This window comes from Streptomyces sp. NPDC017979 (assembly GCF_044328175.1).
GTDB lineage: Bacteria > Actinomycetota > Actinomycetes > Streptomycetales > Streptomycetaceae > Streptomyces.
In genome coordinates this window covers 1-113,272 of the sequence record NZ_JBIRGU010000011.1, presented here as the reverse complement: position 1 = coordinate 113,272, position 113,272 = coordinate 1, and the positions used below count along the sequence as shown (strand labels likewise).

Here is a 113,272-nt window from a genome sequence, read left to right as displayed (position 1 = left end):
GTCCACCCGGTCGATCACCCCGCGCAGCCGCAGCCCCGAATCAAGCTCCGCCTCCACGAACATCTCCCGCTCGGCCGGCTCAAGGCGCGTCGGGTCCTCCAACGAGAACCAGCGCTCCACCAGCGCCTCCGCCTCGCCCAGCCAGCGGGCCAGCCGCACGCCCCCCTCGTCCTCGGCGAACAGCCCGCCGAGCTCCGGACGGCCCTCCAACAGCCGGTCCCACTGGCCCGGCACCAGCGACTTCGCCCGCGGCGGCGTGCGCTCCGCCGCCGGGGCGTCGAACAGGCGCTCAAGCACCGCGTGCACCAGCGTGCCCCGGGTGGCGGCCTCGCTCGGCTTCTCCGGCAGCCTGTCGATCACCCGGAACCGGTACAACAGAGGGCACTGCATGAAATCGCTCGCCCGTGACGGCGACAACGACATCGGCACAGCACCCGCCCCCCGTGCCCCGGGGACCTGTTCGCTCGTCCTCATGACGCAGACCCTACGGCCCGCCACTGACAGCGAGCGCAATACCATCGACGTCAGGGGAGACAGCACTGCATGATCGAAGGACCGGACCCCCGGCGACCTCGCGACGAAGGGACCCCGTGAACGAGGACCACTCCAGCAGCGAGCGCTCACGCGCGTCATCGTCCGCGGGCGGCGCGCCCCCGGACGACGGCAAGAAGCGGCGGCGCCCCGACGGCCCCGGAGGCGGCATCCTCATGGGCCGCCCCTTCGGCGTGCCCGTGTACGTCGCACCGAGCTGGTTCCTCGTCGCCGCACTGATCACCTGGGTCTTCGGCGGCCAGCTCAACCGAGTGCTCCCCGAGCTGGGCGGGCTGAGCTACCTCGTCTCCCTCTTCTTCGCGGTCGCCTTCTACGCCTCCGTGCTCGTCCACGAACTGGCCCACACCGTCGTCGCCCTCCGCTACAAGCTGCCGGTGCGCCGCATCCAGCTCCAGTTCTTCGGCGGGGTGTCGGAGATCGAGAAGGAGTCCGAGACCCCCGGCCGCGAGTTCGTCCTCGCCTTCGTCGGACCGCTGCTCTCCCTGGTGCTGGCCGGCGTCTTCTACCTGGGCATGCAGGCCGTGGAGCCCGGCACCGTCCCCGGCGTGCTGCTCGCCGGACTGATGATCTCCAACCTCATCGTGGCGATCTTCAACCTGCTGCCCGGCCTCCCGCTGGACGGCGGCCGCATGCTGCGCGCCGTCGTGTGGAAGATCACCGGCAAGCCGATGAGCGGCACCGTCGCCGCGGCCTGGGTCGGCCGGGCGCTCGCCGTCGCCGTCCTCATCGGCCTCCCGCTGCTCACCCACACCGGCGCCCTCGGCAACCCCAGCCAGAAGATCGGCGGCACCGAGACCGTCACGGACGCCCTGCTCGCCGCGATCCTCGCCGCCATCATCTGGACCGGCGCCGGCAACAGCCTGCGCATGGCCCGGCTGCGCGAGCACCTCCCCGAACTCGCCGCCCGCACCCTCACCCGCCGCGCGGTGCCCGTGGAGTCCCACACCCCGCTCTCCGAGGCGCTGCGCCGGGCCAACGAAGCGGGCGCCCGCGCCCTGGTCATCGTCGACGGCCAGGGCCACCCCACGGCCCTCGTGCGCGAGACCGCGATCGTCGGGGTCCCGGAGCACCGCCGCCCCTGGGTCGCCGTCAGCGGCCTCGCCCAGGACCTCACGGACGGCATGCGGGTGTCCGCCGACCTCGCCGGCGAACCCCTGCTCGACCGGCTGCGGGCGAACCCGGCGACGGAGTACCTGGTCGTCGAGGACACCGGCGAGATCTACGGCGTCCTGTCCACGGCCGACGTCGAACGCGCCTTCGTCGCCGCAATGGCGCGCTGACCGTCGCCGCGACCGTACCCGGCCGGCTCCCGGCCGGCCGCGGGTGGTCATCGACGGGGCGCGCGGGCCGGTAGGCTGGTCACATGTCCGAACCGACCGGTGCCGCCCGCCGACGCGGGCCCTTCAAGGTCGGGGACCAGGTCCAGCTCACCGACCCCAAGGGTCGCCACTACACCTTCACGCTCGAAGCCGGGAAGAACTTCCACACCCACAAGGGGTCCTTCCCGCACGACGAGCTGATCGGCGCTCCCGAGGGCAGTGTTGTCCGCACCACGGGGAACGTCGCGTACCTCGCGCTGCGCCCCCTGCTCCCCGACTACGTCCTGTCCATGCCCCGCGGCGCCGCCGTGGTCTACCCCAAGGACGCGGGTCAGATCCTGGCCTTCGCCGACATCTTCGCCGGCGCGCGCGTCGTCGAGGCGGGGGTGGGCTCCGGCTCCCTCAGCGCCTTCCTGCTGCGCGCCATCGGCGACCACGGCATGCTGCACTCCTACGAGCGCCGCCAGGACTTCGCGGAGATCGCCCAGCAGAACGTGGAGCGCTACTTCGGCGGGCCGCACCCCGCCTGGGAGCTCACCGTCGGCGACCTCCAGGACAACCTCTCGGACACGGACGTGGACCGGGTCATCCTGGACATGCTGGCGCCCTGGGAGTGCCTGGACGTCGCCTCCAAGGCGCTGGTCCCCGGCGGCATCCTGTGCTGCTACGTGGCGACGACCACGCAGCTCGCCCGCACCGTCGAGGCCATCCGCGAGATCGGCTGCTTCGCCGAGCCGCAGCCGTGGGAGTCGATGATCCGCAACTGGCACGTCGAGGGCCTGGCCGTCCGCCCCGACCACCGGATGATCGGCCACACCGGCTTCCTGGTCACCGCCCGCCGCCTCGCGGACGGGGTGGAGCCGCCGATGCGCCGCCGCCGCCCGGCCAAGGGTGCCTACGGCGAGGACTACGTCGGCTGGGGCGGCGACAAGGACGCCCAGGGCAAGGGCTGACGAAGCCCCGTCCGACCCGGTGTCGACACCGGGCCACCGACAACCGAACGGCGCCGCGCGCGAGTTCTCCACCGGAACCGGGAACTCGCCCGCGGCGCCGTCGCATTGGCAGCGGCCGCCCGCGAACTCGCCTTCGCCCCCGCTGTTCCGAGCCCTTGTGACGTGTGGCACGATGCAAACCTCTTCGCACACCGCCGCCCGGACGCCCTCCAGCTCCCTCGCCGGCCTCCCGCAGCTCGTCCGCCACGATCCCTGTTCTTCGTTCCACCGTCGTCACAGGAGACTTCCCGCGTGCAGCCCTCCGCAGTCCCGGACCTCGCGCACACCCGGACCCGACCGGTCCACTGGCTCGCCACCGCCGCCGCGATGGCCGGCGTCGTGGCCCTCGCGGGACTGTTCCAACCCGACGGCGCCACCGCCAACCAGCCGGAGCGCAAGGCGACCACGGCCGCGCCCGACCCCGCGGACGTGCGGCTGCCGCTGGAGTGCCCCGGCACCGTCGGCGTCGTGACCGGGAAGGCGATCGGCGACCTGGACGGCGACGGCGGGCAGGAGAGCGTGGTCACGGCCCGCTGCAACGCGGGCTCGGGCAGCCCGCCCGCCGGCATCTACGTGCTGAACCGGGCGAAGGACGGCCAGCCCAGGGTCGTCGCGACGCTGCTGACGCCCGCGGACGGGCTCAGCGTCAGCGATCTCGCCGTGCGCGACGGCGCGGTGCGCGCCACCCTGCTCGGCTACTCGTCACCGGACGTGCCGACCTGCTGCCCCGACGAGCAGGAGCAGGTGTCCTGGAAGTGGCGGGGCGGGGCGTTCGTGCGCACCGTGCAGGGGCAGTCGGACACCGCCGCGATGTGAGACGCGCGTCCACCGACCGAACTGCACGCGGAGAGTGACCGAATCGTTACTCCGCGTCGGGGCCGTAGACTTCGACGCCGTCCGCGGCCCGTCGGACGTGGATGCAGTCGCCCGGGCACTCCTTGACGGAGTCCACCACGTCGCGCAGCAACGGCAGCGGCACCCGGGTCGTGGCACCCGGTTCCTGGAGCAGTTCGTCGTCGGCGCTCTTCACGTACGCGAGACCGTCGATGTCCAGCTCGAACACGTCGGGCGCGTACTGGGCGCAGATCCCGTCGCCCGTGCACAGGTCCTGGTCGATCCAGACCTCCAGCGCCTCGGTGGCGTCCGGGGACGGGGCCTCGTGCTGCACGGTCATGTCTCCTGCCGTTCCTGCGTCGGGTGAAGCGTCCGGTGCGCACCGCGAAGCAATTCGCGCCAGCCCTGACGGGTGTTGAACACCTCGACGATAACAACCGACCGCTTTCGGATGGTGCTGGGTGGGTATCCCCCTGGCGTGAGGGAGAGCGCAAGGGTGAAGATCGGACACGCCCCGACCGTCTTTGTGATCTAGGGGTTTCAATCACCACCCGCCCAGGTAGGGTCAGGAAGCGTCCAGCTCCCCTTGGAGGAGGTGAGGACCGTGGCAGCCCACGACGACGACATCAACCGCGGCATCCGGCCCGGGCGGGGGTCTGAGGACCCAGCCGGCCAGGTCGCCTATCTCGAGCAGGAGATCGCCGTCCTGCGCCGCAAGCTCGCCGACTCTCCGCGACACACGAGGATTCTCGAAGAGCGGATCGTCGAGCTGCAGACCAACCTGGCCGGCGTGTCCGCTCAGAACGAGCGGCTCGCCAACACGCTCCGTGAGGCCCGGGACCAGATCGTGGCCCTCAAGGAGGAGGTCGACCGGCTCGCGCAGCCACCGGCCGGCTTCGGGGTCTTCCTGACCGCGAACGAGGACGGGACCTGCGACATCTTCACCGGGGGCCGCAAGCTCCGGGTGAACGTCAGCCCCAGCATCGACCTCGAAGAGCTGCGGCGCGGCCAGGAGGTCATGCTCAACGAAGCGCTCAACGTGGTCGAGGCCATGGCCTTCGAGCGCGCCGGGGACATCGTCACCCTCAAGGAGGTCCTGGAGGACGGCGAGCGGGCCCTGGTGGTCGGGCACACCGACGAGGAGCGGGTGGTGCGGCTCGCCGAGCCGCTGCTGGACGCCACCATCCGCCCCGGCGACGCCTTGCTGCTGGAGCCGCGCTCGGGGTACGTCTACGAGGTCGTCCCCAAGAGCGAGGTCGAGGAACTCGTCCTCGAAGAGGTCCCGGACGTCGACTACGAACGGATCGGCGGCCTCGGCGGCCAGATCGAAATGATCCGCGACGCCGTCGAGCTCCCCTACCTCCACCCCGACCTCTTTAAGGAGCACGAACTCCGGCCGCCCAAGGGCATCCTGCTGTACGGCCCGCCCGGCTGCGGCAAGACGCTGATCGCCAAGGCCGTCGCCAACTCCCTTGCCAAGAAGGTCGCCGAGGTCACCGGGCAGCCCGCGGGGAAGAGCTACTTCCTCAACATCAAGGGCCCCGAGCTGCTCAACAAGTACGTCGGCGAAACCGAGCGGCACATCCGACTGGTCTTCCAGCGGGCCCGGGAGAAGGCGTCGGAGGGCACGCCCGTCATCGTCTTCTTCGACGAGATGGAGTCCCTGTTCCGCACCCGCGGCTCCGGCGTCAGCTCGGACGTGGAGAACACCATCGTCCCGCAGCTCCTCGCCGAGATCGACGGCGTCGAGGGCCTGGAGAACGTGATCGTGATCGGCGCCTCCAACCGCGAGGACATGATCGACCCGGCGATCCTGCGCCCCGGCCGGCTCGACGTGAAGATCAAGATCGAGCGCCCGGACGCCGAGGCGGCGAAGGACATCTTCGCGAAGTACCTCACCGCGACGCTCCCGCTGCACGCCGACGACGTCTCGGAGCACCGGGGCTCCAAGGAGGCCGCGGCCCAGGCGATGATCCAGTCCGTCGTCGAGCAGATGTACGCGGAATCCGAGGAGAACCGCTTCCTGGAGGTCACGTACGCCAACGGCGACAAGGAAGTCCTGTACTTCAAGGACTTCAATTCCGGCGCGATGATCCAGAACATCGTCGACCGGGCGAAGAAGATGGCCATCAAGGCATTCCTCGACCACAACCAAAAGGGTCTGCGGGTCGCCCACCTCCTCCAGGCGTGTGTGGACGAGTTCAAGGAGAACGAGGACCTGCCGAACACCACCAACCCGGACGACTGGGCCCGGATCTCCGGAAAGAAGGGCGAGCGGATCGTGTTCATCCGTACCCTTGTCACCGGAAAGCAGGGCGCCGACACCGGACGCTCCATCGACACGGTGGCGAACACCGGTCAGTACCTCTAAACGGGCACACCGGCTGCGGATGCCCCGGCCGGGCATCCGCAGCCGGTTTCTTTCCCCAGCGGGCCATAACCAGCCCATAACCAGCAATGACGAAATCGATCTCCCCACCAGCGCAGAGGCGTTCTAGGCTCTGCGGTACCGCCGAGTCGCGCAGTGCGGGGTCGGGCACCGCGTGCGCACCGGAGCACCAGCGGTACTTGAGCGCCGTTCCCGAACGGGAGCGCCGCCGGGCAAGGAGGGCCGCATGACCGTACGGCGAGTAATGGGCATCGAGACGGAGTACGGGATCTCCGTTCCGGGACACCCGAACGCCAATGCCATGCTCACCTCGTCCCAGATCGTCAACGCGTACGCGGCGGCGATGCACCGGGCGCGCCGCGCCCGCTGGGACTTCGAGGAGGAGAATCCGCTGCGGGACGCCCGCGGCTTCGACCTCGCCCGTGAGGCCGCCGACTCCAGCCAGCTCACCGACGAGGACATCGGCCTGGCGAACGTGATCCTCACCAACGGTGCCCGGCTCTACGTCGACCACGCGCACCCCGAGTACAGCTCGCCCGAGGTGACCAACCCGAGGGACGCCGTGCTGTGGGACAAGGCCGGCGAGCGGATCATGGCCCAGGCCGCCGAGCGGGCCGCCCAGCTCCCCGGCGCGCAGCCCATCCACCTGTACAAGAACAACACCGACAACAAGGGCGCCTCCTACGGCACCCACGAGAACTACCTGATGAAGCGGGAGACCCCGTTCTCGGACATCGTGCGGCACCTGACGCCGTTCTTCGTCTGCCGCCAGGTCGTCACCGGTGCGGGCCGGGTCGGAATCGGCCAGGACGGCCACGAGCACGGGTTCCAGATCAGCCAGCGGGCCGACTACTTCGAGGTGGAGGTGGGTCTGGAGACCACCCTCAAGCGCCCGATCATCAACACCCGCGACGAGCCGCACTCGGACGCGGAGAAGTACCGCAGGCTCCACGTGATCATCGGGGACGCCAATCTCTCCGAGATCTCGACCTATCTGAAGCTGGGCACCACGGCCCTGGTGCTCTCCATGATCGAGGACGGCTTCATCGCGGTCGACCTCGCCGTCGAGCAGCCCGTGCGCACCCTCCACCAGGTCTCGCACGACCCGGACCTCAAGCGGCTGATCACGCTCCGCAGCGGTCGCACGCTCACCGCCGTCCAGCTCCAGATGGAGTACTACGAGCTGGCGCGCAAGTACGTGGAGGAGCGCTTCGGGGTGGACGCGGACGAACAGACCAAGGACGTCCTGGCGCGTTGGGAGGACACCCTCAACCGCCTGGAGAACGATCCGATGAGCCTGTCCGGCGAGCTGGACTGGGTGGCGAAGAAGGAGCTGATGGAGGGCTACCGCCGGCGGGACGGGCTGGACTGGGACGCCGCCCGGCTGCACCTGGTGGACCTCCAGTACGCCGACGTGCGGCCCGACAAGGGGCTGTACAACCGTCTGGCGGCCCGCGGCAAGATGCAGCGGCTGCTGGACGAGGACGACGTCGTGCGCGCCGAGACGAAGCCGCCGGAGGACACCCGGGCCTACTTCCGCGGGCGGTGCCTGGAGCAGTACGCGGACGACGTGGCCGCCGCCTCCTGGGACTCGGTGATCTTCGACCTCCCCGGTCGGGACTCCCTCCAGCGGGTGCCGACCCTGGAGCCGCTGCGCGGCACGCGCAACCACGTCAAGGAGCTGCTGGACCGCTGCCGCACCGCGGAGGACCTGGTCCGGGTGCTCTCCGGCGGCTAAAAGACCTCCGCTCGGGAATCATCTCCGAAAGCCTTCGGGATCACCACGGTGACCCCGGGCGTTGGGACAAGTGCAGGGCCGTTGTCGGACGCTCCTTGTAATGTCTGGGTAGCGTCTGATCTTGACCGGACGACATTGACCGGACGACTCACGTCAGGGCTAACCGAGCGGGGTGAGGGACATGGCGACCAAGGACACCGGCGGCGGACAGCAGAAGGCCACGCGTTCCACCGAGGAGGTCGAGGAGCAGGCGCAGGACGCGCAGGCATCCGAGGACCTCAAGGAGCGCCAGGAGAAGCTGTCCGACGACGTTGACTCCGTGCTGGACGAAATCGACGACGTCCTGGAGGAGAACGCGGAGGACTTCGTGCGCTCCTTCGTACAGAAGGGCGGAGAGTAACTCCTCCTGACCCCGCGGGGGCCCGCGGCCCCCGGGGGACTCCATCGGCCGTTCGTCCCGGTGCCGCCGCCCACCGCGGGGCACCGGGGCGGATGACCGGTCACGGCGCGGGTAAGGTCCGTGCACAGTTCGTAAGATCGGCCCGCGCTTCGGTGTCGGGCCGCCGCCTACCCGGAAGGAAACGCGTGGAAGCCAATCCTCGTAACACCGGGCGTCTGCCGGCAGCCTTCCTGACGCCCGGCTCGTCCTCGTTCCTGGACTTCCTCGGCGAGCACGCCCCGGAGCTGCTGCCCGGCAAGCGTGCCGTGCCCGCGGTCCAAGGCTCCTTCGAGGCTCCGCACGGCACGACCATCGTCGCGGTCACCTTCCCCGGCGGCGTGGTGCTCGCCGGTGACCGGCGGGCCACGATGGGCAACATGATCGCCCAGCGCGACATCGAGAAGGTGTTCCCCGCCGACGAGTACTCGGCCGTGGGCATCGCGGGCACCGCGGGCCTCGCGGTGGAGATGGTGAAGCTCTTCCAGTTGGAGCTGGAGCACTTCGAGAAGGTGGAGGGCGCCCAGCTCTCCTTGGAGGGCAAGGCGAATCGGCTCTCGACCATGATCCGGGGCAACCTCGGCATGGCGATGCAGGGCCTGGCCGTCGTACCGCTCTTCGCCGGGTACGACGTCGACCGCGGGAAGGGCCGGATCTTCTCGTACGACGTCACCGGCGGCCGCTCCGAGGAGCAGGGGTTCGCCGCGACCGGGTCCGGCTCGGTCTTCGCCCGCGGCTCCCTGAAGAAGCTCTACCGGGACGACCTGACCGAGGAACAGGTCGTCACCCTGGTCATCCAGGCGCTGTACGACGCCGCCGACGACGACTCGGCGACCGGCGGACCCGACGTGGCGCGCCGGATCTACCCGCTCGTCACGGTCATCACCGACGAAGGCGTGCGCCGGCTCACCGAGGAGGAGTCCTCCGAGGTCGCCCGGGCCGTGGTGGAGCGCCGACTCGACCAGCCCGACGGCCCGCGCGCCGCGCTCCTGTGACGCCTTCGCCACTGACAGTCCAAAGACAGAAAGGGACGGATAGCCGGTGACGACGCCGTTCTATGTCTCGCCCGCCCAGGCCATGCAGGACCGGGCCGAGTACGCCCGGAAGGGCATCGCCCGTGGACGCAGCCTCGTTGTGCTGCAGTACGCCGACGGCATCGTGTTCGTCGGCGAGAACCCGTCCCGTGCCCTGCACAAGTTCAGCGAGATCTACGACCGCATCGGGTTCGCCGCGGCCGGCAAGTACAACGAGTACGAGAACCTCCGCATCGGCGGCGTGCGCTACGCCGACCTGCGGGGCTACACCTACGACCGGGACGACGTGACCGCGCGGGGCCTGGCGAACGTCTACGCCCAGACGCTCGGCACGATCTTCTCCAGCCAGGCCGAGAAGCCCTACGAGGTCGAACTGGTCGTCGCCGAGGTCGGGGCGACCGCGGAGGGCGACCAGATCTACCGGTTGCCGCACGACGGGTCGATCGTGGACGAGCACGGCTCGGTCGCGGTCGGCGGCAACGCCGAGCAGATCAGCACCTTCCTGGACCAGCGCCACCGCGACGGGATGACGTTGGCGGAGGCGCTGAAGCTGGCGGTGCAGGCGCTGTCGAACCAGACCAACGGCAACGAGCGCGAGATTCCGGCGGAGCGGCTGGAGGTGGCGGTCCTGGACCGCACGAGGCCCCAGAAGAGGAAGTTCAAGCGCATCGTGGGCAGTCAGCTCGCCCGGCTGCTGGAGCAGGAGTCGGACGGTGCGCCGAGTGCCGAGGCGGACGACGCCGCCGACGACGCGGCCGAGGACGCCGACGAGAAGTAGCGGGCCCGGCAGGGAGCCTGCGTCGCAGTACGGGTGAGGGGCGCTGCGGGTCGGACGGACATCCGGCCCGGGGCGCCCCTCGCGCACGTCCCGGGCCGGGCGGTCAGGGCAGCGACCAGTGGTGGAAGCCGTGGGTGCCGACGGTGAGCCAGGAGCCGTCGCCGAGCGGTGTCACCCGTCCCACCGGCACCGGATAGCGCAACCGGCCCAGGGGGTGCAGCGTGGCGGCGTCGCACAGCCAGTGGCGGTGCGCCCCCGCTCCGCCCCCACTGCGAGGACGAGCGGCCACCAGGACGTGCCGGCCGGCCAGCAGATGGGCGTCTTCGAACACCTCGTCGCTGCCCTCCCGGAGGTCGACGGGGCCCGCACGGCGACCGGCGAGCGCCGCCAGGTCGTAGACGGCGACGGGCTCGTCCCCGGTGATGTCGTGCGCGGCGAGTTCGTCGCGGTCGTCCTCCGGGGCGAGGAGTTCGGCGCGGCGTAGCGTCAGGGCGCGCGCGGAGCCCGGTAGGAAGCCGATCACCTCCCGCATGCGGGTGCCGCCGCGGATGTGCAACCCGTCGTGCCGGGGCTCGATCCACCAGGTCGACCAGCCGTACCAGGCGGTCCAGCAGGACAGCGCGAGGAGCGAGCCGTCGGGGTGCCAGCGCTGGGTGACGACCGAGGCGCGGCTGTTGACGGGGCGGGCGGACCGGATGCGACCCGTCGCGGCGTCCAGGAGCAGCAGCACGTCCCGCCCGTAGCCGGGGCCGCCGGGGGAATGAGGCGGCCGGGTGCCGTTGCTCGCGGGCTCCGCCAGCGCCGGTACGACCGCGCTGACCAGGGTGCCGTCCGGGCTGACGGCCGGGGCGTCGGGCGCTTGCGGATGCGGCGGGCCGCCGTGCCACGTCGGGTGCGGCACCTCCCAGCGGACGTTCCCGGTGGAGTCGACCGCCCGTACGCACGTGGGGCCGGCGAGGACGGCGCCGTCGGCCAGGGGCGTGCCGTCCGCGCCCGGGGGCACCTCGACGGCGCAGCGCGGGGCGGATCCGCCGCGCAGGAAGGCGTCGGTGTCGTACACCTCCAGCCGGCCCGCGTGCCGGACGGCCAGCCGCGCTCCGGCGGCCACGGCCGCCGAACCCGGCGCCGCGTCCACCGCCCCGACCAGGACGGCGTCGATCGGTGTCTCCGCCGGACTCGTCATGATCGTGATCGTGACACGGCTCCGGACGCCCCCTCAAGGGTTGCAAGGGGTCCGCAACGCCCTCGTAGGAAACGTCCTCACGGGCCGTGCGGGGGAGCGGTGGAGGCGCGGGCGACCAACTGGACGGGCAGGTCGCCGTCGGTGGGAGCGCGGCCGTCGAGGACCGCGAGGAGCGCCGACATGGCCCGCTCGCCGAGGCGTTCGGCTGGCAGGTTGACCGTCGTCAACTCCGGTTCCAGGGCGCTGGCGAGCGCCAGGTCGTCGAAGCCGGTGACGGAGACGTGCTCGGGGATGCGCAGTCCGCGGCGGCGCACCGCCTTGCAGGCACCGGCGGCCAGCACGTCCCCGTCGCACACGATCGCGGTGGGCACGGGGTCCGGCCCGGCGAGCGCGGCGGCGACGGCTTCGTGCGCCCGGTGGACGTCCAGCGGGCTGCGCACGGTCCGCAGTTCCGTGCCGGGCACGGCGCCGACGGCCTCGCGCAGGGACCGGGCGCGGACGTCGAAGGTCCAGGCGTCCACCGCGGACGCCAGGTGCAGGAACCGGCGGTGGCCGAGGGCGAGCAGGTGGTCGGCGACCTGGCGCACGCCGTCGGCGATGTCCAGGTTCACGTGCGCTGCCGCCCCCCGGTCGGCGGGGTCGCTGTCGATCATCACCAGCGGCAGTTCGGCGCCCCGGAGCCGGGAGAGGGCCCGGGTCGCCATGGAGGAGGCGATGATCCCGTCGAGGGCGGCGCTGGCCGATGCGAAGGGGTCCTTCGCCGGGGTCCCGACGTCGGGGGAGGGGTAGACGACCACGCCGAAGCCGTGGTCGGCGGCGACCGCCGCCGCGCCCGTGTAGACGTGGGCGAAGAACTCGTTGGTGAGCGCCGGCACCACCAGCAGGGCGGTCCTGGTGCGGCCCAGCCGCAGGCTGCGGGCCGCGAGGTTGGGGCGGTAGCCGAGCTCCTGCGCCGCGCTGCGCACCGCTCGCTCGGTCTTCTCCGAGACTCGGCCGCGCCACTTGTCGCCGAAGACGAGGGAGACCGTGGCCTGGGAGACGCCGGCGACCCGGGCCACGTCCCGGCTCGTGGGCCGGGGCCCGTCCCCGTCGAAGCGGCGCGCCCCGCTCGTGTCGGTCGGGGAGTGGCCCTGTGCCATCGCTGCCGTCCTCGTCGCCCGTCGGCCGCCCGCACGGGTCGGGACCCATCGGAGGGCGGCGCGGTGGACCGGTGGGTGTCGACATGGTACGTATGACGCCGGACGTTATACGTACAACCTCGGGTGTTGTCGAGCGGAAGGGGCGGGACATGGCCACAGGAGGCATCGGCGACGGAGCCGGCGGCGGGGGCGCGCAGGCCGTCGGCTACGCCGACGTGCTCAGGGCGCCGTACGCGGCGCGCCTGCTCACCGGCACGCTGGTGGGGCGGCTGCCGCACGTCACCGGGCCCGTGGCCATCGTGCTGTTCACCCGGGCCGAGGGCGGCAGCTACAGCCTCGCCGGCGGGCTCGCCGCCGCGTACGGCCTCGCGACCGCCGTCGGTCAGCCGCTGCTGGGCCGGGCCGTGGACCTCAAGGGGCAGCCGCGCGTCCAACTGCCCGCGGCCGTGGTGTCCGGCCTCGGGATGGTGCTGCTGGCCTTCGCCGGGATCGGGACGCTGCCCCTCGCGTACGCGGCCGTCGTGGTCGCCGGCCTCTTCACCCCGCCGCTGGAGGGCGGCCTGCGCGCCCTGTGGTCGAGCGTGCTGGGGCGCGAGGCGCTGGTGCACCGGGCGTACGCCATGGACGCGATAGCCCAGGAAGTCCTGTTCACCGTGGGCCCGCTGCTGATCACGGTGCTCGTCGCCGTCGGGTCCGAGTCCGCCGCGCTGCTGGTGATCAACGTGCTGGGCGTCCTCGGCACCCTCGCCGTCGTGGCGTCCGAGCCGTCCCGCACCTGGCGATCCGCGCCCCGGGAGGCCCACTGGCTCGGCGCGCTGCGCTCGCCCGCGCTCCGGGTCGTCTTCGTGGCGTTCCTCTTCGTCGGGCTCGCGCTCGGCTCGATCACCGTCGCCGGGGTGGCGTACGCGGACGACCACGGCCGGGACGCGATCTACGGCTGGCTGCTGGCCGCGCTCAGCTTCGGCGCCCTGGTCGGCGGCGCGGCGTACGGCGCCCGGCAGTGGGCCGGTGCCCCCGAGCCCCGGTTGCGGGCGATCGTCGCGGCGCTGGCCCTCGGCTACCTGCCGCTCGCGCTCACCCCGGGCGTGGCCCCGATGCTGGTGCTGGCCGGCGTCTCCGGGTTGTTCCTGGCGCCCGCGCTCGCCTGCTCGTTCATCGTCATCGACCGCCACGCGCCCCGGGGCACGGTCACCGAGGCGTTCTCCTGGCTGGTGACCACCTTCGGCGTCGGTGCGGCCGCCGGCACCGCAGTGACGGGACCGGTCGTCGAAGACGTCGGGACCTCCTGGGGGTTCCTCGTGCCGGGCGCCGCGGGGGTCGCCGCCCTGATGGTGCTGACGGCGGGGCGCCGGGCCCTCGCACGGCCCCGGCGCGGCGCGGACGCGGCCCGGGAATCGGCCCCCGCCGTCGAACGTGTCGAAATTGATCGCAACGGTGCGACCGAACCCGGTTTCAGCTCCGGGCGTGAGGCGTAATGTTCAGACATGGACCGCCGCATTTTCGGGCTGGAGAACGAGTACGGCGTCACGTGCACGTTCAGGGGACAGCGCCGACTGTCGCCTGACGAAGTGGCGCGCTACCTCTTCCGCCGTGTCGTGTCATGGGGCCGCAGCAGCAATGTGTTCCTGCGGAACGGCGCCCGTCTGTACCTCGACGTGGGCTCGCATCCGGAATACGCAACGCCGGAATGCGACAACGTGACCGAACTGGTCACGCACGACAAGGCCGGCGAGCGCATTCTCGAAGGACTGCTGGTCGACGCCGAACGCCGTCTGCACGAGGAGGGAATCGCAGGCGACGTCTATCTCTTCAAGAACAACACGGATTCGGCCGGAAACTCCTACGGCTGCCACGAGAACTATCTCGTCGCCCGGCACGGGGAGTTCTCCCGCCTCGCGGACATCCTCATCCCGTTCCTCGTCACCCGGCAGTTGCTGTGCGGCGCGGGAAAGGTGCTCCAGACCCCGCGCGGCGCGGTCTACTGCGTCAGCCAGCGCGCGGAGCACATCTGGGAGGGCGTCAGCTCGGCGACCACCCGCTCGCGTCCGATCATCAACACCCGGGACGAGCCGCACGCGGACGCCGAGCGCTACCGCAGGCTCCACGTCATCGTCGGCGACTCGAACATGTCCGAGACGACCATGCTGCTGAAGGTCGGCGCGACCGACCTCGTCCTGCGCATGATCGAGGCGGGCACCGTGATGCGCGACCTCACCCTGGAGAACCCGATCCGGGCCATCCGCGAGGTCAGCCACGACACCACCGGCCAGCGCAAGGTGCGCCTGGCCAGCGGACGCGAAGCCTCCGCCCTGGAGGTCCAGCGGGAGTACTACGAGAAGGCGGTCGACTTCGTCGACCGGCGCGGCATCCGCACCGGCACCGTGGAACAGGTGCTGGAGCTGTGGGGCCGCACCCTGGAGGCGATCGAGACCCAGGAGCTGGACCGGATCTCCACCGAGATCGACTGGGTCATGAAGCACCAGCTCATCGAGCGCTACCGGGCCAAGCACAACATGACCATGTCGCACCCCCGGGTCGCCCAGATAGACCTCGCCTACCACGACATCCACCGCCGCCGCGGGCTCTACTACCTGCTGGAGCGCAAGGGCCAGGCCACCCGCATCTGCAACGACCTGAAGATCTTCGAGGGCAAGTCCGTGCCCCCGCAGACCACCCGGGCACGGCTGCGCGGCGACTTCATCCGGCGCGCGCAGGAGCAGCGCCGGGACTTCACGGTCGACTGGGTGCACCTCAAGCTCAACGACCAGGCGCAGCGCACCGTGCTGTGCAAGGACCCCTTCCGCGCGGTGGACGACCGGGTGGAGAAGCTGATCGCCGGCATGTGACGCCGCTCGCGCATCCGGGATCGGCTCGTCCGGTCGTACCGGCGGCTGCCCACGTCACACCAAACGGTGGAACGCCACCCGGGCCCCGTACGTTCTGCGTGCGGGGCCCTCGGCACGTCCTAGAGTGTCGAGGACTGTTTTCCGTGACGTCTGAGATCTGAGGAACACGTGCGTCGACAAGCCGGCCTCCGCTCCCTCGCCGTCGTATCCGCGCTGCTGCTGGCGACAGCGGCCTGCGGCAGCGACGACAAGGGTTCCGATTCCATCTCCTCCAAGGGCGGGCTGCCCGCGATCACCGAGGGCGCCAAGTTCGGCGAGAAGCCCACCCTGGCCAAGGGCAAGGGCGACCCGCCGAAGGAGCTCAAGGTCGAGGTGATCACCCCGGGCACGGGCGCCGCCCTGAAGAAGGGCGACCAGGCCCAGGTGAACTACCTCGGCCAGGAGTGGGACGAGGACAAGCCGTTCGACAACAGCTTCGACCGCGGCCAGCCCTTCCCCGTCTCCATCGGCGGCCAGGGCGTCATCGAGGGCTGGCAGAAGGCCCTGGAGGGCCAGAAGGTCGGCAGCCGCCTGGAGGTCTCCATCCCGCCGGCCCAGGCGTACGGCGAGCAGGGCCAGGACACCATCAAGGGCAACGCCACGCTGGTGTTCGTGATGGACATCGTCAAGGGCGCCAACGTCCCGGCGTCCATCAAGGGCAGCCCGGTCCCGCAGGAGGACGCCGCCCTGCCGAAGGTCGGCGTGAACACCGACGGCAAGGCCCCCTCGGTGACCGTGCCGAAGTCGGACGCGCCGACGAAGCTCGTGTCGAACTACGTCCTGGAGGGCAGCGGCCCAGTCGTCACCGACAAGGACAGCGTCGTCGTGCGGTACGACGCCTACCTGTGGGACGGTGCCAAGAAGTTCGGCAGCACCTACAGCACGGGCGGCAGCGAGACCTTCACGCTCAGCCAGATCGGCGTCAAGGGCCTCAAGGACGGGCTGATCGGCAAGAAGATCGGCAGCCGCGTCCTGCTGGTCATCCCGCCGGACCAGGGCTTCGGCGAGCAGGAGCAGCAGGGCATCCCGAAGAACTCCACGCTGGTCTTCGCGCTGGACATCATGGCGAAGATGTAAGACTGTCCCGGTTGCCCGTTCATCATTTGAGGAGCAAGTAGACAGTGAGCATCGAGAAGCCCGAGATCGACTTCCCCGGCGGCGAAGCCCCCAAGGACCTGGAGATCAAGGAGATCTGGCAGGGCGACGGCGCCGAGGCCAAGGCGGGCGACTTCGTCTCCGTCCACTACGTGGGCGTGGCCTTCTCCACCGGCGAAGAGTTCGACGCCTCCTGGAACCGGAACCAGGCGTTCAAGTTCCAGCTCGGCGCCGGCCAGGTCATCGCCGGCTGGGACCAGGGCGTGCAGGGCATGAAGGTCGGCGGCCGTCGTCAGCTGACCATCCCGGCCCACCTCGCCTACGGCGACCGCGGGGCCGGCGGCCGCATCAAGCCCGGCGAGACCCTGATCTTCGTCGTGGACCTGCTCGGCGTGTGACCCCGATCGGTCACCACCCGGCCGTCCCCGGCCGGGGCAGGGCCCACGCTCCCCGCGGAGCGTGGGCCCTCGGCTTTTGTCCCGACGCCCCGGGACGGTACGGTCATCGGGCAGAACGCGGTTCGATCACCAAGTCGGAAAGTCAGAAGAGGGTGCGGGGCGTCGATGGCGATTGCCAAGGCCGAGCGGCTGATGAACCTGGCGCTGTGCCTGCTCGGTACCCGGCGCCCGCTGAGCAAGCGTGAGCTGCGCGAATCCATCGAGGCGTACGTCGAGGCGTTCCGGCCCACCGGCCCCTCCGCCGGCTCCGACGAGTCCTTCAACCGGATGTTCGAGCGCGACAAGGACGACCTGCGCGAACTCGGCCTGGTCATCGAGACCGTGGAGAACCTGGACGGCGAGGTCGGCTACCTGGCGCGCCGCGACAGCAACCGGCTGCCCCCCATCACCTTCGACCCCGAAGAGGCCGCGGCCCTCGGGCTCGCCGCCAGGGTGTGGCAGCAGGCCCGGCTCGCCGGCGCCGCCAGCGGCGCCCTGCAGAAGCTGCGGGCCGCCGGCATGCCCGAGGCGGAGGACGCGTACGAGAACCAGGCCAGCGCGCTGGAGCCGCGGATCCCGGTCCACGAGGCCGCCTTCGAGCCCCTGATGCTGGCCTGCCGCGACCGACGGCCCGTGGTCTTCGACTACCGCAAGGCCAGTGCCGCCCGCCCCGAACAGCGCCAGGTCGAACCGTGGACGCTGGAGTGCTGGCGCGGCCACTGGTACCTGGCGGGCTGGGACCGGGACCGGGGCGCCGAGCGGGTGTTCCGGCTCTCGCGCATCACCGGCCGGGTCCGCTCCCGCGCCGGGCGGTTCACCGCCCCCGTGCCCGACGTCTCCACCGTCCGCGAGACCGTGGAGAGCTGGGCCGGGGAGACCGCGACCCGCACCGCGCGCATCCGGCTGCGCACCGACTGCGGGTACCCGCTGCGCGCCCGCGCCCTCGCGGTGCACGGCGCCGGGCCGGGCTGGGACGAGTTGGAGATCCCGTACGGACACGGGCTCGACGCCTGGCTCGTGGAGTTCGGGCCCGACGTGGTCGTGCTGGACCCCGCCGACCTGCGGGCCGACGTGATGGACCGGCTGCGCGCCGTGGCCGAGGGCTGAGAAGGGGAGGCACAGACCATGGCCGCCAACGCCATCGACCAGACCAGGCGGATGCTCTCCCTGGTCACCTATCTTCGGGAACGTCCCGGCGCCCGCGTCGGCGACGTGGCCCGCGCCTTCGGCATCTCCGAGGACGAACTGATCTCCGACCTGGACCTGTTGCCGATGTGCGGCACCAGCTTCCGCGGCGGCGACCTGCTGGACATCGACACCGACGGCGACCGCATCTGGTGGCACAATCCCGACGACGTCGCGGAGCCGCTGCGGCTGGCCGCCGACGAGGCGACCGCGCTGCTGGTGGCCGCGCGGGCGGTGGCCATGCTGCCCGGGCTGCGTGAGCGCGATCGGGAGGCGCTGTTGCGCGCCACCGCGAAGCTGGAGACCGCGGCGGGGGAGGCGGCCGGCGCGTCCGCCCGGCTCTCGGTGACCTTCGAGTCCGAGGGCGGGGTCTTCGCGGCCGTCGACCGGGCGCTCACCGAGAAGCGCCGGCTGTGGCTGCGCTACTACTCCCCGGCGCGCGACGAGCTGACCGAGCGCGAGGTGGACCCGATCCGGCTGTTCGCCGTCGGACACACGTATCTGGAGGGGTGGTGCCGGCTCTCCGAGGCGCGCCGCACCTTCCGGCTCGACCGGGTGGCCGAGATCCGACTGTTGGACGACCCGGCCGCACCGCCCGAGATCGAGCTGCGCGATCTGTCCGAGGGGCTCGTCCAGCCGTCCGCCGACGACCCCGAGGTCGTCGTCGAAGTGGGGCCCGGCGGGCGTTGGGTGGCTGAGTACTACCCGCACGACAGCGCGGAGGAACTGCCCGACGGCGGTCTGCGGATCACGCTGCGCACCCCGTCCCCGGCCTCGCTGCGGCGGCTGGCGCTGCGGCTGGGGCGGGACGGGCGGATCACCGAGCCGGCCGAGCTGGCGGCGAGCGCCCGGCGGGCGGCCGCTGACGCCCTCGCCGCGTACGCCGACGGGAAGTGAGCGGCGCCGAATGACCGGAACCTCGCCCTCCGCCCCTTCCGGCGCGGGGGAACCGCTCGGCGCCGCCGAAGTCGTCACCGTCGATTTTCGGCAGGACGGCATGGCGGACGCGGCGGTACGGGATGATCGGTCGGCAGCGGTGGACACGGCCGGGGCCGAGGGGAGGCGCCGCTCGGGAGAGCGCCCGGCGGCGTGTTCGGGCCGGCGCCCGGGGGAGCCCGGCCCATCGGAGAAGCCCGAAGTAGAGGGAGATTCGCGCCCCATGTCCCTGATGTCGGATATCACGGCTTCCGCTTCGGCGAGCCCCGCCGGTCCCGTCCTCTTCAAAGCCGCCTGCCCCGACTGCCGCGCCCGCTTCGAGCTGTCCGGAGAGGCGCTGCGGCTGGCCATCGGCGGCAGCCGGCGCACCACCTTCTACTCCTTCACCTGCCCCGAGTGCGGCACGGCCGTCCGCAAGCCGGCCGGCGAGCGGATCGTCGAACTCCTCACCCGCGGCGGCGTGCGCACCCTCCGCCTCCAGCCCGCCGCCGCCACCAACTAGGCCCGAGGTCCCGCCCATGTTCTGGCCCATGCTCGCCATCGCCCTCGGCTTCGCCGGGATCGCCGTCCTCGGCGTCCTCGGCATCCGGGTCTTCGTCGAGGCCCAACGGCTGGGGCGGGAGGTGGCCCGCACCACCGACCGGATCGGGCGCGCCGCCGAGGACCTGGAGCGGTCCGCGGCCCACCTCGCCCAAGGCGCCGGTTCGGGCCGCTGAAGGGGCGGTTCCACCACCCCTCGACCACCGCTGGAAATGCGTTAACGACCCAGGTCGCAGGCGCCCGCCGGCAATGTGGCGGATGCACGGGCATTGCCCTGTGTTTACTCCCCCGGGTTACGATCGCTCACAACACGGTGCTCGGACGCCTGTCCGGGTACCGCGCCAGCTACACCCCAGCCGCCTCGGTGAGAAGGTACAAGCTTATGTTCGGTGGACGGATCGGACCTGCCGAGATCATCCTGGTCCTCGTCGTGATCATCCTCCTGTTCGGTGCGAAGAAGCTCCCGGACATGGCCCGTTCCCTGGGCAAGTCGGCCCGCATCCTCAAGAGCGAGGCCAAGGCGATGAAGTCCGACGGCAAGGACCCCGCGACCCCGGCCGCGCCCCCGCAGCCCGGCCCCGCCCAGGAGCAGCCGCCAGCCAAGACCATCCAGGCCGCCCCCGGGGACGTGACCAGCTCCCGCCCGGTGAACGAGCCGACGGACTCCGCGCAGCGCTGAGACAGGGCCACCCACAGGCCCGTCGTGGAGGGCGGGCCTGCCGCACGAGATGAGGACGTGGGTTGCTCAAGTCTGCCCGCAAAGTGGAGAAGGACCCCGAGGGGCGGATGCCCCTCGTGGAGCACCTGCGCGAGCTGAGGAACCGGCTCGCCAAGGGCATCCTGGCGATCGTGCTCGTCACGGTCGTCGCGGCCTTCTTCTACAACGACATCATCAACTTCTTCACCGAGCCGGTGTTGGAGTCGGTGGGGTGTAAGGACTACACCTTCTCCGAGCTGCAGAAGAAGCCCGAAGGCACGACCTGCGCACAGATCACGATCAACGGTCTGCTGACGCCCTTCACGCTCGCGCTGAAGGTCTCCCTGATGGCGGGCGTGGTCCTCGCCGCGCCGATCTGGCTGTACCAGCTCTGGGCCTTCGTCGCCCCCGGGCTGCACCGCAGCGAGAAGAAGTACGCGATGGCCTTCGTCGGCGCCGGCTTCCCGCTCTTCCTGGGCGGCGGCTACTTCGCCTACGCGGTGCTCCCCACCACAGCGAAGGTCCTGATCGAGTTCACGCCGTTCGGCGTGGACAACCTCCTGCCGCTGGACGACCTGCTCGACCTGGTCACGCGGATGGTCATCGTCTTCGGCCTCGCCTTCGAGCTGCCGCTGTTGCTGGTGATGCTGAACATCGGCGGCGTCATCACCGGCAAGCGGATGCTCGGCTGGTGGCGCGGCATGATCATGGGCATCACGATCTTCTCGGCGGTGGCCACCCCGAGCACCGAGCCGCTGACGATGATGATCCTCGCCGGCCCCATCGTCCTGCTGTACTTCCTCGCCACCGGCTTCTCGCTGCTGAACGACCGACGGCGGCGGCTGCGGGAGCTGCGCGGACCGGGCGACGACGAAGCCTCCGACCTGGACCTCACCCTCGACGACATCGGCGAGGTCGAAGCCGTCGGCGCTCCGGGGCGGCTGCCGGAGCAGGGCGGCCGCGAAGGCGACGGCGGCCGCGCCCACCGGCTCAACGGCTACGACGACATCACCTGAGGCACGTTGCCGTCGGCCCCGAGGGCCGAGCGAGATCCGATGGCACCGCGCCCGGACCCCGGAACACCGCCGGGGCCGGGCGCGGCGTCATGTGCGCCGGCGCCCCGCCCGGCCATCACGCGCAGCCGTTCCACCCGGTCCTGACCGTGCAGTAACGTCACGCGGGTGACCAGCGAGATCACCCTCTTCGTCAACCCCACGGCGGGCCGCGGGCGCGGCGCCCGCGCCGCCCAGCCCGCCGCCAGGGCGCTGCGCGACGCCGGGTTCTCGGTGCGCACGGTCCTCGGCGAGGACGCCCCCGACGCGCTGCGCAGGGCCAAGGAGGCCGTCGCCCGCGGCACCGGGGCGCTGATAGCCGTCGGCGGCGACGGCATGACGTCGCTCGCCCTCCAGGCCGTCGCCGGCACCGCGACCCCGCTCGGCGTGATCGCCGTCGGCACCGGCAACGACTTCGCCCGCTCCCTCGGCCTGCCCGTACGGGACCCCGCCGCCGCCGGCCGGCTCGTCGCGGACGTCCTGAAGAGCGGGGCGGCGCGCCACGTCGACCTGGGGCGGGTGGGCGAGCGGTGGTACGGCACCGTGCTCGCGTCCGGCTTCGACTCCAGGGTGAACGACCGCGGCAACCGCATGGGGCGCATCGCCGGCCGGTTCACCTACGACGTGGCGCTCGTCGCCGAGCTCGCGGCCCTGCGGCCCATCCCGTACCGCCTCACCCTCGACGGCGGGACGGTCGAGGAGGTCGAGGCCGTCCTCGTCGCGGTGGGCAACGGCGAGAGCTACGGCGGCGGCATGCGGATCTGCGCCGGCGCCTCCCAGCAGGACGGGCTGTTGGACGTGACCGTGGTCGGCGCGTGCAGTCGGACCACGCTGCTGCGGGTCTTCCCGCGGGTGTACCGGGGCAGCCACCTCAGCCACCCGCTGGTCACCGTGCACCGGGTCCGTGCGGTCGCGCTGGAGGCCGAGGGGATCAACGCGTACGCGGACGGCGAGCGGCTGGGGCCGCTGCCGCTGACCGTCGAGTGCGTGCCCGGGGCGGTCCGGGTGCTCGCACCGCCCGTGCCCGGCTGACCGCGGGGGTGAGGGCACCCGCACGGACCGTGAAGCCGCTCCGGGAAGGGTGCCCAGGGCAACCGGTTCTGCGATAAGACCGCGCTGACTGTCGTACCTGCCGGGTAGGCTCACGTACAAGATGACCGAGGACCTCTCTCCCGCCGAGCGCTATGCTGCCGCCCGCGTCCGCGCCGCCGAGCAGGCCACCGCGCTGGCTCCCTTCCGCGAGTTGTACGACTTCGGCCTGGACCCCTTCCAGATCGAGGCGTGTCAGGCCCTGGAGGCCGGGCGCGGCGTGCTCGTCGCCGCTCCCACCGGCTCCGGGAAGACGATCGTGGGCGAGTTCGCCGTCCACCTCGCCCTCCAGCAGGGCCGCAAGTGCTTCTACACCACCCCGATCAAGGCGCTGTCGAACCAGAAGTACACCGACCTCGTCAAGCGGTACGGCGCCGACAAGGTCGGCCTGCTGACCGGCGACAACAGCGTCAACTCCGAAGCGCCCGTGGTCGTGATGACCACCGAGGTGCTGCGGAACATGCTGTACGCCGGCTCCCAGTCGCTGCGCGGCCTCGGCTACGTGGTCATGGACGAGGTCCACTACCTCTCCGACCGGTTCCGCGGCGCCGTGTGGGAGGAAGTGATCATCCACCTCCCCGAGTCGGTGACCCTGGTCTCGCTCAGCGCCACCGTGTCGAACGCGGAGGAGTTCGGCGACTGGCTGGACACCGTGCGCGGCGACACCGCGGTGATCGTCTCCGAGCACCGGCCCGTGCCGCTGTGGCAGCACGTGATGGCCGGCCGCCGGATCTACGACCTCTTCGAGGAGACCACCGACCACGGCGGCCGGGGCACCGCCCGCCGCGAGGTCAACCCCGACCTCGTCCGGCTGTCCCGGATGGAGAGCCAGCGCTCCTACCAGGCCCGCGACCGCCGCCGCGGCAGGACGATGCGCGAGGCGGACCGCGAGCGGGAGCGCCGCGGCCGCAACCGGATCTGGACCCCGGGCCGCCCCGAGGTGATCGACCGGCTCGACGCGATGGGCCTGCTCCCCGCCATCACCTTCATCTTCAGCCGCGCCGGCTGCGAGGCCGCCGTCCAGCAGTGCCTGTACTCGGGACTGCGGCTGAACGACGACTCGGCCCGCCTCCAGGTCCGCGAGATCGTGGAGGCGCGCACCGCCGCCATCCCCACCGAGGACCTGAACGTCCTCGGGTACTACGAGTGGCTGGAGGGCCTGGAGCGCGGCATCGCCGCCCACCACGCCGGCATGCTGCCGACCTTCAAGGAGGTCGTGGAGGAGCTGTTCGTCCGCGGCCTGGTGAAGGCGGTCTTCGCCACCGAGACCCTGGCGCTCGGCATCAACATGCCCGCGCGCTCGGTGGTCCTGGAGAAGCTGGTGAAGTGGAACGGCGAGCAGCACGCCGACATCACCCCCGGCGAGTACACCCAGCTCACCGGTCGCGCCGGCCGGCGCGGGATCGACGTCGAGGGCCACGCGGTCGTGCTGTGGCAGCGCGGCATGGACCCGGCCGAGCTCGCCGGCCTCGCGGGCACGCGCACGTATCCGCTGCGCTCCAGCTTCAAGCCGTCGTACAACATGGCCGTCAACCTGGTCGAGCAGTTCGGCCGGCACCGTTCGCGCGAGCTGCTGGAGACCTCGTTCGCGCAGTTCCAGGCGGACCGCTCGGTGGTCGGCATCTCCCGCCAGGTCCAGAAGAACGAAGCGGGACTCGAGGGCTACCGCGAGGGCATGACCTGCCACCTCGGCGACTTCGAGGAGTACGCGCGGCTCCGCCGCGACCTGAAGGACCGGGAGACGGAGCTGGCCAAGCAGGGCGCGGCCCAGCGCCGGGCGGCTGCCGCCGTGGCGCTGGAGCGGCTGCGGCCCGGTGACGTCATCCACGTGCCGACGGGCAAGTCCGCGGGCCTCGCCCTGGTGTTGGACCCGGGCATCCCGGCCGGCCGGAGCAACGGACACCGCGGCTTCGAGCAGCACGACGGGCCCCGTCCGCTGGTCCTCACCGCGGAGCGGCAGGTCAAGCGGCTCGCCGCGATCGACTTCCCGGTGCCGGTGGAGCCGTTGGAGCGGATGCGCATCCCCAAGTCGTTCAATCCGCGTTCGCCGCAGTCGCGCCGTGACCTGGCGTCCGCGCTGCGCACCAAGGCCGGCCACATCGTGCCCGAGCGCCATCGCAAGCAGCGTTCGGCCGCCGCGGACGACCAGGAGATCAACCGGCTGCGGGCGGCGCTGCGCGCCCACCCCTGTCACGGCTGCGACGAGCGCGAGGACCACGCCCGCTGGGCCGAGCGCTACTACCGACTCCGGCGCGACACCCGCCAGTTGGAGCGCCGCATCGAGGGGCGCACGAACACCATCGCGCGCACCTTCGACCAGATCGTCGCGCTGCTCACCGAGTTGGACTACCTGCGCGAGGACGAGGTCACTCCGCACGGCCGCCGGCTCGCCCGGCTCTACGGCGAACTCGACCTGCTGGCCAGCGAGTGCCTGCGGGACGGGGTGTGGGAGGGGCTGAGCCCGGCCGAGTTGGCGGCGTGCGCCTCCGCGCTGGTCTTCGAGTCCCGCCAGTCGGACGACGCGGTCGCGCCCAAGGTCCCCGGCGGCGCGGCGAAGGCCGCGCTCGGCGACATGGTCCGCATCTGGGGCCGGCTCGACGCGCTGGAGGAGAGCTTCAAGATCAGCCAGGCGGAGGGCGTGGGCCAGCGCGAGCCGGACCTCGGCTTCGCCTGGGCGGCGTACCAATGGGCCTCGGACAAGTCCCTCGACGAGGTGCTGCGGGAGACCGAGATGCCCGCGGGCGACTTCGTCCGCTGGTCGAAGCAGGTGATCGACGTCCTCGGGCAGATCGCAGCGGCGGCCCCCCGCGATCACGGCACCGTGGCCAAGGCCGCGCGCCGGGCGGTGGACGCGATGCTGCGGGGCGTCGTGGCGTACAGCTCGGTCGGCTGATCCGCCGGGGCCGCCCGCCTGCGCTTCAGCGCGGCTTGCGGGCGGCCTCGAAGCGGGCCCTGGCCTCGGCCAGGTCGACGAGCGGGGCCGGGTAGTCGACGAGGTCCCGCTCGGCCAGGCTCCAGGACGCGGGGTCGTGGACGCGCGGGGCCGGCAGCGCGGCGAGTTCGGGCACCCACCGGTGGACGTAGGAGCCGTCCGGGTCGAAGCGGCGGGCCTGCGCGACGGGGTTGAGGATCCGGTTCGGCCTGGTGTCGGTGCCGGTGCCCGCCACCCACTGCCAGTTCAGCTGGTTGTTCGCCACGTCCCCGTCGACGAGCAGGTCCAGGAAGTGGGCGGCCCCCACGCGCCAGTCCACGTACAGCGTCTTGGCGAGGTAGCTGGCCGTCAGCAGCCGGGCGCGGTTGTGCATCCAGCCCTCGTGGCGTAGCTGGCGCATCCCGGCGTCGACCACGGGGCAGCCCGTGCGCCCCTCCTTCCAGGCGGCGACCTCCTCCTCGGCGGTGCGCCAACGGTCGCCCCGGTCGCGGTAGTCGGCGCGGGCCGCCAGCGGACGGGCCGCGAGGACCTGGTGGTGGAAGTCCCGCCAGGCCAACTGCCGGACGAACGCCCCGGCGCCCGGGCCGCCCTTGGTCCCGGCGCGCTCGACCAGCTCGGTCGCCGAGAGGGTGCCGAAGTGCAGATGCGGGGAGAGCCGGGAGGTGGCGTCGCCCGCGAGGTCGTCGTGGCGCCGCTCGTACGCGTCGATGCCGGTGTCCGCCCGCGCCAGCCAGCGCCGCACCTGCCGGCGCCCCTCGTGCTCCCCGCCCGGCGCGAGCCCGGGGGAGACCCCGTCCACCGCGGCGCGCCGGGGCAGCGGATCGCCGGACGCCCCTTCGGGCACCCGTACGGTCCTGGGCGCACCCAGCACCTTCCGGTGCCCGGTCGCCTCCCAGCGGCGGAAGTACGGGGTGAAGACGGCGAAGTGGTCGCGGGCGGCGGGGGTGACCCGCCCCGGGGGCAGCACCGTGACCACCCCGTCGTGCACGTGCAGGGCGCATCCGAGCGGTGCGAGGGCGGTGCGCAGCCGGTCCTCGCGGCGAGCGGCGTACGCACTGACGCCCGCGGCGAGGTGGACCGCGTCCGCTCCCGTCGCTGTGACGACCCGGCAGACCTGCTCGACGACGTCACCGGCGCGCACCACCAGTCGTCCGCCGCGCTCGCGCAACTGCTCGTCGAGCGAGGTGAGGCAATCCGCGAGGAAGGCGCGGCGGTTGGGCGCGTCGAAGCCGGCCTCGTGCACCCCCGGGTCGACCACGAAGAGCGGCACCACCGCGTCGGCGGCCCGGGCGGCCGCGGACAGCGCGGGCTGGTCGTGGACGCGCAGGTCGGAGGTGAAGAGCATGACGGAGACGGTCATCGCCGTCCTTCCGGGGGAGGGCTGAGTGCGGGCGGGGAGGTGGGAAGGCGTGCGGGGAGGTGTGCGAGGAAGGTGTGCGGGCGGGTCTCAGACGTATCAGTTCGGCCCGGTCGATCGGTGGATTTCCGCCGGCCGTGGTCGCAGCCTCGATAGGTAGCGGAGCTATCTATGATGGGTGCATCGGTGAGGCGGAGAGGAAGTGGTGAGCGGCCGTGCGGATCGGTGAGTTGAGCCGGCGCACCGGGGTGCCGGTGCCGACGATCAAGTACTACCTGCGGGAAGGGCTGCTCCCGGCCGGCGAGTTGACCAGCCCCAACCAGGCCGCGTACGGCGACGAACACCTGCGCAGACTACGGCTGATCCGAGCCCTCCTCGACGTGGGCGGGCTGAGGATCGCCGCGATCGCCGAGATCCTCGACGCTGTCGACGACCCGGCCGAGCCGGTGCACCACGTCCTCGGGGTCGCCTCCGACCTGCTGGTGACCCGCCCGGTCCAACAGGAGGACGACGGCGCCCGGGACAGGGCGGTACGCGAGGTCGACGAACTGATCCGTCGGCGCGGCTGGCGGGTGGCGCGCGACGGGCCGGGCGCCGAACTGCTCGCCAGCGCGCTGGCCTCGATGGAGCGCCTGGGGCACGGCGACTTCGGGCAGATGCTGGAGGTGTACGCGGACGCCGCGGAGCAGGTGGCGCGGGCGGACCTGGAGTTCGTCGCGGGCCGCACGAGCCGTGACGTCCTGGTGCAGGGCGTGGTGGTGGGGACCGTGTTGGGGGACGCGATCTTGGACGCGCTGCGGCAGATGGCGCAGACGGACCAGTCGGCCCGGCGGTACGGGGCGGATCGGCCGGGGGGCGGGGAGGGCGCGTCGCGAGACGGGTAGGTCCCGTCAGCGCGACGCGGGGCGCTGGGCGTCCCTGCGGGTGCGTCGGTGTCTGGCGGCCGGTGGGTGGTTGTTCGCGGAGTTCCACCCCTCGGCCCCAGAGGGCCTGGGGACCCCCAGCGCGCCTGACGTGCTCGCCGTGGTCATACGGGGCGTTGGTCTCTGCGGCCCGTATGCGGCTGGTCGCGCAGTTCTCCGCGCCCCCAAGGTCCCTCGCCGTTTCCCTGCGGGAGGTGTGACCGGTGCGGTCCGGCTGTTGCTGGTCGCGCAGTTCCTCGCGCCCCCGAGGTCCCGCGCCGTCTTCCTGTAGGTGCGTTGGTCGTTGGCGGACGCGGAGGGGCCGAGGGGGAGCTGAGAGGGCAGGCGGTTACGCGGCGCGTTCCTGTGAGGGCTGGGGTGCGGATTCCTGCTCGCGCTCCACCTGCTCGTTCCACGCGCGCTTCACCGCGCGCCACGCCTCGTCCGACTGGCCCTGGCGCCAGTAGCCGGAGATGTGCAGGTCCTCGCGCGGTACCTCGCGCTCCAGTCGCAGGTGGCGTCGCAGTTCCTTCACGCAGGCGGCCTCGCCGTGCACGAACGCGGACACCCGGCCCGCGGGGAACTCCAGCTCCCGCACGGCCGCCACCAGCGCCTCGCCGACCGGGCGGCCGGCGCGGTGCAGCCACTGCACCGACACGCCCTTCGGCAGGTCCAGCGCCACCTCGTCGGCCGCCTCCTCGATCTCCACGAAGGCGTGCACCACGGCGTCGTCCGGCATCCGCTCCAGGGACGCGGCGATCGCCGGGAGCGCGCTCTCGTCGCCCACCAGGAGGTGCCAGTCCGCGGCCGGCTCCGGGGCGTAACCGCCGCCGGGGCCGAGGATCCACATCGGCTCGCCCGCCTCGGCGCGCTGCGCCCACGGCCCGGCCAGCCCCTCGTCGCCGTGGACGACGAAGTCGATCACCATCTCCAGGGCCTCGGGGTCCCACTCCCGCACGGTGTACGTACGGTTCGCCGGCCACTCGGAGCGCGGGAGCTCGGCCCGGATGCGGTCCATGTCGAACGGCTGCGGATAGTCCACTCCGGGCTGGGGGAAGACCAGCTTCACGTAGTGGTCGGTGTAGCCGTCGAGGCGGAACCCGGCCAGCCCGGCGCCGCCGAGGACGACCCGCGTCATGTGCGGGGTGAGTCGTTCGGTGCGGACCACGTGGGCTTCACGGCACGTCGGTGACGTACGGACCGGTCGTTCTGCCACGGCGCTCTCCCAGGCTCGGATAATTACTTAGGCTTGCCTAAGTTAACACCTCGGTCGGGTGGCGTCAGCTCCAGGCCCTCCGGCCGCGGCCGCGGGACGCGGGGCGCGGGCGCGGCAGGTCAGCGGGGGAGCACGGCCAGCAGTCGCTGGAGCGACCCGCCGAGCCCCCAACGCGCCGCCAGCTCCTCCAGCGCGGCCGGGTCCCGCGGCTCGGTCGGCAGCGCCGCGTCGAACTCCGGCAGCGGCGCGTCCGCCGCGACCCGGACGACCTTCGGCGCGACCGCCAGGTAATCCCTCGCCTCGTACAGGCGCCGGCGCTGCGCGGGGGTCAGCTTCGCCCCCGGGTCGTCGACCGCGGCCATGATCCCCGCCAGGTCCCCGAAGGTCGCCAGCAATTTGGCCGCGGTCTTCTCGCCGATGCCCGGCACGCCCGGCAGGCCGTCGCTCGGGTCGCCGCGCAGCAGTGCCAGGTCCGCGTACCCCGGGCCGTCCACGCCGTACTTCTCGCGCAGCCACGCCTCGTCCGTCGTCTGGAGCGTGCCGACGCCCTTGAGCGGGTACAGCACACGCCGCTGCCGGGCGTCGTCGACCAACTGGAACAGGTCGCGGTCGCCCGTGACGATGTCGACCGGGCCGCTCGCCCGCGCGGTGAGCGTGCCGATCACGTCGTCCGCCTCGTACCCCGGCGCGCCGACGCGGGCGATGCCGAGCGCCGCCAGCACGTCCACGATCACCGGGACCTGCGGCGACAGGGTGTCCGGGGTCTCCTCCTCGTCCGGCCCCTGCTCGCTCTCCTGCGCGACGCGGTGCGCCTTGTACGAGGGGATCAGCTCCACCCGCCAGTGCGGACGCCAGTCGTCGTCCCAGCAGGCGACCAGGTCGTCCGGCCGGTGGTCCTGGACGAGCCGGGCGATGAAGTCGAGCAGCCCGCGCACGGCGTTCACCGGGGTGCCGTCGGGGGCGCGGACGGAGTCGGGGACGCCGAAGTAGGCGCGGAAGTACAGGGAAGCGGTGTCGAGGAGCATCAGGCGTCGCGTCACACCCCGGATTGTGCCGCACGCCACCGACAGCGCCCGGCAGCCCGCGGGCCCGCGGCCGGGGCCCCTCCGCACCCGGGCGACCGGCCGTTGTTGCGTGACGTGGGTCACTGTTGCGTTTGGCGCTACAGGCCGGGGGCAGGCGCGCCGCCGGAGCCGATCCCGGTGTGCCTGCGAAGGCGCACCGGGAGCGGGCGGAACCCGCTGCGCTCCACGGCACGCCGGCTATGGGGGCGGCGGGCCGTTCCGTTTCAACCCGCGAGGTGTATGTGTCCAGGCTCCAGGCGGAGCATCTGTACAAGGTGTTCGGCAGACGACCCGACGAGGCGGTCCGGCGACTCGAAAGCGGCGTCGACCGCGACGAGCTGCGCGCCGACGGCACGACGGCGGCGGTGATCGACGCCTCGTTCGCCGTCGATCCCGGGCAGATCTTCGTCGTGATGGGCCTGTCTGGGTCCGGTAAGTCCACGCTGTTGCGCATGCTCAACGGACTGCTGGAACCCACTGCCGGACGCGTCCTCTTCGACGGTCAGGACCTGACCGCCCTCAGCCCCCGTGAGTTGCGGGCGGTGCGCTCGCGCAAGATCAGCATGGTCTTCCAGCACTTCGCGCTGTTCCCCCATCGCAGCGTGCTCGACAACGCCGCGTACGGCCTGGAGGTCCAGGGCGTGCCGCGCGCGGAGCGGGAGCAGCGCGCCACCGAGGCGCTGGCCCTCGCCGGCCTCGCGGGCTGGGAGCAGTCCTGGCCCGACGAGCTGTCCGGCGGCATGCAGCAGCGCGTCGGCCTCGCCCGCGCGCTCGCCACCGACGCCGACCTGCTGCTGATGGACGAGTCCTTCAGCGCGCTCGACCCGCTGATCCGCCGGGACATGCAGGACCAGCTCCTGGAACTCCAGAAGACGCTGAAGAAGACGATCGTCTTCATCACCCACGACCTCAACGAGGCCATGCGGCTCGGCGATCGGATCGCGGTGATGCGGGACGGCCGGATCGTCCAGCTCGGCACCGCCGAGGACATCCTCGTCACCCCGGCCAACGACTACGTCGCCTCCTTCACCCAGGACGTGGACCGCACCCGGGTGCTGACCGCGGGCGCGATCATGGCCGACCCGGAGTCGGCCTACCCGAGCACCGGCGAAGGCGGCAAGGAACTGCGGACCCCGGCGGACGTCATCGCCGCGGCCCCCGCGGTCGTCAAGGCGGACACCCCGATCGCGGAGCTGTTCACGCCCTGCTCGACCAGCGGGGTGGCCGTCGCGGTCACCTGCGAGCGGGGCGAGCTGATCGGGGTGGTGCCGAGGGCCCGGCTGCTGGCCGTGCTCGGCGAGCCCATGAAGCCGGGCGACGACACGGCAACGGTCGCCGCCGCTTCGACGGCTCCCCGCAAGGACGCGGCCGAGGCGGTGGCCGGTGCCTAGGCTGCCCCTCGGCGAGTGGGTCGACAGCTCCGTCGACTGGCTCCAGTCCAATCTGACCTGGCTCTTCGACGCGATCAGCGCCGTCGTCACCGGGATGTACGACGGCATCGACGCCGCGCTCTCCGCACCGCACCCCCTGCTCTTCGCGGGGATCCTCGCGGTCGTCGCCTGGTGGCTGCGCGGGCTGCTCGCCGGCGGCCTCGCCTTCGTCGGCTTCGCGCTGATCGACTCGATCGAGCTGTGGGACGAAGCGATGTCCACGCTCTCCCTGGTGCTCGTCGCCACCGTGGTGACCCTGGCCATCGCCGTGCCGCTGGGCATCTGGGCGTCGCGCTCCAGCGCCGTGAGCGCGGTGACCAGGCCCGTGCTGGACTTCATGCAGACCATGCCCGCCATGGTCTATCTGATCCCCGGCATCATCTTCTTCGGCGTCGGCGTCGTCCCCGGCATCATCGCCACCATCGTCTTCGCCCTGCCGCCCGGCGTGCGGATGACCGAACTCGGCATCCGTCAGGTGGACGAGGAACTGGTGGAGGCCGCCGAGGCGTTCGGCACCCCGCCCCGCGACACCCTGGTCCGCGTCCAGCTCCCGCTGGCGCTGCCCACCATCATGGCCGGCGTCAACCAGGTCATCATGCTGGGCTTGTCCATGGTCGTCATCGCCGGCATGGTCGGCGGCGGCGGGCTCGGCGGCGCGGTCTACAGCGCCATCGGCAACGTGGACATCGGGCTCGGCTTCGAGGCCGGCATCTCCATCGTCATCCTCGCCATGTACCTGGACCGGATGACCGGCGAGCTGGGCCGACAGGTCTCGCCGCTCGGTCGGCGCGCCCTGGCCAAGGCGAAGGCGCTGGCCGGCGGCCCGAAGCTGTGGCAGCACCGCCCGCAGGCGTCCGTCGCCGTCGTCGGCGTCGTGGTCCTCGCGCTGGTCGCCGGCGGCATGTCGATCTTCGGCAGCTCCGACTCGGCCACCGCGTCCGGTCGCGGCGGCGCCAACGACGTCGGCAAGGGCGAGAAGCTCACCATGGGCTACATCCCCTGGGACGAGGCCATCGCCTCCACCTTCCTGTGGAAGGAGATGCTGGAGCAGCGCGGTTACGAGGTCGACGCCAAGCAATTGGAGACCGGCGCTCTCTACACCGGGTTGGCGAACGGCCAGATCGACTTCCAGACCGACTCCTGGCTGCCGGTGACCCACGCCTCGTACTGGAAGAAGTACGGCGACAAGCTGGAGGACATGGGCTCCTGGTACGGCCCCACCTCCCTGGAGCTGACGGTCCCCTCCTACGTCGACGGCATCGACTCCCTCGACGACCTCAAGGGCCAGTCCGGGAAGTTCAAGGGCCGCATCATCGGCATCGAGCCCAGCGCCGGCATGATGGGCCTGCTCAAGGACAAGGTGCTCAAGGAGTACGGCCTTGAGGGCGAGTACGAGGTCGTCGACGGCTCCACGCCCGGCATGCTCGCCGAGCTGAAGCGGGCGATCGCCAAGAAGGAGCCCGTCGTGGTCACCCTCTGGTCGCCGCACTGGGCCTACAGCAACTACGACCTCAAGAAGCTCGAAGACCCCAAGGGCACCTGGGGCGCGGGCGACGGGGTGCACACCCTGGCGCGCAAGGGCCTGACGAAGGACCACCCCGAGGTCGGGAAGTGGCTGAAGGACTTCAAGATGACCGAGAAGCAGCTCACCGACCTGGAGGCGGAGATCCAGGAGACCGGCAAGGGCAAGGAGCAGGAGGCCGTCCGGAACTGGCTCAAGGAGAACCCGGACTTCGTGGACAAGACGGTGCCGGTGCCCCGCTGACGGGGCACGATCACCCAGTGCAACGGGACGGTTCCCGCCAGTGGCGGGGCCGTCCCGGCCGTCTTTGGCGCTCAACGCAGAGGTGGTCGCGCCCGAAGCTGCGTAAGGTTGTACAGAACGCAGGAAGGGGAGCCCGGCGGATGGACGCTGACGGCAAGGACGGCAAGGACCCGAAGGAGACCGAGCGTCTTCGGGTGGGCGCGGCCGTGCGCCGGCGGCGCCGGACCCTCGATCTGACGCTGGCCTCGGTCGCCGAGCGCTCCGGACTGTCCGTGCCCTTCCTCAGCCAGATCGAGAACGACCGGGCGCGCCCCAGCCGGCGCTCGCTCCAACGGGTGGCCGAAGCCCTGGAGACCACCGCGGGCAAGTTGATCGCCGCCTCCGACGCGGCCCGCACGGTCACGGTGGTGCGCGCCGAGCCGGCCGACGCGGCGGCCGTGCCGCACGCCCGCCGCCTGGTGCACGGCCGGCACCAACTGGAGGCGCTGGAGTTCCGCGGCGAGCACGACACCGAGGGCGAGTTCCAGCACCGCAACGACGAGTTGATGTACGTCGCCGACGGCTCCGTCGAGGTGGAGGCCGAAGGCCGCGCCCACCACCTCGGCCGCGGTGACACCCTGTTCCTGTCCGGCGGCGTACGGCACCGCTGGCGGGCCAGCGGCGACGAGACCCGCGTCCTGGTCGTCACGGTCGCGGAGCACATCGAAACGCCCCCCGAGGTCTGATCCCGTGCGGGTGGTCTCCCTGGTGCCCTCGCTGACCGAGGCGGTCGCGGCCACTGCCCCCGGACTCCTCGTCGGGGCCACCGACTGGTGTTCCCACCCCGCCGACCTCGACGTGGCGCGGATCGGGGGCACCAAGAACCCCGACACCGCCGCCGTGCTCGGGCTGCGCCCGGACCTGGTGATCGCCAACGAGGAGGAGAACCGGCCGGTCGACCTGGAACGGCTGCGGGCCGCGGGCGCGGAGGTCCTGGTCACCGAGGTGCGCGGGCTGCCGCAGGCGTTCACGGAGCTGCACCGGGTCCTGGTGACGGGGTGCGGTCTCACCCGGCCCCGCTGGCTGGACGAGGCCGAGCAGGCGTGGGCCGACCTGCCGCCCGCGGGCGGCGCGAGCGCCGTCGTGCCCGTGTGGCGGCTCCCCTGGATGGTGCTCGGCCGGGACACCTTCGCCGGCGACGTACTGGCGCGGCTGGGCGTGACGAACGCCTACGCGGACCACGCCGAGCGCTACCCCCGGGTGCCCCTGGAGGAGTTGCGCGACCGCGGCGCCGACCTGGTGGTCCTGCCCGACGAGCCGTACCGCTTCACCGCGACCGACGGGCCGGAGGCGTTCCCCGGTCTGCCCGCCGCGCTCGTCAGCGGCCGGCACCTCACGTGGTACGGGCCGTCGTTGGCGACGGCGCCCCGGGTGCTGGGCGCGGCGCTCGCAGCAGCGCTCCGCTGAGCACCGCGCGTACGGTACGGAACGCGGTCACCGCCCACGCCGTCACCAGCAGCGCGTACAGCACCGCCGCGACCGCCGCGAAGGCGCTCAGGTCCGTGCCGTGCGCCAGGCCCGCTGCCCCGGTCACACAGGTGCCGACGGGGAAGGTGAAGGCCCACCAGGACAGCGTGAACGGCAGCCCGCGCCGGACGGCCCGCACCACCATCGCGCCCGCCAGCGCCAGCCACATCAGGGCGAAGCCCAGCACCGGGACGCCGTACAGCACCGCGAGCGCGTCCCCGTACGGCACCTGCGCAGCTCCCGCCAGGTGGCCGGCGGCCGTCGTGGACTGCCCCAGCGGCCCCAGCACCAGGAACAGGGACGGCGTGAGCGCGAGCGGCAGCGGGCCGTGGTGCACCAGCCGGGCGAACACCAGCGGCACCAGGACCAGCGTGGCCAACAGGCTCATGCCGAACAGTCCGAGGCTCGCCGCCAGCAGCGTCCGCCGCCCCTCCCCGTCGGGCAGGTGCAGCGCCAGCAGGGGCCCGACGGCGGCCGCCACCATCGGTGCGACCAGCGGCAGCAGCCACACGGGCGTCGCGGTCCCCGGCGCCGGACGGTGGCGTACCACCAGCAGGTACGGCACGGCCACGGCGACCGTCACCGCGAGCGCGGAGCCCACCGCGAACAGCGCGGCGGCGACGGGGACGGCGGCGGAGCCGAGGACGTCGCGGCCCACCGACAGCGCGCCCGCGGCCACCGCCAGCGGCGCCATCGCGGCACAGCCGTAGAAGGGGGCGACGGCCGGGTCGAGCAGGTGTGCCCGCGCCTGGTCGCGGTGGTGCAGCCAGTGCCCGGCGCGGGCGCTCGCCACGGCCAGCAGGAGCAGGGCGGACACCGTCCACACGGCGACGAGGACGGGCCGGGCGGCGGCGGGCAGCGGGAGTGCGGCGCCCGCGCTCGCCACGATCGCGGTGCCCATGACGGCGGCGTACCACTGCGGCCCGACGTGGCGCAGCCCCGGCAGCCGTGCCGTGGACCGTACGGGACCGGGCCTGGTGCGGGCGGGGGACGGGGGTGCAGCGGTGGCCATGCCCCCACTGTCGTCCCGGGCCACCGCCCCCACCAGGGCCGTTCCCCCTATGACCTCATAAGCTGGACTGATGAGTGACGGGGAGCAGCGGGCACCGCTCGCACACCGGGTGCCGGACCTCGGCGCCCTGGAGCTGCTGCTCGCGGTCGCCCGCCACGGCAGCCTGGGCCGGGCCGCCCGGGAGCTCGGCATCAGCCAGCCCGCCGCGAGCGGCCGGCTGCGCTCGATGGAGCGACAGCTCGGGGTGGCCCTGGTGGACCGCTCGCCGCGCGGCTCCCGGCTGACCCCGGCCGGCGTCCTCGTCACGGACTGGGCGCGCCGGATCGTGGAGGCGGCGGAGGCGTTCGACGCGGGTGCGCAGGCCCTGCGCACGCACCGGGACTCCCGGCTGCGGATCGCCGCGTCCATGACGATCGCCGAGTACCTGCTCCCGAGCTGGCTGGTGGCGCTGCGCGCCAGGCGGCCGGAGGTGGCCGTCTCGCTCTTCGCCGGCAACTCGGCAGCGGTCGCCGAGCGGTTGCTCGCGGGCGAGGCCGACCTCGGCTTCGTGGAGGGGCTGCGGGTCCCCGGCGGGCTGGACGGGACGCCGGTCGCCCGGGACCGGCTGGTGGTCGTCGTTGCGCCCGGTCACCCGTGGACCCGGCGGCGCACCCCCGTTGCCGCGACCGAACTGGCGGGCGCCCGGCTGGTGCTGCGCGAGGAGGGCTCCGGCACCCGTCAGGTCCTGGACTCCGCGCTCGCCCGGTACGGCGGGCTGTCCGCGCCGCTGCTGGAACTGGCGTCGACCACCGCGGTGAAGGCGTCCGCGGTCAGCGGCGCCGGACCGGCGGTCCTGAGCGAGCTGGCGGTGACGGAGGAGCTGGGCTCCCGTCGACTGGTGGAGGTCCCCGTCGCGGACGTCGGACTGGAGCGGGTGCTGCGCGCGGTGTGGCGACGGTCTCAGAAGCCGGTGGGCGCCGGCCGTGACCTGCTCGCCCTCGCCGCTGCCGCCCGTCGGGCGCCGGGGCGCAAGTAGCCGCAGGGCATGGGGTGTTGAGCGGGGAGCGGCCGGAAGGCGGCGACCCGGCGGGCAAGGACGTCGCCCCGCCGCCCCTTCTGCACCCCGTCTCGCCATCTGTCATCACTTGACATTAGTTCGACTTATGGCAGATAAAGATCAGGCTTTGGGTTGAACTTCACGCCTCGTGCCGTTTGGGGGTGAAGGTCGTTGAACGTCCCGTCGAACCGTCTATGCGAATGAGTGTCGCCGTGTCCCGTCCCGCCGTTCCCGCGCACCCGACCCCCGACCCCGTGGGGGAGTGGGAGGCGTGGTGCGCCGAGCGCCGGCGGAGCGTCACCTCGGCGACCGGGAACCTGGCCCTGGTGGAGACGCGTTGGCTGCCCGCCGGCGAGCGCCCCGACCTCGCGGCCCTCCGCGCCGCCGCCCCCGAGGGCGTCACGGTCACCACCGTCGAGCGCACCGACCTGGCCAGCGGTGAGCCGGAGCACGGGCTGCGCTTCTGGGACGCGAACGCGCCCGCGCTCCGCGACTTCGAGCGCACCGACGTCTTCCCGTACGACCCGGCGTGGGTGGTGGACGCCGAGTACACCCCCGTCCCCGGCGCCCGGAAGCTCGCCTTCGAGCACATCCGGGACAACGGCGGCACCCGCGACCTCGTCGTGCCGGGGGACATCTCCCTGACCGTCGACGGCCGGGACTACGTCCTGAGCGCCTTCGACGACGACGGCGTCCTGCTGCTGGTCTTCGGCGACCCGACCAACGGCGACAGCACGTACGGCGCCGGCCGCTTCCTCTTCGTGACCCGCACCGGCGAGGGCGCCGTGCGCCTCGACTTCAACCGGGCCTTCGTGCCGCCCTGCGGATTCTCCGATCAGTACAACTGTCCGATGCCGCCGCGGCAGAACCGCCTCCACCTGCCCGTCACGGCCGGTGAGAAGCGTCCCGTCTTCCGCGGCGGCGTCCCCGCACAGCACTGATCCCCCCGGCTCCCTCCCGGCACCCTCGAAAGCCGCAGCACGAAAGCGCACCCTTCTGTCATGAGCACCAAGAAGCTGAACCCCGCGAAGCCGAACGCCCAGCAGCCGAGCACCAGGAAGCTCCGGGCGTCGACCCTCATCGCGACCGCGTCCGCCGCCGTCCTGGCCCTCACCCTCACCGCCTGCGGCGGCGGTTCGAACGGCTCCTCCTCCGCCGGCGGCAAGCACGACCCGAACGCCACCGTGAACATCGGCTCCCTCTACGAGCCGCAGAACCTCGACAACACGGGCGGCGGTGGGCAGGGCGTCACCGAAGCCCTGCACGGCAACGTCTACGAGGGGCTGTTCAAGCTCACCGACGCCGGCAAGGTCGAACCGCTGCTCGCCAAGTCCCACCAGGTCAGCCCGGACGGCCTGACGTACACCTTCACCCTCCACGACGGCGTCACCTTCCACAGCGGCAAGCAGCTCACCAGCGCGGACGTCAAGCACAGCCTGGAGCGGGTGCTCGCCCCCGACTCCCAGTCGGCGCGCAAGAAGAACCTCTCCGTCATCAAGACGATCGCGACCCCCGACCCGCGCACCGTGCAGGTCACGCTCTCGAAGAAGTCGATCTCGTTCGTCTACAACCTGACCTACGTGTGGATCGTCAACGCGGACGCCAAGGACCTCAAGCAGCGCGAGGACGGCACCGGCCCCTACCGGCTCGACAAGTGGTCCCGCGGCTCGGCCCTGAGCCTGGACCGCTTCGACCGCTACTGGGGCGAGGCAGCCGCCAACAAGAAGGTCGTCTTCCGCTACTTCAAGGACGCCACCGCGCTCAACAACGCCCTGCTGACCAACGCCGTCGACGTGGTCACCAGCGAGCAGTCCCCGGACGCCCTGGGCCAGTTCAAGAACAACCAGAACTACAAGGTCAACGAGGGCAACTCCACCACCAAGCTGCTGCTCGCCTTCAACGACCGCGCCAAGCCCTTCGACGACGTCCGGGTCCGCCAGGCGGTGTCGTACGCCATCGACGACAAGAAGCTGCTGGAGTCCGTCTGGGGCGGCCACGGCAAGCTCATCGGCTCCATGGTCCCGCCCACCGACCCGTGGTACGAGGACCTCACCGCGATCGACGCGCACGACCCCGAGCGGGCCAAGGAGCTGCTGGCCGAGGCCGGTTACCCCAAGGGCTTCAGCCTCACCCTCGACACCCCCAACTACGACCCGCACCCCACGGCCGCCACCTTCATCACCTCCCAGCTCGCCAAGGTCGGCATCACCGTCAAGATCAACACGATCACGTCGGACGAGTGGTACACCAAGGTCTACAAGAACCGGGACTTCCAGGCCACGCTCCAGGAGCACGTCAACGACCGCGACCTGGTCTGGTACGGCAACCCGGACTTCTACTGGGGCTACGACGACCCGCAGGTCACCGCCTGGGTCGAGCAGGCCGAGCAGTCCTCCACCCCCGCCGAGCAGACCGAACTGCTGAAGAAGGTCAACCGCAAGACCGCCGAGGACGCGGCCAGCGACTGGCTCTACCTCTACCCGCAGATCGTGGTCGCCAACAACCGGCTCTCCGGCTACCCCCTCAACGGTCTGAACTCGCAGTTCTACGCCTACGACATCAAGAAGGGCTGATGGCGCGCTACGTCCTGCGGCGCTTCGCCTTCCTGCTGGTGTCCCTGGCGCTGGCGAGCGTGGTGCTCTTCGTGCTGCTGCGGATGCTCCCGGGCGACCCGGCGAACGCGCTCACCTCCGTCGGCGCCACCGACGAGCAGATCGCCGCCGCCCGGGAGGCGATCGGCTCCGACCGGCCGCTGCCGGAGCAGTTCGTGCACTGGGTGGGCCAGTTGGCCAGCGGGGACCTCGGGACCTCCTTCGTCAGCTCGCTGCCGGTGGGGCCCGAGGTCACGACCCGGCTGGAGGTGACCGTCCCGCTCACCCTGGCCGCGTTCGTGCTCGCCGTCCTCATCGCGGTGCCCGCCGGCTTCGTCGCCGCGCACAAGCGGCACACCTGGTACGGCGCCCTGCTCAACTGGGTCTCCCAACTGGGCATCGCCATCCCGGTGTTCTGGCTCGGCATGATCCTGGTCGTGGTGCTCGCGGTGAACGCGCGCTGGTTCCCCGCCGGCGGCTTCCCGCCCGACGGCTGGGCCGAGCCCGCCGAAGCGGTCCGCTCCCTGGTCCTCCCGGTGCTCACCATCGCCCTGGTGATGAGCGCGTCCCTGATCCGGTACGTCCGCTCCGCCACCCTCGACGTCCTCGGCAGCGACTACCTGCGCACCGCCCGCGCCCTCGGGTCGTCCTTCGGCGGCGCGATGTGGCGACACGGGCTGCGCAACGCCTCCGTCCCCGTCATCTCCGTCCTCGGCATCGAACTCGCCTCCACCCTGCTGGGCGCCGTGGTCGTGGAGTCCGTCTTCGCCCTGCCCGGGCTCGGCTCCCTGCTCACCACCGGCATCAGCCAGCACGACTACCCCGTCATCCAGGGCGTGCTGTTCGTCTCCACCCTCGCGGTGCTGCTGATCGGCTTCGCCGCCGACCTCGTGCAGCGGATCGTCGACCCGCGGCTGCGCGCCGGACTGTCGGGAGGCCCCAAGTGACGACCGCCCAGGCCACGGCGGCGCCCGCCGCCGAGCGGCGCCGGACCCGCCGCTCGTACACCCTCGTCGCCGGCTGCGTCCTGGCCGGCGCGATCGCCCTGCTCGCGCTGGTGTCCGTCTTCTGGCTGCCGTACGCCACCGACGACACCTCCGGCGGCCGGCTCGCCGCGCCCGGTGCCGACCACCTCCTCGGCACCGACAAGCTCGGCCGGGACCTGCTCACCCAGGTGATGAACGGCGCCAAGATCGCCGTCCAGGCGGGCCTGGGATCCGTCCTGATCGCCGCCACCCTCGGCGTGCTGCTCGGGACCCTGGCCGCGTTCGCCCAGGGCTGGCTGGACGACACGCTCTCCGCGTTCCTCGACATCCTCATCGCGTTCCCCACCCTGCTGCTCGCGATGCTCGTCGTCGCCGCCCGCTCCGGCACCCTCGGCTCCGCGGTCCTCGCGATCGGGCTCGCGCAGAGCGCGGTGGTGGCCAGGCTGGTGCGGATCCTGGTCAAACGCGTGCTCGCACAGGACTACGTCACCGCGGCCCGCACCTCCGGCACGTCCTGGCCGCGGATCGTGGCCGGACACGTGCTGCCGAACATCTGGCCCACCCTCGCGGTGAACCTGGCCCTCCAGTTCGGGCTCGCGGTCCTGGCCGAGGCCGGCCTGTCCTACCTGGGCCTGGGCGCGCCGCCGCCCAACGCGTCCTGGGGCCGGATGCTGCTGGAGGCACAGGCCACCTTCACCAACGCGCCGGCCGCCGCCCTCGCCCCCGGCATCCTCCTGGTCGTCCTCGTCATCGGCGTCAACCTGATCGCCGACGGACTGCGCGACACCCTCGACCCGACCACCCGCGAAAGGCACGCATGAGCATCCTCGCCATCCGCGACCTGGTCATCCGCACGGCCGGCGGACGCACGCTGGTCGACGGCCTGACGCTGAACGTCGGTGCCGGCGAACGCCTCGGCCTCATCGGCGAGTCCGGCTCGGGCAAGTCCCTGACCTCGCTCGCCGCGCTCGGCCTGCTGCCCGACGGAATGACCGCCACCGGCAGCGTCGAACTGGCCGGCACCCAGGTCGTGGGCGCCCCCGAGAAGCGACTGACGCCGCTGCGGGGCCGGCAGGCCGCGATCGTCTTCCAGGAGCCGCTGACGGCGCTCGACCCCCTGATGCGCGTGGGACGCCAGATCGCCGGCCCGCTCGCCCGCCACCGCGGCCTGAAGGGCGCAGCGCTCGGCCGGGCCGTCTCCGACGCCCTCACCCAGGTGCACCTGCCCGACCCCGAGCGCCTCGCCCGCGCCTTCCCGCACGAGATCTCCGGCGGCCAGCGCCAACGCGTCGCCCTCGCCATGGCCCTGGCCTGCGAGCCCCGACTCCTCATCGCCGACGAACCCACCACCGCGCTCGACGTCACCGTCCAGTCCGAACTGCTCGACCTCCTCGACGAACTGGTGCGGGAGCGGGAGATGGCCCTCCTCTTCGTCAGCCACGACCTCGCGGTGGTGGCCCGCACCGTGCAGCGGATCCTGGTCCTCAAGGACGGCCGCGCCGTCGAAGAGGGCACCGCGGACGAGATCGTGCACGCGCCCCGCGACCCGTACACCGCGGCGCTGGTCGACAGCGCACGCCAGTTGGAGGACGCCCTGGACCGACGGAGGACCCCGTGACGACCACCGAAGCCGTCGCCGCGGCGCCCCTGCTGGCCCTGGACGGCGTCTCGTACGCGTACCGGGGGAGCAGTGCCCCGGTCGTCGCGGACGTCTCCCTGTCCGTCGGCGCCGGCGAGAGCCTCGCCCTGGTCGGCGAGTCCGGCACGGGCAAGACCACGCTCCTGCGCCTGCTGCTGGGACTGGCCAGGCCGACCGATGGCACGGTCCGCTTCGACGGCGCGGAACTGCGGCTCGGTGACCGCGCGTTGATGCGGCGCTTCCGGCGCAGCGTGCAGTGCGTCTTCCAGGACCCGTACTCCTCGCTCGACCCCCGTCGACGCATCGGGCACACCGTCGCCGAACCGCTGCGCTCCCTCGGCCTGGACACCCGCAGCACGGCCGGGCCCAAGGTGGCCGCGGCGCTGACCGCGGTCGGGCTGCCGGCGGACGCGGCGGAGCGCTACCCGCACGAGTTCTCCGGCGGCCAGCGCCAGCGGATCGCGATCGCCCGCGCCACGGTCTGCGATCCGCGGGTGCTGCTGGCCGACGAGCCCGTCAGCGCGCTGGACGTGACGACGCGGGTCAAGGTCGTGGACCTCCTCCACGAGTTGCGCGAGGAGCGCGGCCTGTCCCTGGTGATGGTCTCGCACGACCTCTCCGTGGTCGCCGCGCTCTGCGACCGCACGGCGGTCCTGGAAAAGGGCCGCGTGGTGGAGGACGCCCCCACCCCCGCGGTCCTGGGCGCGCCCACCCACCCCTACACCCGCCGCCTGATATCCAGCGTCCCCAAGCTCCCCCCGAGCCGGGGCTAACCGGCCCGCGCGGCTTCGCCGTGCGGCGAGCTGCGCTGTGGCGGCCGCGGCCCGGTCGTGGGTCCAGGGGCGCGCGGAACTGCGCGACAAGCCGACCACCGGGCCGCGGAGAGCAACGCGCCCTTAGGGGCGTGGGGTGGCGGCTTGGACCAGGCCCCGCATCACGCGTTCGTCGTCGCCCATCTCGGGATGCCACTGGACCCCCACCACCCACCCCCGCCCCGGCAGTTCCACCGCCTCCACCGTGCCGTCGTCCGCGTGGGCGCTGGCGATCAGACCGTCGGCCAGGCGGTCGACCGCCTGGTGGTGGTAGGTGGGGACGTCCGTCGGCTCCGGGACCAGCGCGGCGTACCGCGTCCCGGGCACGGGGTGGACCCGGTGCCGGCCGAAGACGCCCACCCCGCCGGTGTGCCCGTCGACGTGCTGCACCAGCGTGCCGCCGAGGGCCACGTTCAGCACCTGCATGCCCCGGCAGATGCCGAGCAGCGGCAGGCCCGCGTCCAGCGCCGCGCGGACCAGCAGCAGTTCCCAGGCGTCCCGGTCGCGCGCCGGCGGCCCCGTGCGCGGATCCGGTTCGCCGCCGTACCGCGCCGGCTCGACGTCCGCGCCGCCCGCGATGACCAGGCCGTCCAGCCGGGCCACCAACGCCCGCGCGGACGCCGGGTCGGGGGCCGGCGGCAGCATCGCCGCGAGGCCGCCGGCCGCCTGGATCAGCGCGGGGTACGCGGCGGGCAGCAGCGCCGCCGGCATCTTCCACACGCCCCAGGCGGCCGGGTTGACGTAGGTGGTGACGCCGATGAGCGGCTTGGACATGACGGCTCCGTTCGATCTCGTACGCGTGCGTGCACCGGCGGCCCGGGGCCGGGCCGCCCCGGGGCCCGTCAGCCCCGTTCCAGCTCCGCCTCCGCCGCCGCCAACGCGGCGAACTCCTCCTCCGGCGCCTTAGCCACCAACCGGTGGCGAGAGTAGAACGCGAAGTAGGCGACGGCCACGACATACACCCCGAGCGCGATGAACGCCGCCGTCCGGTCCACCAGGAACGTCGCCACCAGCGCGGACAGCGCCAGCACGAACGCCACCGACGAGGTGAAGCTGCCGCCGGGCGTGCGGTACGGGCGGTGCAACTGCGGTTCGCGGCGCCGCAGCACGATGTGGGAGAGCGCCATCAGCGCGTAGCTGATCGTCGCCCCGAACACCGCGACGTTCAGCATCCGCGCCCCGTCCCCGGTGGCCGCGGCGAGCGCGAAGCCGATCGCGCCGGGGATCAGCAGCCCCAGGTAGGGCGACTTGCGCCGGCTGGTGAGCGAGAGGAACCGGGGCAGGTAGCCGGCGCGGGAGAGCGCGAAGAGCTGGCGCGAGCCGGCGTAGATCAGCGAGAAGAAGGACGCCACCAGGCCCGCGAGCCCCGCGTAGTTGACGAACCGGCTGAGCGCGGTCGGGTCCCCGCCGCCCTCCAACGCCACGACCAGCGGATTCCCCGCGTCCTGGATCGCGGCCGAGCCCCGCGCCCCGGTCGCGGCGAGGAAGGTCAGCACCGCCAGCAGCACCAGCACGCCCATCGCGATCGCCAGCGCCTTCGGCATGGAGCGCACGGGGTCCTTCGCCTCCTCCGCCGCCAGCGGCACGCCCTCCACGCCGAGGAAGAACCACATCCCGAAGGGGAACGCCGCCCAGATCCCGAGCAGCCCGTGCGGCAGCCACGACCCCGAGCCGAACGCGCCCTCGTCGACCGGGATGTCGTTGAGGCGGCCCGCGTCGAACTCGGTGAACGCCCCGACCGCGAAGATCAGCAGCGCCGCCACCGCGATCGCGGTGACCACCAGGCTGAAGCGCAGCGCCTCGCCCACGCCCCACAGGTGGATCCCGATGAAGACGACGAAGCAGCCGAGGGAGACCGGCCAGCCGGCCTCCAGCCCGAACAGCCCGAGCGAGTCGACGTACTCGCCGATGAAGACGGAGATCGCGGCGGGCGCGAGGACGTACTCGATCAGGATGGCGGTGCCCGTCAGGAAGCCGCCCCAGGTGCCGAGGGCGCGCCGGGCGAAGCCGTAGCCGCCGCCCGCCGTGGGCAGGACCGCGGAGAGTTCGGCGAGCGAGAAGACCAGGCAGGCGTACATCACGCCCATCAGCAGGGTCGCGATCGCCAGCCCGCCGAAGCCGCCCTCCGACAGCCCGATGTTCCAGCCGGCGAAGTCGCCGGAGACGACGTAGGCCACGCCGAGCCCGGTGAGCAGCAGCCATCCCGCACTGCCCTGGCGGAGCATCCGCCGTCTCAGGTACGCGTCGTCGGAGTGGTCCGGCCGGTTCGACCGGCCCGCACGGAGCCTCGGCCCCGGGCCGTCGGGATGCTCCGGATACACAGATGTCTCTCTGGTGCCTTCGGCCATGGCTCACACTCCCGGCGTGCAAAGGTTTAGGGCGACACCTTTGCGGTACGGAGCGGATCTGCGCAAGCCCCGTGCAGCAACCGGCACTCCGTCACGCCAAGAAGCCCCGCAACAGCGCCGCGGTCCCCTCGCAGTGCTCCCGCATCACCTCGCGCGCACCGTCGGAGTCCCCCTCCAGCACCGCGTCCACCACCGCGCTGTGCTGCTGCTGCGAGTGCTCCAGGTTCCGCACCAACAGCGGAATGCAGTCCAACAGGTCGTTCAGGGTGGCCCGGACGCCCGCGTACTGCTTGGTCAGCGACGGCGAGCCGGACAGTTCGGCGAGGGTGAGGTGGAAGAGCGTGTCATGGCGCCGGTACTGCTCCAGGGGCGCGTCGTGGGTCGCCGCCAGGGCGTCCCGCAGCCGGCGCGCGCCCGCTCCGTCGAGGCCGTGCGCCGCGCACAGCCCGGCCGCCCCCACTTCCAGGACCTCCCGGAAGCGCAGGGTGTCCTCCACGTCCACCCCCGTCAGCCGGCGCCGCAGTTCGTCCTCGCCGCGGGCGTCGGGCCGCGGCAGGACGAAGGTCCCGCCGTACCGGCCGCGCCGGCTCTCCACCAGCCCCTGGTCCGCGAGCACCTTCAGCACCTCGCGCAGGGTCACCCGGCTGATGCCCATCCGCTCGGCCAGCTCGCGCTCAGCGGGCAGTCGCTCCCCGGTCGGCACCAGGCCGAGCCGCAGCAGTTGCAGGACCTGTTCCAACGCCCCCTCGAAGCCGTTGCCCGCGTGCACCGGCCGCAGCACCGGGGTCAGTCGATCCCCGACGGCCTCCGGCCCGTCACCCGTGCCCGTACCGCTCGTCCCACCCATCCCGTCCGCCCCGCCCGTCCTATTCGTCTTCGCCACGTCGACGAATCCTCTTCCCAAGCAATGGTATTCAGCAATACCTTATGGCTCTCGGCCGGTGCGGCCGGCCCCCGGCTGACCTTAGGAGGCGTGATCCCGTGGCAGACCGCAAGCCCCCGCTCCCGCTGACGGAGCTGCGTGCCCTCGTCGAGAGCGGCGAGATCGACACCGTGGTGCTCGCCTTCCCCGACATGCAGGGGCGGCTCCAGGGCAAGCGGTTCGCGGCCCGCTTCTTCCTGGACGACGTGGTGGAGCACGGCACCGAGGGCTGCAACTACCTCCTCGCCGTCGACCCGGAGATGAACACCGTCGACGGCTACGCCATGGCCTCCTGGGACCGCGGATACGGCGACTTCGCCATGCGCCCCGACCTCGACACCCTGCGCCGGGTGCCCTGGAACGAGGGCACCGCCCTGCTGATCGCCGACCTCGCCTGGCACGACGGCGCACCCGTCGTCGCCGCCCCCCGGCAGATCCTGCGCCGCCAACTCGACCGCCTCGCCGAGCGCGGCTGGCGCGCGAACGTGGGCACCGAGCTGGAGTTCATCGTCTTCAAGGACACCTACGAACAGGCGTGGGACCGCGACTACCGCGACCTGACCCCCGCCAACCAGTACAACGTCGACTACTCCGTCCTCGGCACCGGCCGCATCGAACCCCTGCTGCGCCGCATCCGCAACGAGATGACGACGGCCGGACTGACCGTGGAGTCCGCCAAGGGCGAGTGCAACCCCGGCCAGCACGAGATCGCCTTCCGCTACGACGACGCCCTCGTCACCTGCGACCAGCACGCCGTCTACAAGACCGGTGCCAAGGAGATCGCCGCCCAGCAGGGCTGCTCGCTGACCTTCATGGCCAAGTTCAACGAGCGCGAGGGCAACTCCTGCCACATCCACCTCTCGCTCGCCGACGCCGACGGCACCAACCTCATGGCGGGCGACGGACCCGACGGCATGTCGCCCGTGATGCGCCACTTCCTCGCCGGCCAGCTCGCCGCACTGCGCGAGTTCAGCCTGCTGTACGCGCCCAACGTCAACTCCTACAAGCGCTTCCAGCCCGGCTCGTTCGCCCCGACCGCGGTCGCCTGGGGCCACGACAACCGCACCTGCGCGCTCCGGGTCGTCGGCCACGGCCGCTCGATGCGGTTCGAGAACCGGCTCCCCGGCGGCGACGTCAACCCCCACCTGGCCGTCGCCGGGCTCGTCGCCGCCGGGCTGTACGGCGTCGAACAGGAACTGGAACTGCCCGAAGCCTGCACCGGCAACGCGTACGCGGCCGGCCACGCCCGGGTCCCCACCACCCTGCGCGAAGCCGCCGAGCTGTGGGAGACCAGCGTCATCGCCAAGGCCGCCTTCGGCGACGAGGTCGTGGCGCACTACCTGAACATGGCCCGCGTCGAACTCGCCGCCTACGACGCCGCCGTCACCGACTGGGAGCTGCGCCGCTCCTTCGAACGCCTGTGACCGGTGCGCCGCCCGCCCGGCCCGCGCCGCCAGCACCCGAGAGGAACGCCGTGCCACCCGAGCACCACGACGTACTGAACCCCGCCACGGGCGAACTCGTCCGGCAGGTCCCCGCGACCCCGCCCGCCGAGGTGGACGCCGCCGTCACCCGCGCCGCCGCGGCCCAACGGCGCTGGGCCGCGACGGCCCCCGCCGACCGGGCCCGACTCCTGCGCCGCTTCGCCGCCGTCGTGGACGACCACGTCGAAGAGCTGGCCCGACTGGAGGTCCAGGAGGCCGGCCACCCCATCGGCAACGCCCGCTGGGAAGCCGGCAACGTCCGCGACCTGCTCGAATACGCCGCCGGGGGAGTGGAGCGGCTGACCGGCCGACAGATCCCGGTCGCCGGCGGCCTCGACGTCACCTTCCTCGAACCCCTCGGCGTCGTCGGCGTGATCGCACCCTGGAACTTCCCCCTGCCGATCGCCGCCTGGGGCAGCGCGCCCGCCCTCGCCGCCGGCAACGCCGTCCTGCTCAAACCGGCCGAGACCACCCCGCTGACCGCACTGCGCCTCGCCGAACTCGCCCTGGCGGCGGGCCTGCCGGAACACCTCTTCCAGGTCCTGCCCGGCGCCGGCGACGTCACCGGCAACGCCCTCGTCGAACACCCCGGCATCGCCAAGATCGTCTTCACCGGCTCCACCCGGGTCGGCAAGGCGATCATGGCCAAGTGCGCCGACGACGTGAAGCGCGTCACCCTCGAACTCGGCGGCAAGAGCCCCAACGTCGTCTTCGCCGACGCCGACCTCGAAGCCGCCGTCGCCGCCACCCCCATGTCCTTCCTCGACAACAGCGGCCAGGACTGCTGCGCCCGCACCCGCATCCTGGTGCAGCGCTCCGTCCACGACCGATTCCTGGAACTGCTGGCGCCCGCGATCGCCTCCGTCGTCGTCGGCGACCCCGCCGACGAGGCCACCGCCATGGGCCCGTTGATCTCCCGCGCCCAACTCGACCGGGTCCGCTCCTACGTCCCCGACGGACTCCCCGGCATCCGCGGCACCGCCCCCGAAGGACCCGGCTTCTGGTACCCGCCGACCGTCCTGACCGGCATCGCCCCCGACGCGCCCGCCGCCCGCGAAGAGGTCTTCGGACCCGTCGCCGTCGTCCTCCCCTTCGACGACGAGGCCGACGCGATCCGGCTGGCCAACGACACCCCGTACGGACTCTCCGGCTCCCTGTGGACCCGCGACGTGGGGCGCGCCATCCGCGTCTCGCGCGCCGTCCGGGCCGGCAACCTCTCCGTCAACTCGCACTCCAGCGTCCGCTACTCGACCCCGTTCGGCGGCTACCGGCAATCCGGCCTCGGCCGCGAACTCGGCCCCGACGCCCTCACCGCCTTCACCGAGACCAAGAACGTCTTCTTCAGCACGGAGGACTGAGCACCCATGACCGAGCCCCGCACCAACAACGCCACCGAGCCCGTCTGCCGCCGCCTCGTGGGCCGCACCGCGGTCATCACCGGCGCCGGCAGCGGCATCGGCCTGGCCACCGCCCGCCGACTGGCCTCCGAAGGCGCCCGCGTCGTGTGCGGCGACGTCGACGAGACCGCGGGCAAGGCCGCCGCCGAAGCCGTCGGCGGCACCTTCGTCCAGGTCGACGTCACCGACGCCGACCAGGTCGAGGCGCTGTTCCGGACCGCGTACGACACCTACGGCTCCGTCGACGTCGCCTTCAACAACGCGGGCATCTCCCCGCCCGACGACGACTCGATCCTCACCACCGGACTCGACGCCTGGAAGCGCGTCCAGGAGGTCAACCTCACCTCCGTCTACCTGTGCTGCAAGGCCGCCATCCCCTACATGCAGCGCCAGGGCCGCGGCTCCATCATCAACACGGCCTCCTTCGTCGCGGTCATGGGCGCCGCCACCTCCCAGATCTCGTACACGGCCTCCAAGGGCGGCGTGCTCGCGATGTCCCGCGAACTCGGGGTGCAGTTCGCCCGCGAGGGCATCCGCGTCAACGCGCTCTGCCCGGGCCCCGTCAACACCCCGCTGCTCCAGGAGTTGTTCGCCAAGGACCCCGAGCGGGCCGCCCGCCGACTGGTGCACATCCCCGTCGGCCGGTTCGCCGAGGCGGACGAGATCGCCGCCGCCGTCGCCTTCCTGGCGAGCGACGACTCCTCGTTCGTGAACGCCACCGACTTCCTGGTGGACGGCGGCATCAGCGGGGCGTACGTCACCCCGCTGTAGACCGGCGGATCAAGGGCAGGGGCCGGCGGTCACAGGAACGTCCGGCCCTCGCCCCGGTACGTCGGCGCCGCCCCCACCACCCGGTCGCCCTCCACCAGGTGCAGTACGTCGAAGCGTTCGCACAGCTCCCCGGCCTTCGCGTGCCGGAACCACACCCGGTCACCGATCAGCAGGTCGTCCGCGACCGAACCGAGCAGCGGCGTCTGCACCTCGCCCGCGCCCTCCTGACGGTCGTACCGCAGGCCCTGCGGCAGGTACGGCACCGGCAGCCGGTCCTTGCCCGCCGGCCCCGACGCCGCGTAGCCGCCGCCGAGCACGGTCACCGAACCCACCCCCGACCGGCGCACCACCGGCAGCGCGAAGAGCGCGGCCGGCCGGGCCGTGAACGACGTGTAGTGGTCGAACAGCCGCGGCACGTACAGCCCGGAGCCCGCCGCGACTTCCGTCACCGCGTCCTCGCCGGCCGTGTGCTGCACGCTGCCGGTGCCGCCGCCGTTGACGAACTGGAGGTCCGGGGCGACCGCCCGCACCGCCCGCACCGCCTCCGCCCGGTGCACCGCGAGCTGCGCCCGCGCCGTGCGCTGCATCAACCGGATGCCCCGGGACAGCAGCGGATGGCCCTCCACGGCGTCCCCGACACCCGCCACGTGCCCCTCGTACGCCATCAGCCCCACCAGCCGGAACCCGGGCCGACGCACCACGGACCGGGCCAACTCGGCCAACTGCGCCGGCTCCCGCAGCGGCGACCGGCGGGCCCCGATCCGCACCCGACCGCCCAGCAGCCGCAGCGCGGTGTCCAGTTCCAGACAGACCCGGACCTCCTCCCTGCCACCGGCCCGCGCCCGGTCGATCAGCTCCAACTGCGCCGGGTCGTCCACCATCACCGTCACGGCCGCGGCCAGCTTGGGATCGGCCGCCAACTCCGCGTAACCGGCCCGGTCCACGGACGGGTACGCCAACAGCACGTCGTCGAACCCGGCCCGGGCGAGCCACAGCGACTCCGCGAGGGTGAACGACATCAGCCCCGCGAACCCCTCCCGGGCGAGCGCCCGCTCCAGCAGCGCCCGCGCCCGCACCGACTTCGTGGCCAGCCGCACCGGCTTCCCACCGGCCCGGCGCACCAGGTCCGCCGCGTTCGCGTCGAACGCCGTGAGGTCGACGACCGCGAACGGTGCGTCCAGATGGGCGGTGGCCCGGTCGTAGCGGGCCCGGTCAGCGGAACGGGGCGTCATGGACCGAGCTTGCCAGACGGGATTACCGCGGGGTAGGGGGACGTTTTGGGCAGATCCCCTGCGGAGCCGCGGACTCGGTCCCGTGGGGGCCGCGACACCCCGTAGAGTGACGCAGAAGCGGCGACGAACACGCCTCCCACGAGGGGCGATCCGACTGCTGTACGGGGAAAGAGACACATGGGGGGCGGCATGAGCACGGAGGAACCGGGCTCTCCGCGCCGCCCGGACGACGCCCCGCCGCCACCGCCGCGCCCTTCGAACATCGCCTCCCTGGTGCCCTCCGACGACGCCCTCCCGACGGGTACGTCCGGTGCCCCCACGGCGCTCTCCGCCCGCCGCCCGCAGCGCCCCACGCTCGCCCTGCGCACGGGCCCGGACGGCAGCGTGGTCCCGCCCCCGGCGAAGGACGAGGACACCCGCAAGCTCCGCCAGGACCCTCCGAAGCCGCCCCGCACGCCACCTCCTGCGGGAACGCTTCCCCCGACCGCGCAGCGCCGCGGCGCGGGAGGCACGGAGCCGTCCGCCGGTGCTCCGTCAGCACCGCCGCGCCCTGCGGCGTCGGCTCCCGCGGGAGAGCCGGCCCCGTCCGCCGGCGCCCCCGCTGCGCCGCGCGCGTCGGCTTCGGCCGCTGACGGCGGCACGAAGCCGTCCGCCTCGGGCGCGTCGCCCTCGGCCCCGCCGTCGCGGCCTGCGGGTCCGGCGCCCGCCGGGGACACCGGGCCTTCGGCGTCCGGCGGTTCGGATGCGTCTGCTCGGGCCTCCGACGGGGGCTCCAAGCCCCCTGCCGGCGCTCCGTCGACGCCCGCGGCGTCCGGCGTCCCGGCTGCGCCGTCGCGGCCGGCGGATCCGGCGCCTGCCGGGGGCACGGGGCCCACGGCCGGTGTTCCGACGGCGCCCGCCCCCTCTGCGCCTGCCGGTCGGCCTTCAGGCTCTGACGGGGGGACGAGACCGCCCGCCCCGTCTGCGCCGCGGAGTCCGGCGCCGTCTGCTGCCTCGGGTACGTCAGCCCCGGCAGCGCCGCCGCGTCCGGCGCCGTCTGCTGCGCCGCGCGCGTCGGCTTCGGCCGGGAACGCGGAGCCCTCCGCCGGCGCGCCGCGCGCGTCGGGCCCGCCCGCGCCCCCGGTCCGGTCTGCGGGAACGCTTCCCCCGGCTCCGACGGGGCCCGCCCCGTCCACTGGGACGCGTTCCCCGGCGACCGTGCCGCACAAGGCGCCGCCCGCGCCCGCGGAGCGTGCGGGAACGCTTCCTCCGGCGTCCGCGCCGCGGCGGACGCCGCCACCAACGGCTGCGTCTCCGTCGGTACCGGCGCCGCGCTCCGCGCCCGCGGGAGCGCCCCCGATGCCGCCCGCGCCTCCGGCCAGGGCTGCTTCCGCGCCCGGGACCCCGTCCCGCCCCGGGACCGCGTCCACTTCGGCGCGGCCTGCTCCAGCGGCGGGGGTACGTCCCCCGGCCGCTGGTGCTCCTGCGCCGCGTGACGAGTCGTCCGCGAGCGCGCCTGCGCGTCCGACGTCCGCCCCGGCCGGGCCGCGTCCAGCGCAGTCCGCCCCGGCTCCCGCCCCGGCACGGCCCGCTCCGTCCGCGGGGACGCGTCCCCCGGCCGCTGGCGCGCCGTCGCGCAACGTGCCGTCCCCGCCCGGGACTCCGCCCCGTCCGGCGCCCGGAGCGGCGGGCACGTCGGCCCCGGCGCGGCCCGTGCCGCCCGTGCCCGGGCGGCCCCCGGCCGCCGGGGAGGCCACCGCGCAGTTGCGGGCCGTGCCGCCGCGAGCCCACTGGGGCGGACCGGAGGCGCCCGCGGAAGTGACCGCCCAGCTGCGGCCGGTGCCGGCGCGGCGGTCGCCGCGGGCCGTGGTCGCCGTGGTCTGCGGGGTGCTCGGGCTCGGGCTGATCGGGGGCGCGGTCACCGCCGGCGCGCTGACCGGCGGCGCCGGCGCCAGCACGGCGGAGGCGTCCGCGTACGCCCGCGGGCACGGCCTGTGGCACAACGCACCGGTCGACAGCCTCTTCCCCCGGACGATCCAGGGCAAGGGCGCCGGCCCCGGCAAGGCCGACCGGTCCTGGACCCGGATAGCCGTGGCGCCCGACGCCGACTGCGCCACCGCGCTTGGCCCCGGGCTCGCCGCCACCCTGGAGCCCGTCGGCTGCGCCCGGGTCGTACGGGCCACGTACACCGACGCCACGGCCACGAACGTGACCACCGTCGGCATGGTGTTCACCGAAGAGGACGACCACGCGATGGTCTCCCTGTCCCGCCGCTTCGACGGGCAGAAGCTCGACGAGCGCGCCGACCTGATGCCGCCCGCGTACACCGCGCCCGGCACCGTCGCCGCCCGCTTCGGCGATCCGCAGCGGGCCAGTTGGACCGTGAAGGTCCTCGTCGACGCCCCCGTCGTGGTGTACGCCGTCTCCGGCTTCGCGGACGGACGCGTCGTCGACGACCCCGAGCCCGCCGCCGAAGCCCGCGACCGCGCATCGACGACCGCCCCCGCGCAGGCCGGCCTCGGCCACGAGGCGACCGGCGTCGCGGCCGGCGTCGAGCGCGCACTGAAGTCCGCGCTCAACCCGCCCACGGAGCCCCCGAAATGACGTCGTCGAAGCGCCCGCCGAAGCCGCCGCACCCGGCCCGCCGCCGGCGCCGCCACCGCGCCGGCGCGCTCCTCGCGGCCACCGCCTTCGCCCTCCTGCCCGCCGTCCCTGCCCGCGCCGACGGCATCCGGGCCCAGCAGTGGGGCCTGGAAGCCCTCAACACCGCGGACGCCTGGCGCACCAGCAAGGGCAAGGGCATCACCGTCGCCGTCCTGGACACCGGCGTCGACGACGAGCACCCCGACCTCGGCGACAACGTCCTGCCCGGCAAGGACTTCATCGGCTTCGGAGCCGCCCGCGGCGACCGCGCCTGGGCCCGCCACGGCACCGCGATGGCCGGCATCATCGCCGCCCACGGCCGGGGCTGGGACAACGAAGCCGGCGTCATCGGCATCGCGCCCGAAGCCCGGATCCTCCCCGTCCGGGTGATCCTCGAAGGCAGCGACCCCGCGCGCGACCGGGCCCGCAAGTCGCGCGGCAGCGCCCTCGCCCAGGGCATCCGCTGGGCCGCCGACCAGGGCGCGGACGTCATCAACCTCTCCCTCGGCGACGACAGCGAGTCCGCCCACCCCGAGCCGGGCGAGGACGCGGCCGTCCAGTACGCGCTGGCCAAGGGCGCCGTCGTGGTCGCCTCCGCCGGCAACGGCGGCGAGAAGGGCGACCGGATCTCGTACCCCGCCGCCTACCCCGGCGTGATCGCCGTCACCGCCGTCGACCGGTACGGCAGCCGCGCCGCGTTCTCCACCCGCCGCTGGTACGCCACCGTCAACGCACCCGGCGTCGACATCGTGATACCGGACCCGGACCGCAAGTACTACGAGGGCTGGGGCACCAGCGCCGCCGCCGCCTTCGTCTCCGGCGCCGTCGCCCTCGTCCTCGCGGCCCACCCCGACCTCACCCCCGCCCAGGTCAAGCAACTCCTGATCGACACCGCCCAGGAACGGCCCGAGCAGGGCCGGGACGACGCACGGGGCTACGGCATGGTCGACCCGGCCGCCGCGATCCGACAGGGCGGGAAGATCCGCCCCGGCGACCCCAAGGCCGCCACCACCGGCTACGCCAAGCAGCACTTCGGCCCGGGCCCGCAGGAGACCGCGGCCCCCAAGGAGTCGTCCGGCTGGCTCGCGCCGGTCGTGGGCGGCGTCGGAGCGCTCGTCCTCGCCGTCGCGATCGTCCTGTGGCGCGGCGCCCACTCCCGCAGCGAAGGCTGACCACCGCCCGTACGCACCCGGCCGGAGCCGCCCCCGCCGACGGCCCCCGGCACCCCGGGAACTACGCTCGACCCGTGGCGCTCAAGAACATCCCGGACCCCGGTTTCTCCGACGACGACGGCACCGCCGACCCGCGGCTCGCCGCGGCACTCACCGCCTGGTCCACGGACCGCACCGCGCTGCGCCCGGTCCTCGAAGCCCTCGGCGGAGCGCGGCTGCTCGTGCCCGTCGTCGCGGTGCTCGGCGAGGTCGAGACGGACGAGAACGGGCTGCGGCGCGAGAAGACCAGCGACATGGCGGTGCCCACGCTGACCGCGGGCGACCGCCGCGCGCTGCCCGCGTTCACCTCGATGGAGACCCTGGCCCGCTGGGACCCCGCGGCCAGGCCCGTCGCCGTCCCGCTGCGCCAGGCGCTCCAGGCCGTCGCCCACGAGAAGGCCGACACCCTCGTCATCGACCTGGCCGGGCCGGTGCCGTTCGAGTTGAGCGGCGCCGCGCTCCGGGCGCTCGCCGAGGGGCGCACCAGCGCGCATCCGCTGGACGACCCCGCCGTCACCGAAGCGGTGCGTCAGGTCGTGGCCGCCGAGCCCGCGCTCGTACGGGCCCATCTGCTGCGCGGCGGCGACACGGACGGCACCCTCGCCCTGGTGCTGACGGACGACTCCGCGGCGCCGGACGCGGCCCGCCGCGTCGCCTCCGGCATCGCGGGCCACGACGTGCTGAGGGCCCGCCTGGTGCGGGGCCTCGACCTGGCGGTGCTGCCGGCCGGGGCCACCCCTCCGGGCGAGCCCTTCTTCGTCCGCGCGTAGTCCGTACTCAGAAGCGCGGCGGAAAAGCAGAAACGGGAGAACGCTGAAAACGGGGGACGGGCGTCAGCCGTAGACGGGACCGGTGTACTTCTCGCCCGGGCCCTGGCCCGGCTCGTCCGGCACCAGCGACGCCTCGCGGAAGGCGAGCTGGAGCGACTTCAGACCGTCACGCAGCGGAGCCGCGTGGAAGGAGCTGACCTCCGTGGTGCTCGCGTCCAGCAGCCCGGCGAGCGCGTGCACCAGCTTCCGCGCCTCGTCGAGGTCCTTGTGCTCCGCACCGTCCTCCGTCAGCCCCAGCTTCACGGCGGCGGCGCTCATCAGGTTCACCGCGACCGTGACGATCACCTCGACGGCCGGCACCTCCGCGATGTCGCGGGCCATGGCGTCGAAGTTCGGGGCCTCGCCGGCCGGGTCGGGGGCGGGGGACTGGGTCGCGTCACTCATGGCGCCCACCCTATGCCCCGCCCCGGGACACGCCGTCCCGGCCGCCGGTTAGCCCCTTCCGCCCGGAACTGCTAACCTTGTGTGACGACCGGCTGGACACGCATGTGCCCGGCCCACAAGTGGAGGCTCCGATCTCCCACCTGGCCGCCCCCGAGGCGGCGGGTCACCGGTCAGGCGGTGGCCATCGTTCCGTACGGACGATGGAAGCCGCCCGAAGTGCGCCCCGCGGGCCCCGCGGCGGTGCTCCCGGTATTCGAGGAGCTGCCGCCTGTGTCCCGTCCGGGGCATTTTTCGTGCTCCTGCGCGGTTGGTCTTGCCAAACAGACGTCACGCGGCTGCCTGCCAGTCGGCCGCGCGGTGCTACCGAGGAGGATCCATCAGCGCCGAGCCCCGCATCAACGACCGGATTCGCGTTCCCGAAGTGCGGCTTGTCGGTCCCAGCGGCGAGCAGGTGGGTATCGTCCCGCTCGCCAAGGCCCTCGAACTCGCGCAGGAATACGACCTCGACCTGGTCGAGGTCGCGGCGAACGCCCGGCCGCCCGTGTGCAAGCTCATGGACTACGGGAAGTTCAAGTACGAGTCGGCCATGAAGGCCCGTGAGGCGCGCAAGAACCAGGCGCACACGGTCATCAAGGAGATGAAGCTCCGGCCGAAGATCGACCCGCACGACTACGACACCAAGAAGGGTCACGTCGTCCGGTTCCTCAAGCAGGGTGACAAGGTCAAGATCACGATCATGTTCCGTGGTCGTGAGCAGTCCCGCCCCGAGCTTGGCTTCCGTTTGCTCCAGCGTCTCGCGTCCGATGTCGAGGACCTCGGATTCATCGAGTCGAACCCGAAGCAGGACGGCCGCAACATGATCATGGTGCTCGGTCCGCACAAGAAGAAGACCGAGGCCATGGCCGAAGCGCGTGAGGCCCAGGCCGCACGCAAGGCCGACCGTGGTGCGAAGGCCCAGGCCAGCGCGCCGACCGAAGAGCCCACCGAGGGCTGACCCCGGGGCTACCGAGGGTTACTGGGGCTCGCCCCGGGCACCCGGCCCCGGTCCGAAACCAAGATTGACGCCCCCGTCTGCCCTGCGCCCTGCGCCGGGGAGGGCGTCACTGACGAGGAGATACGGCGCGATGCCGAAGAACAAGACGCACAGCGGCTCCAAGAAGCGCTTCAAGATCACCGGTTCCGGCAAGGTGCTCCGTGAGCGCGCCGGCAAGCGCCACCTGCTGGAGCACAAGCCGTCCACGCTGACGCGCCGCCTCACCGGCACCGCGGAGATGGCTCCCGGCGACGCCAAGAAGATCAAGAAGCTTCTCGGCAAGTGACGTCGTCCCCCGCCTCCGCGCAGCGCACGCCCCAGGGGCGCCGGCGCACGCGGGCACGGGGAGGAACGACGCCGGGACCGGGAGACCTATTCGTTTTCGGGTCGTGCCGTCACGAGCACGACCCCGCTACAAGGAGTTAACAAGTGGCACGCGTCAAGCGGGCAGTCAACGCCCACAAGAAGCGCCGGGCGATCCTGGAGCAGGCCAGCGGCTACCGCGGGCAGCGTTCGCGCCTGTACCGCAAGGCCAAGGAGCAGGTCACCCACTCGCTGGTCTACAACTACAACGACCGCAAGAAGCGCAAGGGCGACTTCCGTCAGCTGTGGATCCAGCGGATCAACGCCGCTGCCCGCCAGAACGGCATGACGTACAACCGCCTCATCCAGGGTCTGAAGGCCGCCAACATCGAGGTGGACCGCAAGATGCTGGCCGAGCTGGCCGTCAACGACGCCAACGCGTTCGCCGCGCTGGTCGAGGTCGCCCAGAAGGCGCTGCCGGCCGACGTGAACGCGCCGAAGGCCGCGGCCTGATCGCTGCGTGATCCGCACCGCCTCCGGACCCGCAGGCCCCCGTGGCCTGCGGGTCCGTGCGTATCCGCACACCTCGTCGGCGTACGCACCGCTCCACTGGGCCCCGCCCACGAGCGACCCTTGAACGGCCCCCTGAACAGCCCCGACGCTCCCGGCAGCGGGCGACCTACCGAAAGTGAGTCCATGGCCGCCCCCGAGTTGATCTCCCCGCGCTCGCCGCGCGTCGCCGCCGCCCGACGGCTGGCGAAGCGGAACTTCCGCGGCAAGGAGCGACTGTTCCTCGCCGAGGGACCGCAGGCCGTAAGGGAGGCCGCCGGGCACCGGACGGCCGGGGACGCCACGCTCGTGGAGCTGTTCACCACCCTCGACGCCGCCGAGCGGCACGCGGACGTCGTGGGCGCCGCGCGCGACGCCGGGGCCCGGGTGCACCTCGCGGACGAAGCCGTGATCGCCGACATCTCCACCACCGTCACCCCCCAGGGGCTGGTGGGCATCTGCCGCTTCCTCGACTCGCCGTTCGAGGAGATCGTGCACGGAGCGCCCCGGCTGGTGGCCGTCCTCGCGCACGTGCGCGACCCCGGGAACGCCGGTACCGTCCTGCGCTGCGCCGACGCCGCCGGAGCCGACGCCGTCGTCCTCACGGACGCCTCCGTCGACCTGTACAACCCGAAGGCGGTCCGGGCGTCCGTCGGCTCCCACTTCCACCTCCCCGTCGCCGTCGGCGTCCCCGTCGAGCAGGCCGTACGGGAGCTGAAGGGTGCCGGAGTGCGGATCCTGGCCGCGGACGGCGCCGGGGACCGGGACCTCGACCACGAGCTGGACGCGGGCACCATGGGCGGCCCCACCGCGTGGATCTTCGGCAACGAGGCGTGGGGACTGCCCGAGGAGACCAGGGCGCTCGCGGACGCCGTCGTCCGGGTGCCCATCCACGGAAAGGCCGAGAGCCTGAACCTGGCGACCGCCGCGGCCGTATGTCTCTACGCCTCGGCGCGCGCACAGCGCGCCGCCAGCGCGCGATGAGCGCAACGGTCGCGCAGGCGGCGCACCAGGAAGCGTCGGCAAAGTAGCGTCGTCGACCCAGGCCAGGCAAACGGGACTTTGAAGGCATGACCTAGCACAGGGGGTCCGAGCGGTCACCTTGAGCTAGTAGGGTGACGGGCTCGGGGGGCCGCGGATGCGGAGAGGCGGGGAAGCGGGCATGAGTGTCGGGACGAGTGGACTGGCGGAGACACACGGGACGTTCCTGTGCGCCTCCAACAACCCCGAGGCGCTGGCCGTCGACCCGGACGACCTCCCCGACGGGCTCGTCGTCGCCGACGAGCACGGCCGGGTGATCTGCTTCAACGAAGCCGCCGTGCGCATCACCGCCGTCTCCCGCGCCGACGCCATCGGCCTCCCGTTAGACGGGGTCCTGCCGCTGGAGGACCTCAAGGGCCGGCGCTGGTGGGCGCTGACCGACCCGTACGGCGGGCTCTCCACCAGAGTGGGACAGCCCGAGCGCAATCTGTTGCTCCCCGGCGGCCGGGAGGTCCTGGTCTCCGCCCGCTACGTGCGCGCACACCCCACCGGGCCGGTACGACGGCTCGTCGTCAGCATCCGCGGCACCGAGGCGCGGCGCCGCAACGAGCGAAGCAACGCCGAGCTGATCGCCACCGTCGCCCACGAACTGCGCTCCCCGCTCACCTCGGTCAAGGGCTTCACGGCCACCCTGCTGGCCAAGTGGGAGCGGTTCACCGACGACCAGAAGCGCCTGATGCTGGAGACCGTCGACGCCGACGCCGGCCGCGTCACCCGGCTCATCGCCGAACTCCTCGACATCTCCCGGATCGACTCCGGCCGGCTGGAGGTCCGCCGGCAGCCCGTCGACATCGCGGCCGCCGTCACCCGGCACGTCCAGGCCCACATAGCCAGCGGCCAGAGCCCCGACCGCTTCTTCGTACGGATCCGGCGCGCGCTGCCCGACCTGTGGGCCGACCCGGACAAGATCGACCAGGTTCTCGGCAACCTGCTGGAAAACGCGGTGCGGCACGGCGAGGGAACCGTCACCATTGACGTGGCGCCCGCATCGGCGCACCGCACGCCCGACGACCCAGACGACCCGGCGACCCAGGAAGGGACGGCCGTCACCGTGAGCGACGAAGGACCCGGCATCCCCGAGGAGTCGATGAGCCGCGTCTTCACCCGCTTCTGGCGGGGCAGCAAGCGCGGCGGCACCGGGCTCGGGCTGTACATCGTCAAGGGCATCGTCGAGGCGCACGGCGGGACGATCACCGTCGGCCGCGGAGCGGGCGGCGGCGCCGAGTTCCGATTTACCCTGCCCGTCGGCGCTCCTGCTTATCTGAGCTGAGCCGCCCGCGGGCCACCCCTGCAAGGCCCGGCCGGCAGCCCCTTCGCCGGGCCCCGGGGCTCACCCCGGAAACACCCGCCCCGCGCGACCTTTAGACTCGGCCCTTGGCACCTTTGCGTCCTACGTCGTCGAGCGGGGCCGCGCCCACCAAGCCAATCGGAAGTACGGGAAGAGATGTCGGCACCCAACAAGTCGTACGACCCGGTCGAGGTCGAGGCACTGAAACCGGAAGAGATCGAGCGCATGCGCGACGAGGCGCTCGCCGCCTTCGCCGCCGCACCGGACCTCGACGCGCTCGCCCACGCGAAGGTCGCGCACACCGGGGGCACCTCGCCCCTGGCCCTCGCCAACCGTGAGATCGGGGCCCTGCCGCCGCAGGCGAAGGCCGAGGCCGGCAAGCGCGTCGGCCAGGCCCGCGGCGCGGTGAACAAGGCCCTCGCCGCCCGCCAGGGCGAACTGGAGGCCGAGCGCGACGCCCGGGTGCTGGTCGAGGAGGCGGTGGACGTCACCCTGCCCTACGACCGCGTACCGGCCGGCGCCCGCCACCCCATCACCACGCTCTCGGAGCGCATCGAGGACGTCTTCGTCGCCATGGGCTACGAGGTCGCCGAAGGACCCGAGGCGGAAGCCGAGTGGTTCAACTTCGACGCGCTGAACATCGGCCCCGACCACCCCGCGCGCGGCGAGCACGACACGTTCTTCGTCCGCGGCGAGGGCCCGGCCGACGCGCTCGCCGGCTCCGGAGTCGTGCTGCGCACCCACACCTCCCCGGTGCAGATCCGCTCGCTGCTCCAGCGCGAGCTGCCGGTCTACGTGATCTGCCCCGGCCGGGTGTACCGCACCGACGAGCTGGACGCCACCCACACCCCCGTCTTCCACCAGGTCGAGCTGCTGGCCATCGACGAGGGCCTGACCATGGCCGACCTCAAGGGCACCCTGGACCACATGGTGCAGGCGCTCTTCGGCGGCGAGGGCATGAAGACCCGGCTGCGGCCGAACTTCTTCCCCTTCACCGAGCCGTCCGCCGAGATGGACATGGTCTGCTACGTCTGCCGCGGCCAGTCCGTCGGCAACCCCGACCGCCCCTGCCGCACCTGCTCCAGCGAGGGCTGGATCGAGCTCGGCGGCTGCGGCATGGTCAACCCCAAGGTCCTGGTGGCCTGCGGGGTCGACCCCGAGAAGTACAGCGGATTCGCCTTCGGGTTCGGCATCGAACGGATGCTGATGTTCCGCCACAACGTCGAAGACATGCGAGACATGGTCGAGGGTGACGTCCGGTTCACCCGGCCCTTCGGGATGGAGATCTGATGCGGGTCCCGCTTTCCTGGCTGCGGGAGTACGTCGACCTGCCGGCGACCGCGACCGGCCGTGACGTACAGGCCAAGCTCATCGCGGCCGGTCTGGAGGTCGAGAGCGTCGAGCAGCTCGGCGCCGGCCTCACCGGCCCCCTGGTCGTCGGCCGGGTCCTGTCGATCGAAGAGCTGACCGAGTTCAAGAAGCCGATCCGCTTCTGCCTGGTCGACGTCGGACGGGCCAACGGATCGGGCGAGCCGCAGGAGATCGTCTGCGGCGCCCGCAACTTCGCCGTCGGCGACAAGGTCGTCGTCGTGCTGCCCGGTGCGGAGCTGCCCGGCGGCTTCAAGATCTCCGAGCGCAAGACGTACGGCCGGGTCTCCCGCGGCATGATCTGCTCGTCGGGCGAGCTGGGCATGGGCGACGACGGCTCCGGCGGCATCATCGTGCTGCCGCCCGAGCACGAGGTCGGCACGGACGCCGTCGAGCTGCTGGAGCTGCGCGACGAGGTCCTGGACATCGCCGTCACCCCGGACCGCGGCTACGCCCTGTCCCTGCGCGGCGTCGCCCGCGAGGCCGCCACCGCGTACGGGCTGCCGCTGCGCGACCCGGCGCTGCTCGACGTGCCCGGCCCGAACGCCGACGGCTACCCGGTCGAGGTCGCCGACCCCGTCGGGTGCGACCGCTTCACCGCCCGCACCGTCGTCGGGCTGAACCCCGAGGCGCGCTCCCCGATCTGGCTCCAGCGCCGGCTGCAGAAGGCCGGCATGCGCCCGATCTCGCTCGCCGTCGACATCACGAACTACGTGATGCTGGAGCTCGGCCAGCCGCTGCACGCCTATGACCGCTCGCTGGTCGCGGGCCCCATCGGGGTGCGCCGCGCCCAGCCGGGGGAGAAGATCACCACCCTCGACGGCGTCCAGCGCGTCCTCGACCCCGAGGACCTGGTCATCACCGACGACCGCGGGCCCATCGGCCTCGCCGGCGTCATGGGCGGCGCCCACACCGAGATCGCCGACACCGTGGTCGACGCCGAGACCGGCCAGGTCCGCGGCACGTCCGACGTCGTCGTCGAAGCGGCGCACTTCGACCCCGTCGCCATCGCCAGGACCGCCCGCCGCCACAAGCTCTCCTCCGAGGCGTCCCGGCGCTTCGAGCGCGGCGTCGACCCGCTCGCCGGCGCCGCCGCGGCCCAGCGCACGGTCGACCTGCTGGTGCTGCTCGCCGGCGGCACCGCCGAGCCCGGCGTCACCCAGGTCATCTCGCCCAGCGCCCCCCGCACGGTCACCATGCGCGCCGACCACCCGGACCAGGTCGCCGGCGTCGCCTACGGCCGGGAGACCGTCGTCCGCCGCCTCCAGGAGGTCGGCTGCGACGTCTACGGGCAGGACGAACTCGTCGTCACCGTCCCTTCGTGGCGCCCGGACCTCGCCGCGCCGAACGACCTCGCCGAAGAGGTCATCCGGCTGGAGGGGTACGAGAACCTCCCGTCCCGGCTGCCCCGGCCCACCTCGGGCCGCGGGCTCACCGAGCGCCAGCGGCTGCACCGCCGCGTCGGGCGCGCGCTGGCCGGCGAAGGCTACGTCGAGGCGCTGAACTACCCGTTCGTCGGCGCGTCCGCGCTGGACCGGCTCGACCTGCCCGCGGACGACCCGAACCGCCGTCTGGTCACCCTCGTCAACCCGCTGTCCGACGAGGAGCCCGCGCTGCGCACCACGCTGCTGCCCGGCCTCCTCGGCGCCCTGCGCCGCAACGACGGCCGCGGCAGCCACGACCTCGCGCTCTTCGAGACCGGGCTGGTCTTCCACCCGACCGCAGAGCCCCGTCGGCCCGCCGCGCTCGGCGTCGACCGCCGCCCCTCCGACGAGGAGCTGGCCGGCCTGGACGCGGCCCTGCCCGACCAGCCCCGGCACGTCGCCGTGGTGCTGGCCGGCGCCCGCGAGCAGGCCGGTTGGTGGGGCAAGGGACGCCCGACGGACTGGGCCGACGCGGTGCAGGCGGCCCGGACCGTCGCCCGCGAGGCCGGCGCCGAACTCGCCGTCGAACAGGCCCAGTACGGTCCGTGGCACCCCGGCCGCTGTGCCGAGCTGTTCGTCGTGATCGACGGGGTCAAGACCTCCGTCGGGCACGCCGGCGAGCTGCACCCGCGCGTCACCAAGACGTTCGGACTGCCCGCCCGCAGCAGTGCGATGGAGCTGGACCTGGACCTGGTGGCCCGGGCGGGCGAGGGCGCGCCGGTCGCGCCGCGCATCTCCACCTTCCCCGTCGCCACCCAGGACGTCGCCCTCGTGGTCGACGCGCACGTCCCGGCCGCCTTCGTGGAGCACGCGCTCCGACTGGGCGCCGGTGAACTCCTGGAGTCCATCCGGCTGTTCGACGTCTTCACCGGCGAACAGCTCGGCGAGGGCAAGAAGTCGCTGGCGTACGCCCTGCGCTTCCGCGCCCCCGACCGCACCTTGACGGTCGAGGAGGCGACCGCGGCGCGGGACGCCGCCGTCGCCAGCGCGGCCGAGCGCGCGGGGGCGACCCTGCGCGGCGCCTGACGCCGTACGGTGACGCGGCCCCCGACCACCGGAGCACGGTCGGGGGCCGCGTCATACCGCGGGCCCCGGGAACACGCCCCTCGCGCCGCTGTGACGACTTTCACAACACATCGGCATTCTCACTCATTTGAGTGAGAAGGGCGGAGGCTGTTCCCTTCGCACCCGCACGCTCGACAGAATCGTCCCGGCCGTAGGGGCGGCCCGGAGCGCCGGGCGGCGCCGGGCAGGGGCTTACGAGGGGACCACCGGCATGATCCGTAGCAGGTCTGTACGTCCCTCTCCGAACGTGCGCCGGGGCGAGCGGCTCCGTCCCGGTCGGATGCGCACACCGGCGGACGGGGCGCCAGCCCGACCGGGGCGGAGTCGACGCTCCCGGCTGCGACGGCTGTTACTGGCGCTCGGACTCCCCGTGGCCTGCGGCGCAGCGGCCATCGCCGGCCGCGTCGTCCTGCCGCACGACCACCCCGAGAGCCTGGGCGAACGGATCGTCGCGGGGCTCGTCTTCCTCGCCCTGGGCGCCGGACTGGTCCTCGCCGTGCGCCGGCGCCTCAGCCGCGAACTGCGCCGGGTGCGGGCCGTGGCGAACGCCACCCAGCGCGTGTTGCTCCGCCCGCCGCCCCCGCGCCTCGAAGGGCTCTCGATCGCGGCGAGCCAACTCTCCGCGAGCCGGGGCGCGTCCGTCGGCGGAGACCTGTACGAGGTCGTCGCCTCGCCGTACGGGGTGCGCGTCGTCATCGGGGACGTGCGCGGACACGGCCTGCCGGCCATAGGGGCGGTCGCCGCCGTCCTCGGCAGCTTCCGGGAGGCCGCTTACGACGAACCCGAACTCGCCGGCGTACTGCGCCGGTTGGACCGCGCCGTCCAGCGGCACCTGCGGGAGCGCGCCCGCGACGAGCACCCCGCCGCAGCGGCGGACGACCCGGGCAGCCCGTCGGCCGAGGAGTTCGTCACCGTCCTGCTGCTCCAGATCGCCCCCGACGGCGGCATGGCCGCGCTGAACTGCGGGCACCCCTGGCCCTATCGGCTCGGCCCCGGCGCCCGGCCGCTCGCCGCCGCCGAACCGCTGCCCCCGCTGGGCCTGTTCCCGCTGCCCGCCGAACTCACCCCGTACCGCTGCCGTCGGCTGCTGCCGGGCGAGGCGCTGGTGCTGCACACCGACGGCGCCACGGACGCCCGGGACGGCGCGGGACGGTTCTTCGGACTGGAGGACGTGCTGCGCAAGGCGGCGCCGGGCCAGCCGGCCGCGCCCGCGACGGTGATCTCCACGGTGCAGTCCGCGCTGCTGCGGCACACCGGCGGCCGGCTCACGGACGACGTGGCCCTGCTCGTGCTGCGCAACGACCGACCGCGGCCGCCGGCCCGGTGCGGCCAGCCGCGCCGCAGCCCCCGTCGAGAGCCCTCCCGCCAGTAGCGCGGCCCTGTGCGCGCTTGCTTGTGACTTGGGTCGGAGCCGCGGGTTCCCTGCGGGTGGGTTGGTCTCTGCGGCCTGGTGGGAGGCTGGTCGCGCAGTTCCCCGCGCCCCTTTTTCGCTGCCCCCGTCACTTGTCTGCGGGCTGAGGGCAGGGTGCTTGGAGGCGCTGGGGGTCCCACCACGCCCTGTGGGCGTAGGGGGCGGAACTGCGCGAGCAACCCGGCGCCGGGCCGCAGACGAGACAACAAAGCGCGCCGCACGGCGAGACCGCAGGGCCGAGGGCCCGTCCCCGTGCGTGTGAGGACGGGCCCGGCCTGCCGCGCGCTCAGGAGGTAGGGACCTCCGAGGGCTGCCCGCGCGGCCGGCGCCGTCCGCCCTGCCGCGGAGTGTCGGGCAGATCAGCAGGACGGACGGCGCAAGCGAGGACCGCCGTACTGTGCGAGGGGGAGCCGGCGGTCCGGCCGCCTCCTTGAGAGGCATTTCAGTCAAGCGGCCACGACCGCGCCGCGACAGCGCGCACGGGCCCGCACCGCTCGCGTTCCGTTCACACCCCGTGTGAACCGCCCGTCCACTACGCTGGGCTGACCACGTTCCCGGGGGGCCCGAATGCAGCCCGACACCTTGCCCAACACGCTGCTCGACGCCCTGCTCGACGAGGCCGGCATCTCCCACGCGGGCCTCGCCGTGCGGGTCAACCAAGCCGGCCGGGCCAGGGGCCTGGCGCTGCGGTACGAGCACACCGCCGTCGCCCGCTGGCTCAAGGGCCAGCGCCCGCGCGGCCAAGTGCCCGACCTGATCTGCGAGGTGCTCACCGAGCGGCTGCAACGCGCCCTGACCCTCGGCGACATCGGCTTCGGCGTGAACGGCTCGCACGGCACCGCGCCCGGCACGCCGCTCTCCGGCTTCGTCGACCGGGCCACCGCCCTGTGGCGCTCCGACGAGCAGCAGCGCCGGCACGTCATCGACGCCCCCGCCGTCACCGGCACCCCCGCCGTGATGCCGGTGTGGGAGTGGGAGAACCCCCCGGAGGACGCCGACGTCTCGCGCTCCGGCCGCACCCGCGTCTCGATGGCCGACATCGCCATGCTGCGGGCGGCCCGCGCGCACTACGAGTTGATGTACCGCAGGGCCGGGGGAGTGGCCACCCGCGCCCGGATCGTCGGCTTCCTCAACGCCGAGACGGCACCGCTGCTGCGCGGCTCGTACGACGACGCGCTCGGGCGGCAACTGCACCGCGCGACCGGCGGGCTGGTGGCCGTCGCCGGGATCTGCGCGTACGACTCCGACGCACACGGGCTCGCCCAGCGCTACTTCCACCAGGCGCTGCGGCTCGCCAAGGCCAGCGGTGATCGGGGGCTCGGTGCGTACGTGATCGCCCTGCTGGTGAACCAGTCGCTGTTCCGGTCGGAACACCGCCAGGCGGTCGCGTTCGCGGAGGCCGCGCTACGGGCCGCGGACGGCCGGCTCACCCCGGCGCTCGCCGCCGACCTGTACGCGATGCAGGCCAAGGCGTACGCCCACCTCGGTGACAACGCCGCGGCGCTGCGCTGCATCCGGCTCGCGGAGCGGGAGGCGGAGCGCATCCACTTCGGCGACGAGCCCGACGAGACCGGTTACGTCCAGCCGGGGCTGGTCAACGTGCAGGTCGCCGAGGCCCTGTTGAGCCTGGGGGACCTGACGGCGGCCCGGGTGAACGCCTCCGCGGCGGCCGACACGCCCGCGCACGACCGCGGGCGGATCCACCGGCTCGCGATGCTCTGCCAGATCGAGCTGTGCCACGGCGAGGCGGACCGGGCGGCGGCGACCGCCGTGGAGATGGCCGAGCGGGCGCTCGGCATGGAGTCGCGGCGGCTGCGGGACCGGCTGCGGGCGGTGCGCGAACACCTGCTCGCGAGCGGCAGCGCCAGCGCGCAGGAGGCCGCCGGCCTCATCGACGAAGCGCTGCGCGTACCCCTGTAACACCGGCCGGCCCCGGGGCCGGCCGGTCGCGCTCCGCCCTTGGCTTCGCCGGCGAAAGGCACTTTTTGTCTGGCATTGCCGGCTGGCCGGTCCGTAACTGCCGGCAATTCCTTGGGGAAAGCCTGACTGCTGCGATGTTGCCACCTACTGGCCGAAAGGTGGCAGAAAAGTGCAGTGGACGAACCTGAACGAACACACTGTGTATGAAAACCCGTGGTTCCGAGTGAACCTCGCCGACGTGGTCCTCCCCGACGGCCGGCACCTGGACCACTTCCTCATCCGGCTGCGGGCCGTCGCGGTCGCGACCGCGGTCAACGAGGAGAACGAGGTGCTGATGCTGTGGCGCCACCGCTTCATCACCGACAGCTGGGGCTGGGAGTTGGCCGCGGGCGTCGTCGAGGACGGCGAGGACGTCGAGACGGCGGCGGCCCGGGAGATGGAGGAGGAGACCGGCTGGCGGCCGGGACCCCTCCGCCACCTGCTGACCGTCGAACCGGCCAACGGCCTGATCGACGCCCGGCACCACCTGTACTGGGCGGAGGGCGCGACCTACATCGGCCACCCCGAGGACGACTTCGAGTCCTCGCGCCGGGAGTGGGTCCCGCTGAAGGTCATCCCGGACCTCATCGCCCAAGGACAGATCCCGGCCGCCAACATGGCGGCCGGACTGCTGATGCTGCACCACATGCGGCTGGGGTAAGCCCCCACGGGTGAGGACCGGGGCGCTCCCGCCACCGCGGTCCGAGCCGAAGCGGCGCGCGCCCGGCTCCTGCTGGGCGCGCGCTCAAGGACTCACGAAGGGGCGTACGGCGCCGTCACGCGTACGGGTAGAAGCCCGCACCCGACTTCCGACCCAGGCGGCCCGCGTCCACCATGCGCTGGAGCAGCGGCGGAGCGGCGTACAACGGCTCCTTGAACTCCGCGTACATCGAGTCGGCCACCGACGCGACCGTGTCGAGGCCGATCAGGTCGGAGAGCTTCAGCGGGCCCATCGGGTGGGCGCAGCCCAGCTCCATGCCGTTGTCGATGTCCTCCCGGCTGGCGATGCCCGACTCGAACATCCGGATCGCGGAGAGCAGGTACGGGATCAGCAGCGCGTTCACCACGAAGCCGGAGCGGTCCTGCGCGCGGATCGCGTGCTTGCCGAGCAGTTGCTGCACCACGGCCTCGGCGCGCTTGATCGTCTCCTCGGACGTCGTCAGGGCCGGGATCAGCTCCACCAGCTTCTGCACCGGGGCCGGGTTGAAGAAGTGGATGCCGATGACCTGGTCCGGGCGTGAGGTCGCGACGGCCAGCTTGACCAGCGGGATGGAGGAGGTGTTGGAGGCGAGGATGGCGTCCGGCCGGGTCACCACCTGGTCGAGGACCTGGAAGATCTCCGTCTTGACCTGCTCGTTCTCCACGACGGCCTCGATCACGAGATCGCGGTCGGCGAACTCCCCGAGGTCGGTGGTGAAGCTCAGCCGGTCCAGCGTCGCGTCCCGCTCCGCCTCGCTGATCTTGCCGCGTTCGGCGGCCTTCGACAGGGAGTTCTGCAACCGGGTGCGGCCGAGCTCCAGCGCCTCACCCGTCGTCTCGGCGACCTTCACCTCCAGGCCGCTGCGGGCGCACACCTCCGCGATGCCTGCGCCCATCTGGCCACAGCCCACCACTCCGACGCGTGCAATGTCGGCCATTGAGTCCGTCACCTCGTGCCTTTCGCTGTTTCCGTGCGGGATCCCCCGTAAGGTTCCGGCGCCCGCCTCGACCCCACGACGTTACTCCGGAACCAGGTGTGGACGGCGGGCAGGGGCGGGCAGGCTTCGGATGCGGAGCGCAACGGAGCGCGACGGAGCGAGAGGGAAACGGGCAGCACATGGGGCGCATCAGCAGAAGAGGGTTCATCGCGACGGCCGGCGCGCTGGCCGGGCTGGCGACGGCCGGGGACGCGGCCGCCACGACGGAGGTCGACGGGCGCAGCGGGGGTACGGGCCGCGCCGCCGAGCGCGCCTTCCGCGGCATGTGGCTGGCGACCGTCACCAACCGCGACTGGCCGTCCAGGTCGGGGCTGACCGCCGACAAACAGCGTTCGGAGCTGATCGCGCACCTGGACACCGCCGTCGCCCGCCGGCTGAACGCGGTCGTCTTCCAGGTCAGGCCGGCCGCGGACGCGCTGTGGCCGTCCCCGTACGAGCCGTGGTCGCAGTACCTGACCGGGGTGCAGGGCAAGGACCCCGGCTGGGACCCGCTGGGCACGGCCGTCACGGAGGCCCACCGCCGCGGTCTGGAACTGCACGCGTGGTTCAACCCCTACCGCGTCGCCACCCACACCGACCCCTCCCGGCTGGCCGCGAACCACCCGGCCCGGCTGAACCCGAGCTGGGTGCTGCCGTACGGCGGGAAGCTGTACTACGACCCGGGCAACCCGGCGGTGCGCTCCTTCGTGCAGGACGCCATGGTGGACGCGGTGCGCCGGTACGACGTGGACGGCGTCCACTTCGACGACTACTTCTACCCGTATCCCGTGGCCGGACAGAGCTTCGGCGACGACCCCACCTTCGCCCGGCACGGCGCCGGCTTCACCGACAAGGCGGCCTGGCGGCGGAACAACATCGACCTGTTGGTCCGGGAGATGTCCGGGCGGATCAAGGACGTGCGGGACGGGGTGTCCTTCGGGATCAGCCCGTTCGCGGTCTGGCGCAACGCGAGCACCGACTCCCGCGGCTCCGACACCCGCGCCGGCATCGAGACCTACGACGACCTGCACGCCGACACCCGGCGCTGGGTCAAGGAGGGCTGGATCGACTACGTCGTCCCGCAGGTGTACTGGAACATCGGCTACGCCGCCGCCGACTACGCGAAGCTGATCCCCTGGTGGAACTCCCTCGTCCGCGGCACCGGCGTGCAGCTCTACATCGGTGAGGCGCTGTACAAGGCCGGTGACCCGGCGCAGGGCGCGCCGTGGCAGGACCCGGCGGAGCTGTCCCGCCACCTGACCCTCGCGAAGGAGTACGCGGAGGTGCGCGGCCACTGCTTCTTCTCGGCGAAGGAGGTGGGCGCCGACCGCATCGGGGCGATGGCGCGCGTGGTCGCCGACCACTATCCGAGCAAGGTGTCGCCGCCGACGTGACGGCCGGGGCGGCGGCGTGCAGGTCAGGCGGGTTGTTCGTGCGGCCGGACCACGGTGTCGGGGCCCGGCGACACCAGGCACTCGTGGCCGTCGTCGTCGAAGCGGACGCGGTACGGCGGAGCGCCGTCCTCGCCCAGCACCTCGACGACCTCGGCGGTCCGGTCGTGGTGGCCCACGGTCCTGCCGTGCACCACAAGCTTGTCGCCCACGTTCGCGTGCATCGGGAGAGACCTCCTCGAAGGCGGGTGGTCCGTGTCCTTCCGAGTCTACGGCGGAGGGTCCGGCGCGCACCTCCACGACCGATCCGGCCGGCTCCCTCAGGCGCGGGCCCGCTGGGTGACCGCGATGCACACCAGCACCGCGACGGCGGCGAGCGGCGCGGCCGGCGCAAGGCTCTCGCCCAGCAGCACCACCGACCACACGAGCGTGAGCAGCGGCTGCGCCAGTTGGAGTTGGCTCGCGCGGGGGATGCCGATCGCGGCCATGCCCCGGTACCAGACGTACAGCCCGAAGAAGGTGGAGACCAGGGCCACCCACACCAGCCCCGCCACCCCCTGCGCCGTCCAGCGCACCGGCTCCTGCGCGAGCGCCAGCACGGAGCCCGTCGCGGCGAGCGGCAGGCACAGCACCAGCGCCCAGCCGATCACCTGCCAGCCCGGCATCGAACGGGCGAGCCGGCCGCCCTCGGTGTAGCCGGCCGCGCACACCAGCAGGGCCGCGAAGAGGTACAGGTCGGGGCCCTGCAGCCGGCCGCCGCTCGCCGCGACGGTGAAGCCGATGACCACGGCCGCGCCGGCGAGCGCCGCGAGCCAGAACGTCCGGGAGGGGCGACGACCGGTGCGTACGGCCGCGAACACCGCGGTCGTCAACGGCAGCAGCCCCACGACCACCGCCGCGTGCGAGGCGGACGAGGACTGCAGCGCCAGGGTGGTCAGGAGCGGGAAGCCCACGACGACGCCGCCCGCGACCACCGCGAGGGAACCCCAGTGGCTTCGCTCGGGCAGCGGGACCCGCAGCGCGAGGAGGAAGCCGCCCGCGACCAGGGCCGCCAGCACGCTGCGCAGACAGACGAGGGACCACGGGCCGAAGGATTCGAGCCCCCACACCGTGGACGGGAAGGTGAGGGAGAAGGCGACGACGCCGAGTGCGGCGAGCAGCAGGCCGCCGCGGGCCGAGCCGTCGGCCGGCGCGGCCGCTGCGGTGGTGACTGTTATCGCCGTAGGGCGAGTAGCGCTATCCTGTGCTGTCATGCAAGAGCGTAGCAGTGTGACTGAGTTGGTGGATAAGCTGAAGAAGGAGCTTGACCACTACTCTCCAGGTGGAAAGCTGCCGTCGAGCAGGGCGCTCGTCGAGCGCTTCCGGGTCTCGCCCGTGACGGTCTCCCGCGCCCTCGCTCAGCTCACCGCGGAGGGGCTCGTCGTCACCCGTCCCGGCGCCGGCGCCTACCGGGCGCAGCCGCGGGCCGAGGTGCCGTCCGCCGGCGACACCTCCTGGCAGGAGGTCACCCTCAGCGCCTCCGTCGCCGGCGAACTCGTGCCCCGCACCGTCGACGCCTCCGGAGTCCTCGCCACCCTCGCCGCGCCCCCCGCCGGCGTCGTCGAGTTCAACGGCGGATATCTGCACCCCGCGCTCCAACCCGAGCGGGCGATGGCCGCCGCCCTGGCCCGCGCAGGGCGGCGCCCCGGCGCCTGGAGCCGCCCGCCCACCGAGGGCCTGCACGAGTTGCGGGAGTGGTTCGCCCGCGGCGTCGGGGCCACCCTCACCGCGGCGGACGCGCTGATCACGGCGGGCGGACAGTCCGCGCTCACCACCGCCCTGCGCGCCCTCGCCCCGCCCGGCGCCCCCGTCCTCGTCGAGTCGCCCACCTACCCCGGACTGCTCGCCATCGCCCGCGCAGCCGGGCTGCGACCCGTACCCGTCCCGGTGGACGCGGACGGCGTGCGGACCGAACTCCTCGCCGCCGCCTTCCAGGCCACCGGCGCCCGCGTCTTCGTCTGCCAGCCCCTCTTCCAGAACCCGACCGGCGCGGTGCTGTCCGCCGCCCGCCGCCCCGAGGTGCTGCGGATCGCCCGCGCCGCGGACGCGTTCGTCGTCGAGGACGACTTCGCCCGGCGGTTGGCGCACGAGGGCTCCGGACCGCTGCCGCGCACCCTCGCCGACGACGACCGGGACGGCGTCGTCGTGCACGTCGGCTCCCTGACGAAGGTCTGCTCGCCCAGCCTGCGCGTCGGCGTGCTCGCGGCCCGCGGCCCGGTGCTGGAACGGCTGCGGGCCATCCACGTCGTCGACAGCTTCTTCGTCGCCCGGCCCCTCCAGGAAGCCGCACTCGAACTCGTCGGCTCACCCGCCTGGAGCCGTCACCTGCGCTCCCTCGCCGGCGAGTTGGCGGCCCGTCGCACCGCGCTGACCGGGGCGCTCGGCTCCGCCCTGCCCGAACTCCTCCTGCCGTACGTGCCGCCGGGCGGCTTCCACTGCTGGCTGCGACTGCCCGAAGGCGTCGACGAGGCCGCCCTCCAGTCCGCCGCACTGCGCGCCGGCGTCGCGGTCGCGGGCGGCCGGCCGTACTTCGGCGCCGAGCCCCCGGCCGGCCATCTGCGCCTGAGCTTCGCCGGGGTGGCCGGCCCCGGCGAGATCGCCGAAGGGGTGCGCCGGCTGCGGACCGCGTACGACGAAGTCCGGGGCTGACGGATGAGGACCGCGTACGACGGAATCCGGGGCTGACGGCTGCGCGACGCGGCTCAGCCGCGGGCGCGCCGATGCGCCGCCACCCGCTCGCGGGTCGCGCACCGCCGCGAGCAGTAGCGGCGCTCCGGCCCGCTGCCCACGGTGAGGAAGACGTTCTCGCAGCTCGACGAGGTGCACACGGCGCCCGGTGGACGCTGGCGGTCCCAGAGGAGGACGGTCAGCGCCAGACACGACGACGCCAAGAGCCACTCGCCCCACGGCGCATCGTCCTGGCCGTCCAGATGCGGATGCCAGGGCGAGGCGCCGTGGTGCGAGGTCAGCCGCAGCGCCCCGGTGCTCCGCGGCAGCAGGGCGTTCAGGGACTCGGCCGCGGCGTCCACGTCCCGGGCGGAGAAGACCGTGCGGAGCTGCTGCGCCGCGGCCCGCATCTCCACCACGTCCCGCTCCGCCAACGCCCCGACGTCCGTCTCGCCGTGCGCCCGCAACACCGCAGCGATCGCATCCGGGGAGGGGGCGTCGCAGCTCAGGGCGTTGACCAGGGCGGCAGTACGGTCCGCCATCGCCTGGACCGAGTGCCGCGCCGACCAGGTTCCGCTCGTGGTGGCCATACCGTCGAACGTACCCCATGTAACGCAACTAGCGAATAATTGAGTTACCTCCGTAACGTGCTGAGCATGTTGAAGCGTTACGGAACCGGGCTGGCGCGCTACACCATCGGCGCGGCCGCGGCCCGCACCGGCGACGAGATGTCCGGCCCCGCCCTGCTGCTCGCCTCCCTCGCCGCCACCGGGTCGGCCGCCACCGCCTCCGCGCTGCTCGCGGGGCTCACCGTCGCCGCCGCCGTCGGCGGCCCGCTGATCGGCGCCCTCCTCGACCGCACCCCCCGCCCCGGCCGGCTGCTCTCCGCCGCGCTCGCCGGCTACGCCGCCGCGCTCCTCGTCGTCCTCGGCTGCCTCGGCCGCGTCCCGACCGCACTCACCCTCGCCATCGCGGTCCTCGCCGGGCTCCTCGGACCGGCCATCGCCGGCGGCTGGACCTCCCAACTGCCCGGGGTCGTCACCCCACGGGCCCTGCCCCGGGCGAACGCGTACGACGCGATGACCTTCAACGCGGCCGGGCTGCTCGGTCCCGCGCTCGCCGGCCTCGCCGCGCACCTCGCCGGCGCGGACGCCGCCGTCGTGGTCTCGGCCGCACTCGTCGCCCTCGCCCTGCCCGTCGCCCTCGCCCTGCCGCCGCGGACCGACCGGAGCGCCACCGACGGCCCGACGGGGTCCATCCGCGCGGACCTGGCGGCCGGATTCCGCGCGATCGTACGGATTGCTCCGCTCGCCCGCGCGACCACGACCTCCGTGATCTCCTGCGCGGGACAGGGCATGCTCATCGCCTGCGCCCCGCTGATCGGACAGCAGGCACTCGGCGGCACCAGCCAGGGCACCGTCCTGCTCTCCGTCGTCGCCCTGGCCGCGCTCGCCACCAACGCCCTGCTCGCCCGCCACCCCGCACCCCTGAGCCCGGACGCGGTCGTCGGCTGGAGCACGGCCGTCCTGGCCCTCGCCCTCGCACTCGCCGCCACCGTCCACCCCGTCGCGCTCCTCGCCGCGGCCGTCCTGCTCGGCGCCGCCGAAGGACCGCAGCTCACCGCGGTGTTCGCGATCCGCCACCGGGAGGCGCCGCACCGCCTGCGCGGCCAGATCTTCACCACCGGTGCGAGCGTGAAACTGAGCGGCTTCGCCGTCGGCGCCGCCGCGGCCGGCCCCCTCGCCACCCGCTCCCTCCCCCTCGCGCTGCTGACCGCCGCAGCCGTCCAACTGCTCGCCCTCCTCTGCCACGCCGCCTGGCGCCGCCCCGACCCGTTCGGCCCTCCCCGGTCGTCCGACGACGCCCCCTCGCGGAGGATCGACGCGCAGGGGGCCACGCAGGCGGGGGCGGACGGGCGCACGGGAGCGGCTGGTGAAGGCTGACGGACCACGCGACCCCGCACGAGAGCGGGCCGGCCTCGACCGACGGCGCTTCCTCGGAGCCGCGGGAGCCGTCGGCGTCGCCGCCGCGACCGCCGCCTGCGACACCTCGGGAAACGGCCCGACCGGGGCCTCCCGGACCACGACCGCGTCCCCGTCAGCCGAAGCCGCCGAAGCCGCCGAGCGCGGCCTGGCCGGCAACGCTGACTGGCAGCTGCGCTCCACCGGCCCGCCCGACGCCGTCGAGGGCTACCCGGACCGCGTCAGCGTCCTGCCGGGGGAGGGGTTCGGCCTGCACGTGTCCACCACGGCACCCGGCTTCACCGTCTCCGCGTACCGCATCGGCTGGTACGACGCGGCCGGCGCCCGCCTCGTCTGGCGCTCGCCCCGCACGGCCGGCCACCGCCAGCCCCCGGGCCGCCTGGACGGCGCCACCCGCACCGTGCGCGCGGACTGGGCGCGCACCATGGACGTGGCCACCGAAGGCTGGCCGCCGGGCGCGTACCTGCTGCGGCTGGACGCGGAGAACGGCCACCAGCGCTACGTCCCCCTCGTCGTCCGCTCCCCGAGCGCCGCGGGGCGCACCGTCGTGATGCACGCCGTAGCCACCTGGCAGGCGTACAACACCTGGGGCGGCCACGACCTCTACCGCGGCGAGGACGGCGCGTACTCCTCCCGCTCCCTCGCCGTCACCTTCGACCGGCCCTACGCCCTGGACGGCGCGGAGAAGTTCCTCGTCTACGAACGGGCCCTCGTCGTCCTCGCCGAACGCCTCGGCATCCCGCTGGCGTACACCACCGGCGCAGACGTGCACGCCGACCCGGCCGCGCTGCGCGGCGCCACCGCGGTGCTCTCCCTCGGCCACGACGAGTACTGGACGCCGCAGCAGCGGCAGCACGTCACGGCGGCCCGCGACGCCGGCGCCAACCTCGCCTTCCTCGGCGCGAACACCTGCTACCGCCGGGTCCGACTGGAGGACGCCGCCCCGGGGAACCCCCGCACCGTGGTCTGCTACAAGACCGCCTACCAGGACGACCCCTACTTCGCGTCCCACCCCGACCTGCCGACGAACGACTTCCGCCAACCGCCCGCCGCCGACCCCGAGTCCCCGCTCACCGGAGTCCTCTACGAGGGCTACCCCACCGACGCCCCCTACGTCGTGCACGCCCCCGACCACTGGCTCTTCGCCGGGACCGGGGTGCGCGCGGGGGACCGCTTCGACCACCTGGTCGGCGTGGAGTACGACCGCGTCACTCCCGGCGCGCCCACCCCGCGACCGCTGGAGATCATCGGCCACTCGCCCCTGGTCTGCAACGGACGCCGCAGCCACGCCGACTCGGCCTACTACACGGCGGCCAGCGGCGCCGGCGTCTTCGCCACCGGGACGATGCGCTGGGTCGAAGGGCTGATGGCGGGGACGCGGGAGAACGGCCGCAACCACGGAATGGACGCCCGCACCGGCGCCTTCGTCACCCGCACCACCGAGAACCTGCTGCGCGCCTTCGCCGAGGGCCCGGCCGCCACCGCCCGACCGCAGCCCAGGGACAACGTCGCGGCGGTGTACGCGACCTGAGCCGGCGCTTCCCGTCCCGTCCGCACGGTCCGCGCCGTGCGCTCCGGGGCCTACGGCCGGCGCACCACCAGCCGGGACACCTCGTACGACATCTCCGAGACCCCCGCAGCCGGCGCCGGGTGGTAACGCCCCGCGCACACCGAGAGGTTCACGATCAGATACGCCCGCCAGCGCCGACCCACGCCCCGGTGGTCGTCGTACACCCGCTGTCCGTTGACCCACCACACGACCGACCGCGCCCCCAACTCGACCGTCAGGTCCACCCAGGCACCGGGCCCGATCGCCGGGTCCCGGTGGTAGCGCTGGCCCCCGCGCACCCGGTTCGACAGCTCCAGCAGGTCCGGATTGTCCGGGTGGTACTCGAAGACGTCGACCTCCTGGCCTCCGTCCGCCCACGTCCAGATCGCCGGCCACGCCCCCATCTCCGTCGGCAGCCGCACCCGCGCCTCCAAGACGTCGCCGGCGCGCAGCGCGAAGCCCTCGTCGCTGCCCTCCGTGGTGAGCAACCCGGCGTCCCACAGGCCGTCCGGCCGCAAGGTGGCCCGGAAGACCCCGCCCCGGCTGTAGGCGGGGTCGGCCACCAGGTGATCCAGCTTGTTGTCCCCCGGATTGACCGGTCCGCCGCCCGGGTACGCCCAGGAGCGCCCGGCCACCCACTGCGTGCTCGACGCGAAGTCCGCGGTGAAGACCGGATCCCCACCGCCCGGCCCTGCCCCGCCCCTCCCGCCCCACTCGCTCCATCGCCGTCTGAGCCTGCCCAGTCCGTCGAGGAATCCCGCCAACACGACCCACCTCCCGGCACGGGCGCTCTCGCACCGGGTTCTGCCCGTGCCCGGTGCACCCATGCCGGAATCTTCACTGCATGACACGAAATGGTGACACCGTGATTTGGCGGCGCGGGATAGAGAAGCCCGGGCCGGCGTGCTGGCCGGACGGAGGCTCCGAGGGCTGACCCATTCGGGTGATTGCATAACACTGCGGTGCTGCGTATAGTCATGCCATGGTTGAGGAGGGTTCAATGGCGGGTTCGACAGTGCTGCGAGCGGCAGTGGCCGGCGCCAGCGGCTATGCGGGCGGGGAGCTGCTGCGGCTGCTGCTCGTGCATCCGGGCGTCGAGATAGGCGTGCTCACCGGCCATGCGAATGCGGGGCAGGCGCTGGGCGGTCTCCAGCCGCATCTGCTGCCGCTCGCCGATCGGGTGCTCCAGCCGACGACGAGCGAAGCGCTCGCCGGGCACGACGTGGTGTTCCTCGCGCTGCCGCACGGCCAGTCCGCCGCAGTCGCCGAGCAGCTCGGTGACGCGGCCCTGGTCATCGACATGGGCGCCGACTTCCGGCTGGAATCGGCCGTCGCATGGGAGAAGTTCTACGGGTCGGCGCACGCCGGGACCTGGCCGTACGGGCTGCCGGAGCTGCCCGGCGGGCGGAGCGCGCTCATCGGCGCGCGGCGGATCGCGGTGCCCGGGTGCTACCCCACCGCGGTGTCCCTGGCGCTCTTCCCGGCCTACGCGGCGGGGCTCGCCGAGCCCGAAGCCGTGATCACCGCGGCCTCCGGCACCTCGGGGGCGGGCAAGGCGCCCAAGCCGCATTTGCTGGGGTCCGAGGTCATGGGCTCCATGAGTCCGTACGGGGTCGGCGGCGCCCACCGCCACACCCCCGAGATGGTGCAGAACCTGAGCGCGGTCGCCGGAGAGCAGGTCACGGTCTCCTTCACGCCCACGCTCGCCCCCATGCCCCGCGGCATCCTCGCCACCTGCTCGGCGAAGGCCAAGCCGGGCACCACGGCGCAGACCGTCCGCGCGGCGTACGAGAAGGCCCTGGCCGAGGAGCCGTTCGTCCATCTGCTGCCCGAGGGCCAGTGGCCGGCCACCGCGTCCGTCTACGGCTCGAACGCGGTGCACATCCAGGTCGCGTACGACGCCGCGGCCGACCGGATCATCGCCATCAGCGCGATCGACAACCTCACCAAGGGCACCGCGGGCGCCGCGGTGCAGAGCATGAACATCGCCCTCGGACTCCCCGAGGAGACCGGGCTGTCCACGATCGGCGTGGCCCCGTGACCGCCCGCCCGTCCCGTTCCGCGGGCCCCCGGGCCACGGCGGTCACCACGGGGACAGCCACCACCGAGACCACCGTCATCACCGTCATCGAGACCACCAGCGCGACAAAGGAGACCCAGTGAGCGTCACCGCAGCGCAAGGATTCACCGCCGCGGGCATCGCGGCCGGAATCAAGGAGAGCGGCGCCCCGGACCTGGCCCTCGTGGTCAACACCGGCCCCCGCCGCGCCGCCGCGGGCGTCTTCACCTCGAACCGCGTCAAGGCCGCCCCCGTCCTGTGGTCCGAGCAGGTGCTGAAGAGCGGCCGGGTCACCGCCGTGGTGCTCAACTCCGGCGGAGCCAACGCCTGCACCGGCCCGAAGGGCTTCCAGGACACCCACGCCACCGCCGAGAAGGTCGCCGAAGCCCTCGGCGGACACAACTCCGGCGAGGTCGCCGTCGCCTCCACCGGGCTGATCGGGACCCTGCTCCCGATGGAGAAGCTGCTCCCCGGAGTCGACACGGCCGTCGCCCAGCTCAGCGAACACGGCGGCGAGAAGGCGGCCATCGCCATCAAGACCACCGACACCGTCCACAAGACCTCGGTGCACCAGGGCGGGGGCTGGACCGTCGGCGGCATGGCCAAGGGCGCCGGCATGCTCGCCCCGGGCCTCGCCACCATGCTCGTCGTCCTCACCACCGACGCCGACGTGGACTCCGCCACCCTGGACCGCGCCCTGCGCGACGCCACCCGGGTCACCTTCGACCGGATCGACTCCGACGGCTGCATGTCCACCAACGACACCGTGCTGCTGCTGGCCTCCGGCGCCGCCGGCACCACCCCCGGCTACGACGACTTCGCCGCCGGCGTCCGGGCCGTCTGCGACGACCTCGCCCGTCAGCTCATCGGCGACGCCGAAGGCGCCTCCAAGGACATCCGCATCGAGGTCATCGGCGCCGCCACCGAAGCCGACGCGGTGGAAGTCGGCCGCTCCATCGCCCGTAACAACCTCCTGAAGTGCGCCATCCACGGCGAGGACCCGAACTGGGGCCGGGTGCTCTCCGCCATCGGCACCACCGGCGCCGAGTTCGAGCCCGACCAACTCAACGTCGCCATCAACGGCATCTGGGTCTGCAAGAACGGCTCCGTCGGCGAGGACCGCGACCTCGTCGACATGCGCTTCCGCGAGGTCGCGATCACCGCCGACCTCGCCGCCGGCACCGAGTCCGCGGTGATCTGGGCCAATGACCTCACCGCCGACTACGTCCACGAGAACAGCGCGTACAGCTCATGAGCGACCACAAGAACCCGCCCCGCAGCCCCGGCGCCGCCAGCACCCGGAAGCACACCGCGCTGCCCAAGGCGCAGACCCTCATCGAGGCCCTGCCCTGGCTGACCCGTCACTACGGCAAGACCGTCGTCATCAAGTTCGGCGGCAACGCCATGGTCGACGAAGACCTCAAAGCGGCCTTCGCCCAGGACGTCGTCTTCCTGCGCCACGCCGGCCTCCGGCCCGTCGTCGTCCACGGCGGCGGCCCACAGATCACCGCCCAACTCGACCGGCACGGGCTGGAGAGCGAGTTCAAGGCGGGCCTGCGCGTCACCTCGCCCGAGGCGATGGACGTCGTCCGCATGGTGCTCGCCGGCCAGGTGCAACGCGAACTCGTCGGCCTCCTCAATGAACACGGCCCGCTCGCCGTCGGCATCACCGGCGAAGACGGCCACACCATAACCGCCACCCAGCACCGGCCGACGATCGACGGCCAGCCCGTCGACATCGGCCGCGTCGGAGAGATCAGCGCGATCGACACCGGAGTCATCACCGCGCTCCTGGAGGACGGCCGGATCCCCGTCGTCTCCTCGATCGCCCGCGCGGAGGACGACGGACATGTCTACAACGTCAATGCTGATACGGCGGCTGCGGCACTCGCTGCGGGCCTGGGCGCGGAGACGCTGATGGTCCTCACCGACGTCGAGGGGCTGTACGAGGACTGGCCGCACAGCGACGAGGTGATCAGCAAGCTCACCGCCTCCGAACTGGAGAAGCTCCTCCCCGAACTCTCCAGCGGCATGGTCCCCAAGATGGAGGGCTGTCTGCACGCGGTCCGCAACGGCGTCACCACCGCACGCGTCATCGACGGCCGGGTACCGCACTCCATCCTGCTGGAGATCTTCACCGACTCGGGAATCGGCACGATGGTCGTGCCCGACGGACAGGCGCCGGCCGGCGCCAAGGGGGACCAATGACGAACCAAGAACACGTCCAGCGCTGGCAGGACGTCATGACCGACAACTACGGCACCCCGGCCATCGCCCTCACCGACGGAGCAGGCGCCACCCTCCGGGACGCCGACGGCACCACGTACACCGACTTCGTCGGCGGCATCGCGGTGAACGCCCTGGGCCACGCCCACCCCGCGGTCGTCGAAGCCGTCACCCGTCAGATCTCCTCCCTCGGCCACGTCTCCAACCTCTTCGTTGCCGAGCCCGCCGTCGCCCTCGCCGAACGGCTCGTGCAGCTCGCCGGCCGCCCCGGCCGCGTCTTCTTCTGCAACTCCGGCGCCGAAGCCAACGAAGCCGCCTTCAAGATCGGTCGACTGACGGGCCGTCGGCACATGGTCGCCACCCAGGGCGGCTTCCACGGCCGGACCATGGGCGCCCTCGCCCTCACCGGACAGCCCGGCAAGCAGGAGCCGTTCCTGCCGCTGCCCGGCGACGTCACCCACGTGCCGTACGGGGACGTCGAAGCGCTGCGCGCCGCGGTCACCGAAGAGACCGCCTTCGTCATCATCGAGCCCATCCAGGGCGAGAACGGCGTGGTCACCCCGCCCAAGGGATATCTGACCGCAGCACGGGAGATCACCCGGGCCACCGGCACCCTCCTCGTCCTCGACGAGGTCCAGACCGGCATCGGACGGACCGGCCACTGGTTCGCAGCCCAGGCCGAGGGCGTCGAAGCCGACGTCGTCACCCTCGCCAAGGCCCTCGGCGGCGGACTGCCCCTCGGCGCCACGCTCGTCTTCGGCCCGGCCGTCGACCTGCTGAAGCCCGGTCAGCACGGCACCACCTTCGGCGGGAACCCGGTTGCCTGCGCCGCCGGACTCGCCGTCCTGGACACCATCGCCGCGGAGGGGATCCTCGACGAGGTCAAGCGGCTCGGGGAGAAGATCCGCGACGGCGTGGAATCCCTCGAACACCCGCTGGTCTCCCATGTCCGCGGTGCCGGACTGCTGCTGGGTATCGTGCTCAGGAAGCCGCTCGCACCCCAGGTGCAGAAGGCGGCTCAGAGCGCCGGGTTCCTGGTCAACGTCCCCGCCCCCGATGTCGTACGGCTGATGCCGCCCTTGACGATCGGTGAGGAGGCGGTGGACGCGTTCCTCCAGGCACTGCCCGGCGTGCTGGACGACGCGGAAGGACGGAACGGGGAATGAGACGACGATGACCGAGGCGCGAGACACAGCGGCACAGCAGGCGCGTGACGAACAGGCGGCCACCGTGGCGGCCGGGCAGCCGGCCGACGCGGGCGGCCCCGCGGTTCCGCACACCAGAATGGCCCGCCACCGCCGGATCGTGGACATCCTCAACCGGCAGCCCGTGCGGTCCCAGAGCCAGCTCGCCAAGCTGCTCGCGGACAGTGGCCTGAGCGTCACCCAGGCGACGCTCTCCCGGGACCTCGACGAGTTGGGCGCGGTCAAGATCCGCAACACCGGCGGCGAGCTGATCTACGCCGTGCCCAGCGAAGGCGGCTTCCGCACGCCGCAGGCCCCGCTAGGGGAGTCCGCCAAGGAGGAGCGGATGCGCAGACTCTCCGGCGAGCTGCTGATCTCCGCGGAAGCCTCGGCGAACCTGGTCGTCCTGCGGACCCCGCCCGGTGCCGCACAGTTCCTCGCCTCGGCCATCGACCAAGCGGAGCTGCGGGCCATCCTCGGCACCATCGCCGGGGACGACACCCTGCTGCTGATCAGCCGGGACCCCCAAGGCGGGCAAGCCCTCGCCGACCACTTGCTGCGGCTCGCCCAGCGGGCCCGCTGACCGCAGCACTTCACGGCCCCACGGCTGACCCCCTCAATACCGGGTCAGGGCCGTGGGGCCGGACTCCGTCCCGATCGCGATGTGCGGGCGACGCCCCGGATCCGCCCACGCCAGGATCCGGGCCATCGCGGCGGCCGGCACGGAAACGCACCCGGCCGTCGCCCCCGCACCGTTCACATGCAGAAAGATCCCGGCGCCCCGGCCGCGCACCGGCCGGTCGTAGTTGAAGCCGATGACCAGCGCACGGGCGTACTGGGCGCCGTAGTCCACCAGACGCTCCGACTCGGTCGCCCGACAGTCCGCCGGCAGGTCCTCCACCCAGCGGTTGTACGCCCGGGACTCGTTGTCCTGACACCACCAGGACCGATCGGTCACCGGACGGTACGCGTACCGGGTGCCCGCGGGCGGCGCTGCGATGCCGAAGGCGTACGGCAGCGCGTACAGCCCCGTCGGCGTGGTGGACGTCCCCTGGACCCGGGCCGCGCCCTCGGTCAGCCCGTTCGCGCCGAAGCGGGCCGGCGTGGACCCCACCTCCCGCCACCGACCGTGCGACCCGCGCTCCCACCAGGTCACCCGGCCCGTGGTGGATCCGACCTCCGCGGCCTCGGCGGTGATCAACTGGCTGCCGCCGCCCGTGTCCACCATCCGATGGGGCAGCGGCGGCGCCGTGGGCGCGGGCCGTGGTGCGACGGCGACGGTACCGGCGGCGAGCAGCAGCAGGGCGGAGCCCAGGGCGAGACGGTGGCGCATGACTGCGACCGTACGCACGCCCCGTCCCACGCGCCCCCGGGAGTGCTCCGTACGCGCCGCAAGCGCCGCCCCGTACCGCTGCGCCCGGCCCACGCCCCGCGGCGGTCCGCCCGCAGACGCTCTCGGCCGCGTCCATCCGGGACGTTGACGAAACATGCGGAGTGATGCATACTTATGCCATCGCAGGATGCACCGTAAGGAGAAACTCGTGGCCGAGCGCGTCGTACTCGCCTATTCGGGCGGTCTGGACACCTCCGTCGCCATCGGTTGGATCGCCGAGGAGACGGGCGCCGAGGTCATCGCCGTCGCCGTGGATGTCGGCCAGGGCGGCGAGGACCTGGACGTCATCCGCAAGCGCGCGCTCGCCTGCGGTGCCGTCGAAGCGGAAGTGGCGGACGCCAAGGACGAATTCGCCGAGGAGTACTGCCTCCCGGCGATCAAGGCCAACGCCCTGTACATGGATCGGTATCCGCTGGTGTCGGCCCTCTCCCGGCCCACCATCGTCAAGCACCTGGTCGACGCCGCCCGTAAGCACAACGCCGGCATCGTTGCCCACGGCTGCACCGGCAAGGGCAATGACCAGGTCCGGTTCGAGGCCGGCATCACCGCCCTGGGCCCCGACCTGAAGTGCATCGCCCCCGTGCGGGACTACGCCATGACCCGGGACAAGGCGATCGCCTTCTGCGAGGAGAAGCAGCTCCCGATCGCCACGACGAAGAAGTCCCCCTACTCCATCGACCAGAACGTCTTCGGCCGGGCCATCGAGACCGGCTTCCTCGAAGACATCTGGAACGCGCCGATCGAAGACATCTACGAGTACACGGCGAACCCCGCCGAGGTCCGCGAGGCCGACGAGGTCGTCATCTCCTTCAAGGCGGGCGTCCCGGTCGCCATCGACGGCCGGCCGGTGACGGTCCTCCAGGCCATCCAGCAGCTGAACGAGCGGGCCGGCGCCCAGGGCATCGGCCGGATCGACATGGTCGAGGACCGGCTCGTCGGCATCAAGTCCCGCGAGGTGTACGAGGCCCCGGGCGCGATTGCGTTGATCACGGCCCACCAGGAGCTGGAGAGCGTCACCGTCGAGCGCGAGCTGGCGCGGTACAAGCGGCAGGTCGAGCAGCGCTGGGGCGAGCTGGTCTACGACGGCCTGTGGTTCTCCCCGCTGAAGCGCGCGCTGGACGGCTTCATCAACGAGGCCAACGAGCACGTCACGGGCGACGTCAGGATGACCCTCCACGGCGGCCGGGCCGTCGTCACCGGTCGGAGGTCCGAGGAGTCGCTCTATGACTTCAACCTCGCCACCTACGACTCCGGCGATACCTTCGACCAGTCGAAGGCCCAGGGCTTCATCGAGATCTTCGGACTCTCGGCGAAGATCGCCGCCCGGCGGGACCTCCAGGGCTGAGCCGGCCCCAGATGCCGTTGTGGCGCCCGGGGCTCCGGTGCACGGCGTGACCCGGGGCGTCCCGAGTCGTTTCACCGGCCGTCTCCCCGCTCGCTGCGCGGCGGGGGGACGGCCATACATCCATCTGCATGAGGAGCTTGAAAGCTGTGAGCAGCAACAACGGTGACGTCCGGCTCTGGGGCGCTCGGTTCGCAGACGGGCCGGCCGAGGCGCTGGCGAAGCTGTCCGCCTCCGTCCACTTCGACTGGCGGCTCGCGCCGTACGACATCGCCGGATCCCGCGCCCACGCCCGAGTGCTGCACAAGGCGGGGCTGCTCACCAGGGACGAACTCACCCGGATGATCGCCGGGCTCGACCAACTCGCCGCGGACGTCGCCGACGGCTCCTTCACCGGCACCATCGCCGACGAGGACGTCCACACCGCGCTGGAGCGCGGTCTCCTGGAGCGCCTGGGCCCCGACCTCGGCGGCAAGCTGCGGGCCGGCCGCTCGCGCAACGACCAGGTGGCCACCCTCTTCCGGATGTACCTCCGAGACCACGCCAGGATCATCGGCGGACTGATCGCCGAGCTTCAGGACGCCCTCGTCGGGCTGGCCGAAGCCCACCCGGACGTCGCCATGCCGGGCCGCACCCACCTCCAGCACGCCCAGCCGGTGCTCTTCGCCCACCACGTCCTCGCGCACGTCCAGGCGCTCTCCCGGGACGCCGAGCGCCTGCGGCAGTGGGACGAGCGCACCGCCGTCTCGCCCTACGGCTCCGGGGCGCTGGCGGGCTCCTCGCTCGGCCTCGATCCGGAGGCCGTCGCCGCCGACCTCGGCTTCGAGCGGGGCTCCGCGGGCAACTCCATCGACGGCACGGCCTCCCGTGACTTCGTGGCGGAGTTCGCCTTCATCACCGCGATGATCGGGGTGAACCTCTCCCGGATCGCCGAAGAGGTCATCATCTGGAACACCAAGGAGTTCTCCTTCGTCACCCTCGACGACGCCTTCTCCACCGGCTCGTCGATCATGCCCCAGAAGAAGAACCCGGACATCGCCGAACTGGCGCGCGGCAAGTCCGGCCGGCTCATCGGCAATCTCACCGGTCTGCTGGCGACGCTGAAGGCGCTGCCCCTCGCGTACAACCGCGACCTCCAGGAGGACAAGGAGCCCGTCTTCGACTCCTGCGACACGCTGGAAGTCCTGCTGCCCGCATTCACCGGCATGATGGCCACCCTCACGATCCATCGGGAGCGCATGGAGGAGCTGGCCCCGGCCGGCTTCTCGCTGGCGACGGACATCGCGGAGTGGCTGGTCAAGCAGGGGGTGCCGTTCAGGGTCGCCCATGAGGTCGCGGGGGAGTGCGTCAAGGAGTGCGAGGCGCACGGCATCGAGCTGGACCAGCTCACCGACGAGCAGTTCGCCAAGATCTCCGACCATCTGGCGCCCGAGGTGCGCTCCGTGCTGAACGTCCCCGGTGCCCTCGCCGCCCGGAGCGGTCGGGGCGGCACCGCGCCCTCCGCCGTGGCGGTGCAGCTCGCTGAGGTCAAGGCCGACCTGGTGACCCAGCACGCCTGGGCCACCGCCAAGCTCTCGTAGGCCGACCCCTGCCCCGTAGAAGACCGGCCCCTACCCCGTAGGAGAACCGCACGGCATCCCGTTCGCCGCCGCCCGCACTCGTGGGCGGCGGCGAACTGCTTTCCTCTGCTCTCATCTGCGCGATGAGACATTTGTGTCTCACTTGGGGTACCGTCGTCTCATGACGGTCGATCGTGAACAGGTTCTGCGGGCTGCTGCCACCCAGCTCTCCCGGAAGCCGACCGCGACCATGGACGAGGTCGCCAAGGCCGCCGGCATCGGGCGGGCCACCCTGCATCGGCACTTCGCCGGACGGGAGCCCCTGGTGCGGGCGCTGGAGGAACTGGGCCTGCGCGAGATCGAGGCGGCCATGGAGGCCGCCCGGCTCGACGAGGGCAGCGCGGCAGACGCCTTGCGTCGGCTCGTGGCCGAGTCCCAGAGCTGCGCCGGGCTCCTCTCCTTCCTGATCAGCGAGCACCAGCTCTTCGAGGGAGAGGTCAACGAAGGCTGGGACCGGTGCGACGCCCGCATCTGCCGGCTGGTCCGGCGCGGTCAGGAAGAGGGCGTGTTCCGGATCGACCTCACGGCGGCCTGGATCACCGAGGCGCTGTACGGGCTGATGAGCGCGTACGCCTGGTCGGTGATGGCGGGCCGGGTCGCCGCCAAGGACTACTCGTACATGATCGCCGAGATGGTGCTCGGCGGTATCACCAGACGGAGCGTGCAGAAATGACCAGTACCGACCAGTTGGCGAAGGGGTCGACCGTGAAGGCGCCCGGCCGCTGGCTCGCGCTGGCTGTCCTGGTGCTGGCCGTGTTGCTGGTGGCGGTCGACGCCACCGTGCTCGGCCTCGCCACCCCCTTCCTGAGCGAGGACCTGAAGCCGTCCGGCACCCAGCTGCTGTGGATCGGCGATGTGTACTCGTTCGTCATCGCGGGTCTGCTGATCTCGATGGGCAGCCTCGGCGACCGGATCGGACGCAAGAAGCTGCTGCTCACGGGTGCCGTCGCCTTCGGCGCGGTCTCCGTGATCAACGCCTATGCGTCCAGCCCGGAGATGATGATCGTCGCCAGGGCGCTGCTCGGTGTCGCGGGTGCCACCCTGATGCCGTCCACCCTGGCCCTGATCCGGAACATCTTCGACGACCCGAAGGAGCGCAGTTTCGCGGTCGGCATCTGGGCCGCCGCGGCGTCCGCCGGTGCCGCCGTCGGTCCCGTGGTCGGCGGTTTCCTGCTGGAGCACTTCTGGTGGGGCTCGGTCTTCATGATCAACCTGCCCGTGATGGCCCTGCTGGTGATCGTCGGCAGCAAGCTGTTGCCGGAGTCGCGCAATCCGAACCCGGGCCCGTGGGACCTGGCGAGCGTCGCCCTGTCGCTGATCGGCATGGTCGCCGTGGTGTACGCGATCAAGGAGCTGGCGATCCACGGCGTCGGCACGGTGGCCCTGCTGGTCGGCGCCGTCGGTGCGCTGGCCCTGACCTGGTTCGTACGCCGACAGTTGACGCTGCCCTCGCCGCTGCTGGACGTGCGGCTGTTCCGGCACCGCGGCTTCTCCGGCGCGGTGCTGGCGGATCTGCTGACCATCCTCGGCCTGTCCGGTCTGGTCTTCTTCCTGTCGCAGTTCCTCCAGTTGGTGCAGGGCCGCACCCCGCTCCAGGCGGGTCTGATCGAACTGCCCGCGGCGATCGGTGCAGTGGTCGCCGGTCTGCTGGCCGGCCGCGTGGCCCGGCGCACCTCCGTGCGCGGCACGGTGGCCGTGGGGCTCACCGCCCTGGGCACGGCGCTCGGCGCGGGCACCCTGCTCACGGCGGGCACCAGCGCGGCGGCGCTCGGCGTGGGGCTCCTCCTGGGCGGTCTCGGCGCGGGACTGGCGTTCACCGTGACGGCGGACGTGATCCTCTCCAGCGTGCCCAAGGAGCAGGCGGGCGCGGCGTCCGCGGTGTCCGAGACGGCGTACGAACTGGGCGCGGCCCTCGGCATCGCCGTCCTGGGCTCGGTCGTCACCAGCGCCTACCGCGACTTCACCGCCCCGGCCGGCGTGCCGTCGGACGCGGTGGAAGCGGCCCGGGACTCGCTCGGCGGCGCGGCCGAGGCGTCGGCGGCGCTGCCGCAGGAGCAGGCCGCCGCGCTGCTGGAGGCGGCGCGCGGTGCCTTCACCGACGGCTTCCACATCGCCGGTGCGGTCGGTGCCGTGGTGTTGATCGCCACCGCGGTCACGGCCTGGTTCCTGCTGCGGGGCCAGCGCCTGGCGGACGGCGTCGAGCACCCCTGATGCGCCAGCGCAGTCGGTAGCGCACGAAGAAGGCCGGGCCCGAGATTCGGGCCCGGCCTTTCGGCGTGTGCGGTGCTTACGCCGCCTCCTTGGCCTTGGTGGCGTACATGTCGACGTACTCCTGCCCGGAGAGGGTCATCACCTCCGCCATCACCGAGTCGGTGATGGCCCGCAGGACGTAGCGGTCGCGGTGCATGCCGTCGTAGCGGGAGAACTCCATGGGCGTGCCGAAGCGGATCGCCACCCGCCCCGGGCGCGGCAGCCCCGTGCCGCCCGGCTGGAGCTTGTCGGTGCCGATGACCGCGAACGGGACGACGGGGGCCCCGGTCATCAGGGTGAGCCGGGCGATTCCGGTGCGTCCTCGGTACAGCCGTCCGTCGGGGGAGCGGGTGCCCTCCGGGTAGATGCCGAAGACCTTGCCCTCCTCCAGCACCCGACGCCCGGTCATCAGCGCGGCCACGCCGCCGTTCGCGCCGTCCCGGTCGACCGGGATCATCCCGACGCCGGTGAAGAACCACGCCATCAGCCGGCCCTTGACGCCCTTGCCGGTGACGTACTCGTCCTTGCCGATGAAGTACACCGGGCGCGAGCAGACCAGCGGCAGCACCATCGAGTCGATGAAGGTGAGGTGGTTCCCGGCGAGGATCACCGGACCGGAGCCCGGGATGTTCTCCACGCCCTCCACGCGCGGACGGAACATCAGACGCAGGACCGGTCCTAGGACGGCCTTGATGAGCGACAAGCGGGACAACGGGGCCTCCGAAGGCGACCTGGTTCGGCGAGCGGTCTCGGTGCGGTCTGTGCAGGTGAGGACGATACTCGCGGGTCGACCTTCCCTGCACATCGGGTTCACACACCGGATGCACGGTGTTGATCCCTGTTCGCACGGTGTTCGCCCCGGGGCTTCCCAGCGGTACGCATGGCTTCCTAGCGTCGGCCCCGCCCGGCGCGCCGCCGGGCGACGCAACCCCGCCCCGGGCCCGTGCCCGGTGCGGAACCGGCCACGACGTGGAGGAATCGCGATGACACAGAGCCCGGAAGGTCGACACGCGGAAGGACGACCCGGACGGCGCACGCTGCTCGGCGCGGCGGTGCTGGGGACGGCGGCGGTCGGCGCGGGCGCCGCGTCGGCGCACGCGGCGGGGCGCGGCGGCACGGACCGGGGCCGGCCGCACGGCTCGTACCGCGACCTGCCGCACCCCACGGTCATTGCGCACCGGGGCGCCAGCGGCTACCGGCCCGAGCACACCATCGGTGCGTACCAACTCGCCCTCGACATGGGCGCGCACGTCATCGAGCAGGACCTGGTGCCCACCAAGGACGGCCATCTCGTCTGCCGTCACGAGAACGACATCACCGGCACCACGGACGTGGCGGACCGCCCCGAGTTCGCCGCCCGGCGCGCCACGAAGTCGATCGACGGCACCTCCATCACGGGGTGGTTCACCGAGGACTTCACCCTTGCCGAGTTGAAGACGCTGCGCGCCAAGGAGCGGATCCCGGGCACCCGCCGCGACAACACGCTGTACGACGGCCGCTGGGCGGTCCCCAGCTTCGAGGAGGTGCTGCGCTGGGCGGAGCAGGAGGGGCGCCGCCGGCGGCAGCCGGTGTGGCTGCACGTGGAGACCAAGCACCCCAGCTACTTCCGGGGGATCGGGCTCGGTCTTGAGGAGCCGTTGGCGAAGCTGCTGCGGCGCTACGGCCGCGACCGCAGGGACGCGCCCGTCTTCCTCCAGTCGTTCGAGCCGAGCAGCATGCAGCGGATGGCCCGACTGGTGTCCGCGCCGCGCGTGGTGCTGCTGTCCGGCGCCAAGACCCGGCCGTGGGACTTCGTCGAGGCGGGTGACCCGCGCACGGTGGCGGACCTGATCACGCCCCGGGGGCTGGCGTGGATCGCGTCGTACGCGCAGGGCATCGGGCCGACGCTGGACCTGGTGATACCGAAGGGGGCCGACGGCCGCCTGGGGGAGCCGACCGCGCTGGTCGCCGACGCCCACCGGCAGAAGCTCATCGTCCACCCGTACACCCTGCGGAACGAGAACACCTTCCTGCCGGTCGACTTCCAGCGCGACCACGATGCGGCGCCGGGGGTGGACCCGAACGCGTACGGGGACGTCTTCGGCGCGTACCGCCGCTACTTCGCGACGGGCATCGACGGCATCTTCACCGACCATCCGGACACCGGGCTGCTGGCCGCGGCCGAGGTCCGCGACTGACGCGGGGCCCGCGGCCGGACGGCGGACGCGTTCGGCCGCGGTGGCGGTCGGTTGACCGGGCTTCCCCGTACGGGTGAGTCGGCCGCCGGGCCGCAACCCCGGCCGGCGCCGGGCACGTCCCGTCGGGCATGACGCCGAGACAAGAGGGGCGGGCGCGGCCCCCGTTCGCGGACGCAGCGGTGGGCGCGCTGCGCCCGCTGGTGGTGGCGGAGGCGCGGGCCGAGGCGCCCGGTGCGGACGTCGAGCCCGGGGACCTGGAACAAGCCGTGTGGGTGCGGCTGCTGGAGCGGCTCGACGGGGCCGGGCCGCCGCCGGACCCGGCCCGTTGGGTGCGTTCTGCGGTACGGGCCGAGGCGCGCCGGGCCCGGCGCAGGGCCGCCCGGGAGCGCCCGCTCGCCCTCGACGTCGGCCCTGACGGGCCGTGGGATCCCGGCGGCGGCCCGGAGGCGGCGGCCCTCCGCGCGGAACGTCGCCGCGCGGTCCGGGCCGCCGTCGCCCGTACGCCCGGTGGCTGTCCGCGCCTCTTGGCTGCGATGTTGTCGCCGAAAGACCCCACTTACCGCGAAATCGCAGGAGAGTTGGGTATCTCACAGGGAAGTCTAGGACCCATGCGTTCCCGTTGCCTGGGATGTCTGCGCAGAATGCTCGCGGCGGGGGTTGCGGCTCCTGAACATGGGGGAATGCACAGCGGTAGGCAACCGGAATGAACAGTTGAGCGGGAGGCGTGCGCACATGGGCATGAGCGTGACCATCTCAGCGGCGCGAGCGGAGGACGCGGAGCGGATCCTCAAGCTCCAGTACCTGTGCTACCAGTCCGAGGCGGAGTTGTACGGCGACTACGCCATCGAACCGCTCACCCAGTCGCTGGACGAACTGCGCGCGGAGATCGCGCAGGGGCACGCGCTGGTGGCCCGCCTCGGCGACGAGGTGGTGGCGTCCGTGCGCGGCCGGTTGGACGAGACCGGCACCGCTCGGATCGCCAAGCTGATCGTGCACCCGCGGATGCAGCGCCACGGCCTCGGCGGCCGGCTGCTCGCCGCGATCGAGTCGCACTTCGCCGACGCGGCGGCCGCCCGCAAGTTCCAGCTCTTCACCGGTCACCGCAGCGACGGGAACCTCCGCCTGTACCGCAGCCACGGCTACGTGCCGGTGGCCCGCGAGGAGGTCGGCCCCGAGCTGACCGTGGTCACCCTGGAGAAGGAGAGCGCCAGCACGGCGTTCGTCGCCAGCGCTTGAGCGACGTCCGCGGGTGCGGTTGGTCTCTGCGGCCTGTTGGTGGGCTTGTCGCGCAGTTCCTCCCCCTGTGCCCTGCGGGCACGGGGGCACCCCCTCAGCGCCCCCCAACCCCCTGCCTCCAGCCCACAGGCAAGTGACGGGGGCAGCGAAACAGGGGCGCAGGGAACTGCGCGACCAGCCACAACGTACGTGCAGGGACCTCCCCGCGGTGTTACGGCGGAGTTGTCCAGGGGTGCAGCGGCCCCGCACCCTCTGGGCGCTGGGGGAGGGACTGCGCGACCAGCGCACCACCAGGCCGCAGAGGTCAACCGCGCCGCAGGGGAGCCGCGGCTACTGCGCGGTCGGGGTCGAGCGGGCGCGCCGGAGCCAGATCATGCCGGTGACCGGCAGCAGGACCGGGATGAAGACGTAGCCCCAGCCGTAGCCGGACCAGACCGTGGAGTCGGGGAAGGCGCCGGGGTCCAGCACCGTCCAGGTGCCCACGATCAGCACGCCGGCGAGCTCCGCGGCGCAGCACACCAGCGCCGCCCTGCGGGCCGTCTCCCCGCCGCGGACCAGGGTGTACGTGATGAACGCGTACACCGCGGCGGCGACCGCGGAGAGGCTGTGCGCGAGCGGGGCGCTGTCGAAGTCGGTGAGGACGTGGAAGAGGGAGCGGGAGACCGCGCCCACCGACATCACCCCGTACAGCCAGACCAGCAGCACGCCGGGGCCCTGCACCAGCTTGCCGTTCCCGCCGTCGGTCTTGCCGTTCCCGCCGTCGGTCGCGGTGTCGGCGGCGTCGGGGGTGGAAGCGGGGGTGGGTTCGGTCATCTCAGCCTCCCCAGATGTCGATGAGTCGCACTTCGAGCACGGCGAGGAGGACCCCGCCGGCCGCGACGGTCGCCGAGCCCCAGCGGGTCCGCTCGGCCAGCGAGAGCACGCCCGCCGCCGGCACGGTCGCGAACGAGCCGATCAGATACGCCACGAAGATGGTCGAGCCCTGGTCCGGCTCCCCGCCCTGCGCCAGCTCGACGATGCCCACCACCAGCTGCACCAGCGCCAACAGCGACACCACGGCCATGCCGATGAAGTGCCAGTCCTTGGTGGGTTGGTCGCGGTAGGCGGCGTAACCGCACCAGGCGGCGAGGGCGAGCGCGGTCACGCAGATCGCGATCGTGAGGGCGTCGAGCATGGCCCCGAGCGTATTACGGCCCGCAGGGCCGACGGCCGGCGACCCCGCGGGCCGCGCCACCGTGGGGGCGCTCCGTGGCCTTGGCCACAACCCGCCGCCGAACCGAGGGGTGCCACCGTACGGTCCACGGTCCGCCCCGAGCCATATCGACGCAGGTCAGTACGGGGGAGTACGGGCGAGGGGCGGTGCCGGTCCGGCTGACCGCAGCATCCAGATGCCGTATGCATCCTGTCCGCTATTCGGACGCGGGGGTTTTCTCGGACGGGCCGTCTGCTTTACTTACCGCCATGACCACGACGAGCATCCGCATCCTTGCGACCGAGGCGAACACGACGCCCGGTGCTCGTTGTATGTGTCGAATGTGCGACCACTGAGGGCCCCCGAACCGTACCTCGCGCCCCGAAGTGAGAACCGCGCAGCCATCCCGCCCCGATCAGGGCCGCGGCTGCCAGCGCACCTGTCGTCCCCGCCGCCCCGGACCTTCGGACCCGGGCCGCCGGCCCACGTCCCTCCGCCCGGCGAGAGCGCGCGTGCGCCGCCCACGGCAGCGCAGCGATTGACGGTGTGACGACGAAAGCCCGTGCCCGGCGACGACCTTGCCGCGCACTCGACAGTGACGGACTTACCCAGTGATCACCACAACGGGCCTGACCAAGGTCTACCGCTCGCGAGGACGCGAGGTCACCGCCCTGGACGGCGTCGACCTCCACGTCAGGGAAGGCGAGGTGTACGGCGTCATCGGCCAGAGCGGCGCCGGCAAGTCCTCGCTGATCCGCTGCGTGAACCTGCTGGAACGCCCCACGTCCGGCACGGTCACCGTGGACGGTCGCGACCTCACCGCGCTCGCAGGCAAGGGGCCGCGGGCCGGCAGGGAACTGCGCGAGGCCCGCAGCCGCATCGGCATGGTCTTCCAGCACTTCAACCTGTTGTCCTCGCGCACCGTGCAGGAGAACGTGGAACTCCCGCTGGAGATCCTCGGCCTGAGCCGCCGCGAACGGGGCCGCAAGGCGCTCGAACTCCTCGACCTCGTCGGCCTCGCCGACAAGGCCCGGTCCTACCCCAGCCAGCTCTCCGGCGGCCAGAAGCAGCGCGTCGGCATCGCCCGCGCGCTCGCCGGGGACCCGAAGGTGCTGCTCTCCGACGAGGCGACCAGCGCACTCGACCCGGAGACCACCCGCTCCATCCTCCAACTGCTGCGCGACCTGAACCGCCGCCTCGGCCTCACGGTGCTGCTCATCACGCACGAGATGGACGTCGTGAAGTCGGTCTGCGACTCCGCGGCCCTGATGGAGCACGGGCGCGTCGTCGAGTCCGGCACCGTCAGCGAACTGCTGGCCACCCCCGGATCCGAGCTGGCCACCGCGCTCTTCCCGGTCAGCGGCCGGGCCTCCGGCGCAGACCGCACCGTCGTCGACGTCACCTTCCACGGGGACGCCGCCACCCAGCCGGTGATCTCCCAGCTCTCCCGTACGTACAACATCGACATCTCGATCCTGGGCGCCGCGATGGACACCGTCGGCGGCAAGCAGGTCGGTCGGATGCGCATCGAACTGCCCGGCCGCTTCGACGAGAACGTCGTCCCCGTCGGCTTCCTGCGCGAGCAGGGGCTCCAGGTCGACGTCGTGACGGAGACCGACGCCGGTGCCGGGGGCACCGACGCCGCACCCGCCGCCGTGGCCCTGTCGAAGGAAGGTGCCCAGTGACCTGGTCCGAGATGCAGCCGCTGCTGGAACAGGCGTGTTGGGACACGCTGTACATGGTCGGCTGGTCCACCGTCATCGCCGTCGTCCTCGGACTGCCGCTGGGCATCGTCCTCGTCCTCACGGACAAGGGCGGCCTGATCGCGAACGTCTTCGCCAACAAGGTGATCGGGCAGGTCGTCAACGTCACCCGGTCGATGCCGTTCATCGTCCTCATGGTCGCCCTGATGCCCTTCACCAAGGAGATCACCGGCACCACCATCGGCCGCGAGGGCGCGATCGTGCCGCTGGCGATCGGAGCCATCCCCTTCTTCGCCCGGCTCGTGGAGACCGCGGTGCGCGAGGTGGACGGCGGGCTCGTCGAGGCCGTGCAGTCCATGGGCGGCAGCACCTGGACCGTGGTCCGCAAGGTGCTGGTGCCCGAGTCGCTGCCCTCGCTGATCTCCAGCGCCACCACCACCGTCATCGCCCTGATCGGCTACTCCGCCATGGCGGGCACCGTCGGCGCCGGCGGACTCGGCGACATCGCCATCCGCTACGGCTACCAGCGCTTCGAGACCGAAATGATGTGGATCACGGTCGGCGTGCTCGCCGTCGTCATCTCCGTCATCCAGTTCGCCGGCGACTACGCGGCGCTCAGCCTGCACCGCCGCGGGCGGGGCAGCGGCCCCGCACCCAAGCTGCGCTTCCTCAGGAACCGCACGGACCAGCGTGCCGAGCTGGAACTGGAGCTCTCCAAGAGCAGCAGCTGAACCAACGACCCACCCCCGACCCGCAAGGGTCCGTACCACCGCACCACCCATGGAGAAAGGCACTTTTCGTGCGTAACACCGCCAAGATCACCACCACTCTCGTCGCCGTCGGAGCACTCGCCCTCGGCCTGACCGCCTGCGGCAGCGAAGACGCCAAGACCGGCGCCGACGTCGATCCGTCGAAGCCGCTCGTCATCGCCGCGAGCTCCGTCCCGCACGCCCAGATCCTCGACTTCGTCAAGGACAACCTGGCCGCGAAGGAAGACCTCAAGCTGGAGGTCAAGGAGTTCGCCGACTACGTCACCCCCAACACCGCCACCCAGAACGGCGAGGTGGCCGGCAACTTCTTCCAGCACAAGCCGTACCTGGACGACTTCAACAAGAAGAACGGGACGACCATCGTGCCGGTCGTCACCGTCCACCTGGAGCCGCTGGGCCTGTACTCCAAGAAGGTCGACAAGCTCGCCGACCTCAAGGACGGCGCCACCGTCGCCCTGCCCAACGACACCACCAACGAGGCCCGCGCCCTCAAGCTCCTGGAGCAGAACGGCCTCATCAAGCTGAAGGCGGACGCCGGCAACTCGGCCACCCCGAAGGACATCGAGGCCAACCCGAAGAAGCTCACCTTCAAGGAGTTGGAGGCCCCCGCGGTGCCCAGGGCGCTCGACGACGTCGACGCCGCGGTGATCAACGGCAACTACGCGGTGCAGAGCAAGCTCAGCCCCAAGAACGACTCGCTCGTCCTGGAGTCCGCCAAGGACAACCCGTACGGCAACTTCCTCGCGGTGAAGGAGGGCGGCGAGAAGGACCCGCGGATCGAGAAGCTCGCGAAGCTGCTGAAGTCGCCCGAGGTGAAGAAGTTCATCGAGGACAAGTACGACGGCTCCGTGATCCCCGCGTTCTAGCCCTCGCGGCCCGCACTTCCGCCCCGGGGCGGGGGCGCGGGCCGTACCCCCGCGGCCCCCTTCGCCGTAGTCCTGCGGGCTTGTTGGTCTCTGCGACCCGATGGTGGGCTTGTCGCGCCGTTCCGCCCCCTGTGCCCTGCGGGCACGGGGGGACCCCAGCGCCCCTAAACACCCTGCCCTCAGCCGGCAGACAAAGTGAGGGGGGCAGCGAAACAGGGGCGCGGGGAACCGCGCGAACAACCCTCACCGGGCCGCAGGGGACAACGCTCCCGCAGGGAAACGGCGAGTGGGGTCCAAGGCGCACGGCCGCCGGGGGCGCCGCAGCGCAGGCCGCGGGCAACTGCACCACCCTGTGGTGCGGTTCGCGCGGGCCATGCTGCATGCTGGGCCTTTCGGCAGGCCACTGGTCGCCTGGTCCCACAGGCCCTGGATACGGAGCGGCGCATGAGAACCACCTTTCCGGACGTGTCGATCAGTACGGAACGACTGGTGCTGCGCCCCTTCGAGGAGGCCGACGTCCCGGCGCACACCGAGATGATGAACGACGAGATGGTGACCGCCTGGACCACCACACCCCATCCGTTCACCACCGCCGACGCCGCGCACTGGGTCCAGGCGATAGCACCGGCCCAGCGCACCGAAGGCCGCGGCGTCGCGCTCGCCGTCACCGAGTTCCTGACCCAGCGGCTGGTGGGGGCCGTGGCCCTGACCCGCACCGACTGGCGCGTACGGGCCACCGAGATCTCCTACGTCACCGCCCCCTGGGCCCGCGGCGAGGGCTACGCGACCGAGTCCGTGCTCGCCGTCGCCAAGTGGCTCTTCCGCGACCAGGGGTTCGAGCGCCTGGAACTGCGCACCGCCGCCGACAACACCGCGGCCCAGCAGGTCGCCCAGAAGATCGGCTGCATCAGCGAGGGCGTCCTGCGGAACGCCTGGATCGCCCGCAGCCAGATCGACGACGGCACCTGGGCCGAGTTCCGCACCGACCTGATCGTCTGGAGCCTCCTCCCGGAGGACCTGGAAGGGGTGGCCGAGCCGACGGGTGACGCCGGGTACGCCTCCTTCCCCGACTGGGGCTGACCCGCCCGGGCCGTCGTACGCCGGAACCGACCGACGGGCCGACCGACCGACGGGCCGACCGACCGACGGGCCGACTGGCCGACGGACTCCGCGGCATCGCGGCGCGAATCGTTCGGTCCGCTGGCAGCGGCCGCCCCGCACCTGATTCGATGTCCCCGTCGGCTCCCGACGGTTCTGGCCGACGCACTCCTACCGGTACCCTCTGCCTGCCCGTGTCTGTACCGGGCACCCCACCTGCGACGACTCCAGGGAGACTGACGAGCATGGCCGACCGCGTCACGGTGATCGGCTGGGACGGTTCCCCCCTCACCGCCGCGGCCAGGTCCGCACTCGGCGCCGCCACCCTCGTGGCCGGCGCCGCCCACCACCTCGCCCTGCCCGAAGTGCCCGGCGGCGCCGAGCGCATCCGGCTCGGCAGCGTCGACCTCGCCGCCCGTCGGATCGCCGGACACCGCGGCAGCGCCGTCGTCCTGGCCGACGGCGACCCCGGCTTCTTCGGCGTCGTCCGCACCCTGCGCGCCCCCGAGCATGGCCTGGAGGTGGAGGTCGTGCCCGCGGTCTCCTCCGTCGCCGCCGCCTTCGCCCGCGCCGGGATGCCCTGGGACGACGCCCAGGTCGTCGTCGCGCACCCGAGGACGCTGCGCCGCGCCGTGAACGTGTGCCGCGCGCACCCCAAGGTCGCCGTCCTCACCGCACCGGGCGCCGGCCCCGCCGAGTTGGCCCTGCTGCTCGACGGGATCCACCGCACCTTCGTGATCTGCGAGGAACTCGGCACGGACCGGGAGGAGGTCACCGTCGTCACCTCCGACAAGGCCGCCGACCACGTGTGGCGCGATCCGAACGTGGTGATCGTGGTCGGCGGCGCGGGCAGCGGACCGGCTCCCGGCGGCAGTTGGATCGCCGGCCGCGAGCCCGCCTTCCCGCACTCCGTACGCGGCTGGGCACTGCCGTCGCAGACGTACGCCGAGGGCGCGCCCGGCCCGCGCGGCGAGGGCGGCGAGGGCGGCTCGCCTGCGCTCAGGGCCCTGCAACTGGCCCGGCTGGGGCCGCGCGTCGGCGACCTCGTCTGGGACATCGGCTGCGGCGACGGCGCGTTGACGGTCGAGGCCGCGCGCTTCGGCGCCGCCGTGATCGCCGTCGACGCCGACCCGGCCGCCTGCGCCCGTACTGACGCCGCCGCCCGGCGCGCGGGCGTCCAGGCGCAGGTGGTCAACGGGCGGGCGCCGCACGTGCTGGAGCGGCTGCCGGAACCGGACGTCGTACGCATCGGCGGCGGGGGCGCGGCGGTCGTCACCGCCTGCGTCGAACGCCGTCCCGAACGCATCGTCACGCACGCCGCGACCCGCGACGAGGCGGAGGCGCTGTGCACCGCCCTCACGGCCGGCGGATACGCCGTCGACTGCGCCTTCGTGCAGGCCGTCGGGCTCGATCCGCAGGGCTGGTCCGAGCGGGAACGATCGGTCGTTTTCGTGGTCAGCGGCAGCCAGCCCGAACGCGCCCGGTGACCATGGTCGTCAGTCGCGCGAGGTAGGCTGATCGATCGTTGTGCCGCACTGGATGTCGATCGCTTGTTCGGTGATGATGTCCGGAGTACCGGAAATGGAGTGTCGCTTTGCATCCGGTATGTGGTACGCCGCAACCGGGGTCGCGCAACGTGGCGCAGCCCACAGCGGACCGTGGCGGATCTGCCTGCCAGGGCCGCGAACGGCCGCGAGAATGCTGGGAGTCCGTGGGGCCGTCGTGCCGCGTGGCGCACGCGCTCGTTCTTGTAGACGGGCGCCAGACGTGCCGCGATCGGGCGTTCGGCGACGGGCGAAGGATGACAAGCGATGGGGCGAGGGGTACGCATGACTGACACCGGTCAGATCCCGGGCGAGGGACTGCCGGAGAACGCAGGCGTGGTGCAGCAGCAGCCGGGCGTTCCCGGCCCTGACGCCTACGCCTTCGCGGCCCCCTCCGAGCACCCCCCGGCGGAACACGCTCCGTCCGAAGAGGACGACCTGTTGCTGATGCCTGGCGCGCAGGGCGCCTGGAGCGATCCGCAGGCCACCCAGTCCGGGGTGCCCGTCCCGCAGCTGCAGCCGGCGCCCGCGGTGCAGCCCGTGCAGCCGATCCAGGCCGTACAGCCGGTGCAGCCCGTCCAAGCGGTGCAGGCCGTTCAGCCCGTACAGCCGGTGCCGGCGGCGCAGGCGCCGCACGCGGCCGTGCCGGTCCAGCCCGAGGCTGCGGGGATGAGTGCGGGTGCCGACGTGCCCACCGCTGCCCCGGTCGCCGCCGTTCCGCAGCCGCAGGCCCCCGTCGTGACCGGTGCTCCGTCCGCCGTCGAGCCGCCGGCTCCGGCCGTGGAGCCGCAGGCCGTCGAGGTGCAGGCGCAGGTCGTCGAGGCGCCGCAGGGCCCGCTGCCGGTGACGCCGGAGGCCACGGCCCCCACGGACCTCGGCTCGCCCGAGCAGGTCGCGGCGCCGGTGCAGGCCGGGCCGCCCGCAGTGACGCCCGGTCAGGAAGCGGTCGCCGCCACGGACGTGGTGCCGGCTCCCGAACTCGCCGCGCCCACGGACCTGGGCTCTCCGGAGTCCGTCGCCCAGCCCGCTGCGCAGCCCGCGCCGGGCATACAGCCGGTGACGGAGGTCCCCGGCGCGCCGCAGCAGCCCGTCGCGCAGGTCCCCGTCGCCGAGCCGAACACCGCGGAGCAGCTTCCGGTGGAAGAGCCTTCCGTGGTCCCGTCGCAGGTGGGACAGGTCGAGCAGGCGGAGCAGGCCCAGCCGGAGGCGGTCGCCGTCGCCGAGCCGCAGGCGCAGTGGGACGAGCAGGCGCCCGTCGAGCAGCCCGCCCCCGCGTTCGCCGCCGCTGCTGCCGCCCCGTCGCCTCAGCCGTCTCACCGTCCCCTCCACATGGGCCCGCCCGTACCGAACCCGTCCGGTGGCGTGGTCCGCTCGCTGGCCGACCGGGGTCCGGCCGGCGTCGCCCCGCACCCGTTGACCGCGCAGAGCCATCCCGGTCCGCCCACCCTCGGTCCCGAATACCTTGACGTCCCGAGCGACGGGACCGGTTCCGTCGCCGTCGGTCCTCAGCTCGGCGAGATCCCGCCGCAGGCCGGAGCGCCCTGGGACGCGCAGCCGCCGCAGGCCGAGGCGCCCGCCCCAGCTCCCGTTCCGGCCGAACAGCCCCCCGTGCCCGCAGAAACGGTCGTCCCGGACCAGCAGGCCACCGCCCCCGCGCCGACGGCGGAGCCCGCTGCCACGGCGGAGCCTGCGCCCCAGGCGGCCGTGGCGCCCGAAGCGGTGACGGAGCCCGAGGCCGACGCCGTTGCGGAACAGCCGGCCGAACAGCCCGAGCAGCAGCCGCAGGCCGAGGCGCCCGCAGCGGAGCAGCCGGAGTCGCTGCCGGCCGAGGCGACGCAGGCCGGCGACGACGCCGAGCCGGAGGCCGCGCCGGCCGCGGAAGCGACGCCGGACGCCGAGCCCGCGGCCGACGCCGAGCCCGCCGCCCAGCCCGTCGAGCCGGCTCAGGAAGCCCCGGCCCCCGCCGCGCCCGAGGCCCCCGCCGCGCCCGAGGCGCCCGAGGCAGCTCAGACCCCGGAGACGCCTGAGGCCCCCGAAACCTCCGTCGCCCCCGAGGCCCCGGAGGCGACGGACGCACCGGAAGCGACGGAAGCAGCGGAGCAGCCCGCCGAGGGCGCCGATTCGGAAGCCGCCCCGGCCGAACCCGAGCCTGAAGCCACGGCCCAGCCCGAGCCCACGCCCGAGGGCGAACCCGAGGCCGACGCCGAACCCGCTCCGGAGCAGGACCAGCAGAGCCCGCAGACCCCGCCCGCCCCCGCGTTCGACGACGCCGAGCGCGAGGCCGTGCTCCGCGTCATGCGCGAACGCCGCGACATCCGCAACGGCTTCCGCAGCGACCCCATCCCGCACGACGTCCTGCTGCGCGTCCTGGAGGCCGCCCACACCGCCCCCAGCGTCGGCCACTCCCAGCCCTGGGACTTCGTCGTCATCCGCTCCGCCGAGACCCGCACCGCGATGCACGAACTCGCGCAGCGCCAGCGCGAGGCGTACGCCAAGTCGCTTCCCAAGGGCCGCGCCAAGCAGTTCAAGGAACTCAAGGTCGAGGCCATCGTGGAGACGCCGGTCAACATCGTCGTCACCGCCGACCCGACCCGCGGCGGCCGCCACACCCTCGGCCGGCACACCCAGCCGCAGATGGCGCCCTACTCCTCCGCCCTCGCCGTGGAGAACCTGTGGCTCGCCGCCCGCGCCGAGGGCCTGGGCGTCGGCTGGGTCAGCTTCTTCGACGAGCGCGAGATGGTCCGCACCCTCGGCCTGCCCGAGCACCTGGAGGTCGTGGCGTACCTCTGCGTCGGCTACGTCGACGAGTTCCCCGAGGAGCCCGAGTTGGCGCAGGCCGGCTGGTCCAAGCGCCGCCCGCTGTCGTGGGTCGTGCACGAGGAGACGTACGGCCGGCGCGCCCTGCCCGGCGCCGAGCCGCAGGACCTCCTCCAGGAGACCGTCGCCGGGATCCGCCCGCTGGACGCCAAGGCGCTCGGCGAGGCGTGGGAGCGGCAGAAGCGGATGACCAAGCCCGCGGGCGCCCTCGGCATGCTGGAGATCATCTCCGCCCAGCTCAGCGGGCTCTCCCGGATGTGTCCGCCGCCCATCCCGGAGCCCGCGGCCGTCGCCGTCTTCGCCGGCGACCACGGGGTGCACGCCCAGGGCGTCACCGCCTGGCCCCAGGAGGTCACCGGCCAGATGGTCGCCAACTTCCTCGGCGGCGGCGCGGTCTGCAACGCCTTCGCCACCCAGGTCGGCGCCGAAGTGTGCGTGGTCGACGTCGGCGTCGCCGCCGAACTGCCGGCGACGACCGGCCTGCTGCCGCGCAAGGTCCGCGCCGGCACGGCCGACTTCACCACCGGCCCCGCGCTCACCCGCGAGGAGGTGCTCGCAGCGATCGAGGTCGGCATCGAAACCGCCCGCGACCTGGTCGCCGCCGGCAACAAGGCGCTCCTGACCGGTGAGATGGGCATCGCCAACACCACCGTCTCCGCCGCGCTGATCTGCGTCTACACCGGCAGCGACCCGGTCGAGATCACCGGCCGCGGCACCGGCATCAACGACGAGATGCACGCCCGCAAGGTCGACGTCGTGCGCCGCGCCCTCGAACTCCACTCGCCCGACTCCACGGACCCCATCGGCGTCCTCGCGGCCGTCGGCGGCCTGGAGCACGCCGCCCTCGTCGGCTTCATCCTCGGCGGCGCATCGCTGCGCACGCCGGTCGTGCTCGACGGGGTGTCCGCCGGCGCGGCCGCCCTGGTCGCCCGGGCCGTGGCGCCCGAGGCGCTGGCCGCCTGCATCGCGGGCCACCGCAGCGCCGAGCCCGGCCACGTGGCGGCCCTGAACAAGCTGGGCCTGCGCCCCCTCGTCGACCTCGACCTCCGCCTCGGCGAGGGCACCGGCGCGCTCCTGGCCCTGCCGGTGATCCAGAGCGCGGCCCGCGCCATGCACGAAGTCGCCACCTTCGACTCGGCGGGCGTCACCGAGAAGTAGCACCCGGCACCGCCACCCACCGCCCCGGAGCACCCCGCTCCGGGGCGGACGGCGCTCCCGCGCGGCACCGCGCGCCGAACGCCCCGTAAGGTGCCCAGTGAAAACACCGTCCCACCAGCCGCTTCAACGTCGACGCGGCCCGGCGCCAGCCACCCGTAACGCCCGAGGAGTCGCACCCACATGCCCGAGCAAGCCTCCGCGCACCCCCATCCGGCCTACCCCGTGGGACTGCGGCTCGCGGGCCGACGGGTCGTGGTGGTGGGCGGCGGCCAGGTCGCCCAGCGCAGGCTGCCCGCGCTCGTCGCCGCCGGCGCCGACGTCGTGCTCGTCTCGCCGTCGGCGACGCCCTCCGTCGAGGCCATGGTCACCTCCGGCGAGATCCGTTGGGAGCAGCGGCGCTACGAGGACGGCGACCTCGCCGAAGCCTGGTACGTCCTCGTCGCCGCCTCCGACCCGGCGGCGAACGACCGGGCGTCCGCCGAGGCCGAGCGCCGCCGCATCTGGTGCGTGCGCTCCGACGACGCCGAAGCCGCCACCGCCTGGACCCCCGCCACCGGACGCAGCGCCGGCGTGACGGTCGCCGTCCTCACCACCGACGTGCACGACCGGGACCCCCGGCGCACCGCGGCCGTTAGGGACGCCGTCGTCGAGGGGCTGCGGGACGGCACCATCGCGGCCCGCCACGAGCGCACCCGGACCCCGGGCGTCGCCCTCGTCGGCGGCGGTCCCGGCGACCCCGACCTGATCACCGTCAAGGGCCGGCGGCTGCTCGCCGAGGCGGACGTCGTCATCGCCGACCGCCTCGGCCCCCGAGACCTCCTCGACGAACTCCCGCCGCACGTCGAGGTGATCGACGCCGCGAAGATCCCGTACGGCCGCTTCATGGCGCAGGAGGCCATCAACGCGGCCCTGATCGAGCACGCCAGGGCCGGCAAGGCCGTCGTACGGCTCAAGGGCGGCGACCCCTTCGTCTTCGGCCGCGGCATGGAGGAGGTCGAGGCGCTCGCGGAGGCCGGCATCGCCTGCACCGTGGTCCCCGGCATCTCCAGCTCCATCAGCGTGCCCGGCGCTGCGGGCATCCCCGTCACCCACCGCGGCGTCGCCCACGAGTTCACCGTCGTCAGCGGACACGTCGCCCCCGACGACCCGCGCTCCCTGGTCGACTGGGCCGCGCTCGCCCGGCTCCGCGGCACCCTCGTGGTGCTGATGGGCGTCGACAAGATCGGCGCGATCGCCCGTGCGCTGATGGAGCACGGCCGCGACGGCGCCACGCCGGTGGCGCTGGTCCAGGAGGGCACCACGGCCGCCCAGCGCCGGGTGGACGCCACGCTCGCCACGGTCGCGGACGAGGTCGTCGCCCGGGACGTGCGACCCCCGGCGGTCATCGTCATCGGCGAGGTCGTCCCCGTCGGCCGTCCGCTGTCGACGTAACCACCAGTAACCGACCTCTGCCCAGGCGTTGGCACCACACCCCGGAGAAGGCAGTATCACCCCCGTGGCTGAACTCATCACCGTCGAGGACCCCGACGACCCCCGGCTGAGCGACTACACCGGTCTGACCGACGTGGAGCTGCGCCGCCGACGGGAGCCGGCCGAGGGGCTGTTCATCGCCGAGGGCGAGAAGGTCATCCGGCGCGCCAAGGACGCCGGTTACGAGATGCGCTCCATGCTGCTCTCCGCCAAGTGGGTCGACGTGATGAAGGACGTCATCGACGAGATCCCGGCACCGGTGTACGCGGTCAGCCCCGACCTCGCCGAGCGCGTCACCGGCTACCACGTGCACCGCGGCGCGCTCGCCTCCATGCAGCGCAAGCCGCTGCCGGGCGCCGCCGAACTGCTCACGGCCGCCCGCAAGGTCGTCGTGCTGGAATCCGTGAACGACCACACCAACATCGGCGCGATCTTCCGCAGCGCCGCGGCCCTCGGGATGGACGCAGTCCTGCTCTCCCCGGACTGCGCGGACCCGCTGTACCGCCGCTCGGTGAAGGTCTCCATGGGGGCCGTCTTCTCCGTCCCGTACGCCCGGCTCGACGCCTGGCCGCGAGGGTTTGAGACGGTACGGGAAGCCGGGTTCGCCCTGCTGGCGCTCACCCCCGACGAGAAGGCCACCGCCATCGACGAGGCCGCGCCGCACCGCCTCGACCGGGTCGCCCTGATGCTGGGCGCGGAGGGCGACGGGCTGTCCACACAGGCGCTGGTCGCCGCCGACGAATGGGTCCGCATCCCCATGGCGCACGGGGTTGACTCGCTCAACGTGGGGGCCGCCGCCGCGGTCGCCTTCTACGCCGTGGCCACCGGCCGCCCCGGGGCCTGAGCCCCGCGGGACGGCCCTACAACTGCTGGGCCGCCGCGATGCCCAGCGCCACGATCAGCGTGACGACGAAGAAGACGATGATCCGCTGACGCAGCAGCTTCGGATTGGCCGGCCGTCGACCCGTCGACGTGCTGCGCGCCCCGGTGCGCTGCCCCTGCCGCCCGGTGCTGCGGGACGGGGCGCCGCCGCGCTGCTGGCGGGGGCGCTCGGAACCGCGGGACGGGTCGCCGCCGCGCGCCGAACCGACCTGCGACGAACCCGTGCGGGACGGCCCCGTGCGCGGACCGCCGGCCCTGGGGTCGCCCGTGCGCGCACCGCCCGTGCGGGGCGGCTGGGGCGGACGCGGCCCCGAGCCGCCGGCCGTCCGCCGCTCGCCCCGACCGCGCACCATCCGCTCGGTGGGCTCCATCCGTTCCGTGCGCTGGAGTTGGTCCGGCCGCTCGGCGTACCGCGACGTGGCACGGTCCGCGTCGGAGCGCTCCCGCACCAGCGGACCCCGCGCCTCGGACGGGCCCTGCGCCTCCCGGGCCGCGATCTCCTTCAGCCGCATCGAGAGCTGCAGCGTGCTCGGCCGCTCCTCCGGGTCCTTCGCCAGGCAAGCCCGCAACAGCGGGGCCAACGCGTCCGGGACGCCGTGCAGATGCGGCTCCTCGTGGACGACCCGGTACAGCATCACCTCGGAGCCGCCGAGCCCGAAGGGGGAGTCGCCGGTCGCCGCGTACACCAGCGTCGCGCCCAGCGCGAAGACGTCCGTCGCCGGCGTCACCGCCACGCCCCGGACCTGCTCGGGCGCGAGGAACCCGGGGGAGCCGACGGCGGTGCCCACGTGGGTGAGGGTGCTCGCGCCCGTCGCCCAGGCGATGCCGAAGTCGATGATCCGGGGGCCCTTGGGGGAGAGCAGGATGTTCGACGGCTTCAGGTCCCGGTGCACCACACCGGCCTCGTGCACCGCGACCAGGCCCTCGGAGAGCGCCGCGCCGATCGCGGCGACCTCGGCGGCCGGCAACACGCCCTCCTCGTTCACCTTGTCGTGCAGCGAGGGACCCGGCACGTACTGCGCGGCGAACCACGGCCGCTCGGCCTCCAGGTCCGCCGCCACCAGCCGGGCCGTGCACCCGCCCCGGATGCGTCGGACGGCCGACACCTCGCGGGCGAAGCGCGCCAGGAACTCCCGGTCCTCCGCGAGGTCCGGCCGGATCACCTTCAGCGCCACGCGCTGCCCCCGGCGGTCCGAGCCCAGATAGACGACGCCCATCCCGCCCGCGCCCAACCGCCGGTGGATACGGAACGACCCGACGACACGCGGGTCCTCGCGCCGGAGCCGCATCATCGCCATGGTCCGTCCCCTTGCCATGGTGGGGAGCCCCACCCCGTGTTCGACGGTGGGTGGTCCCACCCCGTTCGCCGACCGGCCGGTCTCCGATCGTCCGTGTTGACTGGGCACAGCTTACGGACCCCCGCCCCGGTGCGCTCAGAGGCCGCGCCCTCACGGCCCGATCGATTGTCAGTGCCCGGTGGGAGACTTGAAGAGCGGTCAGGGGAAGAGGGTTGCAAGGCCCCCGACCCGCACGGGATCTCAACGAACCGACGCCGAAGGGGGATTGGCTCAGTGAAAGGTGATCGCGTCGAGATAGTGGTGGACGCGGGCGACAGCACGCGTACGTATGAAGTCGTGGCAAGCCGGGCAGGCCGCCGCGTGGAGACCGCGGTCCGCCGGGGGGTGGTGGAAGTGAGCGAAGTCACCCGCACCGGCGCCGTGGTGCGCACCGCCCGTTTCATGTCCACCCGAGTGCTGGCCCTGGTCGAGCAGCCCGTCCCGCGGGACGACGCCGACCCTCGGGAGGCGCCGGAGCCGAAGAAGCCCGGGGAGCCGAAGCCGAGGGACCCCAAGCCGGGGCGGGCGCACGAAAGCCGTGGCGGGACCCCGTGAGGGTCCCCGTCGGCGCGGCGGGCCACCCGGCCCGCACCGAGCGACCCTTCCGGGAAACCCCGGGGTCCTGGGACCCCGTCTCCACCCAGGGGAGTACGTCAAAGGCACCCGGATCATCCTCTCGGAGGCCCGGCAATCGGTACGCGGGCATGACGTCCGCCCCCCTCCGGAAACCTAAAGTTGAGGTCAAGCGGCGGGTGCAGCACTCGTCCCCCGAGGTCAGACGCCCGCCGCTGCCATCTCACGACAGGAGAGGACCCATGGCGGACACAGCGCCGCGGACCATGATCCGCACGCAGGAGCGCAGGGTTTCCACCGCGTTCCGCCGCCGCCCCGGCCAGCGCCACCCCCTGGTGGCGACGGCCATGGCTCTTCCCCTGGCGGCACTGCTGCTCTACGTCTTCGGAGGCTGGGAAGCAGTAGTGACACAAGCGTCGTCCGTGGGCGTGATGCTGGGGCGCTGAGCGGCGCCCCGGGCCCGGAAGAGCGGTCCGGGCCGGGGACATCCGGCCATAACCCCGTGGGGACGGGGGTGCGGCGGACGGCAGCGGTGGCCGGTCAGCTGGGGAGCTGACCGGCCTTCGCGTTGCCCGCACTTCTCTTGCCGTTCCCCGCGTTCGTCCGGAGCGTCCTCGCTGACGCCACGGCGCGTACCCTCGCACGCACAGCCGTGCCGTCCCGCGCGACGGCGTCGCACCCCGGGGGAGACCGTGACCACTGCCGTCGTCGACGCACTGGCCGAAGCCGCACGGCGGGCCGCCCACGCATCGGGTCCGCCCGCCCCGTCCTGCGGCGGCTGCGCCCGCGGCCCCCAACTGCTCGCGCAGCGGGACGACGGCGTCGTCGTGCGCCACGGGCGCGCGGTGGCCAAGGCCCACGATGCGCGCACCGACCCCGCGGCCCACCGGGCCCGGCTCGCCGTCGCCGCCGACCCCCGGCTCGACCGGGTCCTGCTCGCCCCGCTCCCGCTGCCCGCGGACCTACGACCGCTGGGGGAGCGGCCCGTCAGCGTCTGGCCGTACGGCACCCCCGTCGACCCCGAGGATCCGCTCGGCGCGCCCTGGGAGGAGACCGCCGCCCTGCTCGCCCGGCTGCACTCCGTCGACCCCGCCGACCTCCCCGGCCCGCTGCCCGTCATGCGCGGCCCGGCGAAGGCGGCGCGCGCCGTCGCCCGGATGCGGCGGACCGTGCGCCACCCGGGCGCCGCCGCCGTCGAACGCGCCTGGGCCCGGCTGCCCGCCTGGGCCAGGGGCGAAGTGCCCGCGCCCGGCCCCGGCGGGCTGTGCCACGGCGATCTGCACCTGGGCCAACTCGTGCGCCACCCCGCCCCCGACGGCCCCTGGCTGCTGATCGACGTCGACGACCTGGGCGTCGGGGACCGGGCCTGGGACCTGGCCCGCCCCGCGGCCTGGTTCGCCGCCGGCCTGCTCGCCCCCGAGGTGTGGCAGCGGTTCATCGGCGCCTACCTGGCGGCCGGCGGCCCCGCCGTCGACGCCGCGGACCCGTGGGCCGCGCTCGACGTGCCCGCCCGGGCCCTCACCGTGCAGACCGCCGCGCTGGCGCTGGCGAAGGCGGCCGACCAACGGCGTGAACCGGACGACGTCGACACCGCGGTGATCGACGCCTGTGCCCGAATCGCCGTTCTCCCGCAGGAGTTGGAACCGGCCGGGACGTCGTAGGCTGCCTAGTGCTGTGACCGGAAAGGTTCACCGGCTCGCGGCGCCCGGCACGGCACCTCGCTGCGTTGGCGCATCGCCCGAGTACGTCCAGTACGCGGGAGATCCTCCGCCTTGCGATGCACCGCACCGGACACCGCGAGCCACCCGGCAAACCTTTCCGGTCACAGCACCAGACGTCACCAGGCGCCCGCCGAGGGCGCCTTCCGGTGGTGACGGAACGACGGCGAGGAGCTGAGCCCGACGATGCAGTGTCCCAAGTGCCATGCGGTGATGCACACCTACAACCGCAACGGCGTCCAGATCGAGCAGTGCAGCGGCTGCCGGGGGATATTCCTCGACTACGGCGAGTTGGAGGCACTGACTCGGCTGGAGTCCCAGTGGTCCCAGCAGGCCCCGCCGCCCGCTCCGCCCGCCGCCTACCCGGGCCAGCCCGCACCGGCGGCGCCCGCCTGGGGCGCGCCGCACCACGGGGGCCACCACGGCTCGCACGGCCACCACGGCCGCCACCAGCGGGGCTTCGGCCGGATGCTCTTCTCCTCCTGACCCAACCGAGAGTGCGAACGAGAAGACCCCCGGTCGCCAGAGGCGTCCGGGGGTCTTCGTCAGTGCGCGATACTGGGATTGAACCAGTGACCTCTTCCGTGTCAGGGAAGCGCTCTCCCGCTGAGCTAATCGCGCGGGGACCGACCGCGGAAGAACCGCGGGGCAGTGCATGATGCGTGCGCGATACTGGGATTGAACCAGTGACCTCTTCCGTGTCAGGGAAGCGCTCTCCCGCTGAGCTAATCGCGCGGGGAATCCATCAGGATCCAGTGGACGATACTGGGATTGAACCAGTGACCTCTTCCGTGTCAGGGAAGCGCTCTCCCGCTGAGCTAATCGTCCTTGGAGGTGGAGACGGGATTTGAACCCGTGTAGACGGCTTTGCAGGCCGTTGCCTCGCCTCTCGGCCACTCCACCCGGAGTGTAGGGGTCGGGAAGATCCCCACTTCGAGCGGACGACGAGATTCGAACTCGCGACCCTCACCTTGGCAAGGTGATGCTCTACCAACTGAGCCACGTCCGCCTGTCGTTTTCGGGCCGCTTGCGCGTCCCGGCGACGTGTTGAACTCTAGCGGATTCCCGGGCCAGCACAAAAACGCGTTTCCGCAGCGTGCCGACCTGTGTTCGGGCCGCAGCCGCCCGGAGGACCCCGTTCTCGCCGGTCATAGACTCGACAGCGTGCACCACCTCCCTCCCCTCGCCCGCTTCGGGCACCTGATCGCCACCGGCCTCCGGGACGTCACGAGCGACCCCGAAGCCCTCGACTCGCAGGGCTTCTGGGCCGTCGCCGCGGACTTCGAGGGCGGCCTGACCTGCGCCCGCTTCCAGGAGGTGCGCACCGCGCCGGTGCCGGCGCCCGTGCCGGGGCGCTGGCGCGGCCCCGCCTCCGAGGACTGGACGTCCTCACTGGACCGGGACGCGTACGTCGCCGGCGTGCGCCGCATCCGCGAGCACATCGCGGCCGGCGAGGTGTACCAGGCCAACCTGTGCCGGGTGCTGTCGGCGCCGCTGCCCGACCCCGGCCCCCTGGAGCCGCCGGCCGACGTCGACGAGCTGACGGCGCTGCTGGCGCGGGGCAATCCGGCGCCGTACGCCGGAACGATCCGCCTGCCCGAGCACGGCGTGGAGATCGCCACCGCCTCCCCCGAACTGTTCCTGCGCCGCAGCGGCGGCACGGTCGAGTCGGGACCGATCAAGGGCACCGGGCGGACGGCGGCGGACCTGTTGGAGAAGGACCACGCCGAGAACGTCATGATCGTCGACCTGGTCCGCAACGACCTGGGCCGCGTCTGCGCCACGGGCTCCGTGACCGTGCCCGAACTGTGCGCCGTCGAGCCCCACCCCGGCCTCGTCCACCTGGTGTCGACCGTACGCGGCGAACTGCGCCCCGGAGCCGGCTGGCGCCACCTCCTCGACGCCACCTTCCCGCCCGGCTCGGTCACCGGCGCCCCCAAGTCCAGCGCGCTGCGGATCATCGACGCGCTGGAGACCGCACCGAGGGGCCCGTACTGCGGCGGCATCGGCTGGGTCGACGCCGACCGGGGCCGCGGCGAGCTGGCCGTCGGGATACGCACCTTCTGGATCGACCGGACCGGTGGCGGCGGCCCCGTGCTGCGGTTCGGCACCGGCGCCGGGATCACCTGGGGCTCCGACCCCGAGCGCGAGTGGGACGAGACCGAACTGAAGGCTTCCCGGCTGCTCGCGATAGCGTCGGGCCCGGGCGGCGGGACCCCGCACGGGGGCGCACCCCGGCCCGGTACGGAGATCAGCGTGGAAGGACCAGTCAGATGAAGGTGTGGGTCAACGGCGGGCTCAGGGACGCCGAAGACGCCCGGGTGTCCGTGCTCGACCACGGCCTGACCGTCGGCGACGGCGTCTTCGAGACCGCGAAGGCCGAGCACGGCCGGGCCTTCGCCCTCACGCTCCACCTGGAGCGGCTGACCCGCTCGGCGCGCGGCCTCGGGCTCCCCGACCCCGACCACGACGAGGTCCGGCGCGCCTGCGCCGAGGTGCTCGCGGCCAACCCCGTGGCGCGCGGCCGGCTGCGCATCACCTACACCGGCGGTCTCTCGCCGCTCGGCTCGGACCGCGGCACGGACGCGCCGACGCTGGTCGTCGCGGTCGGCGCGAGCGCCGACCGCCCCGACACCACGGCCGCGGTCACCGTGCCCTGGGTGCGCAACGAACGCGGCGCGCTGACCGGGCTGAAGACCACCTCGTACGCCGAGAACGTCGTCGCCCTCGCGCGCGCCGCCGAGCAGGGCGCCTCCGAGGCGCTGTTCGCCAACACCGTCGGACAGCTCTGCGAGGGCACCGGCTCCAACGTCTTCGTGGTCGTCGACGGCGAACTGCTCACCCCGCCCGTCTCATCCGGCTGCCTCGCCGGCATCACCCGGGCGCTGACGGTCCACTGGGCCGGCGCCGTCGAGACCGACCTGCCGTTCGACGTGCTGGAGCGGGCCGAGGAGGTCTTCTTGACCTCCAGCCTGCGTGACGTGCAGGCGGTCAGCCGGGTCGACGGCCGTACGCTGCCGGGCGCGCCCGGCCCGGTGACGGCCAAGACGATGCGGCTCTTCGCGGAGCGTGCGGCGGCCGACCCCGACCCGCGGCTGCCCTGACGCCCGCCGCGGCGGGGCGTGCGGAGGGGCCGGCGCAGGGGTAGGACTCCTGCGATGACCACCACCCTGCGGCCGGTGACGCCGCTCATCGACGAGGCGGACGGCACCCGGTCGCGCCGCTACGACATCTGCGTCAACGGCCGCTCCGTCGGTCGCGTCGAGATCGCCGCCCAGCCGCCCCCGGGTCCGCGCACCGGGGTCGTCCGCTCGCTCCACGTCGACGAGGCCGACCGACGGCGGGGCCGGGGCACCGTCGCCGCGCTCGCCGCCGAGGAAGTGCTGCGCGGCTGGGGCTGCGACCGGATCCGGGCGTCCGTGCCCTCGGGCGCCGCCGCGGCGACCCGGCTGGCGTCCGCGCTCGGCTACACGGAGCGCGGACACAGCATGGTCAAGGACTTCCAGGGCGGCGACGGGCCGCCCGCCCTCGCGCCCGGGCTGCACGCCAGGGCGATGACCGAGGCGGAGATCCGCCAGTGGCGGCCGGTGGCCGTCGCCTCGCACGCCCGGATCCTCGCGGAGCACGACGGCTTCGCCGCCGCCGACGCCCTCGCCCGCTCCGAGTCCGCCCACGCGTCCCTGCTGTCCCAGCCGGGAGTGGTGCTGGACGTGCTGGAAGCGGAGGGCGCGAGCGTCGTCGGGCACCTGCTGCTCGGCCGGCGAGAGGTGCTGCCCGGCCGGGACGGGGCGTACGTCTACGACGTGGAGGTGGCCGCCGACCGCCGCGGACGGGGCTACGGGCGGGCCTTGATGCTGCACGCAGAACACGTCGCGCGGGTGACCGGGGCGCCCTTGATCGGGCTGTACGTCCACGTGGACAACGCACCGGCCCGCGCCCTGTACACCTCGCTCGGCTACCGGACGACCGTCGTGCGCTGGGCCAAGCGGCTGTGGTGACGGGCATCAAGCGCTGGGCTTGAGGTGCCGGGGGTTGGGCGTCGGGCTCTGAGGCGTCGGGCTAGATGAATGAGTCCGATGTTTGTGCTGGCCGCGACCATGGCGAAGGGCGCCCGTTGGTCAGTGTGTGAAGACAAACCTGGACGCCCTTCTGGC

103 protein-coding genes and 5 tRNA genes (1 of these 108 cut by a window edge) are annotated in these 113,272 nt (G+C 72.9%); 80 read left to right on the top strand and 28 right to left on the bottom strand.

Annotated elements, in window-relative coordinates; all coding sequences use genetic code 11:
- Positions 1-474, bottom strand: partial view of a RecB family exonuclease gene (locus tag ACH4E8_RS25840; RefSeq protein WP_398452196.1) — the 5' portion only. It extends 423 nt beyond the left edge of the window; the window shows 474 of its 897 coding nt (coding positions 1-474); its start codon is at positions 472-474; its stop codon lies off the left edge, out of view.
- Between the two features lie 116 nt (positions 475-590).
- Between ACH4E8_RS25840 and ACH4E8_RS25835 the strand changes: the two genes are divergently transcribed.
- The 3 genes from ACH4E8_RS25835 to ACH4E8_RS25825 all read left to right on the top strand — a co-directional run bounded on the left by ACH4E8_RS25835 (position 591) and on the right by ACH4E8_RS25825 (position 3,679).
- Positions 591-1,832 carry a site-2 protease family protein gene (locus ACH4E8_RS25835; protein WP_398452193.1) on the top strand — a complete coding sequence of 414 codons (1,242 nt, stop codon included), beginning with the start codon at positions 591-593 and terminating at the stop codon, positions 1,830-1,832.
- Between the two features lie 83 nt (positions 1,833-1,915).
- Entirely contained in the window at positions 1,916-2,824 is a 909-nt protein-coding gene (locus ACH4E8_RS25830; RefSeq protein WP_398452191.1) for a tRNA (adenine-N1)-methyltransferase, read from the top strand.
- A 291-nt stretch (positions 2,825-3,115) separates the two neighbouring features.
- A complete protein-coding gene (locus ACH4E8_RS25825; RefSeq protein ID WP_398452188.1) occupies positions 3,116-3,679 on the top strand; it encodes a hypothetical protein in 564 nt (187 codons plus the stop codon).
- A gap of 46 nt (positions 3,680-3,725) precedes the next feature.
- On the opposite strand, the gene ACH4E8_RS25820 is transcribed toward ACH4E8_RS25825, so the two are convergent.
- Positions 3,726-4,037: a ferredoxin gene (locus ACH4E8_RS25820; RefSeq protein ID WP_398452185.1), complete on the bottom strand. Its 312-nt coding sequence runs from the start codon at positions 4,035-4,037 to the stop codon at positions 3,726-3,728.
- 264 nt (positions 4,038-4,301) lie between these two features.
- Here ACH4E8_RS25820 and arc point away from each other — a divergent pair, with 264 nt between their 5' ends.
- From arc to prcA, 5 genes are all read left to right on the top strand, one after another.
- Positions 4,302-6,068: a proteasome ATPase gene (gene arc / locus ACH4E8_RS25815; RefSeq protein ID WP_398452182.1), complete on the top strand. Its 1,767-nt coding sequence runs from the start codon at positions 4,302-4,304 to the stop codon at positions 6,066-6,068.
- 244 nt (positions 6,069-6,312) lie between these two features.
- A complete protein-coding gene (dop, locus tag ACH4E8_RS25810) occupies positions 6,313-7,824 on the top strand; it encodes a depupylase/deamidase Dop (protein WP_398452179.1) in 1,512 nt (503 codons plus the stop codon).
- Between the two features lie 181 nt (positions 7,825-8,005).
- The gene (locus ACH4E8_RS25805; protein WP_011027899.1) at positions 8,006-8,224 is read left to right on the top strand and encodes a ubiquitin-like protein Pup; all 219 of its coding nucleotides are present in this window, start codon (positions 8,006-8,008) and stop codon (positions 8,222-8,224) included.
- A gap of 185 nt (positions 8,225-8,409) precedes the next feature.
- Positions 8,410-9,255, top strand: a complete 846-nt coding sequence (gene prcB / locus ACH4E8_RS25800; RefSeq protein ID WP_398452174.1) for a proteasome subunit beta — start codon at positions 8,410-8,412, stop codon at positions 9,253-9,255.
- Positions 9,256-9,301: 46 nt separating this feature from the next.
- Positions 9,302-10,072 carry a proteasome subunit alpha gene (gene prcA, locus ACH4E8_RS25795; RefSeq protein ID WP_398452171.1) on the top strand — a complete coding sequence of 257 codons (771 nt, stop codon included), beginning with the start codon at positions 9,302-9,304 and terminating at the stop codon, positions 10,070-10,072.
- A gap of 103 nt (positions 10,073-10,175) precedes the next feature.
- Here prcA and ACH4E8_RS25790 read toward each other — a convergent pair whose 3' ends face one another.
- Both ACH4E8_RS25790 and ACH4E8_RS25785 read right to left on the bottom strand, forming a co-directional pair.
- Positions 10,176-11,255, bottom strand: a complete 1,080-nt coding sequence (locus ACH4E8_RS25790) for a hypothetical protein (protein WP_398452168.1) — start codon at positions 11,253-11,255, stop codon at positions 10,176-10,178.
- A gap of 77 nt (positions 11,256-11,332) precedes the next feature.
- Entirely contained in the window at positions 11,333-12,394 is a 1,062-nt protein-coding gene (locus ACH4E8_RS25785; protein WP_398452165.1) for a LacI family DNA-binding transcriptional regulator, read from the bottom strand.
- A gap of 149 nt (positions 12,395-12,543) precedes the next feature.
- Between ACH4E8_RS25785 and ACH4E8_RS25780 the strand changes: the two genes are divergently transcribed.
- From ACH4E8_RS25780 to ACH4E8_RS25725, 12 genes are all read left to right on the top strand, one after another.
- Entirely contained in the window at positions 12,544-13,869 is a 1,326-nt protein-coding gene (locus tag ACH4E8_RS25780) for an MFS transporter (RefSeq protein WP_398452162.1), read from the top strand.
- A gap of 9 nt (positions 13,870-13,878) precedes the next feature.
- On the top strand, positions 13,879-15,240 hold the full coding sequence (gene pafA / locus ACH4E8_RS25775; protein WP_398452159.1) for a Pup--protein ligase: 1,362 nt from the start codon (positions 13,879-13,881) through the stop codon (positions 15,238-15,240).
- 168 nt (positions 15,241-15,408) lie between these two features.
- Positions 15,409-16,356 carry an FKBP-type peptidyl-prolyl cis-trans isomerase gene (locus ACH4E8_RS25770; protein ID WP_398452156.1) on the top strand — a complete coding sequence of 316 codons (948 nt, stop codon included), beginning with the start codon at positions 15,409-15,411 and terminating at the stop codon, positions 16,354-16,356.
- Between the two features lie 44 nt (positions 16,357-16,400).
- On the top strand, positions 16,401-16,772 hold the full coding sequence (locus ACH4E8_RS25765) for an FKBP-type peptidyl-prolyl cis-trans isomerase (RefSeq protein WP_398452153.1): 372 nt from the start codon (positions 16,401-16,403) through the stop codon (positions 16,770-16,772).
- A 165-nt stretch (positions 16,773-16,937) separates the two neighbouring features.
- A complete protein-coding gene (locus ACH4E8_RS25760) occupies positions 16,938-17,918 on the top strand; it encodes a helix-turn-helix transcriptional regulator (RefSeq protein WP_398452150.1) in 981 nt (326 codons plus the stop codon).
- An 18-nt stretch (positions 17,919-17,936) separates the two neighbouring features.
- Complete coding sequence (locus tag ACH4E8_RS25755) at positions 17,937-18,893, top strand: helix-turn-helix transcriptional regulator (RefSeq protein ID WP_398452148.1); 957 nt, start codon at positions 17,937-17,939, stop codon at positions 18,891-18,893.
- A gap of 271 nt (positions 18,894-19,164) precedes the next feature.
- On the top strand, positions 19,165-19,434 hold the full coding sequence (locus tag ACH4E8_RS25750; RefSeq protein ID WP_398452145.1) for a hypothetical protein: 270 nt from the start codon (positions 19,165-19,167) through the stop codon (positions 19,432-19,434).
- 16 nt (positions 19,435-19,450) lie between these two features.
- Positions 19,451-19,648: a hypothetical protein gene (locus tag ACH4E8_RS25745; RefSeq protein ID WP_398452142.1), complete on the top strand. Its 198-nt coding sequence runs from the start codon at positions 19,451-19,453 to the stop codon at positions 19,646-19,648.
- A 206-nt stretch (positions 19,649-19,854) separates the two neighbouring features.
- Positions 19,855-20,151, top strand: coding sequence for a Sec-independent protein translocase subunit TatA (gene tatA, locus ACH4E8_RS25740; protein WP_398452139.1), 297 nt, complete (start codon positions 19,855-19,857; stop codon positions 20,149-20,151).
- 62 nt (positions 20,152-20,213) lie between these two features.
- Positions 20,214-21,185 carry a twin-arginine translocase subunit TatC gene (gene tatC, locus ACH4E8_RS25735; protein WP_398452136.1) on the top strand — a complete coding sequence of 324 codons (972 nt, stop codon included), beginning with the start codon at positions 20,214-20,216 and terminating at the stop codon, positions 21,183-21,185.
- A 165-nt stretch (positions 21,186-21,350) separates the two neighbouring features.
- Complete coding sequence (locus ACH4E8_RS25730) at positions 21,351-22,253, top strand: diacylglycerol kinase (protein WP_398452133.1); 903 nt, start codon at positions 21,351-21,353, stop codon at positions 22,251-22,253.
- A 121-nt stretch (positions 22,254-22,374) separates the two neighbouring features.
- Positions 22,375-25,203, top strand: a complete 2,829-nt coding sequence (locus ACH4E8_RS25725; protein ID WP_398452130.1) for a DEAD/DEAH box helicase — start codon at positions 22,375-22,377, stop codon at positions 25,201-25,203.
- Positions 25,204-25,228: 25 nt separating this feature from the next.
- Here the strand turns inward: ACH4E8_RS25725 and ACH4E8_RS25720 are convergent, their stop codons facing one another.
- Entirely contained in the window at positions 25,229-26,602 is a 1,374-nt protein-coding gene (locus ACH4E8_RS25720) for a cryptochrome/photolyase family protein (RefSeq protein WP_398452127.1), read from the bottom strand.
- A gap of 212 nt (positions 26,603-26,814) precedes the next feature.
- Here ACH4E8_RS25720 and ACH4E8_RS25715 point away from each other — a divergent pair, with 212 nt between their 5' ends.
- A complete protein-coding gene (locus ACH4E8_RS25715) occupies positions 26,815-27,483 on the top strand; it encodes a MerR family transcriptional regulator (RefSeq protein WP_398452124.1) in 669 nt (222 codons plus the stop codon).
- A 367-nt stretch (positions 27,484-27,850) separates the two neighbouring features.
- Here the strand turns inward: ACH4E8_RS25715 and ACH4E8_RS25710 are convergent, their stop codons facing one another.
- Together ACH4E8_RS25710 and ACH4E8_RS25705 are read right to left on the bottom strand one after the other, a co-directional pair.
- Complete coding sequence (locus tag ACH4E8_RS25710) at positions 27,851-28,717, bottom strand: siderophore-interacting protein (protein ID WP_398452121.1); 867 nt, start codon at positions 28,715-28,717, stop codon at positions 27,851-27,853.
- A 119-nt stretch (positions 28,718-28,836) separates the two neighbouring features.
- Positions 28,837-29,742, bottom strand: coding sequence for a 5'-3' exonuclease H3TH domain-containing protein (locus ACH4E8_RS25705; protein ID WP_398452558.1), 906 nt, complete (start codon positions 29,740-29,742; stop codon positions 28,837-28,839).
- Between the two features lie 281 nt (positions 29,743-30,023).
- Here ACH4E8_RS25705 and ACH4E8_RS25700 point away from each other — a divergent pair, with 281 nt between their 5' ends.
- From ACH4E8_RS25700 to ACH4E8_RS25685, 4 genes are all read left to right on the top strand, one after another.
- A complete protein-coding gene (locus ACH4E8_RS25700) occupies positions 30,024-31,172 on the top strand; it encodes a glycine betaine/L-proline ABC transporter ATP-binding protein (RefSeq protein WP_398452118.1) in 1,149 nt (382 codons plus the stop codon).
- Positions 31,165-32,976, top strand: a complete 1,812-nt coding sequence (locus ACH4E8_RS25695) for an ABC transporter permease/substrate binding protein (RefSeq protein ID WP_398452115.1) — start codon at positions 31,165-31,167, stop codon at positions 32,974-32,976. Before ACH4E8_RS25700 ends, ACH4E8_RS25695 begins: the two co-directional genes overlap by 8 nt.
- Before the next feature lie 140 nt (positions 32,977-33,116).
- Complete coding sequence (locus ACH4E8_RS25690) at positions 33,117-33,701, top strand: helix-turn-helix domain-containing protein (RefSeq protein WP_398452112.1); 585 nt, start codon at positions 33,117-33,119, stop codon at positions 33,699-33,701.
- A 4-nt stretch (positions 33,702-33,705) separates the two neighbouring features.
- Positions 33,706-34,422 carry a helical backbone metal receptor gene (locus ACH4E8_RS25685; protein ID WP_398452109.1) on the top strand — a complete coding sequence of 239 codons (717 nt, stop codon included), beginning with the start codon at positions 33,706-33,708 and terminating at the stop codon, positions 34,420-34,422.
- On the opposite strand, the gene ACH4E8_RS25680 is transcribed toward ACH4E8_RS25685, so the two are convergent.
- The gene (locus ACH4E8_RS25680; protein WP_398452106.1) at positions 34,349-35,494 is read right to left on the bottom strand and encodes a C4-dicarboxylate ABC transporter; all 1,146 of its coding nucleotides are present in this window, start codon (positions 35,492-35,494) and stop codon (positions 34,349-34,351) included. The genes ACH4E8_RS25685 and ACH4E8_RS25680 overlap by 74 nt on opposite strands.
- Before the next feature lie 70 nt (positions 35,495-35,564).
- Here ACH4E8_RS25680 and ACH4E8_RS25675 point away from each other — a divergent pair, with 70 nt between their 5' ends.
- The 7 genes from ACH4E8_RS25675 to ACH4E8_RS25645 all read left to right on the top strand — a co-directional run bounded on the left by ACH4E8_RS25675 (position 35,565) and on the right by ACH4E8_RS25645 (position 42,519).
- Positions 35,565-36,509 (top strand): LysR family transcriptional regulator, encoded by a 945-nt coding sequence (locus ACH4E8_RS25675; RefSeq protein WP_398452103.1) that lies wholly within the window; start codon positions 35,565-35,567, stop codon positions 36,507-36,509.
- A 221-nt stretch (positions 36,510-36,730) separates the two neighbouring features.
- Entirely contained in the window at positions 36,731-37,471 is a 741-nt protein-coding gene (locus tag ACH4E8_RS25670) for a DUF1684 domain-containing protein (RefSeq protein ID WP_398452100.1), read from the top strand.
- Between the two features lie 60 nt (positions 37,472-37,531).
- The gene (locus ACH4E8_RS25665; RefSeq protein WP_398452097.1) at positions 37,532-39,103 is read left to right on the top strand and encodes an ABC transporter substrate-binding protein; all 1,572 of its coding nucleotides are present in this window, start codon (positions 37,532-37,534) and stop codon (positions 39,101-39,103) included.
- Complete coding sequence (locus ACH4E8_RS25660; protein ID WP_398452094.1) at positions 39,103-40,068, top strand: ABC transporter permease; 966 nt, start codon at positions 39,103-39,105, stop codon at positions 40,066-40,068. Before ACH4E8_RS25665 ends, ACH4E8_RS25660 begins: the two co-directional genes overlap by 1 nt.
- The gene (locus ACH4E8_RS25655) at positions 40,065-40,928 is read left to right on the top strand and encodes an ABC transporter permease (RefSeq protein ID WP_398452091.1); all 864 of its coding nucleotides are present in this window, start codon (positions 40,065-40,067) and stop codon (positions 40,926-40,928) included. Before ACH4E8_RS25660 ends, ACH4E8_RS25655 begins: the two co-directional genes overlap by 4 nt.
- Positions 40,925-41,725 carry an ATP-binding cassette domain-containing protein gene (locus ACH4E8_RS25650; RefSeq protein WP_398452088.1) on the top strand — a complete coding sequence of 267 codons (801 nt, stop codon included), beginning with the start codon at positions 40,925-40,927 and terminating at the stop codon, positions 41,723-41,725. Before ACH4E8_RS25655 ends, ACH4E8_RS25650 begins: the two co-directional genes overlap by 4 nt.
- A complete protein-coding gene (locus ACH4E8_RS25645; protein WP_398452085.1) occupies positions 41,722-42,519 on the top strand; it encodes an ABC transporter ATP-binding protein in 798 nt (265 codons plus the stop codon). The genes ACH4E8_RS25650 and ACH4E8_RS25645 overlap by 4 nt, the downstream gene beginning before the upstream one ends.
- A 123-nt stretch (positions 42,520-42,642) precedes the next feature.
- Here ACH4E8_RS25645 and ACH4E8_RS25640 read toward each other — a convergent pair whose 3' ends face one another.
- From ACH4E8_RS25640 to ACH4E8_RS25630, 3 genes are all read right to left on the bottom strand, one after another.
- Entirely contained in the window at positions 42,643-43,332 is a 690-nt protein-coding gene (locus ACH4E8_RS25640; RefSeq protein ID WP_398452082.1) for a gamma-glutamyl-gamma-aminobutyrate hydrolase family protein, read from the bottom strand.
- 68 nt (positions 43,333-43,400) lie between these two features.
- On the bottom strand, positions 43,401-44,783 hold the full coding sequence (eat, locus tag ACH4E8_RS25635; RefSeq protein WP_398452556.1) for an ethanolamine permease: 1,383 nt from the start codon (positions 44,781-44,783) through the stop codon (positions 43,401-43,403).
- A gap of 214 nt (positions 44,784-44,997) precedes the next feature.
- Positions 44,998-45,753, bottom strand: coding sequence for a FadR/GntR family transcriptional regulator (locus ACH4E8_RS25630; RefSeq protein WP_398452553.1), 756 nt, complete (start codon positions 45,751-45,753; stop codon positions 44,998-45,000).
- 134 nt (positions 45,754-45,887) lie between these two features.
- Between ACH4E8_RS25630 and ACH4E8_RS25625 the strand changes: the two genes are divergently transcribed.
- The 3 genes from ACH4E8_RS25625 to ACH4E8_RS25615 are packed head-to-tail and all read left to right on the top strand — an operon-like array spanning position 45,888 to position 49,480.
- Complete coding sequence (locus ACH4E8_RS25625) at positions 45,888-47,252, top strand: glutamine synthetase family protein (protein ID WP_398452079.1); 1,365 nt, start codon at positions 45,888-45,890, stop codon at positions 47,250-47,252.
- 50 nt (positions 47,253-47,302) lie between these two features.
- The gene (locus tag ACH4E8_RS25620; protein ID WP_398452076.1) at positions 47,303-48,670 is read left to right on the top strand and encodes an aldehyde dehydrogenase family protein; all 1,368 of its coding nucleotides are present in this window, start codon (positions 47,303-47,305) and stop codon (positions 48,668-48,670) included.
- A 6-nt stretch (positions 48,671-48,676) separates the two neighbouring features.
- The gene (locus tag ACH4E8_RS25615) at positions 48,677-49,480 is read left to right on the top strand and encodes a 3-oxoacyl-ACP reductase (RefSeq protein WP_398452073.1); all 804 of its coding nucleotides are present in this window, start codon (positions 48,677-48,679) and stop codon (positions 49,478-49,480) included.
- Positions 49,481-49,509: 29 nt separating this feature from the next.
- Here the strand turns inward: ACH4E8_RS25615 and ACH4E8_RS25610 are convergent, their stop codons facing one another.
- Positions 49,510-50,712, bottom strand: a complete 1,203-nt coding sequence (locus ACH4E8_RS25610; protein WP_398452070.1) for an amino acid deaminase/aldolase — start codon at positions 50,710-50,712, stop codon at positions 49,510-49,512.
- A 1,701-nt stretch (positions 50,713-52,413) separates the two neighbouring features.
- Between ACH4E8_RS25610 and ACH4E8_RS25605 the strand changes: the two genes are divergently transcribed.
- The 3 genes from ACH4E8_RS25605 to ACH4E8_RS25595 all read left to right on the top strand — a co-directional run bounded on the left by ACH4E8_RS25605 (position 52,414) and on the right by ACH4E8_RS25595 (position 55,315).
- Entirely contained in the window at positions 52,414-53,295 is an 882-nt protein-coding gene (locus ACH4E8_RS25605) for a hypothetical protein (protein WP_398452068.1), read from the top strand.
- Positions 53,292-54,506, top strand: a complete 1,215-nt coding sequence (gene mycP, locus ACH4E8_RS25600) for a type VII secretion-associated serine protease mycosin (RefSeq protein ID WP_398452065.1) — start codon at positions 53,292-53,294, stop codon at positions 54,504-54,506. The genes ACH4E8_RS25605 and mycP overlap by 4 nt, the downstream gene beginning before the upstream one ends.
- A gap of 74 nt (positions 54,507-54,580) precedes the next feature.
- Complete coding sequence (locus ACH4E8_RS25595) at positions 54,581-55,315, top strand: SseB family protein (RefSeq protein ID WP_398452062.1); 735 nt, start codon at positions 54,581-54,583, stop codon at positions 55,313-55,315.
- 63 nt (positions 55,316-55,378) lie between these two features.
- Here the strand turns inward: ACH4E8_RS25595 and ACH4E8_RS25590 are convergent, their stop codons facing one another.
- On the bottom strand, positions 55,379-55,759 hold the full coding sequence (locus ACH4E8_RS25590) for a DUF1844 domain-containing protein (RefSeq protein WP_398452059.1): 381 nt from the start codon (positions 55,757-55,759) through the stop codon (positions 55,379-55,381).
- Positions 55,760-56,066: 307 nt separating this feature from the next.
- Here ACH4E8_RS25590 and infC point away from each other — a divergent pair, with 307 nt between their 5' ends.
- The 10 genes from infC (at position 56,067) to ACH4E8_RS25540 (ending at position 67,861) form a co-directional block, all read left to right on the top strand.
- Positions 56,067-56,753, top strand: coding sequence for a translation initiation factor IF-3 (gene infC / locus ACH4E8_RS25585; RefSeq protein ID WP_361959108.1), 687 nt, complete (start codon positions 56,067-56,069; stop codon positions 56,751-56,753).
- A gap of 130 nt (positions 56,754-56,883) precedes the next feature.
- Positions 56,884-57,078 (top strand): 50S ribosomal protein L35, encoded by a 195-nt coding sequence (rpmI, locus tag ACH4E8_RS25580; RefSeq protein ID WP_214938272.1) that lies wholly within the window; start codon positions 56,884-56,886, stop codon positions 57,076-57,078.
- 143 nt (positions 57,079-57,221) lie between these two features.
- The gene (gene rplT, locus ACH4E8_RS25575; protein ID WP_361535772.1) at positions 57,222-57,608 is read left to right on the top strand and encodes a 50S ribosomal protein L20; all 387 of its coding nucleotides are present in this window, start codon (positions 57,222-57,224) and stop codon (positions 57,606-57,608) included.
- Positions 57,609-57,791: 183 nt separating this feature from the next.
- The gene (locus ACH4E8_RS25570) at positions 57,792-58,628 is read left to right on the top strand and encodes a TrmH family RNA methyltransferase (RefSeq protein WP_398452054.1); all 837 of its coding nucleotides are present in this window, start codon (positions 57,792-57,794) and stop codon (positions 58,626-58,628) included.
- Between the two features lie 178 nt (positions 58,629-58,806).
- Positions 58,807-59,955, top strand: a complete 1,149-nt coding sequence (locus ACH4E8_RS25565; protein WP_398452051.1) for an ATP-binding protein — start codon at positions 58,807-58,809, stop codon at positions 59,953-59,955.
- Between the two features lie 174 nt (positions 59,956-60,129).
- Positions 60,130-61,263, top strand: coding sequence for a phenylalanine--tRNA ligase subunit alpha (gene pheS / locus ACH4E8_RS25560; RefSeq protein WP_398452048.1), 1,134 nt, complete (start codon positions 60,130-60,132; stop codon positions 61,261-61,263).
- On the top strand, positions 61,263-63,791 hold the full coding sequence (gene pheT, locus ACH4E8_RS25555) for a phenylalanine--tRNA ligase subunit beta (RefSeq protein ID WP_398452045.1): 2,529 nt from the start codon (positions 61,263-61,265) through the stop codon (positions 63,789-63,791). Before pheS ends, pheT begins: the two co-directional genes overlap by 1 nt.
- A gap of 319 nt (positions 63,792-64,110) precedes the next feature.
- Entirely contained in the window at positions 64,111-65,202 is a 1,092-nt protein-coding gene (locus ACH4E8_RS25550) for a PP2C family protein-serine/threonine phosphatase (protein ID WP_398452044.1), read from the top strand.
- Positions 65,203-65,808: 606 nt separating this feature from the next.
- Positions 65,809-67,161: a transcriptional regulator gene (locus tag ACH4E8_RS25545; protein WP_398452042.1), complete on the top strand. Its 1,353-nt coding sequence runs from the start codon at positions 65,809-65,811 to the stop codon at positions 67,159-67,161.
- A 169-nt stretch (positions 67,162-67,330) separates the two neighbouring features.
- Positions 67,331-67,861 (top strand): NUDIX hydrolase, encoded by a 531-nt coding sequence (locus ACH4E8_RS25540; RefSeq protein ID WP_361958917.1) that lies wholly within the window; start codon positions 67,331-67,333, stop codon positions 67,859-67,861.
- Positions 67,862-67,976: 115 nt separating this feature from the next.
- On the opposite strand, the gene ACH4E8_RS25535 is transcribed toward ACH4E8_RS25540, so the two are convergent.
- Positions 67,977-68,837 (bottom strand): 3-hydroxybutyryl-CoA dehydrogenase, encoded by an 861-nt coding sequence (locus tag ACH4E8_RS25535; protein ID WP_398452040.1) that lies wholly within the window; start codon positions 68,835-68,837, stop codon positions 67,977-67,979.
- Positions 68,838-69,016: 179 nt separating this feature from the next.
- Between ACH4E8_RS25535 and ACH4E8_RS25530 the strand changes: the two genes are divergently transcribed.
- A complete protein-coding gene (locus ACH4E8_RS25530) occupies positions 69,017-70,270 on the top strand; it encodes a glycoside hydrolase family 10 protein (RefSeq protein WP_398452038.1) in 1,254 nt (417 codons plus the stop codon).
- Between the two features lie 23 nt (positions 70,271-70,293).
- Here the strand turns inward: ACH4E8_RS25530 and ACH4E8_RS25525 are convergent, their stop codons facing one another.
- Together ACH4E8_RS25525 and ACH4E8_RS25520 are read right to left on the bottom strand one after the other, a co-directional pair.
- Positions 70,294-70,491 (bottom strand): DUF1918 domain-containing protein, encoded by a 198-nt coding sequence (locus tag ACH4E8_RS25525; protein ID WP_398452035.1) that lies wholly within the window; start codon positions 70,489-70,491, stop codon positions 70,294-70,296.
- A gap of 96 nt (positions 70,492-70,587) precedes the next feature.
- Positions 70,588-71,520, bottom strand: coding sequence for a DMT family transporter (locus ACH4E8_RS25520; protein WP_398452032.1), 933 nt, complete (start codon positions 71,518-71,520; stop codon positions 70,588-70,590).
- Here ACH4E8_RS25520 and ACH4E8_RS25515 point away from each other — a divergent pair.
- Positions 71,519-72,955, top strand: coding sequence for a PLP-dependent aminotransferase family protein (locus ACH4E8_RS25515; RefSeq protein ID WP_398452030.1), 1,437 nt, complete (start codon positions 71,519-71,521; stop codon positions 72,953-72,955). The genes ACH4E8_RS25520 and ACH4E8_RS25515 overlap by 2 nt on opposite strands.
- 53 nt (positions 72,956-73,008) lie before the next feature.
- Here the strand turns inward: ACH4E8_RS25515 and ACH4E8_RS25510 are convergent, their stop codons facing one another.
- Positions 73,009-73,563 carry a CGNR zinc finger domain-containing protein gene (locus ACH4E8_RS25510; protein ID WP_398452027.1) on the bottom strand — a complete coding sequence of 185 codons (555 nt, stop codon included), beginning with the start codon at positions 73,561-73,563 and terminating at the stop codon, positions 73,009-73,011.
- Between the two features lie 66 nt (positions 73,564-73,629).
- Between ACH4E8_RS25510 and ACH4E8_RS25505 the strand changes: the two genes are divergently transcribed.
- The gene (locus ACH4E8_RS25505; protein ID WP_398452024.1) at positions 73,630-74,916 is read left to right on the top strand and encodes an MFS transporter; all 1,287 of its coding nucleotides are present in this window, start codon (positions 73,630-73,632) and stop codon (positions 74,914-74,916) included.
- Positions 74,906-76,486 carry a N,N-dimethylformamidase beta subunit family domain-containing protein gene (locus ACH4E8_RS25500; protein WP_398452021.1) on the top strand — a complete coding sequence of 527 codons (1,581 nt, stop codon included), beginning with the start codon at positions 74,906-74,908 and terminating at the stop codon, positions 76,484-76,486. The genes ACH4E8_RS25505 and ACH4E8_RS25500 overlap by 11 nt, the downstream gene beginning before the upstream one ends.
- Before the next feature lie 50 nt (positions 76,487-76,536).
- On the opposite strand, the gene ACH4E8_RS25495 is transcribed toward ACH4E8_RS25500, so the two are convergent.
- Positions 76,537-77,139, bottom strand: a complete 603-nt coding sequence (locus ACH4E8_RS25495) for a beta-glucanase (protein WP_398452550.1) — start codon at positions 77,137-77,139, stop codon at positions 76,537-76,539.
- A gap of 365 nt (positions 77,140-77,504) precedes the next feature.
- Between ACH4E8_RS25495 and argC the strand changes: the two genes are divergently transcribed.
- From argC to ACH4E8_RS25465, 6 genes are read left to right on the top strand one after another with little or no spacing between them, the layout of a single operon-like run.
- Positions 77,505-78,545, top strand: a complete 1,041-nt coding sequence (gene argC, locus ACH4E8_RS25490) for an N-acetyl-gamma-glutamyl-phosphate reductase (RefSeq protein WP_398452018.1) — start codon at positions 77,505-77,507, stop codon at positions 78,543-78,545.
- A complete protein-coding gene (locus tag ACH4E8_RS25485) occupies positions 78,542-78,667 on the top strand; it encodes a hypothetical protein (protein ID WP_398452015.1) in 126 nt (41 codons plus the stop codon). Before argC ends, ACH4E8_RS25485 begins: the two co-directional genes overlap by 4 nt.
- The gene (gene argJ, locus ACH4E8_RS25480; protein WP_398452012.1) at positions 78,664-79,818 is read left to right on the top strand and encodes a bifunctional glutamate N-acetyltransferase/amino-acid acetyltransferase ArgJ; all 1,155 of its coding nucleotides are present in this window, start codon (positions 78,664-78,666) and stop codon (positions 79,816-79,818) included. The genes ACH4E8_RS25485 and argJ overlap by 4 nt, the downstream gene beginning before the upstream one ends.
- Positions 79,815-80,771: an acetylglutamate kinase gene (argB, locus tag ACH4E8_RS25475; RefSeq protein ID WP_398452009.1), complete on the top strand. Its 957-nt coding sequence runs from the start codon at positions 79,815-79,817 to the stop codon at positions 80,769-80,771. The genes argJ and argB overlap by 4 nt, the downstream gene beginning before the upstream one ends.
- On the top strand, positions 80,768-81,955 hold the full coding sequence (locus ACH4E8_RS25470) for an acetylornithine transaminase (protein WP_398452006.1): 1,188 nt from the start codon (positions 80,768-80,770) through the stop codon (positions 81,953-81,955). Before argB ends, ACH4E8_RS25470 begins: the two co-directional genes overlap by 4 nt.
- Before the next feature lie 7 nt (positions 81,956-81,962).
- Positions 81,963-82,556, top strand: coding sequence for an arginine repressor (locus ACH4E8_RS25465; protein WP_398452003.1), 594 nt, complete (start codon positions 81,963-81,965; stop codon positions 82,554-82,556).
- Positions 82,557-82,589: 33 nt separating this feature from the next.
- On the opposite strand, the gene ACH4E8_RS25460 is transcribed toward ACH4E8_RS25465, so the two are convergent.
- Entirely contained in the window at positions 82,590-83,306 is a 717-nt protein-coding gene (locus tag ACH4E8_RS25460; protein ID WP_398452000.1) for a L,D-transpeptidase, read from the bottom strand.
- Between the two features lie 208 nt (positions 83,307-83,514).
- On the opposite strand from ACH4E8_RS25460, the gene ACH4E8_RS25455 reads away from it, so the two are divergent.
- The 4 genes from ACH4E8_RS25455 to ACH4E8_RS25440 all read left to right on the top strand — a co-directional run bounded on the left by ACH4E8_RS25455 (position 83,515) and on the right by ACH4E8_RS25440 (position 88,538).
- Positions 83,515-84,711, top strand: coding sequence for an argininosuccinate synthase (locus tag ACH4E8_RS25455; RefSeq protein ID WP_398451998.1), 1,197 nt, complete (start codon positions 83,515-83,517; stop codon positions 84,709-84,711).
- Positions 84,712-84,857: 146 nt separating this feature from the next.
- Entirely contained in the window at positions 84,858-86,288 is a 1,431-nt protein-coding gene (gene argH, locus ACH4E8_RS25450) for an argininosuccinate lyase (RefSeq protein ID WP_398451995.1), read from the top strand.
- 160 nt (positions 86,289-86,448) lie between these two features.
- Positions 86,449-87,000, top strand: coding sequence for a TetR/AcrR family transcriptional regulator (locus ACH4E8_RS25445; RefSeq protein WP_398451992.1), 552 nt, complete (start codon positions 86,449-86,451; stop codon positions 86,998-87,000).
- On the top strand, positions 86,997-88,538 hold the full coding sequence (locus ACH4E8_RS25440) for an MFS transporter (protein WP_398451989.1): 1,542 nt from the start codon (positions 86,997-86,999) through the stop codon (positions 88,536-88,538). The genes ACH4E8_RS25445 and ACH4E8_RS25440 overlap by 4 nt, the downstream gene beginning before the upstream one ends.
- Positions 88,539-88,614: 76 nt before the next feature.
- Here ACH4E8_RS25440 and ACH4E8_RS25435 read toward each other — a convergent pair whose 3' ends face one another.
- Entirely contained in the window at positions 88,615-89,280 is a 666-nt protein-coding gene (locus tag ACH4E8_RS25435; protein WP_398452548.1) for a lysophospholipid acyltransferase family protein, read from the bottom strand.
- Between the two features lie 280 nt (positions 89,281-89,560).
- Here ACH4E8_RS25435 and ACH4E8_RS25430 point away from each other — a divergent pair, with 280 nt between their 5' ends.
- From ACH4E8_RS25430 to ACH4E8_RS25420, 3 genes are all read left to right on the top strand, one after another.
- Complete coding sequence (locus ACH4E8_RS25430; protein ID WP_398451986.1) at positions 89,561-90,754, top strand: glycerophosphodiester phosphodiesterase; 1,194 nt, start codon at positions 89,561-89,563, stop codon at positions 90,752-90,754.
- Positions 90,755-90,882: 128 nt separating this feature from the next.
- Positions 90,883-91,461: a sigma-70 family RNA polymerase sigma factor gene (locus tag ACH4E8_RS25425; RefSeq protein ID WP_398451984.1), complete on the top strand. Its 579-nt coding sequence runs from the start codon at positions 90,883-90,885 to the stop codon at positions 91,459-91,461.
- Between the two features lie 25 nt (positions 91,462-91,486).
- Positions 91,487-91,990: a GNAT family N-acetyltransferase gene (locus ACH4E8_RS25420; RefSeq protein WP_398451981.1), complete on the top strand. Its 504-nt coding sequence runs from the start codon at positions 91,487-91,489 to the stop codon at positions 91,988-91,990.
- Between the two features lie 330 nt (positions 91,991-92,320).
- Here ACH4E8_RS25420 and ACH4E8_RS25415 read toward each other — a convergent pair whose 3' ends face one another.
- Both ACH4E8_RS25415 and ACH4E8_RS25410 read right to left on the bottom strand, forming a co-directional pair.
- On the bottom strand, positions 92,321-92,803 hold the full coding sequence (locus ACH4E8_RS25415) for a hypothetical protein (RefSeq protein WP_398451978.1): 483 nt from the start codon (positions 92,801-92,803) through the stop codon (positions 92,321-92,323).
- 1 nt (position 92,804) lies between these two features.
- Complete coding sequence (locus tag ACH4E8_RS25410) at positions 92,805-93,164, bottom strand: hypothetical protein (protein ID WP_398451975.1); 360 nt, start codon at positions 93,162-93,164, stop codon at positions 92,805-92,807.
- Between the two features lie 629 nt (positions 93,165-93,793).
- On the opposite strand from ACH4E8_RS25410, the gene ACH4E8_RS25405 reads away from it, so the two are divergent.
- The 8 genes from ACH4E8_RS25405 to ACH4E8_RS25370 all read left to right on the top strand — a co-directional run bounded on the left by ACH4E8_RS25405 (position 93,794) and on the right by ACH4E8_RS25370 (position 105,452).
- Entirely contained in the window at positions 93,794-94,867 is a 1,074-nt protein-coding gene (locus ACH4E8_RS25405) for a methionine ABC transporter ATP-binding protein (protein WP_398451972.1), read from the top strand.
- Complete coding sequence (locus tag ACH4E8_RS25400) at positions 94,864-95,616, top strand: methionine ABC transporter permease (protein ID WP_398451969.1); 753 nt, start codon at positions 94,864-94,866, stop codon at positions 95,614-95,616. The genes ACH4E8_RS25405 and ACH4E8_RS25400 overlap by 4 nt, the downstream gene beginning before the upstream one ends.
- Before the next feature lie 68 nt (positions 95,617-95,684).
- Positions 95,685-96,521 carry a MetQ/NlpA family ABC transporter substrate-binding protein gene (locus ACH4E8_RS25395; protein WP_398451967.1) on the top strand — a complete coding sequence of 279 codons (837 nt, stop codon included), beginning with the start codon at positions 95,685-95,687 and terminating at the stop codon, positions 96,519-96,521.
- 444 nt (positions 96,522-96,965) lie between these two features.
- Positions 96,966-97,601, top strand: coding sequence for a GNAT family N-acetyltransferase (locus ACH4E8_RS25390; protein ID WP_398451964.1), 636 nt, complete (start codon positions 96,966-96,968; stop codon positions 97,599-97,601).
- A 263-nt stretch (positions 97,602-97,864) separates the two neighbouring features.
- Entirely contained in the window at positions 97,865-99,106 is a 1,242-nt protein-coding gene (gene cbiE / locus ACH4E8_RS25385) for a precorrin-6y C5,15-methyltransferase (decarboxylating) subunit CbiE (protein ID WP_398451962.1), read from the top strand.
- A 342-nt stretch (positions 99,107-99,448) separates the two neighbouring features.
- Entirely contained in the window at positions 99,449-103,138 is a 3,690-nt protein-coding gene (gene cobT / locus ACH4E8_RS25380; protein ID WP_398451959.1) for a nicotinate-nucleotide--dimethylbenzimidazole phosphoribosyltransferase, read from the top strand.
- 180 nt (positions 103,139-103,318) lie between these two features.
- Entirely contained in the window at positions 103,319-104,569 is a 1,251-nt protein-coding gene (gene cobA, locus ACH4E8_RS25375) for a uroporphyrinogen-III C-methyltransferase (RefSeq protein ID WP_398451957.1), read from the top strand.
- Positions 104,570-104,633: 64 nt separating this feature from the next.
- Positions 104,634-105,452, top strand: coding sequence for a TrmH family RNA methyltransferase (locus ACH4E8_RS25370; protein WP_398451954.1), 819 nt, complete (start codon positions 104,634-104,636; stop codon positions 105,450-105,452).
- A gap of 16 nt (positions 105,453-105,468) precedes the next feature.
- On the opposite strand, the gene ACH4E8_RS25365 is transcribed toward ACH4E8_RS25370, so the two are convergent.
- Complete coding sequence (locus ACH4E8_RS25365) at positions 105,469-106,788, bottom strand: protein kinase (RefSeq protein ID WP_398451952.1); 1,320 nt, start codon at positions 106,786-106,788, stop codon at positions 105,469-105,471.
- A gap of 273 nt (positions 106,789-107,061) precedes the next feature.
- Between ACH4E8_RS25365 and ACH4E8_RS25360 the strand changes: the two genes are divergently transcribed.
- From ACH4E8_RS25360 to ACH4E8_RS25345, 4 genes are all read left to right on the top strand, one after another.
- Entirely contained in the window at positions 107,062-107,382 is a 321-nt protein-coding gene (locus ACH4E8_RS25360; protein ID WP_398451950.1) for a hypothetical protein, read from the top strand.
- 260 nt (positions 107,383-107,642) lie between these two features.
- Positions 107,643-107,846, top strand: coding sequence for a hypothetical protein (locus tag ACH4E8_RS25355; RefSeq protein WP_398451948.1), 204 nt, complete (start codon positions 107,643-107,645; stop codon positions 107,844-107,846).
- Between the two features lie 246 nt (positions 107,847-108,092).
- Positions 108,093-109,061, top strand: a complete 969-nt coding sequence (locus ACH4E8_RS25350) for an aminoglycoside phosphotransferase family protein (protein WP_398451945.1) — start codon at positions 108,093-108,095, stop codon at positions 109,059-109,061.
- Between the two features lie 243 nt (positions 109,062-109,304).
- On the top strand, positions 109,305-109,604 hold the full coding sequence (locus ACH4E8_RS25345) for a zf-TFIIB domain-containing protein (RefSeq protein ID WP_398451942.1): 300 nt from the start codon (positions 109,305-109,307) through the stop codon (positions 109,602-109,604).
- A 63-nt stretch (positions 109,605-109,667) separates the two neighbouring features.
- Here the strand turns inward: ACH4E8_RS25345 and ACH4E8_RS25340 are convergent.
- The 5 genes from ACH4E8_RS25340 to ACH4E8_RS25320 form a co-directional block, all read right to left on the bottom strand.
- Positions 109,668-109,739, bottom strand: a tRNA-Val gene (locus ACH4E8_RS25340).
- A gap of 42 nt (positions 109,740-109,781) precedes the next feature.
- Positions 109,782-109,853 (bottom strand) — tRNA-Val (locus ACH4E8_RS25335).
- Between the two features lie 21 nt (positions 109,854-109,874).
- Positions 109,875-109,946 (bottom strand) — tRNA-Val (locus ACH4E8_RS25330).
- A 1-nt stretch (position 109,947) separates the two neighbouring features.
- A tRNA-Cys gene (locus ACH4E8_RS25325) sits at positions 109,948-110,021 on the bottom strand.
- Between the two features lie 33 nt (positions 110,022-110,054).
- Positions 110,055-110,127 (bottom strand) — tRNA-Gly (locus tag ACH4E8_RS25320).
- A gap of 155 nt (positions 110,128-110,282) precedes the next feature.
- On the opposite strand from ACH4E8_RS25320, the gene ACH4E8_RS25315 reads away from it, so the two are divergent.
- Genes ACH4E8_RS25315 through ACH4E8_RS25305 form a run of 3 tightly spaced genes read left to right on the top strand, consistent with a single transcriptional unit; the run spans position 110,283 to position 113,116 of the window.
- Positions 110,283-111,395: a chorismate-binding protein gene (locus ACH4E8_RS25315; RefSeq protein WP_398451939.1), complete on the top strand. Its 1,113-nt coding sequence runs from the start codon at positions 110,283-110,285 to the stop codon at positions 111,393-111,395.
- A complete protein-coding gene (locus ACH4E8_RS25310) occupies positions 111,392-112,222 on the top strand; it encodes an aminotransferase class IV (protein WP_398451936.1) in 831 nt (276 codons plus the stop codon). The genes ACH4E8_RS25315 and ACH4E8_RS25310 overlap by 4 nt, the downstream gene beginning before the upstream one ends.
- Positions 112,223-112,276: 54 nt before the next feature.
- The gene (locus ACH4E8_RS25305; RefSeq protein WP_398451933.1) at positions 112,277-113,116 is read left to right on the top strand and encodes a GNAT family N-acetyltransferase; all 840 of its coding nucleotides are present in this window, start codon (positions 112,277-112,279) and stop codon (positions 113,114-113,116) included.
- Positions 113,117-113,272: the final 156 nt, after the last annotated feature.

Coding starts and splice junctions, on each gene's coding strand:
- ACH4E8_RS25415 (WP_398451978.1), bottom strand. CDS start 92,803: ATGACCGAACCCACCCCCGCTTCCACCCCCGACGCCGCCGACACCGCG.
- ACH4E8_RS25520 (WP_398452032.1), bottom strand. CDS start 71,520: ATGACAGCACAGGATAGCGCTACTCGCCCTACGGCGATAACAGTCACC.
- ACH4E8_RS25640 (WP_398452082.1), bottom strand. CDS start 43,332: ATGTCCAAGCCGCTCATCGGCGTCACCACCTACGTCAACCCGGCCGCC.
- ACH4E8_RS25425 (WP_398451984.1), top strand. CDS start 90,883: ATGACGCCGAGACAAGAGGGGCGGGCGCGGCCCCCGTTCGCGGACGCA.
- rpmI (WP_214938272.1), top strand. CDS start 56,884: ATGCCGAAGAACAAGACGCACAGCGGCTCCAAGAAGCGCTTCAAGATC.
- ACH4E8_RS25445 (WP_398451992.1), top strand. CDS start 86,449: ATGACGGTCGATCGTGAACAGGTTCTGCGGGCTGCTGCCACCCAGCTC.
- ACH4E8_RS25565 (WP_398452051.1), top strand. CDS start 58,807: ATGAGTGTCGGGACGAGTGGACTGGCGGAGACACACGGGACGTTCCTG.
- ACH4E8_RS25390 (WP_398451964.1), top strand. CDS start 96,966: ATGAGAACCACCTTTCCGGACGTGTCGATCAGTACGGAACGACTGGTG.
- ACH4E8_RS25615 (WP_398452073.1), top strand. CDS start 48,677: ATGACCGAGCCCCGCACCAACAACGCCACCGAGCCCGTCTGCCGCCGC.
- ACH4E8_RS25355 (WP_398451948.1), top strand. CDS start 107,643: ATGGCGGACACAGCGCCGCGGACCATGATCCGCACGCAGGAGCGCAGG.
- ACH4E8_RS25665 (WP_398452097.1), top strand. CDS start 37,532: ATGAGCACCAAGAAGCTGAACCCCGCGAAGCCGAACGCCCAGCAGCCG.
- cobA (WP_398451957.1), top strand. CDS start 103,319: ATGCCCGAGCAAGCCTCCGCGCACCCCCATCCGGCCTACCCCGTGGGA.
- ACH4E8_RS25590 (WP_398452059.1), bottom strand. CDS start 55,759: ATGAGTGACGCGACCCAGTCCCCCGCCCCCGACCCGGCCGGCGAGGCC.
- ACH4E8_RS25420 (WP_398451981.1), top strand. CDS start 91,487: ATGGGCATGAGCGTGACCATCTCAGCGGCGCGAGCGGAGGACGCGGAG.
- mycP (WP_398452065.1), top strand. CDS start 53,292: ATGACGTCGTCGAAGCGCCCGCCGAAGCCGCCGCACCCGGCCCGCCGC.
- ACH4E8_RS25535 (WP_398452040.1), bottom strand. CDS start 68,837: ATGGCCGACATTGCACGCGTCGGAGTGGTGGGCTGTGGCCAGATGGGC.
- ACH4E8_RS25305 (WP_398451933.1), top strand. CDS start 112,277: ATGACCACCACCCTGCGGCCGGTGACGCCGCTCATCGACGAGGCGGAC.
- ACH4E8_RS25670 (WP_398452100.1), top strand. CDS start 36,731: ATGAGTGTCGCCGTGTCCCGTCCCGCCGTTCCCGCGCACCCGACCCCC.
- ACH4E8_RS25780 (WP_398452162.1), top strand. CDS start 12,544: ATGGCCACAGGAGGCATCGGCGACGGAGCCGGCGGCGGGGGCGCGCAG.
- ACH4E8_RS25465 (WP_398452003.1), top strand. CDS start 81,963: ATGACCGAGGCGCGAGACACAGCGGCACAGCAGGCGCGTGACGAACAG.
- ACH4E8_RS25570 (WP_398452054.1), top strand. CDS start 57,792: ATGGCCGCCCCCGAGTTGATCTCCCCGCGCTCGCCGCGCGTCGCCGCC.
- pheS (WP_398452048.1), top strand. CDS start 60,130: ATGTCGGCACCCAACAAGTCGTACGACCCGGTCGAGGTCGAGGCACTG.
- argC (WP_398452018.1), top strand. CDS start 77,505: ATGGCGGGTTCGACAGTGCTGCGAGCGGCAGTGGCCGGCGCCAGCGGC.
- ACH4E8_RS25725 (WP_398452130.1), top strand. CDS start 22,375: ATGACCGAGGACCTCTCTCCCGCCGAGCGCTATGCTGCCGCCCGCGTC.
- ACH4E8_RS25630 (WP_398452553.1), bottom strand. CDS start 45,753: ATGGGTGGGACGAGCGGTACGGGCACGGGTGACGGGCCGGAGGCCGTC.
- tatA (WP_398452139.1), top strand. CDS start 19,855: ATGTTCGGTGGACGGATCGGACCTGCCGAGATCATCCTGGTCCTCGTC.
- argB (WP_398452009.1), top strand. CDS start 79,815: ATGAGCGACCACAAGAACCCGCCCCGCAGCCCCGGCGCCGCCAGCACC.
- ACH4E8_RS25550 (WP_398452044.1), top strand. CDS start 64,111: ATGCGCACACCGGCGGACGGGGCGCCAGCCCGACCGGGGCGGAGTCGA.
- ACH4E8_RS25470 (WP_398452006.1), top strand. CDS start 80,768: ATGACGAACCAAGAACACGTCCAGCGCTGGCAGGACGTCATGACCGAC.
- eat (WP_398452556.1), bottom strand. CDS start 44,783: ATGCTCCGCCAGGGCAGTGCGGGATGGCTGCTGCTCACCGGGCTCGGC.
- cobT (WP_398451959.1), top strand. CDS start 99,449: ATGACTGACACCGGTCAGATCCCGGGCGAGGGACTGCCGGAGAACGCA.
- ACH4E8_RS25650 (WP_398452088.1), top strand. CDS start 40,925: ATGAGCATCCTCGCCATCCGCGACCTGGTCATCCGCACGGCCGGCGGA.
- pheT (WP_398452045.1), top strand. CDS start 61,263: ATGCGGGTCCCGCTTTCCTGGCTGCGGGAGTACGTCGACCTGCCGGCG.
- ACH4E8_RS25310 (WP_398451936.1), top strand. CDS start 111,392: ATGAAGGTGTGGGTCAACGGCGGGCTCAGGGACGCCGAAGACGCCCGG.
- ACH4E8_RS25345 (WP_398451942.1), top strand. CDS start 109,305: ATGCAGTGTCCCAAGTGCCATGCGGTGATGCACACCTACAACCGCAAC.
- dop (WP_398452179.1), top strand. CDS start 6,313: ATGACCGTACGGCGAGTAATGGGCATCGAGACGGAGTACGGGATCTCC.
- ACH4E8_RS25515 (WP_398452030.1), top strand. CDS start 71,519: ATGCAAGAGCGTAGCAGTGTGACTGAGTTGGTGGATAAGCTGAAGAAG.
- ACH4E8_RS25505 (WP_398452024.1), top strand. CDS start 73,630: ATGTTGAAGCGTTACGGAACCGGGCTGGCGCGCTACACCATCGGCGCG.
- ACH4E8_RS25830 (WP_398452191.1), top strand. CDS start 1,916: ATGTCCGAACCGACCGGTGCCGCCCGCCGACGCGGGCCCTTCAAGGTC.
- ACH4E8_RS25510 (WP_398452027.1), bottom strand. CDS start 73,563: ATGGCCACCACGAGCGGAACCTGGTCGGCGCGGCACTCGGTCCAGGCG.
- ACH4E8_RS25675 (WP_398452103.1), top strand. CDS start 35,565: ATGAGTGACGGGGAGCAGCGGGCACCGCTCGCACACCGGGTGCCGGAC.
- ACH4E8_RS25720 (WP_398452127.1), bottom strand. CDS start 26,602: ATGACCGTCTCCGTCATGCTCTTCACCTCCGACCTGCGCGTCCACGAC.
- ACH4E8_RS25820 (WP_398452185.1), bottom strand. CDS start 4,037: ATGACCGTGCAGCACGAGGCCCCGTCCCCGGACGCCACCGAGGCGCTG.
- cbiE (WP_398451962.1), top strand. CDS start 97,865: ATGGCCGACCGCGTCACGGTGATCGGCTGGGACGGTTCCCCCCTCACC.
- ACH4E8_RS25365 (WP_398451952.1), bottom strand. CDS start 106,788: ATGGCGATGATGCGGCTCCGGCGCGAGGACCCGCGTGTCGTCGGGTCG.
- ACH4E8_RS25805 (WP_011027899.1), top strand. CDS start 8,006: ATGGCGACCAAGGACACCGGCGGCGGACAGCAGAAGGCCACGCGTTCC.
- ACH4E8_RS25660 (WP_398452094.1), top strand. CDS start 39,103: ATGGCGCGCTACGTCCTGCGGCGCTTCGCCTTCCTGCTGGTGTCCCTG.
- ACH4E8_RS25690 (WP_398452112.1), top strand. CDS start 33,117: ATGGACGCTGACGGCAAGGACGGCAAGGACCCGAAGGAGACCGAGCGT.
- ACH4E8_RS25790 (WP_398452168.1), bottom strand. CDS start 11,255: ATGACGAGTCCGGCGGAGACACCGATCGACGCCGTCCTGGTCGGGGCG.
- ACH4E8_RS25755 (WP_398452148.1), top strand. CDS start 17,937: ATGGCCGCCAACGCCATCGACCAGACCAGGCGGATGCTCTCCCTGGTC.
- ACH4E8_RS25530 (WP_398452038.1), top strand. CDS start 69,017: ATGGGGCGCATCAGCAGAAGAGGGTTCATCGCGACGGCCGGCGCGCTG.
- ACH4E8_RS25460 (WP_398452000.1), bottom strand. CDS start 83,306: ATGCGCCACCGTCTCGCCCTGGGCTCCGCCCTGCTGCTGCTCGCCGCC.
- ACH4E8_RS25760 (WP_398452150.1), top strand. CDS start 16,938: ATGGCGATTGCCAAGGCCGAGCGGCTGATGAACCTGGCGCTGTGCCTG.
- ACH4E8_RS25410 (WP_398451975.1), bottom strand. CDS start 93,164: ATGCTCGACGCCCTCACGATCGCGATCTGCGTGACCGCGCTCGCCCTC.
- ACH4E8_RS25750 (WP_398452145.1), top strand. CDS start 19,165: ATGTCGGATATCACGGCTTCCGCTTCGGCGAGCCCCGCCGGTCCCGTC.
- pafA (WP_398452159.1), top strand. CDS start 13,879: ATGGACCGCCGCATTTTCGGGCTGGAGAACGAGTACGGCGTCACGTGC.
- ACH4E8_RS25610 (WP_398452070.1), bottom strand. CDS start 50,712: ATGACGCCCCGTTCCGCTGACCGGGCCCGCTACGACCGGGCCACCGCC.
- ACH4E8_RS25440 (WP_398451989.1), top strand. CDS start 86,997: ATGACCAGTACCGACCAGTTGGCGAAGGGGTCGACCGTGAAGGCGCCC.
- ACH4E8_RS25705 (WP_398452558.1), bottom strand. CDS start 29,742: ATGCTCCTCGACACCGCTTCCCTGTACTTCCGCGCCTACTTCGGCGTC.
- ACH4E8_RS25545 (WP_398452042.1), top strand. CDS start 65,809: ATGCAGCCCGACACCTTGCCCAACACGCTGCTCGACGCCCTGCTCGAC.
- ACH4E8_RS25680 (WP_398452106.1), bottom strand. CDS start 35,494: ATGGCCACCGCTGCACCCCCGTCCCCCGCCCGCACCAGGCCCGGTCCC.
- ACH4E8_RS25525 (WP_398452035.1), bottom strand. CDS start 70,491: ATGCACGCGAACGTGGGCGACAAGCTTGTGGTGCACGGCAGGACCGTG.
- ACH4E8_RS25430 (WP_398451986.1), top strand. CDS start 89,561: ATGACACAGAGCCCGGAAGGTCGACACGCGGAAGGACGACCCGGACGG.
- ACH4E8_RS25745 (WP_398452142.1), top strand. CDS start 19,451: ATGTTCTGGCCCATGCTCGCCATCGCCCTCGGCTTCGCCGGGATCGCC.
- ACH4E8_RS25785 (WP_398452165.1), bottom strand. CDS start 12,394: ATGGCACAGGGCCACTCCCCGACCGACACGAGCGGGGCGCGCCGCTTC.